This is a genomic window from Psychrobacillus sp. AK 1817, assembly GCF_008807035.1.
Taxonomy (GTDB): Bacteria; Bacillota; Bacilli; order Bacillales_A; family Planococcaceae; genus Psychrobacillus; species Psychrobacillus faecigallinarum.
In genome coordinates, this window is the sequence record NZ_CP031739.1 from 2,941,242 (window position 1) to 3,056,584 (window position 115,343).

At 37.6% G+C, this 115,343-nt stretch carries 109 protein-coding genes, 8 tRNA genes and 2 rRNA genes (2 of these 119 cut by a window edge); 91 read left to right on the forward strand and 28 right to left on the reverse strand.

Going from position 1 to position 115,343, the window contains the following annotated elements:
• Positions 1-1,189: the 5' portion of an adenine deaminase gene (gene ade, locus D0S48_RS14730; RefSeq protein WP_225321629.1), read on the reverse strand. 560 nt of this gene lie to the left of the window's left edge; the window shows 1,189 of its 1,749 coding nt (coding positions 1-1,189); it begins with the start codon at positions 1,187-1,189; its stop codon lies off the left edge, out of view.
• Between the two features lie 98 nt (positions 1,190-1,287).
• On the opposite strand from ade, the gene D0S48_RS14735 reads away from it, so the two are divergent.
• Together D0S48_RS14735 and D0S48_RS14740 are read left to right on the forward strand one after the other, a co-directional pair.
• On the forward strand, positions 1,288-2,307 hold the full coding sequence (locus tag D0S48_RS14735) for a beta-carotene 15,15'-monooxygenase (RefSeq protein ID WP_144539437.1): 1,020 nt from the start codon (positions 1,288-1,290) through the stop codon (positions 2,305-2,307).
• Positions 2,308-2,381: 74 nt separating this feature from the next.
• Positions 2,382-2,987 (forward strand): alpha/beta hydrolase, encoded by a 606-nt coding sequence (locus D0S48_RS14740; protein WP_151112389.1) that lies wholly within the window; start codon positions 2,382-2,384, stop codon positions 2,985-2,987.
• Positions 2,988-3,140: 153 nt separating this feature from the next.
• On the opposite strand, the gene D0S48_RS14745 is transcribed toward D0S48_RS14740, so the two are convergent.
• Entirely contained in the window at positions 3,141-5,273 is a 2,133-nt protein-coding gene (locus tag D0S48_RS14745) for an MMPL family transporter (RefSeq protein ID WP_151112391.1), read from the reverse strand.
• A gap of 154 nt (positions 5,274-5,427) precedes the next feature.
• On the opposite strand from D0S48_RS14745, the gene D0S48_RS14750 reads away from it, so the two are divergent.
• Complete coding sequence (locus D0S48_RS14750) at positions 5,428-6,060, forward strand: pentapeptide repeat-containing protein (protein ID WP_144539443.1); 633 nt, start codon at positions 5,428-5,430, stop codon at positions 6,058-6,060.
• A 39-nt stretch (positions 6,061-6,099) separates the two neighbouring features.
• Here D0S48_RS14750 and D0S48_RS14755 read toward each other — a convergent pair whose 3' ends face one another.
• Together D0S48_RS14755 and D0S48_RS14760 are read right to left on the reverse strand one after the other, a co-directional pair.
• Entirely contained in the window at positions 6,100-7,098 is a 999-nt protein-coding gene (locus tag D0S48_RS14755) for an inorganic phosphate transporter (RefSeq protein ID WP_144539445.1), read from the reverse strand.
• An 11-nt stretch (positions 7,099-7,109) separates the two neighbouring features.
• Positions 7,110-7,730 (reverse strand): DUF47 domain-containing protein, encoded by a 621-nt coding sequence (locus D0S48_RS14760; protein ID WP_144539447.1) that lies wholly within the window; start codon positions 7,728-7,730, stop codon positions 7,110-7,112.
• 285 nt (positions 7,731-8,015) lie between these two features.
• On the opposite strand from D0S48_RS14760, the gene D0S48_RS14765 reads away from it, so the two are divergent.
• The 7 genes from D0S48_RS14765 to D0S48_RS14795 all read left to right on the forward strand — a co-directional run bounded on the left by D0S48_RS14765 (position 8,016) and on the right by D0S48_RS14795 (position 15,408).
• Positions 8,016-8,528, forward strand: coding sequence for an NfeD family membrane protein (locus D0S48_RS14765; protein ID WP_144539449.1), 513 nt, complete (start codon positions 8,016-8,018; stop codon positions 8,526-8,528).
• Positions 8,529-8,549: 21 nt separating this feature from the next.
• Positions 8,550-10,088, forward strand: coding sequence for a flotillin lipid rafts scaffold protein FloT (locus D0S48_RS14770; protein WP_144539650.1), 1,539 nt, complete (start codon positions 8,550-8,552; stop codon positions 10,086-10,088).
• Between the two features lie 142 nt (positions 10,089-10,230).
• Positions 10,231-11,166, forward strand: coding sequence for an HD-GYP domain-containing protein (locus tag D0S48_RS14775; RefSeq protein WP_144539451.1), 936 nt, complete (start codon positions 10,231-10,233; stop codon positions 11,164-11,166).
• A 19-nt stretch (positions 11,167-11,185) separates the two neighbouring features.
• On the forward strand, positions 11,186-12,562 hold the full coding sequence (gene fumC / locus D0S48_RS14780) for a class II fumarate hydratase (RefSeq protein ID WP_144539453.1): 1,377 nt from the start codon (positions 11,186-11,188) through the stop codon (positions 12,560-12,562).
• Positions 12,563-12,573: 11 nt separating this feature from the next.
• Positions 12,574-13,071 carry a PCYCGC motif-containing (lipo)protein gene (locus D0S48_RS14785; protein ID WP_151112393.1) on the forward strand — a complete coding sequence of 166 codons (498 nt, stop codon included), beginning with the start codon at positions 12,574-12,576 and terminating at the stop codon, positions 13,069-13,071.
• Positions 13,072-13,427: 356 nt separating this feature from the next.
• Entirely contained in the window at positions 13,428-14,126 is a 699-nt protein-coding gene (locus tag D0S48_RS14790; RefSeq protein WP_144539457.1) for an ABC transporter ATP-binding protein, read from the forward strand.
• Entirely contained in the window at positions 14,116-15,408 is a 1,293-nt protein-coding gene (locus D0S48_RS14795) for an ABC transporter permease (RefSeq protein ID WP_144539458.1), read from the forward strand. Before D0S48_RS14790 ends, D0S48_RS14795 begins: the two co-directional genes overlap by 11 nt.
• A 240-nt stretch (positions 15,409-15,648) precedes the next feature.
• On the opposite strand, the gene D0S48_RS14800 is transcribed toward D0S48_RS14795, so the two are convergent.
• Positions 15,649-15,915 (reverse strand): hypothetical protein, encoded by a 267-nt coding sequence (locus tag D0S48_RS14800; protein ID WP_144539460.1) that lies wholly within the window; start codon positions 15,913-15,915, stop codon positions 15,649-15,651.
• A 26-nt stretch (positions 15,916-15,941) separates the two neighbouring features.
• Positions 15,942-17,111 carry a class I SAM-dependent methyltransferase gene (locus tag D0S48_RS14805; RefSeq protein ID WP_151112395.1) on the reverse strand — a complete coding sequence of 390 codons (1,170 nt, stop codon included), beginning with the start codon at positions 17,109-17,111 and terminating at the stop codon, positions 15,942-15,944.
• Positions 17,112-17,277: 166 nt separating this feature from the next.
• Between D0S48_RS14805 and D0S48_RS14810 the strand changes: the two genes are divergently transcribed.
• From D0S48_RS14810 to hflX, 3 genes are all read left to right on the forward strand, one after another.
• The gene (locus tag D0S48_RS14810; protein ID WP_151112397.1) at positions 17,278-18,915 is read left to right on the forward strand and encodes an AMP-binding protein; all 1,638 of its coding nucleotides are present in this window, start codon (positions 17,278-17,280) and stop codon (positions 18,913-18,915) included.
• 183 nt (positions 18,916-19,098) lie between these two features.
• Entirely contained in the window at positions 19,099-19,848 is a 750-nt protein-coding gene (locus D0S48_RS14815) for a VOC family protein (protein WP_151112399.1), read from the forward strand.
• Between the two features lie 12 nt (positions 19,849-19,860).
• Positions 19,861-21,132, forward strand: a complete 1,272-nt coding sequence (hflX, locus tag D0S48_RS14820) for a GTPase HflX (RefSeq protein WP_151112401.1) — start codon at positions 19,861-19,863, stop codon at positions 21,130-21,132.
• Positions 21,133-21,448: 316 nt separating this feature from the next.
• On the opposite strand, the gene D0S48_RS14825 is transcribed toward hflX, so the two are convergent.
• Positions 21,449-23,167 carry an ABC transporter ATP-binding protein gene (locus D0S48_RS14825; RefSeq protein ID WP_151112403.1) on the reverse strand — a complete coding sequence of 573 codons (1,719 nt, stop codon included), beginning with the start codon at positions 23,165-23,167 and terminating at the stop codon, positions 21,449-21,451.
• 134 nt (positions 23,168-23,301) lie between these two features.
• Between D0S48_RS14825 and D0S48_RS14830 the strand changes: the two genes are divergently transcribed.
• The 6 genes from D0S48_RS14830 (at position 23,302) to zupT (ending at position 29,475) form a co-directional block, all read left to right on the forward strand.
• Positions 23,302-24,789 (forward strand): peptide MFS transporter, encoded by a 1,488-nt coding sequence (locus D0S48_RS14830; protein WP_144539471.1) that lies wholly within the window; start codon positions 23,302-23,304, stop codon positions 24,787-24,789.
• A 76-nt stretch (positions 24,790-24,865) separates the two neighbouring features.
• On the forward strand, positions 24,866-25,708 hold the full coding sequence (locus D0S48_RS14835) for a DUF6612 family protein (RefSeq protein WP_144539473.1): 843 nt from the start codon (positions 24,866-24,868) through the stop codon (positions 25,706-25,708).
• 392 nt (positions 25,709-26,100) lie between these two features.
• Positions 26,101-27,000, forward strand: coding sequence for an NAD(P)/FAD-dependent oxidoreductase (locus D0S48_RS14840; protein WP_151112405.1), 900 nt, complete (start codon positions 26,101-26,103; stop codon positions 26,998-27,000).
• Between the two features lie 266 nt (positions 27,001-27,266).
• Positions 27,267-27,884 carry a phosphatase PAP2 family protein gene (locus D0S48_RS14845; RefSeq protein ID WP_144539477.1) on the forward strand — a complete coding sequence of 206 codons (618 nt, stop codon included), beginning with the start codon at positions 27,267-27,269 and terminating at the stop codon, positions 27,882-27,884.
• Positions 27,885-27,955: 71 nt separating this feature from the next.
• A complete protein-coding gene (locus D0S48_RS14850) occupies positions 27,956-28,582 on the forward strand; it encodes a uracil-DNA glycosylase (RefSeq protein ID WP_151113835.1) in 627 nt (208 codons plus the stop codon).
• A gap of 83 nt (positions 28,583-28,665) precedes the next feature.
• Positions 28,666-29,475 (forward strand): zinc transporter ZupT, encoded by an 810-nt coding sequence (gene zupT / locus D0S48_RS14855; protein ID WP_144539479.1) that lies wholly within the window; start codon positions 28,666-28,668, stop codon positions 29,473-29,475.
• Positions 29,476-30,098: 623 nt separating this feature from the next.
• Here the strand turns inward: zupT and thrB are convergent.
• A complete protein-coding gene (thrB, locus tag D0S48_RS14860; RefSeq protein ID WP_151112407.1) occupies positions 30,099-31,076 on the reverse strand; it encodes a homoserine kinase in 978 nt (325 codons plus the stop codon).
• Positions 31,076-32,134 (reverse strand): threonine synthase, encoded by a 1,059-nt coding sequence (gene thrC / locus D0S48_RS14865; protein WP_151112409.1) that lies wholly within the window; start codon positions 32,132-32,134, stop codon positions 31,076-31,078. Before thrC ends, thrB begins: the two co-directional genes overlap by 1 nt.
• A 173-nt stretch (positions 32,135-32,307) precedes the next feature.
• Between thrC and D0S48_RS14870 the strand changes: the two genes are divergently transcribed.
• The 4 genes from D0S48_RS14870 to D0S48_RS14885 all read left to right on the forward strand — a co-directional run bounded on the left by D0S48_RS14870 (position 32,308) and on the right by D0S48_RS14885 (position 36,039).
• Positions 32,308-33,537, forward strand: a complete 1,230-nt coding sequence (locus tag D0S48_RS14870) for an MFS transporter (RefSeq protein WP_144539485.1) — start codon at positions 32,308-32,310, stop codon at positions 33,535-33,537.
• Positions 33,538-33,628: 91 nt separating this feature from the next.
• On the forward strand, positions 33,629-34,204 hold the full coding sequence (locus D0S48_RS14875; RefSeq protein WP_151112411.1) for a DNA topology modulation protein: 576 nt from the start codon (positions 33,629-33,631) through the stop codon (positions 34,202-34,204).
• Positions 34,182-35,453: an acetyl-CoA hydrolase/transferase family protein gene (locus D0S48_RS14880; protein WP_151112413.1), complete on the forward strand. Its 1,272-nt coding sequence runs from the start codon at positions 34,182-34,184 to the stop codon at positions 35,451-35,453. The genes D0S48_RS14875 and D0S48_RS14880 overlap by 23 nt, the downstream gene beginning before the upstream one ends.
• Before the next feature lies 1 nt (position 35,454).
• Positions 35,455-36,039 (forward strand): DNA-3-methyladenine glycosylase, encoded by a 585-nt coding sequence (locus D0S48_RS14885; protein WP_151112415.1) that lies wholly within the window; start codon positions 35,455-35,457, stop codon positions 36,037-36,039.
• Positions 36,040-36,236: 197 nt separating this feature from the next.
• Here the strand turns inward: D0S48_RS14885 and D0S48_RS14890 are convergent, their stop codons facing one another.
• Together D0S48_RS14890 and hmpA are read right to left on the reverse strand one after the other, a co-directional pair.
• Entirely contained in the window at positions 36,237-37,031 is a 795-nt protein-coding gene (locus D0S48_RS14890) for a GNAT family N-acetyltransferase (RefSeq protein WP_151113837.1), read from the reverse strand.
• Between the two features lie 159 nt (positions 37,032-37,190).
• Complete coding sequence (gene hmpA / locus D0S48_RS14895) at positions 37,191-38,378, reverse strand: NO-inducible flavohemoprotein (RefSeq protein WP_151112417.1); 1,188 nt, start codon at positions 38,376-38,378, stop codon at positions 37,191-37,193.
• 207 nt (positions 38,379-38,585) lie between these two features.
• Here hmpA and D0S48_RS14900 point away from each other — a divergent pair, with 207 nt between their 5' ends.
• From D0S48_RS14900 to D0S48_RS14935, 8 genes are all read left to right on the forward strand, one after another.
• Positions 38,586-39,035 carry an Rrf2 family transcriptional regulator gene (locus D0S48_RS14900; RefSeq protein ID WP_151112419.1) on the forward strand — a complete coding sequence of 150 codons (450 nt, stop codon included), beginning with the start codon at positions 38,586-38,588 and terminating at the stop codon, positions 39,033-39,035.
• 39 nt (positions 39,036-39,074) lie between these two features.
• The gene (locus D0S48_RS14905; protein WP_151112421.1) at positions 39,075-40,004 is read left to right on the forward strand and encodes a manganese-dependent inorganic pyrophosphatase; all 930 of its coding nucleotides are present in this window, start codon (positions 39,075-39,077) and stop codon (positions 40,002-40,004) included.
• A gap of 170 nt (positions 40,005-40,174) precedes the next feature.
• Entirely contained in the window at positions 40,175-41,572 is a 1,398-nt protein-coding gene (locus D0S48_RS14910) for an alanine/glycine:cation symporter family protein (protein ID WP_151112423.1), read from the forward strand.
• A 305-nt stretch (positions 41,573-41,877) separates the two neighbouring features.
• Positions 41,878-43,404 carry an FAD-dependent oxidoreductase gene (locus tag D0S48_RS14915; protein WP_151112425.1) on the forward strand — a complete coding sequence of 509 codons (1,527 nt, stop codon included), beginning with the start codon at positions 41,878-41,880 and terminating at the stop codon, positions 43,402-43,404.
• Between the two features lie 148 nt (positions 43,405-43,552).
• Complete coding sequence (locus tag D0S48_RS14920) at positions 43,553-44,032, forward strand: PadR family transcriptional regulator (RefSeq protein ID WP_191963814.1); 480 nt, start codon at positions 43,553-43,555, stop codon at positions 44,030-44,032.
• On the forward strand, positions 44,029-45,771 hold the full coding sequence (locus D0S48_RS14925) for an ABC transporter ATP-binding protein (protein ID WP_151112430.1): 1,743 nt from the start codon (positions 44,029-44,031) through the stop codon (positions 45,769-45,771). The genes D0S48_RS14920 and D0S48_RS14925 overlap by 4 nt, the downstream gene beginning before the upstream one ends.
• A 25-nt stretch (positions 45,772-45,796) precedes the next feature.
• Positions 45,797-47,578 carry an ABC transporter ATP-binding protein gene (locus D0S48_RS14930; protein ID WP_225321747.1) on the forward strand — a complete coding sequence of 594 codons (1,782 nt, stop codon included), beginning with the start codon at positions 45,797-45,799 and terminating at the stop codon, positions 47,576-47,578.
• 266 nt (positions 47,579-47,844) lie between these two features.
• A complete protein-coding gene (locus tag D0S48_RS14935; protein ID WP_144539510.1) occupies positions 47,845-48,159 on the forward strand; it encodes a DUF4288 domain-containing protein in 315 nt (104 codons plus the stop codon).
• A 60-nt stretch (positions 48,160-48,219) separates the two neighbouring features.
• On the opposite strand, the gene D0S48_RS14940 is transcribed toward D0S48_RS14935, so the two are convergent.
• The 8 genes from D0S48_RS14940 to D0S48_RS14975 form a co-directional block, all read right to left on the reverse strand.
• Positions 48,220-48,528, reverse strand: a complete 309-nt coding sequence (locus D0S48_RS14940; protein WP_151112434.1) for a hypothetical protein — start codon at positions 48,526-48,528, stop codon at positions 48,220-48,222.
• A complete protein-coding gene (locus tag D0S48_RS14945) occupies positions 48,525-49,814 on the reverse strand; it encodes a helix-turn-helix domain-containing protein (protein ID WP_151112436.1) in 1,290 nt (429 codons plus the stop codon). The genes D0S48_RS14940 and D0S48_RS14945 overlap by 4 nt, the downstream gene beginning before the upstream one ends.
• A 367-nt stretch (positions 49,815-50,181) precedes the next feature.
• Positions 50,182-51,903, reverse strand: coding sequence for an ABC transporter ATP-binding protein (locus tag D0S48_RS14950; RefSeq protein WP_151112438.1), 1,722 nt, complete (start codon positions 51,901-51,903; stop codon positions 50,182-50,184).
• Between the two features lie 70 nt (positions 51,904-51,973).
• Positions 51,974-52,264, reverse strand: a complete 291-nt coding sequence (locus tag D0S48_RS14955) for a hypothetical protein (RefSeq protein ID WP_151112440.1) — start codon at positions 52,262-52,264, stop codon at positions 51,974-51,976.
• 140 nt (positions 52,265-52,404) lie between these two features.
• Positions 52,405-53,577: an amidohydrolase gene (locus D0S48_RS14960; RefSeq protein WP_151112442.1), complete on the reverse strand. Its 1,173-nt coding sequence runs from the start codon at positions 53,575-53,577 to the stop codon at positions 52,405-52,407.
• Positions 53,558-54,805, reverse strand: a complete 1,248-nt coding sequence (locus tag D0S48_RS14965) for a Zn-dependent hydrolase (protein WP_151112444.1) — start codon at positions 54,803-54,805, stop codon at positions 53,558-53,560. Before D0S48_RS14965 ends, D0S48_RS14960 begins: the two co-directional genes overlap by 20 nt.
• An 11-nt stretch (positions 54,806-54,816) precedes the next feature.
• Positions 54,817-56,004, reverse strand: a complete 1,188-nt coding sequence (locus D0S48_RS14970) for a hypothetical protein (RefSeq protein WP_151112445.1) — start codon at positions 56,002-56,004, stop codon at positions 54,817-54,819.
• A gap of 184 nt (positions 56,005-56,188) precedes the next feature.
• Positions 56,189-56,716 (reverse strand): YceI family protein, encoded by a 528-nt coding sequence (locus D0S48_RS14975; RefSeq protein WP_151112447.1) that lies wholly within the window; start codon positions 56,714-56,716, stop codon positions 56,189-56,191.
• 219 nt (positions 56,717-56,935) lie between these two features.
• On the opposite strand from D0S48_RS14975, the gene D0S48_RS14980 reads away from it, so the two are divergent.
• The 6 genes from D0S48_RS14980 to D0S48_RS15005 all read left to right on the forward strand — a co-directional run bounded on the left by D0S48_RS14980 (position 56,936) and on the right by D0S48_RS15005 (position 64,842).
• Entirely contained in the window at positions 56,936-57,241 is a 306-nt protein-coding gene (locus D0S48_RS14980) for a winged helix-turn-helix transcriptional regulator (RefSeq protein ID WP_144539527.1), read from the forward strand.
• A 76-nt stretch (positions 57,242-57,317) separates the two neighbouring features.
• Entirely contained in the window at positions 57,318-58,235 is a 918-nt protein-coding gene (murB, locus tag D0S48_RS14985) for a UDP-N-acetylmuramate dehydrogenase (RefSeq protein ID WP_151112449.1), read from the forward strand.
• A gap of 157 nt (positions 58,236-58,392) precedes the next feature.
• The gene (locus D0S48_RS14990) at positions 58,393-60,750 is read left to right on the forward strand and encodes a penicillin acylase family protein (RefSeq protein WP_151112451.1); all 2,358 of its coding nucleotides are present in this window, start codon (positions 58,393-58,395) and stop codon (positions 60,748-60,750) included.
• Between the two features lie 389 nt (positions 60,751-61,139).
• Positions 61,140-61,517 (forward strand): ArsR/SmtB family transcription factor, encoded by a 378-nt coding sequence (locus D0S48_RS14995; protein ID WP_151112453.1) that lies wholly within the window; start codon positions 61,140-61,142, stop codon positions 61,515-61,517.
• A complete protein-coding gene (locus tag D0S48_RS15000) occupies positions 61,501-63,618 on the forward strand; it encodes a heavy metal translocating P-type ATPase (protein ID WP_151112455.1) in 2,118 nt (705 codons plus the stop codon). Before D0S48_RS14995 ends, D0S48_RS15000 begins: the two co-directional genes overlap by 17 nt.
• A 102-nt stretch (positions 63,619-63,720) precedes the next feature.
• A complete protein-coding gene (locus D0S48_RS15005; RefSeq protein ID WP_151112457.1) occupies positions 63,721-64,842 on the forward strand; it encodes a GNAT family N-acetyltransferase in 1,122 nt (373 codons plus the stop codon).
• Positions 64,843-64,857: 15 nt separating this feature from the next.
• Here D0S48_RS15005 and D0S48_RS15010 read toward each other — a convergent pair whose 3' ends face one another.
• Entirely contained in the window at positions 64,858-65,013 is a 156-nt protein-coding gene (locus D0S48_RS15010) for a lmo0937 family membrane protein (protein WP_144539539.1), read from the reverse strand.
• 115 nt (positions 65,014-65,128) lie between these two features.
• Between D0S48_RS15010 and D0S48_RS15015 the strand changes: the two genes are divergently transcribed.
• The 7 genes from D0S48_RS15015 (at position 65,129) to D0S48_RS15045 (ending at position 70,678) form a co-directional block, all read left to right on the forward strand.
• On the forward strand, positions 65,129-65,395 hold the full coding sequence (locus D0S48_RS15015; RefSeq protein ID WP_313955903.1) for a late competence development ComFB family protein: 267 nt from the start codon (positions 65,129-65,131) through the stop codon (positions 65,393-65,395).
• A gap of 230 nt (positions 65,396-65,625) precedes the next feature.
• On the forward strand, positions 65,626-66,045 hold the full coding sequence (mntR, locus tag D0S48_RS15020; RefSeq protein ID WP_144539541.1) for a transcriptional regulator MntR: 420 nt from the start codon (positions 65,626-65,628) through the stop codon (positions 66,043-66,045).
• Positions 66,046-66,587: 542 nt separating this feature from the next.
• Positions 66,588-67,448 (forward strand): CvfB family protein, encoded by an 861-nt coding sequence (locus tag D0S48_RS15025; RefSeq protein ID WP_151112459.1) that lies wholly within the window; start codon positions 66,588-66,590, stop codon positions 67,446-67,448.
• 103 nt (positions 67,449-67,551) lie between these two features.
• Positions 67,552-68,469 (forward strand): DUF1002 domain-containing protein, encoded by a 918-nt coding sequence (locus D0S48_RS15030; protein ID WP_151112461.1) that lies wholly within the window; start codon positions 67,552-67,554, stop codon positions 68,467-68,469.
• Between the two features lie 143 nt (positions 68,470-68,612).
• Positions 68,613-69,578 carry a ring-cleaving dioxygenase gene (locus D0S48_RS15035; RefSeq protein ID WP_151112463.1) on the forward strand — a complete coding sequence of 322 codons (966 nt, stop codon included), beginning with the start codon at positions 68,613-68,615 and terminating at the stop codon, positions 69,576-69,578.
• Between the two features lie 37 nt (positions 69,579-69,615).
• Positions 69,616-69,897 carry a GNAT family N-acetyltransferase gene (locus D0S48_RS15040; protein ID WP_144539547.1) on the forward strand — a complete coding sequence of 94 codons (282 nt, stop codon included), beginning with the start codon at positions 69,616-69,618 and terminating at the stop codon, positions 69,895-69,897.
• 313 nt (positions 69,898-70,210) lie between these two features.
• Positions 70,211-70,678: a DUF4064 domain-containing protein gene (locus tag D0S48_RS15045; RefSeq protein WP_225216164.1), complete on the forward strand. Its 468-nt coding sequence runs from the start codon at positions 70,211-70,213 to the stop codon at positions 70,676-70,678.
• A 12-nt stretch (positions 70,679-70,690) separates the two neighbouring features.
• On the opposite strand, the gene D0S48_RS15050 is transcribed toward D0S48_RS15045, so the two are convergent.
• Entirely contained in the window at positions 70,691-71,182 is a 492-nt protein-coding gene (locus D0S48_RS15050) for a GNAT family N-acetyltransferase (protein ID WP_151112464.1), read from the reverse strand.
• A 107-nt stretch (positions 71,183-71,289) separates the two neighbouring features.
• On the opposite strand from D0S48_RS15050, the gene D0S48_RS15055 reads away from it, so the two are divergent.
• The 6 genes from D0S48_RS15055 to D0S48_RS15080 all read left to right on the forward strand — a co-directional run bounded on the left by D0S48_RS15055 (position 71,290) and on the right by D0S48_RS15080 (position 75,394).
• Complete coding sequence (locus D0S48_RS15055) at positions 71,290-71,736, forward strand: GNAT family N-acetyltransferase (protein WP_144539551.1); 447 nt, start codon at positions 71,290-71,292, stop codon at positions 71,734-71,736.
• 67 nt (positions 71,737-71,803) lie between these two features.
• The gene (locus tag D0S48_RS15060) at positions 71,804-72,121 is read left to right on the forward strand and encodes a hypothetical protein (RefSeq protein WP_151112466.1); all 318 of its coding nucleotides are present in this window, start codon (positions 71,804-71,806) and stop codon (positions 72,119-72,121) included.
• A gap of 259 nt (positions 72,122-72,380) precedes the next feature.
• Positions 72,381-73,271, forward strand: coding sequence for a diacylglycerol/lipid kinase family protein (locus D0S48_RS15065; protein ID WP_151112468.1), 891 nt, complete (start codon positions 72,381-72,383; stop codon positions 73,269-73,271).
• 112 nt (positions 73,272-73,383) lie between these two features.
• Complete coding sequence (locus tag D0S48_RS15070; RefSeq protein WP_144539557.1) at positions 73,384-74,175, forward strand: AraC family transcriptional regulator; 792 nt, start codon at positions 73,384-73,386, stop codon at positions 74,173-74,175.
• A gap of 78 nt (positions 74,176-74,253) precedes the next feature.
• On the forward strand, positions 74,254-75,021 hold the full coding sequence (gene yidC / locus D0S48_RS15075) for a membrane protein insertase YidC (RefSeq protein WP_144539559.1): 768 nt from the start codon (positions 74,254-74,256) through the stop codon (positions 75,019-75,021).
• A gap of 127 nt (positions 75,022-75,148) precedes the next feature.
• Positions 75,149-75,394, forward strand: a complete 246-nt coding sequence (locus D0S48_RS15080) for a hypothetical protein (protein WP_144539561.1) — start codon at positions 75,149-75,151, stop codon at positions 75,392-75,394.
• 48 nt (positions 75,395-75,442) lie between these two features.
• Here D0S48_RS15080 and D0S48_RS15085 read toward each other — a convergent pair whose 3' ends face one another.
• Positions 75,443-76,594 carry an MFS transporter gene (locus D0S48_RS15085; RefSeq protein ID WP_151112470.1) on the reverse strand — a complete coding sequence of 384 codons (1,152 nt, stop codon included), beginning with the start codon at positions 76,592-76,594 and terminating at the stop codon, positions 75,443-75,445.
• 127 nt (positions 76,595-76,721) lie between these two features.
• Here D0S48_RS15085 and D0S48_RS15090 point away from each other — a divergent pair, with 127 nt between their 5' ends.
• Complete coding sequence (locus D0S48_RS15090; RefSeq protein ID WP_151112472.1) at positions 76,722-77,558, forward strand: M15 family metallopeptidase; 837 nt, start codon at positions 76,722-76,724, stop codon at positions 77,556-77,558.
• A gap of 63 nt (positions 77,559-77,621) precedes the next feature.
• Here D0S48_RS15090 and cls read toward each other — a convergent pair whose 3' ends face one another.
• Positions 77,622-79,076, reverse strand: a complete 1,455-nt coding sequence (gene cls / locus D0S48_RS15095) for a cardiolipin synthase (RefSeq protein ID WP_151112474.1) — start codon at positions 79,074-79,076, stop codon at positions 77,622-77,624.
• Positions 79,077-79,263: 187 nt separating this feature from the next.
• Here cls and D0S48_RS15100 point away from each other — a divergent pair, with 187 nt between their 5' ends.
• From D0S48_RS15100 to D0S48_RS15115, 4 genes are read left to right on the forward strand one after another with little or no spacing between them, the layout of a single operon-like run.
• A complete protein-coding gene (locus D0S48_RS15100) occupies positions 79,264-80,193 on the forward strand; it encodes an ABC transporter ATP-binding protein (protein WP_151112476.1) in 930 nt (309 codons plus the stop codon).
• A 13-nt stretch (positions 80,194-80,206) separates the two neighbouring features.
• On the forward strand, positions 80,207-81,481 hold the full coding sequence (locus D0S48_RS15105; protein ID WP_151112477.1) for an ABC transporter permease: 1,275 nt from the start codon (positions 80,207-80,209) through the stop codon (positions 81,479-81,481).
• Entirely contained in the window at positions 81,478-82,587 is a 1,110-nt protein-coding gene (locus D0S48_RS15110) for an ABC transporter permease (protein WP_151112480.1), read from the forward strand. Before D0S48_RS15105 ends, D0S48_RS15110 begins: the two co-directional genes overlap by 4 nt.
• A 14-nt stretch (positions 82,588-82,601) precedes the next feature.
• Positions 82,602-84,185: an aminotransferase class V-fold PLP-dependent enzyme gene (locus tag D0S48_RS15115; RefSeq protein WP_151112482.1), complete on the forward strand. Its 1,584-nt coding sequence runs from the start codon at positions 82,602-82,604 to the stop codon at positions 84,183-84,185.
• Positions 84,186-84,478: 293 nt separating this feature from the next.
• On the opposite strand, the gene D0S48_RS15120 is transcribed toward D0S48_RS15115, so the two are convergent.
• Positions 84,479-85,699, reverse strand: a complete 1,221-nt coding sequence (locus D0S48_RS15120) for a helix-turn-helix domain-containing protein (protein ID WP_151112484.1) — start codon at positions 85,697-85,699, stop codon at positions 84,479-84,481.
• A gap of 155 nt (positions 85,700-85,854) precedes the next feature.
• Here D0S48_RS15120 and D0S48_RS15125 point away from each other — a divergent pair, with 155 nt between their 5' ends.
• Positions 85,855-87,156, forward strand: coding sequence for an MFS transporter (locus tag D0S48_RS15125; protein WP_151112486.1), 1,302 nt, complete (start codon positions 85,855-85,857; stop codon positions 87,154-87,156).
• A gap of 261 nt (positions 87,157-87,417) precedes the next feature.
• On the opposite strand, the gene D0S48_RS15130 is transcribed toward D0S48_RS15125, so the two are convergent.
• Positions 87,418-88,581 (reverse strand): MFS transporter, encoded by a 1,164-nt coding sequence (locus D0S48_RS15130; protein WP_151112488.1) that lies wholly within the window; start codon positions 88,579-88,581, stop codon positions 87,418-87,420.
• Positions 88,582-88,715: 134 nt separating this feature from the next.
• On the reverse strand, positions 88,716-89,129 hold the full coding sequence (locus D0S48_RS15135) for a CBS domain-containing protein (protein WP_144539581.1): 414 nt from the start codon (positions 89,127-89,129) through the stop codon (positions 88,716-88,718).
• Positions 89,130-89,299: 170 nt separating this feature from the next.
• Between D0S48_RS15135 and D0S48_RS20685 the strand changes: the two genes are divergently transcribed.
• Positions 89,300-89,437 carry an Lmo0850 family protein gene (locus tag D0S48_RS20685; RefSeq protein ID WP_186318209.1) on the forward strand — a complete coding sequence of 46 codons (138 nt, stop codon included), beginning with the start codon at positions 89,300-89,302 and terminating at the stop codon, positions 89,435-89,437.
• Positions 89,438-89,542: 105 nt separating this feature from the next.
• Here D0S48_RS20685 and D0S48_RS15140 read toward each other — a convergent pair whose 3' ends face one another.
• On the reverse strand, positions 89,543-90,727 hold the full coding sequence (locus D0S48_RS15140; RefSeq protein WP_144539583.1) for an FtsW/RodA/SpoVE family cell cycle protein: 1,185 nt from the start codon (positions 90,725-90,727) through the stop codon (positions 89,543-89,545).
• Between the two features lie 197 nt (positions 90,728-90,924).
• Here D0S48_RS15140 and D0S48_RS15145 point away from each other — a divergent pair, with 197 nt between their 5' ends.
• From D0S48_RS15145 to D0S48_RS15185, 9 genes are all read left to right on the forward strand, one after another.
• The gene (locus D0S48_RS15145) at positions 90,925-91,662 is read left to right on the forward strand and encodes a hypothetical protein (RefSeq protein ID WP_144539585.1); all 738 of its coding nucleotides are present in this window, start codon (positions 90,925-90,927) and stop codon (positions 91,660-91,662) included.
• A gap of 61 nt (positions 91,663-91,723) precedes the next feature.
• On the forward strand, positions 91,724-92,053 hold the full coding sequence (sugE, locus tag D0S48_RS15150) for a quaternary ammonium compound efflux SMR transporter SugE (RefSeq protein WP_144539587.1): 330 nt from the start codon (positions 91,724-91,726) through the stop codon (positions 92,051-92,053).
• Positions 92,053-92,367: a DMT family transporter gene (locus D0S48_RS15155; RefSeq protein WP_144539589.1), complete on the forward strand. Its 315-nt coding sequence runs from the start codon at positions 92,053-92,055 to the stop codon at positions 92,365-92,367. Before sugE ends, D0S48_RS15155 begins: the two co-directional genes overlap by 1 nt.
• A gap of 64 nt (positions 92,368-92,431) precedes the next feature.
• Complete coding sequence (locus D0S48_RS15160; RefSeq protein WP_151112490.1) at positions 92,432-93,538, forward strand: D-alanine--D-alanine ligase; 1,107 nt, start codon at positions 92,432-92,434, stop codon at positions 93,536-93,538.
• A 5-nt stretch (positions 93,539-93,543) separates the two neighbouring features.
• Complete coding sequence (gene murF / locus D0S48_RS15165; protein WP_151112492.1) at positions 93,544-94,911, forward strand: UDP-N-acetylmuramoyl-tripeptide--D-alanyl-D-alanine ligase; 1,368 nt, start codon at positions 93,544-93,546, stop codon at positions 94,909-94,911.
• 24 nt (positions 94,912-94,935) lie between these two features.
• Positions 94,936-95,646, forward strand: coding sequence for an alpha/beta hydrolase (locus D0S48_RS15170; RefSeq protein ID WP_144539595.1), 711 nt, complete (start codon positions 94,936-94,938; stop codon positions 95,644-95,646).
• Between the two features lie 319 nt (positions 95,647-95,965).
• Complete coding sequence (locus D0S48_RS15175) at positions 95,966-97,501, forward strand: degradosome RNA helicase CshA (protein WP_144539597.1); 1,536 nt, start codon at positions 95,966-95,968, stop codon at positions 97,499-97,501.
• A 229-nt stretch (positions 97,502-97,730) separates the two neighbouring features.
• Positions 97,731-98,210, forward strand: a complete 480-nt coding sequence (locus D0S48_RS15180) for a PH domain-containing protein (RefSeq protein WP_144539599.1) — start codon at positions 97,731-97,733, stop codon at positions 98,208-98,210.
• Positions 98,203-99,702 (forward strand): PH domain-containing protein, encoded by a 1,500-nt coding sequence (locus D0S48_RS15185; protein WP_151112494.1) that lies wholly within the window; start codon positions 98,203-98,205, stop codon positions 99,700-99,702. Before D0S48_RS15180 ends, D0S48_RS15185 begins: the two co-directional genes overlap by 8 nt.
• A 44-nt stretch (positions 99,703-99,746) precedes the next feature.
• Here the strand turns inward: D0S48_RS15185 and D0S48_RS15190 are convergent, their stop codons facing one another.
• On the reverse strand, positions 99,747-100,376 hold the full coding sequence (locus tag D0S48_RS15190) for a rhomboid family intramembrane serine protease (RefSeq protein WP_144539603.1): 630 nt from the start codon (positions 100,374-100,376) through the stop codon (positions 99,747-99,749).
• A 68-nt stretch (positions 100,377-100,444) separates the two neighbouring features.
• Between D0S48_RS15190 and acpS the strand changes: the two genes are divergently transcribed.
• The 25 genes from acpS to D0S48_RS15315 all read left to right on the forward strand — a co-directional run.
• Positions 100,445-100,798: a holo-ACP synthase gene (gene acpS, locus D0S48_RS15195; protein WP_144539605.1), complete on the forward strand. Its 354-nt coding sequence runs from the start codon at positions 100,445-100,447 to the stop codon at positions 100,796-100,798.
• 59 nt (positions 100,799-100,857) lie between these two features.
• Positions 100,858-101,877, forward strand: a complete 1,020-nt coding sequence (locus tag D0S48_RS15200; RefSeq protein WP_144539607.1) for a LolA family protein — start codon at positions 100,858-100,860, stop codon at positions 101,875-101,877.
• Between the two features lie 69 nt (positions 101,878-101,946).
• Positions 101,947-103,056, forward strand: a complete 1,110-nt coding sequence (gene alr / locus D0S48_RS15205; protein WP_144539609.1) for an alanine racemase — start codon at positions 101,947-101,949, stop codon at positions 103,054-103,056.
• A 133-nt stretch (positions 103,057-103,189) separates the two neighbouring features.
• Positions 103,190-103,468 carry a transcriptional regulator gene (locus D0S48_RS15210; RefSeq protein WP_225321630.1) on the forward strand — a complete coding sequence of 93 codons (279 nt, stop codon included), beginning with the start codon at positions 103,190-103,192 and terminating at the stop codon, positions 103,466-103,468.
• 4 nt (positions 103,469-103,472) lie between these two features.
• Complete coding sequence (locus tag D0S48_RS15215; RefSeq protein ID WP_151112496.1) at positions 103,473-103,823, forward strand: type II toxin-antitoxin system PemK/MazF family toxin; 351 nt, start codon at positions 103,473-103,475, stop codon at positions 103,821-103,823.
• 300 nt (positions 103,824-104,123) lie between these two features.
• Entirely contained in the window at positions 104,124-104,951 is an 828-nt protein-coding gene (locus D0S48_RS15220) for an STAS domain-containing protein (RefSeq protein WP_151112498.1), read from the forward strand.
• Complete coding sequence (locus D0S48_RS15225) at positions 104,951-105,313, forward strand: STAS domain-containing protein (RefSeq protein ID WP_144539618.1); 363 nt, start codon at positions 104,951-104,953, stop codon at positions 105,311-105,313. The genes D0S48_RS15220 and D0S48_RS15225 overlap by 1 nt, the downstream gene beginning before the upstream one ends.
• A gap of 6 nt (positions 105,314-105,319) precedes the next feature.
• On the forward strand, positions 105,320-105,721 hold the full coding sequence (locus tag D0S48_RS15230; RefSeq protein ID WP_144539620.1) for an anti-sigma regulatory factor: 402 nt from the start codon (positions 105,320-105,322) through the stop codon (positions 105,719-105,721).
• 12 nt (positions 105,722-105,733) lie between these two features.
• Entirely contained in the window at positions 105,734-106,735 is a 1,002-nt protein-coding gene (locus D0S48_RS15235; protein WP_144539622.1) for a PP2C family protein-serine/threonine phosphatase, read from the forward strand.
• A 69-nt stretch (positions 106,736-106,804) separates the two neighbouring features.
• A complete protein-coding gene (locus D0S48_RS15240) occupies positions 106,805-107,146 on the forward strand; it encodes an STAS domain-containing protein (RefSeq protein ID WP_144539624.1) in 342 nt (113 codons plus the stop codon).
• Entirely contained in the window at positions 107,133-107,603 is a 471-nt protein-coding gene (gene rsbW / locus D0S48_RS15245) for an anti-sigma B factor RsbW (protein ID WP_144539626.1), read from the forward strand. The genes D0S48_RS15240 and rsbW overlap by 14 nt, the downstream gene beginning before the upstream one ends.
• Entirely contained in the window at positions 107,581-108,363 is a 783-nt protein-coding gene (sigB, locus tag D0S48_RS15250; RefSeq protein ID WP_144539628.1) for an RNA polymerase sigma factor SigB, read from the forward strand. Before rsbW ends, sigB begins: the two co-directional genes overlap by 23 nt.
• Positions 108,360-108,959: a PP2C family serine/threonine-protein phosphatase gene (locus D0S48_RS15255; RefSeq protein WP_225216166.1), complete on the forward strand. Its 600-nt coding sequence runs from the start codon at positions 108,360-108,362 to the stop codon at positions 108,957-108,959. Before sigB ends, D0S48_RS15255 begins: the two co-directional genes overlap by 4 nt.
• Before the next feature lie 88 nt (positions 108,960-109,047).
• Complete coding sequence (locus tag D0S48_RS15260; RefSeq protein WP_151112500.1) at positions 109,048-111,216, forward strand: Tex family protein; 2,169 nt, start codon at positions 109,048-109,050, stop codon at positions 111,214-111,216.
• A 59-nt stretch (positions 111,217-111,275) separates the two neighbouring features.
• Complete coding sequence (locus D0S48_RS15265) at positions 111,276-111,743, forward strand: SprT family protein (RefSeq protein ID WP_151112502.1); 468 nt, start codon at positions 111,276-111,278, stop codon at positions 111,741-111,743.
• Between the two features lie 83 nt (positions 111,744-111,826).
• Positions 111,827-111,901 (forward strand) — tRNA-Asn (locus D0S48_RS15270).
• A gap of 13 nt (positions 111,902-111,914) precedes the next feature.
• Positions 111,915-111,989, forward strand: a tRNA-Glu gene (locus D0S48_RS15275).
• Between the two features lie 24 nt (positions 111,990-112,013).
• A tRNA-Asp gene (locus tag D0S48_RS15280) sits at positions 112,014-112,089 on the forward strand.
• Between the two features lie 3 nt (positions 112,090-112,092).
• Positions 112,093-112,167: transfer RNA gene (locus D0S48_RS15285), tRNA-Gln, on the forward strand.
• Positions 112,168-112,178: 11 nt separating this feature from the next.
• Positions 112,179-112,251: transfer RNA gene (locus D0S48_RS15290), tRNA-Lys, on the forward strand.
• A 72-nt stretch (positions 112,252-112,323) separates the two neighbouring features.
• Positions 112,324-112,410: transfer RNA gene (locus D0S48_RS15295), tRNA-Leu, on the forward strand.
• Positions 112,411-112,428: 18 nt separating this feature from the next.
• Positions 112,429-112,505: transfer RNA gene (locus D0S48_RS15300), tRNA-Arg, on the forward strand.
• Positions 112,506-112,534: 29 nt separating this feature from the next.
• Positions 112,535-112,608: transfer RNA gene (locus tag D0S48_RS15305), tRNA-Gly, on the forward strand.
• A 154-nt stretch (positions 112,609-112,762) separates the two neighbouring features.
• Positions 112,763-114,316 (forward strand): 16S ribosomal RNA (locus tag D0S48_RS15310).
• Between the two features lie 236 nt (positions 114,317-114,552).
• Positions 114,553-115,343, forward strand: a 23S ribosomal RNA gene (locus tag D0S48_RS15315) (it continues 2,136 nt past the right edge of the window).
• The 16S and 23S rRNA genes sit together here with 8 tRNA genes alongside, the layout of an rRNA operon.

The window sequence follows — 115,343 nt, forward strand, 5'->3', positions numbered from 1 at the left end:
TTCCATCGTTCGTAATAGGAATGGAAAAATCAGAAACAGAAAGTCTAGGTAGGTGAACGGTCTCTGTAATTTCTTTGGAGAGGTAGTTTTGGAAAGATTCTTTTTTTAACATCACGTTATTTTCTGCAATTTTTTGCCCATTCTTCCATACAGAAACTGCACGAAATGATTCTAGATTATCTATCATAAAAAAGTCGGCGTTAAAACCTGGAGCTATTGCCCCTTTGTTGTGAAGTTTATAGCATTCTGCTGCATTTAAGGTTGCTAGCTGAATTGCCTGTAAGGGCTCCATACCTTCGTTAATAGCTAGACGGATGGAATGGTCAATACTTCCTTCTTTTATTAGCTCGTCCAAATGTTTGTCATCAGTACAAAACATAAATCGACGAGCGTTGTGCGTATTTACGGCAGGTAGAATATCTTTTAAGTTTTTGGCAGCAGACCCTTCTCTTATCAAAACATACATGCCCTGTGAAATCCTATCCAATGCTTCCTCGGCAGTTACACATTCATGATCAGTTTGGATTCCTGCCACTCGGTAGCCCCTAATTTGATTTGATTTAAGCCCAGCTCCGTGGCCATCTATTTGGACATTAGCTTCGATGGCCATTATAAGCTTGTCTAGCATCTCAGGATCTCCGGAAAGCACTGCAGGAAAGTCCATTACTTCAGCTAAGCCTAGAACCTCTTCTTTGCTTAAAAATGGTTGTAAGTCTTCAGCTTTTAAGACAGCTCCGGAATTTTCGAAAGGAGTAGATGGAACACTAGAGGGCAGCATAATAAAAATATCCATTTCACTTTTTTGAGCATCATCCAGCATAAATTGGATGCCATCAGGTCCTGAGACATTTGCTATCTCATGTGGATCAGTGATAACTGTTGTAACGCCGCGCGGAAGGAGAATATCACTAAATGCAGATGGAGTTACCATAGAAGATTCAATATGTATATGAGCATCTATTAGACCTGGAATGACATATTTACCTTTTGCATCTTCCTCAGACTTCGCTTCAAAAGTGTTTGTTGTATCAACAGCCACGATATTTCCGCTGGATACTACAATATCTGCTAATCTCCATTCTAAAGAATAGACATCTGCCACCTTTGCATTTCGAAGAATAAAATCAGCTTTTGCTTTCCCTTGGGAAACAAGAATTCTATCTTTTAGTTGCTTTGGATTAATGTTCACAAAGTCGTGCTCCTTTTCTGAATAATTTACTAATTCTAGTAGAACTGCGAGTATAAGGAAAGTTATAATGAAATTATAATCGTATAGGGGGAATAGAGATGATTTATCGAAAAACACAGGCCGCCAATATTGCATTAGCCTTTCTTTTGCTCGTGCTTCTGTCTAATTTTCTATTGTATCGCCCACAGGTGCAGGACTTCTTTTCACTTCAACTTCACAGTGGCGTAGCAATAGGGTCTCTTATTGATTTAGCTATTGTAGCACCTTTATTAGTCTATGCCACCTTTAAAATTTCTATCAAACAAGTAATCGGTCTTATGGTTGGTGGTGTGTTCATAGCTAGATTTTTTATACCTTTTGAATTATTTGCTCCGTTTTCGGGGTTGCTTTATATTGGTATTGCTTTTGAAGTATTGTTAATTTTGGCAGAGTTAAGCCTAGTTTTTCTAGTCATTTACAAGATTCCAAAGATTAAATTGCATATGACTGATATGAAGACTTCGGCACTATATAGCTTGATACCTTCTGTTAAGGAAGTAGTTACAAAAAATATTCTTATCCGTATTATCATTTCCGAATTTTTAATGTTTTATTATGCAATTTTTACTTGGAAAAAGGAGGCCCCGAGTCATCCAAATGTAATTACCCTGCATAAAAAGACAAGCTATATAGCCTTTAATATAATGCTTATTCATGCAATTGTTATTGAAACAATTGGTCTTCATTGGTGGCTACATGATAAATCTGTTATATTGTCTTTGGTCCTATTAGCTTTAAATATTTATAGTGTTTTCTATTTCTTAGCTGACATTCAAGTGACTCGACTACACCCAGCGGAGATAAAAGACGAAAAATTGTATGTGACACAAGGACTAAGTGTTCGAATAATTGTCCCTCTTCATCTGATTAAAGAAGTAGAATGGGGTGCACCCTTACCAGATAAAAATGTCCTTAAATTTATGTATCGTGATTTTGAAACACTAGAGCCTCAGGCAATAATACACTTACATGAGCCTGTAGAGGCGACTATGTTCATGGGCAAGGAAAAGAGGGTGACACAATTCGCCATCCGTGTAGATGAACCGACGAAGCTGATGGAACTATTAAAAGTGCAGTAAAACACATTATTTGACGAGAGATTATAACTTGGCTATAATTATCTCAAATTCGAGATAAAAGAGGAGCTATTGTTATGAAGCATTTATTTATGCAAGGTGAGGATTCTTCGAAACCGACCTTATTATTACTGCATGGTACAGGTGGAAATGAGCATGACCTAGTGGGATTAGGAAAGGAAATAGACAGCTCTGCAAATATTCTAAGTGTACGTGGGAATGTATTAGAAAATGGAATGCCACGATTTTTTAAACGTCTTGCGGAAGGCGTATTTGATCTTGAGGACTTACAAGCCCGTACAGAGGAGTTAAAAAACTTCATCGAAGAAGCGGCTAATAATTACAAATTTGACCGTGATAAAGTAGTTGTAATTGGTTATTCAAATGGAGCCAATATTGCAGGAAACCTTTTGTTTGAATACAAAGATGTCTTCCAGGGTGCGATTCTCCATCACCCAATGGTGCCACGACGCGGCGTAGAGGTTCCAACAATGCCTGGTACGCCTGTGTTCATCGGGGCAGGGAAGAATGATTTTATGTGTCCAGCACCAGAATCCCAAGAACTGAGAGATATATTGCAGGATTCAGGAGCAAACGTAGAACTATATTGGCATGAATATGGTCACCAATTGACGCAAGACGAAGTGCAAGCTGCTAAGGAATGGTATAAAAAGAACTTATAAGAAAAATTGTTCAGCTCACGATAAAGCATAAAAAGGCCTAGTAGGTTTTGAATATCTACTAGGCTTTTTTTATTGTGTCATGTTTATTTAAGTAATGGCAATCGCATCATTCACTTAAACCATGATGTTTTACTATTAGTTTGTAACTTCAACTTAATGAAAGTTCTTTGCTTTGTAAGGTCCTTTTCTAAAAGGCAACCACCAGTTCCAATTACCGAAGAGCTTCATCAGGCTTGGTACTAGAAGCAAGCGTATGATGGAAGCATCTATAGCCACAGCAATAGCTATACCTATACCGATCTGCTTAACAGGCATTACTTCCGTGAAGGCAAATGCTCCAGTTATGACAATCATGATTAATGCAGCAGAGGTAATAATTTTGCTAGTAGAGGTCAACCCATCTACCGTTGCCTTAGTATTGTTGTGATGCTTCAAGTACTCCTCTTGAATGCGTGATATCAAGAATACCTCATAATCCATACTTAGCCCAAACACTAGACTGAAGACAATTACCGGAATAATTAAAGCAATAGTCGTTTCCTCTAAACCAAAATGACCATATTGAAATATATAAACCAGTATGCCAAACGTCGAAGCCAAACCAATAACATTCATGATGATAGCTTTTAAAGGGATTAGCACTGAACGGAATGCAACAGTTAGTATGACAAAGGTAGAGCCAAGTATTATCGCTAGGAGAATCCCAACCTTATCAAATATTTCATCGAATATTTCTTGGTTGAACTTCGGTTGACCGCCTATTAAAATATCTGTACCAATATCTTTGTCGGCCCATTCCCTCGCCCAATCCTGTGCTTCATCGGATGAGCCATTAAGCCCTAATGTGACAGGAATCATTAATTTGTTTTCTTGTATAAATGTCTCTACTAGTGGAGTAAGCTGACTAGAAACTTCAGGAACCATCATGCTTTGCTCCCATTGTTCGACTGTCGATATCTCACTGGCTGTGAAAATCGTATCTATCGATTTTACATCGGGATCGTTCAACAATTGCTTTTCTAAATCCTTAATTGAGTTTAGTCCATCTGTATTTTCCCAACCATCTGGACGATCAGCAATTACATAGATCGTAGACTGGTCCCCCATATCAAACTCATCTTCCATCAATTCATACGCTTGTCGCGAATCATAGTCCTCTGGAAGAGAATCTACAGATGGAATTGTTAACCTCATCTCTTTAACTGGAATTATACCAATTCCTAGCAATACCAAAGCAACAATTATTAAAGTGACCGGTCGCTTCATAACGAAGGAGGCAAAATTTCTCCATTTAGTAGTAGCACCAGGCTTCACACGAAGAAGGGTCCATTTATTGATGCGTTCTCCTAATACCATGAGTAAGGCAGGTAGGAGTGTAATTGAGCCTAAAACTGCTAAAGCAACAACTAACATTCCACCAAGAGCAATATTTTGAAAGATTTCTACTTCTAAAACAAACATGGCTCCTAAGCCAATAAATACACAAAGCGCAGAAAAAATAATAGAGCGACCCGCTGTTTTTACAGAAATTTGTACTGCTTCTATAACAGAATTTTCGGCGAGCTCTTCCTTATAACGATTGATGAGCAATAATGCAAAATCAATACTAAGTGCTAGCCCTAGCATTGGGACTATGTTCAATACGAAAATAGATAAGTCTAGGGATCCACCAAAGAATGTCAGGACTCCAAGTGCGGAAACTACCGTTACAATACCGATAGCAATTGGAACCAGGGCGGCTACCACACTTCCAAATGCAAGGAGCAGCACGACTAGGGCAATCGGAAGACCTATGGCTTCGGCACTAGCTAAATCCTTTTGACTTGCGGCATTAATATCTTTATTGATGGCAGCTGCACCGGTTAAGGTGATGCCCTCTTGGTTGCCGATAGATTCACGAATTTCATCTACTACTTCAGACATACTTTCAGTATCATTGTTAAAATGTAGCATTGCATAGGATACATTTTCCTTATGTAGAGCAGGATCCTCTAATGGTGATTGAATGTCCTTTACAATCTTTAAATCTTCTATATCATTTAACGTTTCCTCGATTTGTTGTTCCGATGTTTTATCAAATACAACAAAGAGCGTCTCTGCTGGAAGGTCAAAGGTTTCCGTAAGCTCATCCATTACTTTCTGATGTTCTCCATCCATATTAAAACCGTCGCCCTCCAATAAACCCGGAAGACGTAGGGCAAAAAAGGCGAGAGCGGCAAACAGGATGATCCATATTCCCAAAGTGACTTTATAGTGACGTGTCACTAGGTTAGCTAAAAACTTCATATATTTCCTCCTTAGGTAAAGCCAAATAATATATAGCTTACAATTTAAACAGTAAGATCAAAGTGGTAGAGTTTCCTTTTTATTGTAATAGAAAGTAAGTTCAACTGCTAATATAATGCTATGATAAGAGTAAACTTTTGAAGGAGGAGTAACCTTGAAAATTACAGCTCCAAAATGTAGAGAAGAATTAGAGGCTATTAACATAAAAGATGCTTTAGAGGAGGATTACTATATATCTAACGGAACTATTAGCTCACTGGAGGGGATTACCGAGTGGGAGGAAAGAGTCGTTTTTGATCAAATTCATTTCCAGCAAGCATCATTTGAGAGCTTACATTTTTACCAGGTAGAGTTTATTGATTGTATTTTTGAAAAGTGTGATCTATCTAATGTAGTAATGGACCAAGCACTATTCCACAGAGTGGAATTTATCGAGTGTAAGCTTTTTGGAGCTAACATTACTGACGGCAGACTAACAGATGTCAGGCTGGTGGAGAACCTCGCAAACTACTTAAATTTAAGTTTTTCTAAGTTAAAAAAGGTGTCTTTTACTAAGTGCATATTGAATCATGCAGATTTTGTAGATTCAACCTTTCAACAGGTAGAGCTAGAAAACTGTGAACTAAACGAGGCAAACTTTACAGATACCTCATTGAATGGAATTGACTTAAGTACCTCAACTTATGAAAATCTAATAGTATCAATGGAGGACCTTAAGGGATGCACTGTGTCCATGGAGCAAGCGATAGGCTTTGCCAAATCGTTAGGAGTAATCATAAAAGAGTAAAAGAAAAAACCTCGTATTCAATTACGAGGTTTTAATTATTTAAAAGAATAAATTTAAGATTTGGAAGATGATAGCTGCTACTAGAGCAGAAATAGGTAAAGTGATAATCCAAGTTAAGACAATTTTTTTAGCAACTCCCCATTTAACGCCTTTCACACGTTGTGCTGCTCCAACCCCCATAATAGCGGATGAAATAACGTGTGTTGTAGAAACTGGCAAATGAATAGTTGTTGCACCAAAAATAATCATAGCAGATGATAAGTCAGCTGCCGCCCCGTTAATAGGACGAATCTTCATGATTTTACCACCAACTGTTTTGATGATTTTGTATCCTCCGATAGAAGTACCAAGACCCATTGCGGTTGCTGCAGCAATACGAACCCAAAGTTGGATATCATCTGTAGCCTGCCATTGGGCAGCAATTAGAGCCATTGTTATAATACCCATTGCTTTTTGGGCATCGTTTGTACCATGAGTAAACGATTGTAATGCCGCTGTACCAATTTGAAAAATACGAAATCTTTTGTTTGTCCCATACAAGCTTCCCTTTTTAAAAATAACTTTAAATAGAGACATCATTAAAAATCCGATTGCTAAAGCAAGGAATGGGGATAAAACTAATGCGATTAAGATATTGGTAAAACCATTATAGTTCAAAACCCCAAATCCAGCAGCAGAAATAGCTGCTCCAGCAATAGAGCCTATTAAAGTGTGGGACGAACTAGATGGAATTCCGTAATACCAAGTAACTAAGTTCCAAATAATCGCTGAAAGAAGAGCCGCTAAAATGATTAACGATCCGTTTTGAAGAGTAAAAGGATCGACTATATCTTTTGTAATTGTTTTAGCAACTCCTGTAAAAGTTAAAGCTCCTACAAAATTCATAATAGCTGCCATTAAAACAGCAACTCTAGGCTTTAAAGCTCTTGTAGAAACTGAAGTAGCAATTGCGTTTGCGGTATCATGGAAACCATTAATAAAATCAAAGGCAAGTGCAAAAAATACAACTAGTATTGTTAGTATAAAAATAGTATCCATTACTGAAACTCCTACGCGTTACGCATAATAATTGTTTCAAGCGTATTAGCTACGTTTTGACAATAATCTGCGATATCTTCTAATTGTTCATATATATCTTTAAATTGAATAATGCGAATTGGATTTTTTTCGTTTAAGAACAATTGCTTAATGGAAGAGCGAAGTACCTCATCACATTTGCGCTCATAATCTTTAATGAGAATGGAATGCTCATGCATTTTAAGTAATTTTTTCTGAGCTAAAAGCTCCATCGCTTTAACAATTTCGTCAGTACTCTTAACGATATACCCTAAGAAGGTACGCATTGAATCATCGATTTCAACTAAAGTAAACATCTCCAGATGCGCAGTGAAATTGTCGATTCCATCTAAAATATCGTCCATTCGGATTGCTAATTCCAGAATATCTTCACGTTCAATCGGTGTCATGAAGGATTTGTTCAACATAACGATTAATTCATGAATTAATGTATCCCCAGCTGTTTCGTAATTCTTAAGGTGTAAGCTAATTTCTTTTAAATCTGAAGCATTATTAATACGGAAATCATCTGCGTAATGAGTGGCTTCACGTACATTTTCTGCAATTTTTAACAGGGACAAGAAAAAAGGATCTGGTTTTTTTGAACTAATCATAAAAGCCTCCTAGACTTTGAGAATGTATTGTTGCTATGAATTTACCTCAAATAGCATACCAAAAAAAATGCAAAATCTACACACTTTTTACTTGAAATTTGCGAAATTTACAATTCTGTAACATTTCAGTGTAGATAAAGGGGGAATAAAAGGCGAAAAAGCCTAATTTTGACGAACTTTGACGGTAATAACTTGTAAAAATAACCAATCAATTATTGTTAAATTTTGAAACTTCTTTGTATTAGATACGTATAACTAGTAAGCAATCAATAAACTGGTAAAGGGGTGAGAAAAATAGATCAAATTTTCTTATACGGCTTAATTGTAATTGGTCTTCTTACTATTCTTTATGTGTTATTTGCAGATGCAATAGATGGCTTGGAAATGGGATTTTTTAATCCGACAACGGTACTCTCCTTCCTATTATTTATTTGTGCTGCTGGATTCATTCTTATGAAGCTAACTAATTGGAGTGAAATTGTAATAATCGCTGTTTCTGTTGTCATATCAGTCCTTTTAACCTTTTTGCTTTACTTTTTTGTCCTTTTACCCCTTGCTTCTGCAGAAGTATCCACAGCCTATACAAACGAATCTTTACAAGGGCAAGTCGCAAAGGTTATTGTTCCTATACCCTCAAATGGGTATGGTGAAATCATTATTGAGACAGTTAACGGTTTAATTGCAAAAAGAGCAACAGGTTTTGACAATGAAGAAATAAATTATGATAAACAGGTTTTAATAATTGAAGTGAAAGATGGCACTTTTTTAGTCAAAGAATATGTGCCTTTTATAAAATAAAAAGGGGGAATTATAGTGGGAATGGAAATGTTAATAGTTATAGGAGTAGTTGTATTTGTTCTATTAATAATGTTGGCAGTCTACGTAACAAAATATAGAACAGTTGGGCCAGATGAGGCACTAATAGTTACAGGCAGCTATTTGGGTTCGAAAAACGTCCATACAGATGATTCGGGTAATCGCATTAAAATTATTCGCGGTGGAGGTACATTTGTATTTCCAGTATTCCAGCAAGGCGAGCCACTTAGTCTTTTATCAAGCAAATTGGAAGTAACCACCCCAGAAGTTTATACTGAACAAGGAGTTCCAGTTATGGCTGACGGGACAGCTATTATAAAAATTGGTGGTTCAATTTCAGAAATTGCTACAGCAGCTGAGCAGTTTTTAGGGAAATCAAAGCAGGATAGAGAAAATGAAGCAAAAGAAGTACTGGAAGGTCATTTACGTTCTATTCTAGGGTCTATGACAGTAGAAGAAATTTACAAAAATAGAGATAAGTTCTCTCAGGAAGTACAACGGGTAGCTTCACAAGATTTAGCGAAAATGGGATTAGTCATTGTTTCATTTACGATTAAAGATGTTCGCGATAAAAATGGCTACCTGGATTCACTAGGGAAACCAAGAATCGCACAAGTTAAGCGTGATGCGGATATCGCAACAGCTGAGGCAGAAAAAGAGACGCGCATCAAGCGAGCAGAGGCTTCCAAGGATGCTCAAAAGGCAGAAATTGAGCGAGCGACAGAAATAGCAGAGGCGGAAAAAGACAACCAGTTAAAGGTTGCTGAATATAGACGTGAGCAAGATATTGCGAAGGCACGTGCAGACCAAGCCTACGAGTTAGAAACAGCTAGGTCTAAGCAGGAAGTAACCGAGCAGGAAATGCAAATTCAAATTATCGAACGTCAAAAGCAAATTGAGTTGGAAGAAAAAGAGATACTACGTCGTGAAAAGCAATATGATTCAGAGGTTAAGAAAAAAGCGGATGCAGATCGCTATGCTATCGAACAAAATGCAGCTGCATCCAAATCACGTGAAATTGCCGAAGCCGATGCAGAAAAATATCGAATTGAAGCAAAGGCAAAAGCAGATGCGGAAAAAGTTCGTTTGGATGGTTTAGCTAAAGCAGACGCTCAGCGTGCACAAGGGGAGTCTGAGGCAGATATTATTCGACTTAAAGGTCTTGCAGAGGCGGAAGCAAAACGAAAAATTGCTGAAGCGTTTGATCTGTACGGTCAGGCCGCAGTTTTGGATATGGTTGTAGATATGTTGCCTGAATATGCAAAACAAATTGCTAGCCCACTTTCGAATATTGATAAAATAACTGTAGTAGACACTGGTGGTGGAGAAGGCGGCGGTGCTAACAAGGTTACCTCTTACGCTACTAATTTGATGTCTACACTTCAAGAAACTTTAAAGGCTTCCTCCGGAATCGATGTGAAGGAGATGCTCGAGAGTTATGCGGGGAAAGGAAATATTCGCCCAAGCATTGAACAATTAACTCAGGAAGTAAAAAAATCCAAGGATGAACAGGAAGTACGTGAAGTTCAAGAAGTTAAATAATATTTCTAACAATATTAGTATTTAAAAGAAGGTTCTCAATGACTGGAGAACCTTCTTTTTTTATGTATATATTTCCTTTGTAGGTAACTAATTGTATAATTGAGGTTAAGAATGTCGAATTTTGTTGGACTCCGGAGGAATAATGATACTTACAAGAGAGCAACTTCAAGATATTAAAGAAAAGCAAAGTCTACCAAAAGTAATCACAGACAAAACGGTTACTACTTATATTGGTAGTTCTAATAATATTTCATATGCCCTTTATACACTGACGCCTGCAAGTACCTCATGGATATACAGTAAACAAAATAATACTAAGAATTATATAGAGAAATATACTATCATAACTGGTAGATTAAAAATAAATTGGTGTGACGAACAAGTAATTTTGAGCCCTGGTGATGTAATTGAACCAAAATTTTATGATGCACTCATAACGTGTCATGCAAAGGATATAGTTGAGATTTTAATCGAAATGACATCTAACTATTTTGAAAGAAATTTTTCAGAAAGAAGTATAATTCATCGGGATGCTCTGCGCATTCAGGAGGTGGATGGATATACTTATCACCATTGTGCAAGAATTAGAGATTACTCCATCGAGCTTTGGAAAAGAATGAGGCCAAATGGTGAAGGGGTGGATAGATTAAGTTTAGGCTCCTATTTTCATGATATAGGCAAATTAGCAATTCCCATTGAAATCCTTAATAAGGCTGGAAAGCTTACAGAGGAAGAATGGAAAATTATAAAAATGCATACGACATTAGGGGCAGAAATAATGAGGAATCATGAAATTCCACGTATTCGTGAAGCTGCTTTTATTGTCGAAGAGCATCATGAGAGGTATGATGGAAAAGGGTATCCCTATGGACTGCTGGGTAATGAAATTTCCTTGGAATCATCTATAGTTTCGGTTGTAGATGCGTTTGATGCAATGACAACTAACCGGGTCTATCGGGGTGCAATGACCTTTGAAGAAGCCATTCAGGAAATGAAGGATGGTAGGGGAACTCAATTTAACCCAAAGGTTCTAGATGAATTTCTTAAAATGTTAGAAGAACACAATAATCAATGGTAAAGAAAAGGAGCGAGAAAAAATGTCTTATCGTATTGAGCATGATTCTATGGGAGAAATTAAAGTTCCACAAGACAGTCTTTGGGGAGCACAAACACAAAGATCTAAAGAAAACTTTAAAATTGGCACAGAAAAAATGCCGATTGGTGTCGTACATGGACTAGCTCTATTAAAAAAATCTGCAGCAATCGTTAGCCACTCTCTTGGTAATTTATCAGAAGTAAAGAAAGATGCTATAGCAGCAGCAGCAGATGAAATACTTGCAGGAAAATTAGACAATCACTTCCCATTAGTTGTTTGGCAAACTGGTAGTGGTACACAGTCTAATATGAACGTTAACGAAGTGATTGCCAATCGAGGCAATCAACTATTAGAAGAAAAAGGTAGTGAAGAGAGACTTCACCCTAATGATGATGTAAACAAATCACAAAGCTCAAATGATACATTCCCAACTGCACTTCATATTGCAGGTGTTCTTGCTGTCGAAAAAGATCTTTTACCTGCAATTGATGTTCTACAAGAGACGTTAGGTAAAAAATCTGAACAGTTCATGGATATTGTTAAAATTGGACGTACACATTTACAAGATGCAACACCCCTTTCCCTCGGTCAAGAATTTAGTGGCTGGCACAGAATGCTAGAGAAATCTTCTAAAATGATTACAACAGCTGTGGCAGATATGAAAGAGCTTGCTGTTGGAGGGACAGCGGTAGGTACTGGCTTGAACGCCCCAAAAGGTTTTGGTGACCTAGTGGCAGCCGAAATATCCAAGGCACTAGGAATTGAATTTACATCAGCAAAAAATAAATTCCACGCTTTAACAAGCTATGACGATGTTGTTTATGTACATGGTGCAGTTAAGGCTCTTGCAGCGGACCTAATGAAAATTGCTAATGATGTCCGCTTACTTGCAAGTGGTCCCCGTTCTGGTATTGGGGAAATCTCAATTCCTGAAAATGAACCAGGAAGCTCTATTATGCCTGGTAAAGTTAACCCAACTCAAAGTGAAGCGATGACTATGGTTGTTGCTCAAGTTATGGGGAATGATACATCCATCAGTTTTGCGGCGAGTCAAGGTAACTACCAGTTAAATGTATTTAAACCTGTAATCATTCACAATTTCCTACAATCTGTGCGATTATTAAGTGATGCAATCATTAGCTTTAATAACAACTGTGCAGTTGGAATCGAACCGAACTTAGAAACAATTAAACATCACGTAAACAATTCTTTAATGCTTGTAACTGCTTTAAATCCATACATTGGATATGAGAATGCTGCGAAAATTGCTAAGCATGCCCACAAAAATGGCACTACTTTAAAAGAAGCAGCAATTGAGCTAGAGCTTTTAACTGCTGACAAGTTTGATGAAATTGTACGACCAGAAAAAATGATTTAATCGAGGTTAATATGAAAAAAATTCTATTTATATTATGTTGTTCTATATTGGTTCTTGCCGCATGCAGTCAAAAAGAAGAGAGTAAAGAAGAGAAAGAACACATGGAGCACGACCATGTGACTCATTTAGATAACGGCGATATTCAAGAAACCACGTCGTCTACAGACGTGCTTCCAGAGTTTTTGAATGAACAATCTGAAGATATGCAACTAATCTATCAGGCAGCTGCAAAAGCAAATGATGTCCTTAAATGGATGCCTTGCTACTGCGGATGTGGCGATAGTGCTGGCCATAAAAGCAATTTCAACTGTTTCGTCGATGAAATTAAAGAAAATGGCGAAGTAGTCTGGGATGACCATGGTACACGCTGTGCCGCTTGTTTAGAAACAGCCGTTACGTCTATCAAAATGGTTCAAGAAGGTAAGTCACTTACTGAAATTCGCGCAGCGATAGACGAAGCATATAAAGAAGGCTATGCAAAACCAACAGACACACCTATGCCATCTTAAAATAGTACTGCTCCTATCTCATTAACAGTGAGAGGGGAGCAGTTTTTTTGTCTTAGCACATTGACCCCTTAAAGACTTATCTTGAAAGTCCCCTGAAAATGAGAAAAGGGAGTGTTTGCTTGTTGATGCAGTATTACTTTCTAACAATCGGTCGTCGGTTTCCACAAAATCAGATGGCCATTACTTTATCGTTACTATCTGTTATTTGCTTATAAGTGACATGGGATTGTGTCGAAAATACCCTATCTACATAAAGTTATATACAATCTTAAGAAATTCTTCATCTTTATCCTTCTTAAATGTTAAGAAAGGCTGGCTAGAATGAGTGTATAGCAAAATATGAAAGGGGAATAGGCATGATACACGTAAATAATGTTAATCATACATTTTTAATAGGAAAGAAAGGAAAGGAAAAGAAGGTACCGGTACTAAAAGGGCTAACCTTTAATGTGCAAGAGGGAGAAATAGTAGCGGTTGTAGGAAAGAGTGGTTCTGGTAAATCTACCTTATTAAACACAATAGCAGGATTTATGAGTCCAGAACAAGGATCCATTATTATTAATGGGCAAGAAACGGCTGCATTAAATGAAACAGAAAGAGCAGAATTTCGTTTAAACAATTTTGGCTTTATTTTTCAAAGCTTTCAACTTATGCCAGGATTGACTGCTTTCGAAAATATTGAGCTTCCTTTAAAGCTGAAGGGGGTATCACCTAAAAAACGCAAAGTTAGTGTCCTCCAACTTATGAAAAAGGTTGGGTTGGAATCTGTGTCTGATCATTATCCTAATGAGTTGTCCGGTGGTCAGCAGCAACGAGTAAGTATTGCTCGTGCCTTGATAACCAACCCGCCTATTTTATTGGCAGATGAACCAACAGGTAGCCTGGATTCAGAAACAGAACAAGACATTCTGCTGCTCATCCAGGACTTAAATCAGACTATGGGGGTAACTTTTGTCATTATTACACATGACGATGAAGTAGCAAGCATTGCTCACCGTAAATTTAAGATGCACGATGGAGAGTTGAAAAAGGAGGACATGTCTCATGTTATTTAAAGATCAATTAGAATTTGTGAGCCAGCATATTAAGAAAAATAAACTAAGAGTATTTATGACTGTACTTGCAGCGACAATGGGGTGCGCATTTTTAATCGTGTTAGCATCAATCGGGTTTGGGGTACAGGATATGATGCGTACTGAAATTCTCCAGGACCAAGCTATCACGGAGATAGAAGTATATGAAAAGGAAGATGGCATTGACTATGAGGAAATAAAAAATATAGAGTCTATTGGTGCAGTTGTTCAAAGAACCAGTATAGAAACACAAAACTTGTTTCAACTAGATGATAGAACAATATACGGGAATGCCCTGATGACAGACTTTGAGGAAGAAAAAAAATCAAATCTTAAACTATCTGAAGGTAGAATGCCTACAAATGATAAGGAAATTGTAGTTGGTTATCATTTTGCAGAAAATTTATGGACCGAACAAGAGCGATCAACATGGGAAGAAAAGGGAGGAGAAGAAGGTGATATGCCCAAAGGATATGAGGGCTCCATTCTAGGCAAGGAAGTCACCTTATCCTTACAGCCATATGATCAAGAGGAAGTATTCCCAGAGCAATGGACGTTTACGATTGTAGGGGTTGCAGCTCAACCAGCAAGAGACTGGATAGTGGACCAAAATATACTTATAGACAATAGTTGGATGGACGAGTTAGTAGCAGCATATAAGACGAATGTTGGAGAGATACCAGAGAACTTTTTATATACTAGAACTACCATTTATACGGCAAGCCTAGAGCATGTGAAAGCAGTGACGGAAGAGTTAAAAGAAATGGGTTACAGCGTTTACTCTGTATCTGAACAGCTAGAGCAGTTAGACGTGTTTTTCATGGTATTTAAAATAGGTCTTATATTTATCGGTACTATCGCAGTTTTAATTTCATCTATTGGTATCTTCAATACTATGACAATGGCAGTAACGGAGAGAACAAGAGAAATTGGTGTTATGAAAGCAATAGGAGCAAGTCCTAAACTAGTTAGACGCCTTTTCCTGATGGAAAGTGCCTGGATTGGAATTATAGGGACTGTGCTGGCGGTCATTATCTCTTATGCAGTAAGCTTTTTAGCAAATTGGGTACTGCCAATCGTAGTTGGAATGGCATTAGAGGAAGAGAGTATTGAGGGCATGGCACTTACTTTTTCATTAATTCCTTGGCAGCTTGTTGCAATTGCTTCTTTCATAAGTATAGGCGTAGCAATGATTTCCGGCTGGAGACCAGCTAAGAAAGCAACTAAAATTGACGTAATTCAAGCCTTAAGACAAGAACTATAAGACAAAAAAGAGTGAACAGGTACCATTACGGTATCTGTTCACTTTTTTGTTCCAGTTCCAGCACATTGCCCCATTTGCTTGTCGGGGCAAACATAGGCGCTTGCGCATTTCGTGTTTGTCTAGCTCCAGCGCCTTGCCCCTCGAGGTCAAATGGAGTAAAGCAGCGGTGGCCGAAGAGCAGCCACCTTGCATTCCCCCATTTGCTTGTCGGGGCAAACATAGGCGCTTGCGCATTTCGTGTTAGGATGCGGCAATAGTAAAATATGCGATGAATAGTACAAATACTACAATCATATTTAATAAATTATATCTCATTCTTGAAATCGTCTGCTGAAATTTCCCTGATTTTTTAACTGCTGTAATGCCTGCGTATATTATCAAAATGGCCATGACAAAAGACAGAATCGGGTGGAGTGGATAAATTCTTACATTTAAGAAATGGACAATAATCACTGCAATAGCCATAACGATGCCATAGGCAACTTTTTGGTAAGTAGGATCTTTCACTATTTTCTCTCCTTGAAATGAAGTGGTTAGTTCGTCTTCAAGTATTCCTTTAATTCATTTTCTAAAAATGGCTGAGCATTTAGCATCTGTTTAAATTGTTGATAGGCTTCCATTTGTTTAGAGGTTGGCTTATCTCCTGTTCTATAAGCACGTATTAAAATATTCTTTGGTGTGTTTTCTAAATCTATAAATTCCACTAATTGAGCCTCATATCCTACCATATTTAAGATTTCCGCTCGAATAGAATCTGTTGCTAGTGCTGAAAAGCGTTCTTTAATGAGACCATGCTTCAACATGATATCTAAATTAGGTGCTTCGAGCTGTTTGTTCAATTCGTGCTGACAACAAGGAACACTTAATATGACACTCGCATTCCATTTGACTGCACGCGCTAGTGCCATATCTGTCGCTACATCACAGGCATGTAAGGTGACAACCATATCTACGGCAGTTTCTTCGTTGTAATCATTTATATCTCCTACTAAAAATTCAAGCTGATCATAGTCTAAGTCTTTAGCTATTTGTGAACATTCCTCAATGACTTCCTTCTTCAAGTCAAGCCCGGTGACACGAATGTCTAAGCCCTTTTCAATTTTTAAGTAGTGGTATAGCGCAAACGTTAAATAGGATTTACCAGAGCCAAAATCGAGGATTCTAACCGTTTTATCCTTTGGTAAGTAAACAAGGGTATCATCAATGAATTCAATAAAGCGATTAATTTGTTTAAATTTATCATACTTTTGTTTTTTCACTTTTCCTTCAGCAGTTTGTACCCCTAAACGAATTAAAAAAGGATAAGGTGTGTGCTCGTCTAACAAATAATTTTTTTTGCGGTTATGAGACAAATTCACTTGTTTAACAGAAGCTGTTTTTTCAGCTTTAAACATAACTTTATTTTTCTTAGAGAGTTGTATTTGAAGCTTTTCCTCAATAAAATCAGCATGTAATTGACGGAAATCCTCCAGTAACTTGTCCCATATAGCAGGAAATTCTTCTAATAGAATATTTTCGTGCTTTAAAATACGTTCGTACTGGTATTCTAATTGGATATGATACATATTTTTTATCTCAATAGGTTTTAATTTTACACGTTTAATTTCATTTGATTTAGCCCTTGGTTGACTAACAGTCGCCTGAATAAGTTGTTTAGATAAAATTTGGTCTAATACCTTTTCTTTCATTTCCAGGAATTCCATTAATATCGCCTTCTTTTTCGTAAGATACTTGAAAATAGTGTATCACAACGAGATATTACGTAGGTAAAGAAGTTCCTTTATGAGACGAGAGAAAACACTTAATACTCTTTTATAATATCAGAATTTTATGATAATATAAATAATAAGTAGTCAATCGAAAGGGGAGATTGGTTTGTTAAATGAAAAAACGATTGGAGAGATTGTTAAGGAAGCAGCGAGTTTGTTTCCTAATAGAGAGGCCTATGTGTATCCAGAGCATGGGATTCGTAAAACGTATAAAGAGTTTGATGCTGAAACAGATGAGCTTGCAAAAGCCTTCATTGGAATGGGTATTCAAAAAGGGGAACATATAGCCATTTGGTCAGACAATAAAAGAGAGTGGCTACTAAGCCAATTTGCCACTGGCAAAATGGGAGCCGTTTTAGTAACCGTCAATACTAACTATCAGGAGAAAGAACTTGAATATCTCTTGCAACAATCTGATTCTACTACCCTTATTTTATGTGAATCCTTTAAATCTACTTCTTATCTCGATATTATTCGAGCAATTTGTCCTGAAATTATTACGTCTGAAAAAGGAAACATCCAATCTGAAAAGCTCCCTCATTTTAAGAGAGTAATCGTAATGAGTGAAAATGACTATCCAGGGATATATAAATGGTCAGAGTTTGTTGCATTTGCAAATAAAGTGTCTGATGAGGCTTTAGATGAGTCTTTGGAAGCGCTTCACAATGATGACGTGATTAATATTCAATATACATCCGGTACTACTGGATTTCCAAAGGGAGTAATGCTATCCCATAAAAACATTGTTAATAACGGTCAACTCGTTGGGGACTACATACATCTTACAGAACATGATCGTCTATGTATTCCTGTTCCTTTCTTTCATTGCTTTGGATGTGTAATGGGTACGATTGCTTCGGTAACGCATGGCACAACGATGGTTATAATTGAACAGTTTGATGCAGGGAAAGTATTGAAAATGGTACAGGATGAGAAATGCACTGCCTTGCACGGAGTACCTACTATGTTCATAGCGGAGTTAAACCACCCAGATTTTAAACAATTTGATCTGTCTTCCTTACGTACTGGAATCATGGCTGGCTCCATTTGCCCAATTGAGGTCATGAAAAAAGTGATAGAAGACATGGGTGCTTCCGAAATAACCATTGCTTACGGACAAACCGAAACATCTCCAGTTATTACGCAAACTAAAACAGACGATGCAATTGAAAAACGCGTATCTTCGGTTGGTAAGGCTCATCCGGGAGTAGAAGTGAAAATTATTGACCCAGCAACTGGAGAAGATACCCCAGCAGGAGTGCCTGGCGAGCTCTGTGCAAGAGGATATTTAGTCATGCAGGGCTATTACAAAAATGAAGAGGCTACAAATTCGACAATTGATGACAATGGGTGGCTGCACACTGGTGACATTGCGGTAATGGATGATGAGGGTTATATCGACATAACGGGTAGAATTAAAGATATGGTAATTCGAGGTGGTGAAAATATCTATCCTAAAGAAGTAGAGGAATTTCTTTATCAGCACCCATCTATACAAGATGTACAGGTAGTAGGAGTCCCAGACCAAAAATATGGTGAGGAACTTATGGCATGGGTTATTTTAAAGTCTGGTGAAAATCTTACTCCGGAGGCTTTAAGGGAATATTGTAAGGGGAAAATATCTTATCATAAAATACCGAAGTATATTGAATTCATTGATGCATACCCAATGACCGCTTCTGGGAAAATTCAAAAGTTTCTGCTCAGAGAAATGTCGAAAAAGAGAGTGGAGGTATAAAAGGTATATTTCCTGGGAAATCGACAAAAAAGTATAAAGCTTAACAAAAGCGTCATAGAGCATCCTTATATTAAGAGATTGTTTACTCTTTAAGCACCGAGATTACAATCGGTGCTTTTTTCTGTTTTCCTGTATACTAAAATGAAGGAAATGGAACATAATTTTAGGACAAGAGGTGAAAGCATGTATCTAGACCATATAGTTCATTTTGTAGAAAAAAATCCATTAGAAATAGCTGAGGATTGGCAACAGCAAGGGCTTCATGCTGTAGTTGGAGGGCAACATATAAACTGGGGAACGTATAATGCGCTTCTTTATACAAAAAATAGTTATATAGAATGGCTGTCAATTGAAGATGAGCATATTGCTCAAAATACAGATCATCCTTTAATCAGTTTGATGTTACATGATTTAAAGAAAAGTCCGGGATTTGGGACTATTTGCATTCGGACATCTAAAATTGACGTATTGAAACAAGAACTTGAAGAGAAAGGTATAGAAACCTCCGGAGTCTTATATGCTGAGAGAAAGACAACCAGTGGATTTGTACGTAAATGGAAGATGCTGTTTATCCGAGAGGAAGTAAGCGACCAATTACCAATGCCTTTTTTCATTGAATGGCAGGAAACAGATGAGGATAAGTATGAGTTGCTAAAAAAAGATGGAACAATTGTGGAAAGCAATCTTCAGCTGTCCATTGAAAGTTGTGAGTTTCATGTTAAAAACCCTAGGGAAATAATAAAAAAATGGAAAAAATACTTGAATGTAGAGCAATATGATGATCAAACACTATTGCTACCAAATACGAAATTAGTATTTAAACAGCTTGAAGATGGAACAAAAGAAAGGCTAATAAGTATGCAAATCAAAGGCGACTCCAGACAAGAAGCTATTATTTACGAACAAGGAGAATATCGTTTTAAATTATTATGAGGAGGATTTTGAATGGAAGAGTTAGTGGAAAAAGCCATAGTAGTGGCAGTAAAGCTACAAAAGGATGAGCATTTTGATTATGAACTAGAGGAGCTTTATAACTTAGCCGAAGCTTTAAATGTGGAAGTAGTCGGTGAAATGACTCAAAATCTTGAACGAGTTACATCCTCCCATTACGTAGGAACAGGAAAGGTAGAGGAGATTAAAAATCTTTTTGACGCAATGGATGCTAACTTAGTCATTTTTAATGATGAGCTTTCTCCATCTCAAATTAGAAATTTAGAACGGGACTTAGAATGTAAGGTAATAGATCGTACCATGCTGATTTTGGATATTTTTGCTCGACGTGCAAAGTCTAATGAAGCACAAATGCAGGTAGAGCTTGCACAGCTTCAATATATGCTTCCGCGATTAGTTGGACTTAGGGCGTCTCTTGGTCGTCAAGGTGGAGGAACTGGTGGAGGATTCAAGAACCGTGGTGCTGGTGAAACCAAGCTAGAACTGGATCGTCGTAAAATTGAAGACCAAATATCGAAGCTAAAAAAAGAATTAGAACTAATTAAGGACCAGCGGGAAACACAAAGAAAGCAACGTAAGAAAAACAATATTCCAGTAGTCTCTTTAGTCGGTTATACTAATGCTGGAAAGTCGACTATCATGAATCAGCTATTAAATAAAATTGGGCAAGAGCAATCTAAACAAGTTTTTGAAAAAGATATGCTGTTTGCTACTTTGGAAACATCCGTGAGACAAATAAAATTATCGGATCAAAAAGAATTTTTACTCACTGACACAGTTGGATTTGTCAGCAAATTACCCCATCATCTAGTAAAAGCCTTCCGTTCAACTTTGGAGGAGGCAAGAGATGCAAATCTATTGCTTCATGTAGTGGATGTATCGAACGAGGAACACCGATATATGATGGATGTCACAAATCATACCTTGCTGGATGTCGGGGTGGAGGACGTACCAACTATCTATGTTTATAACAAATCAGACTTGGCAGAGTTGAAGTATCCATATATATCGGGAGATAATATTTGGATATCTGCTAAAGAGGGAAAAGGTCTAGATGAGCTGCTAGAGACTATTAAGAAATATATTTTCTCAGACTACGTTCAATGTAACTTGTTAATACCCTTTGACCGTGGAGATATTGTCTCCTATCTAAATGAGAACGCTTCGGTCAAATCTACCTCCTATGAGGAAGAAGGGACCTTAGTGCATGTAGAGCTCAAAAAATCAGATTATAATCGCTTTGAAGAATATGTATATCAATTATAAAAAGGAAAAGCTGCCATGATTGGCAGCTTTTTTGAAAGGGAAGAAAATATATTAATTTAAATTTACATAAAAGAGTAAACAATTACTAAGTGATTTCCGCTCTAGACGGACGCATTCCGCGGGGGGGGAGCGATAAGCCATCACCGTCTGTCGCTCCAATCAAGTATTTGTTTTTAGATTTAAAGCTGTATAAAGGATACATTCATTACTGGTTTTGGTGGTGAGAAAAAATATACTAACAGTTATATGTGTTTATTATCAAGTCAATCCATAAAAAAGCAGAACATAACATTAAGTTATGTTCTGCTCAAATAAACTAAATTTGTTGAAATTGTATATTATGAAGTCTAGCGAATATTCCATCTTTAGCCACAAGCTCATTATATGAGCCATCCTCGGCAATTCCTTCTTCTGTCACTACAATTACCCGATCTGCATCACGAATTGTTGCCAAACGGTGGGCAATTATAAGTGTAGTTCGATTTTCTGCGAGTTCCATTAAGGATTGTTGTATAATTTTCTCTGTTTCTGTGTCGAGAGCGGATGTTGCTTCATCCAAAATGAGAATAGGTGGATTCTTTAAAAACATACGAGCAATTGCAAGTCTTTGCTTCTGTCCACCAGATAGCTTCAGACCTCGTTCACCAATTTGCGTGTCATATCCATCAGGGAGTGAAGCTATTAAGCTTTCTAAATGAGCTTTTTTAGCAGCACTATGAATTTCCTCATCGGTAGCGTCTCTTTTGCCGTAAGCGATATTTTCACGAATGGTGCCAGTGAACAAAAAGACATCCTGCTGTACAATTCCAATTTGGGAACGAAGGGAGTGAAGCGCCAAATCTTGAATATTTAGTCCATCAATGGAAATTGCTCCTTCATTTACATCATAAAATCTAGGTATTAAGGAACAAATGGTTGTTTTCCCTGCTCCAGAAGGTCCTACAAACGCAACTGTTTCACCAGCTTGAATAGATAGATTAATATCTTTTAAAACAGATTGGTGATCATCATATCGGAAGCTAACATGGTCAAAGGAAATATCTCCTTTTAAATGCTGAACTTGAAGGGCATTTGGCTTGTCTACAATTTCTGGCTCTTGCTCTATTAATTCTAGGAAGCGTTTAAAACCAGCCATTCCTTTTGGATATAATTCCAATAAAGCGGTAATTTTATCCACTGGCTTAATTAGTACATTTACATATAAAATAAAACTTACTAGCTCTCCAGAGGTTATGTAATCTTGGTAAGAGAACCAGGCTCCTACTACTAGTACAACTAAAGTTACTAGCCTTGTCATCATATAAATGCTAGAATGAGTACCTGCCATGACTTTGTAAGCTGCTAGCTTTGCTAATCGGAATTGTGAATTGTCCTCTTTGAATCTTGAAATTTCAAAATTTTCATTTGTAAAGGATTGGACCACACGGGCTCCGGAAACGCTGTCTTCCACTCTTGCATTTACGTCAGCGATTTTGCCGTACATATTCTTCCATGCTTTATTCATCATTATATTTCCATAGGTTGCAACGATGGATAAAAAAGGAACCATAATAATAGCGATAACAGCCAGCTCAGGATTTATGTTGAACATAATAGTGAAGGCCCCTATAATCGTCATAATAGCGATAAATAGGTCTTCTGGTCCGTGATGTGCTAGTTCTCCTATATCAAATAGGTCATTTGTGATTCTACTCATAATGTGGCCCGTTTTGGTGTTATCAAAAAATCGAAATGATTGTCGTTGCACGTGGTTAAACAGTTTTTGTCTCATATCAGTCTCAATATTAATACCTAGCTTATGCCCCAAATAACTCACGACATATTGGAGAACGGTACTAATAATGTAAACGAATAAGAGCACAATACTAACTCGAACAATTGTAGCCCAATTACCGGTAGGAAGAAGATCGTCTATAAACCATTGCACAGCTACTGGGAATGCTAGTTCTAAAATTGCAACAAAAACGGCACTGCTGAAATCAATAATAAATAATCGTTTATGTGGTTTGTAAAATGAAAAAAATTTTTTAAGCATCTCGTAACTCCCTTTTCATTGTCATAACGACTATTATAACTAATAATTTCAGTTGTCGAAATATTATAATGTTTCTTTTTTGAAAAATTAGGGAATATTTAATTATATTTTTTGTAGAAACGAGGCGTAATAAGATGTTATCGAAAGAAGAAATAGTAAAATCTGTACCTCAAACAGGGTTTTTTGGCCAACCTAAGGGTCTTCTATCCTTATTTTTCACGGAGTTTTGGGAGCGTTTTTCATACTACGGTATGAGAGCAATTTTAATCTATTATATGTACTACGAAGTGACCCAAGGCGGTTTAGGGCTAGAACGATCAACAGCTAACTCTATTATGGCCGTTTATGGTTCATTAGTATATATGTCTGGGATTATCGGTGGTTGGATAGCTGATAGGTTATTCGGTACTACTAGAACAGTGTTCTATGGCGGAGTATTAATCATGATTGGTCATATAATACTGGCATTTCCTGGAGGATTAACTACCTTATTTTTATCGATGGCGTTTATCATCATTGGTACAGGTCTATTGAAAACTAATATTTCTACTATAGTTGGTGATTTGTATTCAGCGGATGATGCTCGTAGAGACTCAGGATTCAGCTTGTTCTACATGGGTATTAACATGGGAGCGTTCGTTGCACCATTAATCGTAGGAACAATTGGTTTAGAGTACAATTTCCATTTAGGATTTGGACTTGCAGCAGTAGGTATGGCAATAGGTTTAGTAGTCTTTTTAACTACGAAGAAAAAATATTTAGGTTTGGCAGGCTCTTATGTACCAAACCCACTTTCTAGTGAAGGAAAGAAAAAATTCTTTACTAGATTAGCAATTGGTGTTGTGATTATTGCCGCCCTTGGTTTCTATTTAATCCAAGCTGGTATTATGACGATTGATGTTTTCACAATGACTATTTCCATATTGGGTATTCTTATACCAACCCTATACTTCATAGTTATGTATAGAAGTGATAAGTCAACAGCAGACGAAAAGTCTCGTTTACTTGCTTATATTCCACTTTTCGTAGCAGCTATGATGTTCTGGGCAATTCAAGAACAGGGTTCCAATATTTTAGCCCAATATGCTGATGAGCGAGTAGATTTAACACTTGGCTCTTTTGAAATTTCACCAGCCTGGTTCCAATCGTTGAATCCATTATTCATCATTGCACTCGCTCCACTCTTTGCTTGGCTATGGGTGAAACTTGGAAATAGACAGCCGTCTACTCCTCGTAAGTTTGCATATGGATTATTCTTTGCAGGTTTGTCTTTTGTTGTGATGATTTTCCCTGCTTACTTTAATGGTACTGATACGTTAGCTAACCCGATGTGGCTAGTTCTAAGCTTCTTCTTAGTAGTACTTGGTGAATTACTTCTTTCACCTGTTGGTTTGTCTGCAACTACAAAGCTAGCACCGGCAGCCTTTGCTGCTCAAACAATGAGCTTATGGTTTATGACAAATGCTTCGGCACAAGCAATCAATGCTCAGGTTGTTAAATTGTATAAGCCTGAAACGGAGATTATGTACTTTGGAGTAATTGGTGCAATAGCGATAGGATTGGGGTTAATCCTATATGTAATGACACCACTAATCCAAAAATACATGCGCGGTATTCGTTAATTTTTCTTAAAAAGTGAAACCTTTCGTTAATTTGTTCGTAAGTTATGTTGTGAAACAAAGAAGGGATGGGAATAAAGTGAAAAAATGGAAAACGCTTTTAGCAGTTACTACACTTACTTTTGGTTTAGCCGCTTGTAATGAAACTGCCACACCAGCAAACAAGAACGTAAAAGAAACTAGTGAGATGACTTTAGAAGAAGTGTATAACAAATCAATGGCAGTGTCTGAGGAATTGAAAAGTGTCTCTGCTAAAGTAGACTTAGCACAAAAGATGCATATACCGAGCGAAGAGATGAATGTAGATATTAGCACTGCTATGGACATGAATTTAATAATAGAACCTATGCAGATTTATCAAAAAGGAACTACTTCTATGAAGTCTGAAGATGGTTCTATGAACGAAACAATGGATACAGAAATATACTTCAATGATACTGATTTGTATATGTATGAAGGAACAACGCAGCAGTGGATGAAGTTACCACAAGAAGCAATGGGTGACGTCATGGCACAAACAAATTCTGCAAATCCTGCTAATTCACTAGCTGAAATTGAAGAATATTTAAAAGACTTTAAATTTGAGCAAGATGATAAAAATTATATTTTGACACTTGATGCATCAGGGGACAAATTTAACGACTTAGTACAAGCACAAATAGATGAAACAATGCAAAGCATGGCACAGGCTGGAGAAGATGTTCAACTAGACGTTAAAATTAACTCAATTAACTATTTAATTCATATTGATAAAGAAAGCTTCCAAACTACTAAATACGATGTAATTGTAGATATGGACATGGAAGCAGAAGGCGAGTCTATTAATATGAAACAAGATTTAAAGACAGATTTCTCTAACTTTAATGGAGTCGATAAAATCGAAATCCCACAAGAAGTTATTGATAATGCTGTAACTATCTAATCTAATTTAAATTTTCAAGTCTGCATGTAATTGTTAGGTATCTGACAATTACATGCAGACTTTTTGTTTAGTAGTAAATTTATAAAGAAATAGAGAACTACTTTGCACAAGTTAAATGCAATAAAGAATGCAATAAATCGTTTACCTGTTCCAGAAGAATATCTGGTAACTGTATTAGCTATAGAACAGTTAGACTTGATAACTACTGAGCGCGAGGAGAAATTCCTCGTGTTTTTTTGTAAAAAAAGATTACATTGCATTTATGCTTGAATATTTTAATTACTTACTTAGAAAAGTAATGTTAGTAAAAGAAAAAAATAGGGAACACTAATGAAGAAATTTACTTAAAGCAAATTGGATGGTTGCTGGTCTAATGTAAGGAGGCACTAAGCATGTATGATTGTATTATTATTGGAGGCGGTCCAGCGGGGCTGGGTGCAGGTTTAACGTTAGGAAGAGCAAGAAGAAAAATTGCCTTGTTTGACGATGGAACAAATCGAAACAGAGTGACCCATGAATCGCATGGATTTATCACTCGGGATGGGATAAAACCTCATGAATTTAAAGGTATAGGACTTAAAGAGCTAGAGAACTATCCGAATGTCTCTTATTTCAACAAAACGATTATTGAAATTAGAAGAGAAGGAAACGAAGGTAATTTTATCGTTAGAACAAGAGATAATGAAGAATACGTTTCAGAGAAGCTCTTACTAGCTACTGGCATCCAAGAAATGTTTACAATTGAAAGTATTCGAAGCTTTTATGGAAAAAGTCTATTTAGCTGTCCGTATTGTGATGGATGGGAATTGCGCGATAAGCCTCTTTTAATTTTAGCGGAGAAAGAAGAACATGTTCTTCATATGGTTAAGCTAATTTATAATTGGTCAAATGACTTGATGGTTCTAACTAATGGAAAAGAATTATCTCACGAAGGTATGCAAGAGTTGGCTAAACATAATATTGAAATAAAGATGGAAAAAATAGATGAGCTTCTAGGAGAAGCGGGTTATCTAAAGGGAGTAAAGTTAGAATCTGGAGAAATTATAAATAGAACTCAGGGATTTGTGGCGCCAACATATTATCGTCCAAATTATTTTGCAGAAAAATTAGGGTGCGAAATAGATGAAAAGGGAAGGGTAATGACAGATCCTCGATGTCGTGCATCTCAAAAAAATGTTTATGTGGCTGGAGAAACAAGAAAGCCTATTCCCTCATCACTAATGATTGCGGCTGCAGACGGAAATAAAGCAGCAGTATCTATTAACACAGATTTAACAGAAGAGCGTTTCTAAATATATAAAAGCATATATAACTTTATTCATCAGGATGGCCTTGAAATGAGTCATGACCATCCTTCATAAAGTTTTATCACATAGAATAGTCTATTCCAAGGTCAGATATATTTGTGTACTTACCTATTTCATTAGGTATTGAATGAAGGGACTAGAAAAGTCCTTTTATATTGCTCACTACATATTTTTATAAACTGTAATTCTCTAATTCTTTGTACTTATAAGTTATCTAGCTTATAATTTTTATAACTAATAGGAGGGATACTGTGAAGAAATGGTTCTATCCACTTGGACTTGTTACATTACTAGGGTTTGCAATGCTGTATTTAAACATTACAAAAGATGAAGTGGTGTCATTAGACCACAAAATGTCTAACCTACTTGGTGGCAGTCAATTCATCACGGCATTTCACTATTTTGGAGATACAAAATTTATATTGCTTATCGCACTATTAATCATATTATTGTTGTGGATTCGATCTCATAATTATCGTGGCATGTTATTTGTTTTGTTTACAGTTGGGGTAGGGAATGCTTTAAACCAACTACTAAAAAAAGTGATTCAGCGAGAACGTCCTGATGTATCCAATCAATTAGAAACGTTTAGCTTTCCATCTGGACATGCGATGGTAGGCTTGCTCTATTTGTTTACAATTGCTTATTTAGCTACTGAGCATCAGACAAACAAAAAAATTTCGTTAACTATTTGGTCAGGAGCCATATTAATGACCATTATGATAGGTCTTTCGCGAATAGCGGAATCACGTCACTATGCATCAGACGTGTTTGCTGGGTGGATGGCAGGGTATACATGGTTTATACTAGTTGCTATTTGGTACGAGCTTAGAAAACGTAACAGAAAAAGTAAAAAGAATAAATTATAAATCCTTTCCAATTAACGGAGGGGATTTTTTAGTAAGGAGGAAATTTTTTGTTTGAGATACCGAACCATTTAATGGATTTATGCATAAAAAGAATAGAGGGTTATCCGGTTGAGGGTTTTGTAAAAGGGAAAGGTCCAAGAAAGCCTACTCTTATGCTAATTGGAGAGGCGCCTGGAGAAAATGAAGCCATTCAGGGTATTCCTTTTATCGGAAGAGCAGGTGAGGAATTGAAAAAATCCCTAGCCAGTATAGGTTTAACAAGGGAAGACGTATATATGACAAGTGCCGTAAGAAGTCGTCCCTTCGTTTGGAGAGAGAAAAAGGAAAGAAACGGAGAAGCAGTAAGAAAAAAATATAATCGACCGCCTACTCAAAAAGAAATTATTGCACATGCCCCTATTTTGGACTACGAAATAACAAATATTTCACCCTTACTAATTGTTACTTTAGGAAATGTAGGATTACAGCGATTACTAGGAAGAGAAGCAACGGTTTCTAAATTACATGGGCAATTACTACAAAAGCCTGTTCAATTTCTACAGTCGCTAAACTCATCAGAATTTGTGTGGTCCACTGAAACCTATACCATTATCCCAACCTATCATCCTGCTTCAGTATTCTATCGTCCATCTAATCGAGATTTTTTAGAAGAAGATTGGATAAAAATCGGTGAATATATTAAAAGCCAAATATTATGATATCTTCTTGTGTTGAATAAAGTTGCTTGAAGGAAACTTTTTAAGTATAATAAGTTTATATTAGAGAGAAAGAAGATGGGTCAATGGATGGAAATGTAGTTTTTGCATTATTACTTACTTTGTTTGCTGGCCTTGCTACTGGGATAGGGAGTTTGTTGTCTTTACTTACTAGTAGAACAAACAAAAAATTCTTATCTGTAGCTCTTGGATTTTCAGCGGGAGTAATGATCTATGTTTCGCTCGTGGAGATTTTCGTTAAGGCAAAAGACTCCTTAGTAGAAGAACTAGGATCTACTAATGGCTATTGGGCTACATTAGCTGGTTTTTTTGGAGGAATGATTTTCATAGCCTTAATAGACCGATTGATTCCTTCACATGAAAATCCGCATGAAGTAAAAAGTGTTGAGGATATGAAACTCAAGCCAGCTAATGCAGAAGATGCTCGTTTAATGAAAATGGGTATGTTCACTGCACTTGCTATTGGTATTCATAATTTTCCAGAGGGGATAGCCACTTTTGCTTCAGCATTACAGGATCCTAATCTTGGTATAGCAATTGCTATTGCGGTAGCTATTCATAATATTCCAGAGGGGATTGCGGTAGCTGTTCCTATATTTTATGCTACGGGCAGTAGAATGAAAGCATTTAAATTGTCGTTTTTATCAGGGCTTGCAGAACCAGTAGGCGCTTTAGTTGCCTTTTTAATATTGATGCCATTTTTAAATGGAATTATGTTCGGAGTAATTTTTGCAGCAGTAGCAGGTATCATGGTGTTTATATCATTGGATGAACTACTGCCAGCAGCTAAGAAATACGATGAGACTCATTCTTCTATGTATGGAGTAGTGGCTGGGATGCTTGTGATGGCTTTAAGTTTAGTGTTAATGGCATAAAGAGAAGGCAGTGCAATTCTCCTTAATAAGAGGGGAGTGCATGCTTTTTTGAGCTCTTTTACTTGTCGGTTACTTAGAAATGCGAGAAAGTATAAATTGTATGGTTAGATGAATATATCCTTAACAGGGAATGTATGAATTATAGGTTGATTTCCGCTCTAGTCGGACGCTTTCCGCGGGGGGAGCGATAAGCCATCACCGTCGCTAACGCGTCGGATGCGATGTCTTATCTGTCTCCCTTCCTCCCGCAGGAGTCGCCGCCTGTCGCTTCAATCAAACACGGCACAGTAGTATGGATCAATTAACTCCAAAAAAATTCACAGGAATAACATGAACAATTAATGGTTGATTTCCGCTCTAGTCGGACGCTTTCCGCGGGGGGAGCGATAAGCCATCGCCGTCGCTAACGCGTCGGATGCGATGTCTTATCTGTCTCCTTCCTCCCGCAGGAGTCGCCGTCTTGCTGCTCCAATCATTAATGTGGAAGCTGTAAGGTTAATCACGGATTGGCAAAAAACTTATTATTAACGCAAAAGGAGGATGGTCGTGACTTGGGTCACTGACCATCCTCTCTTAAATTCTTCCTATATGATAGAAACAAGTCATTCCCGAAGCTTTAGAGATCAAATGGGAGATAGCTGTGAATCTGATATCTCGCTTTTCCTTATTTGTGTGTCGGGGTAGGAATAGGAGGAGCTCGGGTTTATCCTGTTTTTAGTTGCAATGATTCCTGTCTTGTTGATAGAAACTGGAACAAGATCAAAGCTTGGGAATTTATCTTTCATTTGGGAGATAAACTCCTGTTCCTTGCCCTTTTGGACAAGTGATAATAGAGTTGGACCAGCCCCACTAATACAAGTACCAAATGCTCCAGCTTTTTTAGCTGCAATCTTTAGCTCCTTGCTTTGTGGGATAAGACCTAAGCGATATGGCTCATGAAACAAATCCTCTTCCATATAGATACCTGCCTGTTCAAAAGACTGTGATAGAAATGCGGCTACCAATAAATTGGCGGATGCGCTAGCCTGAGCTGCGATTGATCGTGTGTAATGATCAGGCAAGACATTTCTAGCTTTTTCTGTCTTCAATTCAAATTGAGGAATAGATAAAACAAAGCTAGCTTCTATGTGATACGAATGAAATACGTGGATTTCACCGTTATCTGTACTAGAAGAGATAGTAAATCCTCCAAAAATAGAGGCAGCGGCATTATCGGGATGACCCTCCATCATCGTAGCAATTTTTAGCTTATCGTGAGCAGTCAGTTTGAGTTCAAGCAATTGATTGGCTAGCTCTATACCTGCAACGATAGCCGATGCACTACTACCCATACCGCGGGCCAGAGGAATCTCACTTTTTAACTTCAATGTACAAGCAGGTAATTCTAGTCCATGCATAGCCGCCGTTTTTACCGCGGACTGTACAATTAAATGATCAGCCGGATTAGGGACAAAAGGCAGATTTTCAGTCAAGTTTTCGATTGAAAGTTGGGAGGCAAGCTCCACCTCTAGTTCTAGATATTTGTCTAATGCAATACCTATCGAGTCAAAACCTGGACCTAAGTTTGCAGTGCTTGAAGGTATGGAAATAGACCATGTCATTATGCAAGCACCCCCTCTATAAATGCGCTTAGTGCAGGGGCATTACTTTCAATTTTATGTGGTGGTGCCACTTTTACATCTATTGCAGTCTGTGGATCTTTTAATCCATTTCCAGTTAGAACTGCAACGACCTTGCTACCGGGTATTATCTTGCCTTCTTTGACTGATCTTATAACGCCGGCGATAGAAGCACAGGATGCTGGCTCTGCAAAAATGCCCTCTCTACTAGCGATTAGTTTATATGCATCAAGCATTTCATCGTCTGATACAGCTTCAATCAGTCCTTGTGACTCATCACGGGCAGCTACTGCGTAATCCCAGCTAGCTGGATTACCGATTCGGATGGCTGTAGCAATTGTTTCAGGGAATTCAATCGGCTTACCTTGAACGATAGCCGCTGCCCCTTCTGCTTCGAATCCATATATTTTAGGTAGACCAGTTTGTTTTTTCTCATTATATTCTTTGAAGCCTTTCCAATATGCTGTGATATTGCCAGCGTTCCCAACTGGAATGGCTAAGTAATCTGGGGCAGAGCCTAGTACATCACAAATTTCAAATGATGCTGTTTTTTGTCCTTCTATTCTATAAGGATTTACAGAATTTACGAGAGTAATAGGTGAGGACTCGCTAATAGCACGAACCATTTCTAACGCTACATCGAAGTTGCCTTCTATTTGAATGACCTCTGCTCCATACATATAAGCTTGAGCAAGCTTCCCCGCAGCTACCTTGCCCTCAGGAATTACAATTACTGCACGCATCCCAGCTCGGGCTGCATAAGCTGCAGCTGCAGCAGAAGTGTTTCCTGTAGAAGCACATATAACTGCCTTACTTCCTTCCTCCTTCGCTTTAGCTACCGCAAAGACCATTCCTCTATCTTTGAAGGATCCTGTTGGATTTGCTCCTTCAATTTTCGCATATAATTCAATGCCTAGTTCATTGGACAGGTTTTCTAATTTAATGAGAGGGGTATTGCCCTCTAGTAATGTAAGTTTTGGTGTGTTTTCAGTTACAGGTAAGAATTCTTTATATTGTTCAATTAGTCCTTGCCAAGCCATGTGATTTCCGCCCTTCTGTTCTCCTTAGATAAACAACTGTATTTATATAAAGGACATTTTACTCTAAATAATCGAAAAATACAAGTGAAAATTTCTGTTGTAAGTTTACAGTTCTATAAGTATACTATTGATGTAAACAAAAAACATTACAGGTGTAAAGACAGGGGATAATTATGACAGCAGTTCTAGAAAAAAATACAAAGAAGGTAGAAAAACCATTATCTAAAAATAAATTGCTTGGTATAGCAGGACTTGCGTGGATGTTTGATGCAATGGATGTGGGAATTCTCTCATTCGTTATTGCTGCATTGGCAAGTGAATGGGCATTAACACCAAACGAGATGGGATGGATAGGTAGTGTAAACTCCATTGGGATGGCTGTAGGTGCTCTTGTATTTGGAGTATTTGCTGACAAGGTAGGCCGTAAGAAAATATTTATGATTACATTAATTTTGTTCTCAGTAGCTAGTGGGCTATCTGCTTTAACTACCACGTTATTTGCATTTATGGCATTACGTTTTCTTGTAGGTATGGGGCTTGGTGGAGAACTACCTGTAGCATCTACTCTAGTATCAGAAAGTGTAGCAGCAAAGGAGAGAGGACGTGTAGTTGTTCTTCTTGAAAGCTTCTGGGCAGCAGGTTGGATTGTTTCAGCAGTAATTGCCTATTTTATAATTCCTGAATATGGCTGGAGAGTTGCACTATTGATAACTGCTTTACCAGCCTTTTATGCTATTTATCTGCGTTTGAAGTTACCTGATTCACCACAATTTACATCAAAGAATACGGAGACTAGATCAATAATCCAAAATATGAAAGATGTCTGGTCAAAGAAGTTTGCTAAGGCAACTTTAATGCTATGGATTGTATGGTTTACGGTGGTGTTCTCCTACTATGGTATGTTTTTGTGGCTTCCAAGTGTAATGGTCATGAAGGGTTTTTCACTTATCCAAAGCTTTGAATATGTACTCATTATGACTTTGGCTCAATTGCCTGGTTATTTTTCTGCCGCGTGGCTCATTGAAAAAGCAGGACGTAAATTTGTATTGGTTACTTACTTATTAGGTACTGCAGCAAGTGCATTTGTTTTTGGTTCAGCAGAGTCGACTGCTATCTTAATCGCATCAGGAATGCTGCTATCCTTCTTTAACTTAGGTGCTTGGGGAGCTTTATATGCATACTCTCCTGAACAATATCCTACAGTTATTCGAGCAACTGGATCGGGGATGGCTGCTTCAGTCGGTCGTATAGGAGGTATTCTTGGACCATTGCTAGTTGGTACATTAGTGACTGCAGGCTATGAAATTGGCTGGATATTCGGTATTTTTTGTATCGCTATCGTTATTGGAGTAATCGCAGTTATATTCTTAGGTACTGAGACAAAACAAATAGAATTAGAATAAGAGTAAAGCTGCTCCCTAGGGAGCAGCTTTTTATTTGTCTCCGAGTTAAAACATAGTACAATAAATATGACTCAGGAAAGGGGAATTATAAATGGAACGATCTAGACATAAAAAGGTATTAATAATTGGTTCTAGTGGAGCGGGTAAGTCGACTTTTTCTAAACAGTTAGCAAAAAAGTGGAATTTGCCATTAATTCATTTAGATTCCCTTTATTGGAACGAGGGGTGGGTTCCTACTCCAAAAGATGAGTTTATAGAAATAGTAAAAGATAAGCTGGAAGAAGAACAGTGGATAATGGATGGGAACTTTAAGTCTACGCTTGAGTGGAGAACAGAGTATGCTGATTTAATCATATTTTTGGATTTCCAACGAACACTCTGTACGTATCGAGTATTAAAGCGAGTATGGATGCATCGAGGGAAGACTAGAGACGATATGGCTTTAGGATGCAATGAAAAGCTAGATTGGGAATTTCTCCGATTTGTATGGAGCTTCCCTAAGAAAGTGCGACCTGCAATATTAAATGTCTTAGAAGATGCGTCCACTCAAAGAGACATATGTATCTTAAGGAACCCTAAGGAAGTAAAGGCCTTTTTAGACACTGCTCGGACAACAAATGAAAATATAATAGGGGTGCATACTAATGAAAGACAAAATATTAAGTGACAGGCAAATAATCGAGTTTATTCCTCCAAATGCAGATATTATTCTGCCTTTAACTAACGGAGAACCACATAAACTTTTAGATATATTAGAAGAGAATGCAAATGATTTAATAAACGTGAAGGTGCATCAGCTACTGTCATTAAAGCAACGTCCCTATATGGAAGGGGCTTTTCCTGATAAGTTAAAGCATGTTTCCTACTTTTTGAGTGGAGCAACAAGAAAGAACTTTCATCAGGGCCTGGTAGACCTAGTACCAAACAACTTTCATGAGATGCCGAGGATTTTAAAAACATCTACTAATCTTTCCATGATAATGGCTGTTGCATCTCCTATGGACGAATTCGGTTATTTTTCACTCGGGACCCAGGCGGATATAGTGAGCGAATTTATTGGGTCGGTACCTTTCATATTAGAGGTTAACAAGCATATGCCTCGAACATTTGGTCAAAATCAAATCCACATTAGTCAAATACTTGGTTATGTAGAGAATGATCGTCCTTTGTTCGAAGATGTAGCTCCGCCAATTGTAGAAAAGGATATTAAAATTGCTGAGTATGTTACAGAAATGATTAGTAATGGGGACACCTTACAAATCGGGATTGGTTCTATACCGAATGCAGTTGTCAGCCTACTTAAAAATCATCGACATTTAGGAATTCATACAGAAATGTTTGTAGATGGTATAGTCGATTTAGTGGAAGCTGGGGCAATTGATGGTACACAGAAGTTCACGAATAAAGGAAAAATAGTGGCGACCTTTGCTCATGGATCCAAGAAGCTATACAACTTCCTAGATAACAATCCTTCGGTAGAATTCCTACCAGTTAGTGTAGTCAACGATCCAAGGGAAATTGCTAAGGAGGAACGAATTGTCTCTATAAATGCAACTACCGAGGTTGACCTTTATGGGCAATGTGCCTCTGAAACTGTAGCTGGCAAATATTATTCATCTTCTGGAGGACAAGCTGATTTTGCAAGAGGTGTAAGGTTTTCCAAAGAGGGAAAAGGCTTTGTCTGTATGACATCCACCGCAAAGAATGATGAAATTTCTCGTATTAAGCTTTCACTGTCACCGGGCTCCATAGTAACGACTTCTAAAAACGATATCGATATGATTGTAACGGAATACGGTGTAGCTAGTATGTTTGGTCAGCCAATTTCTAAGCGAGCAGAGCAATTAATAGCAATTGCTCACCCTAAATTCCGAGAAGAACTAACATTCGAAGCGAAAAAAATGGGGTTTATCTAATATGAAGCCAATCGAGCCATCTTTTTTTCATCAACCTACTTTAGAATTGGCAAGGGATTTAATAGGAAAGTATATAGTTCATGAGCATGAAAGTGGTCTTCTGATTGGTAAGATAGTTGAAACCGAAGCGTATATTGGGGCAGAGGATCAAGCAGCTCATAGCTTCGGTAATCGTAGAACTAAGCGAACGGAAGTAATGTTTGGAGAGCCAGGCCATATTTATACTTATCAAATGCATACCCATACGCTGATTAATGTGGTGGCAGCCCCGTTAGGCACCCCTCATGCGATTTTAATACGCGCTGTAGAGCCTGTAGAAGGTTTAGAACAGATGAAGGAAAATCGGCGTGATCTTCCGATGAAGCAATGGACGAATGGCCCTGGAAAGTTAACGAAGGCAATGGCGATTACAATGGAATATTACGGGCATCATTGGAGCAAAAAGCCCTTGTATATGACAGAGGGAGAGAAGGCTATATCTATCTCTACCGGTCCAAGAATTGGTATAGATAATAGTGGAGAAGCAGTACATTATCCGTATCGCTTTTGGGCAACTGACAACCCATATGTATCGAAAATGCGTTAAAAAAAGAGTAAGTAAAAGACCGATCACAAATGTGGTCGGCTTTTTTAGTTACAATTTTTTCAGAGTTTCCTTACCTCTGACAGACTATATAATTTAGATTAAGTTAATTTAGCCAAATTACTTTATCATTCCATATTTGATTGTAGCGGAACGCGTCCGCCTAGAGCGGAGATCACTCACTAGGAGACATGCTTTTCTTATTCTATTATTCTACCCATATAGTATTCATCTACGTATTGGCCGTTAATCAGTAAGGAGTTTTTTCTTGTTCCTTCCTTTTCAAAGCCTGCCTTTTGATAGAGTTTGTGGGCAATAGTATTCTCTTTTATAACGGAGAGCTCCAGCTTAGTAACTCCTACTTCCTTTGCCCACAGAAACGCCCTATTAATAAGAGAAGTGGCAATACCTTTTCTAGAAAATTGCTTTTTTACTCCTACTACCAAGGAGGCGCGATGTCTTGCTCGTGGAGCATGCGTACCTTGAAGTAATATAAAGCCTGCAATCTGTCCATTCATAATGGCCAGAAAAAGAATAGAATTAGACGAGGTTTTCCAAGAGGTCATCCTTTTTCTTATTTGCTGAACGGTCATTTGAAAGTCAGATTCTCCATATAGCATGAAGTCTGTTTCAGAAAAAATAGCTTCCTGGAGATTGATGAATGGTCGAGCATCTTCCAGCTCTGCTTCTCGAATAACTAATATATCTTGTTCTTTGTCATCCTCTTCATCGTCTATCTCTTTGCTCGAATGAAAAATGACCGATTTTCCTAGCTCAACGTCCTTAACAGAATATCCGTTATCTATCCATGCAAAATAGTGTAAAGCAGGGGGTTTTGTTTTTTTCCACCAACTACTACTTAAGTAAGCTGCATTTGGTAGCGCTTGACCGATGATAGCCTCAATTTCTTCATATGTAAGAATAAATTCTTTTTTAATACACTTTTTAAAGTAGTTAGATAGGGGAATATACTTACTTTCAAATTGTTTAACCATTATAAATTTATCACCCATTTCTATTTTTAAAATAAATATAGGCTAATTATAGCACTCCTTTTTGACTAAGCATATATCTAAAAGCATGTTAATTGGTAAAATAATACCTAAAAAAGGTGCTACTTCACTAGGGAGTAGCACCTTTTCATATTGGTTTTATTAAACTTCTTTTAAATTTAAATTTAGCGCAGGTCCAAAGAACTCATAGTGAATATTATCTTTTGCCAAGCCAATATCGAGTAAATGATTGATCATCGTTTCCATAAAACCGACAGGACCACATACATACACATCTCCATCTAGATGAGCGTACTCTTGAATGATTTCTTTCGTTATATATCCGTCTCCTTCTTCTGAATAGAGAGATTTATAAGTACCATTTTCCAAAGATTCCATTAAAGAGCGAATATCTTGGTCAAAGGGATGTAGATTTTTCGTACGAGCACTATAGATAAAGGAAACAGAACGTTCAGGCTGACTTTTCGCCACTGTTTCAAGCATACTCATCATAGGTGTGATTCCAACACCTCCGCTGATGAAAGTAACTGGAGTGGTTCTTTCTTTACTAAGTGTAAACTCCCCAGCAGGAGCACTTACCTCTACCTTATCTCCGATATTTAAATTTTGATGCAGATGTACTGATACTTTACCTTCGGGATTGTTTTCATCTTCTTTTTTTACAGAAATTCGGAATGATTTCAAGTCAGCGGCTTGGGACAGACTATATTGTCTGTTTAACAAATATTGTTCGCCTGGGATATTTACACGAACTGTAATATACTGACCAGGCTCATATGAAGGTAAGACAGACCCATCTGCAGGCTTTAAGTAGAATGATGTAATGTTATTGCTTTCCTTTACTTTATCTATAATGATAAAGTCTTTAAAAAATCTCCAGCCTCCTTCTTGCGTTTCGGCTGCTACGTACATTTCTTCTTCAATTCCTATAAAAGCATCAGCTATAACTCCATATGCTTCAGCCCATGCATTAATAATTTCATCAGTAGCCGCATCACCTAAAACTTCTTTAATCGCTTCCAATAAATATTGCCCGACAATTGGATAGTGTTCAGGCTTAATCCCTAGGCTGACATGCTTTTGCCCAATTTGTTTAACTACTGGGATAATGGCAGCTAAGTTATCAATGTGAACAGCTGCAGCATAAACAGTATTAGCTAGAGCATTTTGCTGGCGACCTTTTTCTTGGTTTGCGTGGTTGAAAATATTTAATAGCTCTGGATGGGCTTCAAAAAGATTTCGATAGAATGTAGTAGTAATTGCTACTCCGTGAACTTCTAGGACTGGAACGGTAGATTTGACTATATCAATAGTTTTTTGTGATAACATATGCGTTTGCACATCCTTTTAGTTTTTAGCGCTATCAATGTTTAATCAATTGAAATATTAGCGCTTTGTTTTTATAAGTTCACCATACTCCTCTTAAAAATTAAAAGCAATATCTAAAATACTTCTTTTATTTTTTGTAAATAAACAGTCACATTTCTTTCACGAGTTTGTCATAGTAGGTATAATGGAATGAATGGCGGTGTTAGTATGAGAATGACAATGTATACAGACTTTTCCCTTAGAGTATTGATCTATTTAGGAGCTAAAGAAAAAGGGGAACTTTCAACTATTAAAGATATTTCAGAAGCATATGGTATTTCTAAAAACCATTTAATGAAAGTGACCTATGACTTAGGAAAACTTGGGTATATCGAAACGATTCGTGGCAGAGGTGGCGGTATCCGTTTGGCTATGGGGCCAGAGGATATTAATATAGGACAAGTTGTAAGGAAGACGGAGGATGATTTCCATCTAGTAGAATGCTTTGACTGTCAGGCAAACCGGTGTGTGATTACTCCAGCTTGCGGGTTACGTAGAGCTTTAAATAGAGCACTCAAGGCGTATCTAATGATACTAGATGAATATACATTAGCGGACTTTCTCAATAACAAGGATGTATTAGCAAATTTACTTTTTAATGATAGACAAGATATATGATAAAATAAGTTCGGAAATAGATTTTTAGGAGGATTACTTATGGAAAAAGTATTAGTTTTTGGACATCAAAATCCAGATACAGACACAATTACTTCTGCGATTGTATACGCTTATTTAAAGAATGCTATTGGGGTAGAGGCAGAGGCGGTTCGTTTAGGAGAATTAAATAACGAAACTAAATATGCGCTTGAAAAGTTTGGTTTTGAAGCTCCACGATTGATAAAAAATGTAGAAACTGAAGCGACAAAAGTAATTCTAGTAGATCACAATGAAAAACAGCAAAGTGCTATTGGAATAGAAGAAGTTCAAATTACAGAGGTTATTGATCATCATCGTATTGCTAATTTTGAAACGGCAGATCCTTTATATTATCGTGCAGAGCCAGTAGGGTGTACAGCTACGATAATCAATAAAATATTTAAAGAAAAAGGTGTCGATATTCCATCTAATATTGCAGGATTGATGTTATCAGCTATCGTTTCGGACACATTATTATTTAAATCACCAACATGCACAGAAGAAGATATTACAGCTGCACGCGAGCTAGAAAAAATGGCAGGAGTAAACGTTGAGGAGTATGGACTAGCTATGCTAAAAGCAGGGGCTGACCTTAGCGATAAGAGCCTAGAAGACCTACTTTCCCTGGATGCAAAAGAATTTAGTATGGGAGAGCATAAAGTAATCATTGCTCAAGTGAACGCTGTCGATGTAAATGATGTGATGGGACGTCAGGATCAATTAGAGGAATTAATTAACCTTGAAATTCAAGAAAAAGAATTAGACCTCTTCTTCTTCGTTGTAACAGACATATTAAATAACGACTCTGTTGCTTTAGCTTTAGGTAAAATGGCGCTAAAAGCAGAGACTGCATTTAATGTAACATTTGTTAATAATGTTGCGCTTTTAAAAGGCGTGGTATCTCGTAAGAAGCAAGTAGTACCAGCGTTAACAGAGGCTTTAGCCGAATAAATTAAAATATAAAAACTTCCTAGTAAACTTACTAGGAAGTTTTTTTTATAATTATTTTCTTCTAGGTAACAAATCATTTTAGGAAGAAAATAAATTAATCGAAGGATAATTGTTATTTATAGTTCGAATAGGGTATATACCATAGAGTATAAAAATTGGAGGTAAGAAATATGAGTTGGATTGAAACCATTGTGGATGGATTAAACAATGTGTTATGGACTTATATATTGATTGCTTTGCTCATTGGAGCAGGGTTGTATTTTACAATTAGTACGAGGTTTGTGCAATTTCGTTTATTTGGTGAGATGTTTCGCTTAATCACAGAAAAAAAAGAAGATAAAAGTGGAGTTTCTCCCTTTCAGGCATTTACAATTAGCACAGCATCCCGCGTAGGTACTGGTAATATTACCGGGGTAGCTTTAGCAATTGGTATAGGAGGACCTGGGGCTGTTTTTTGGATGTGGGTCATAGCTATTATCGGAATGGCTACGGCTTTTATAGAAAGTACTTTAGCGCAAGTATATAAGGTAAGGGATGGAGATAGCTTCCGAGGTGGTCCTGCTTATTATATTGAAAAGGCATTAGGTAGTCGTAAACTTGGAATAGTTTTTAGTATCCTATTAATCTTGTGTTTTGGCTTCATATTTAATGCAGTGCAGTCTAATACAATAGCTGCTTCAGTAGGGGATGTATTTAACATTCCTCCATACATTATCGGGATAGTATTAGTGTTACTAACAGCAATTATAATTTTTGGCGGAGTACATAGAATTGTCAGTGTCACCCAAATAGTGGTACCTGTAATGGCAGTATTCTATTTGGCTATAACACTTTTTGTAGTTATTACTAATATTTCAGAAATTCCCGCAGTATTCAAACTAATTATTACACATGCGTTTGGCCTAGAGGAAGCAGTAGGAGGAACAATTGGTGCTGCAATCATGCAAGGGGTTAGACGAGGATTATTTTCGAATGAAGCAGGTATGGGTAGTGTACCAAATGCTGCAGCGACAGCAAGTGTATCTCATCCGGCAAAACAAGGGCTTGTTCAAAGTTTAGGGGTATTCTTCGATACCATTATTATCTGTTCAGCAACCGCATTTATTATCATTTTAGCTGGGCTCTATAGTACTGGGGAGGATGACGGTGTCATCCTGACTCAAAATTCCTTGGCAGTACATGTAGGTGAATGGGCTCCTTATTTTGTGGCCATAGCAATTATTTTCTTTGCCTATAGCTCTGTTATGGGGAACTATTACTACGGAGAAACTAATATAGAATTTATGAATGCTGGCAAGGGCTGGCTTACTGCCTATCGTTTTCTTGTATTAGGAATGGTAATGTTCGGCTCCCTTGCACACGTTCAGCTTGTTTGGACCCTAGCAGATTTATTTATGGGTTTAATGGCCACAATGAATATAGTAGTCATTATACTTTTAGGTAAAGTAGCCTTTAAAGTATTGGATGACTTTACAAGGCAACGAAAAAAAGGACAGGATCCAACATTTTATGCAAAAACAATTCCAGGTCTGAAAAACACAGAATGCTGGGAAGAGGAAGATAGATAAAGAATAAGTCTGCTTTTCCTTAAGGGAAGCAGGCTTTTTTGTATCGTACAAGCTAGGGAAGTAGCAAGTAACATTCTACATTCCTTATCAACTATCTTAACGACACGTTTTGTTCTAGTATGTGCGGGTACAAAAAGTTTAAGAGAATTAATGTACCTTTATCTAGCATTGACCAAAATGAGAACGTAAAAGACCTACAAGCAGTATAAAAAACAACTAAATAAACATCTCTTTCCATTTTATATTCGTTTTAGTTGAATAAAGTTTGCTGAATAGATAGAAACTAGTAAAAAGGAGGAAAAATGATGACAAAAACAATTTTACCCGGGAACTCAGAGTCCTATTGGCTATCTACCAATGATCTTCCGTTTTTTCCAAAACTAAATGAAAATATAGAAGTTGATGTGCTGATTGTGGGAGCAGGTTTAACAGGAATAACAGCTGCATATCTATTAAGCAAGAGTGGAAAATCAGTAGCTGTTATTGAGGGAAGTAAAATTTTAAATGGTACAACAGGTTTTACTACCGCTAAGGTAACAACCCAACATGGACATGTTTATCAACAGCTTATTGATACTTTTGATGTTGAGAAAGCCCGACTATATTATACTGCACAAAATGAGGCACTTAATTTCATAGAACAAACTGTTTCCGATTTAAATATTAAATGTGATTATGAAAAAGTACCTGCTTACATATATGCGGATACCGAAAAAGGGGTAGAAATTGTAAGAAAAGAAATGGATGCCTATCAGAAGATAGGGATTGGTCCTGCTTCATTAACAAAAGAAACAGAGCTTCCTTATGAAGTAAAGGAAGCCCTCAAACTAGAAAATCAAGGGCAATTTCATCCAGTAAAGTTTGCAAAGGCATTAGTGGACTTTTCTATCGAGAATGGTGTCCATTTTTTTGAGGAGACACGAGCCAAAGACCTTAATTTAGAAAATGTAGTAGAAACGGTTGATGGTCACAAGATTAAGGCGAAAAAAATTCTCGTTTGCAGTCACTTTCCTTTTAATGATGAAAACGGTTTGTATTTTACACGTTTAGAATCAAATAGATCCTACGTAGTAGCCGCTCCTGCCGATAAAAAGTTTCCAAAAGGGATGTACATTAACGTAGAACAACCAACTAAATCGATACGCTCTACTCTTGGTTCTGACGGTAGAAGATATATCCTTTTAGGAGGTGAAGGTCACGTAACCGGTAGAAATGAGGGAGACACCACTGCGAACTATGAGGCATTAGCAGCTTTCGGACGTGAAAAATTTAATTTTGAACAGTACAATTATCGATGGTCTGCACAGGATTTGGAGTCATTAGACAAGGTTCCATATATAGGTGCAATGACTTCAAGCAAGCCAAATGTATTAGTTGCAACAGGATATCGCAAATGGGGAATGACTAATAGTATAGTCGCAGCTAAAATTATGGTAGATAACGTATTATCGAAAGAAAATGGGTTTTCAGAATTTTTTTCACCTACAAGATCTAAAATGAAAAAAGAAGATATTACTAAATTTACAAAAGCCAACGCTAGTGTAGCGAAGGAGTTTGTTAAAGGCAAGACAGAAAAAGTAGATCTTCAGCTAGAGGATTTAAAAGAAGGCACAGGAGATATTGTAAAAGTAGACGGTAAAAAGGTAGGAGCCTACAAGGACCAGGATGGAAAAGTGTATTTAGTAAAGCCTGTATGTACACACATGGGATGTGATGTAGCTTTTAACAATGCAGAAAGCTCGTGGGATTGTCCATGTCATGGTTCCCGTTTTAATTACAAGGGCGAAGTGTTAGAGGGACCTACGTTTGAACCATTAGAAAAATTAAATTAGCTGTTTCTAAGAGCGTCGGAAACTAGCTTAAAAGTCGAGAAAGAGGAACCATGCTTTCTCGGCTTTTTTTGTCTTTTTAACTTCCACCTATTGTCTTCCTAAAATATATCGATTAAAATTATCGATATACATGAAGGGTGTGAATGATATGAAAAGGAGAAGAGGTTTCGTGCAGCTGGCTATCCTTCATTTGCTTGATGAAGAGCCGAAGCATGGATATCAAATAATGAAGGAATTAGAATATCGCTCTGGTGGCTTTTATTCGGCAAGTGCCGGAACAGTCTATCCTGCATTACAGGAGTTGATGGAGCAGGAAATGATTGAGTTACTACCTGATTCAGGTAAGAAGGTATATTCTCTAGGGAGCAAAGGCAGAACTCGCCTAACCGAACATTCCAATAAAAAAAAGAGTGATTTTTGGGAAGACTGGAAGGCTAGATGGGAATGGCAAAATTCAGAGGAAGCAACCCAACTAAAAGAAGTGATCGATCAATGGGAAAATGAACTAAGAAAGGCGATTAAAGCCTCAAGGAAGGATAAAGATAGTACTTCCAGACTGATTGAATTTATTCAAGATACGACAAATCAATTACAAAAAGAAATACAAAAGAAAGGAGAGGAAACATGAAGTCTCTACAAAAGCTACTTCAATATTTAAAGCCATACACTCTTTTTGCCATATTAGCCCCTCTCCTAATGTGTATAGAAGTGGCAATGGACTTACTTCAACCTACAATTATGCAGCATATCATTGATAACGGGATTGCACAGAGTGACAATGCTTATGTTATTCAGATGGGATTATTGATGCTCGTCACTGCATTCGTAGGTTTAATAGGTGGAGCTGGGTGTACGGTTTATAGCTCTAAGGCTGCAGTCAATTTTGCTGCAGATATTCGAAGAGATGTTTTTCGAAAAACACAGCAGTTTTCTAGCAGAAATACAGACACATATGGGGCAGGAAAGCTAATCACGATTGTTACAAATGATGTCACTTCTGTCCAACAAGCTTTAATGATGACACTTCGCGTATTTGTAAGGGGCCCACTTTTGTTCATAGGCTCCGTTATTATCGTATGGGTCACAGCAAGAGAGTTATTCCCGGTCTTACTTGTAACCATTCCTATTTTGATGGCATTCATTTATTTCTTTTCTTCTAAAACTGGAAAGCTCTTCGTAAAGGTCCAAAAAGCTATGGATAAGGTGAACACTAAGCTACAGGAGACCTTCTCTGGAATTCGAGTAATTAAGGCATTCAATCGGAAGAATTATGAAATGGATTCCTTTAAGGATGTTAATGACACTTTAACAAAAAGAAACATGGCAGCGGAACAAGTTATCCTATCCCTTATGCCTGTAATGTTATTTGTAGTTAATGTTGGGGTCGTTTTTGGTATGTGGATGGGTGCTATAAAAGTCGATGAAGGGACTATGCAGGTTGGGGTCATACTTGCTTTTATTAATTACCTTAACATTATTATGAATGGCCTTATATCTAGTAGCCATGTATTAATGCAAATCACCCGTTCCTTTACTTCTGCTAATCGTATTCAACAAGTGTTAGAGACGGTAGTAGATATTGAAGAACCAGTAAATCCAATACATACTAGCGACATAAAGGGTTCGGTAGAATTTGACCAAGTTAACTTTAGCTATAGTAAAAATGGAGAGTATGTCTTAAAAAACATTTCCTTCTATGCTGGCGCTGGAGATACAATCGGTATTATTGGTTCAACAGGAAGTGGTAAGTCTACATTAGTAAAACTTATATCCCGGTTATATGATCCAGACACGGGTACCATTCGAATAAGTGGAAAAGATTTAAAGGATTACTCGTTAGAGGAATTGCGAACTTTAATAGGTTTTGTTCCTCAAAAGGCAACCTTGTTCTCTGGTACGATTGAGGAAAATCTAAGCTATGGGAAAGAAAATGCAAATCAAGATGAAATGGAGATAGCTGCTCGTTCAGCGGTAGCATATGAGTTTATCGAGAGATTGGATAAAGGATTCAATCATGAGCTCATGCAGGGTGCAACCAATCTATCTGGTGGGCAAAAACAGCGTCTTTCTATGGCTCGAGCATTCATCCGCCATCCTAAAATACTTGTTTTTGATGATTCAACTTCAGCCGTAGATGCATTATCGGAAGCTGCTATTCAAAAAACGTTAAGAGATCACTATGGAGAAACAACAGTTTTTATCATTTCTTCAAAGGTATCTTCCATTATGGATGCCGACCAAATACTAGTGATAGATGATGGAGAGATTGAAGCAGCTGGTACGCATGAAGAGCTTCTTCAAATGAGCCAGGTGTATAGAGATATTTATGAGACACAAAGTGGGAAGGGGGTTCTATCAGATGAATAAAGCATCTACTCCACCACCAAATGCCATGGGCCGAGCGAGAGGGCCGAGAGGATTCGGAGGACCAGTTGTTAAAGCAAAGGATAGCAAGGGTACGATCAAACGAATATGGCGCTATATGGAAAAGCAAAAAATAGCATTGATAGCAGCCAGTGGCCTTGTCATTATTTCGACCTTGCTGAATTTGCTGGCCCCATATTTGATAGGGGTAATTATCGATGATTATATTATTCCAAAGGATTTAGATGGCACTATTCGATTCTTAATATTTTTAGGAATAGTATACATTGCTTCTTCCGTTTTCACATGGCTCCAAACATTTTTAATGGTACGTGTATCGCTAAAAACTATTCAAACACTTCGACAAGATTTGTTTAATAAGTTCCAAACATTATCGTTGCGTTTTTTTGATAAACGGACACATGGAGATCTCATGAGTCGAGTCACGAATGATATAGAGAGTCTTAATAATGCATTGAGTCAAAGCGTTATTCAAATATTTTCCTCTGTTCTGATGGTAGCCGGCGTTACGATTGCTATGTTTGCTTTGAACTGGTTATTAGCTATAGTAGCACTACTAATCATACCGCTTATCATATTTACAACGAAGAAAATAATAAAATATAGCAGTAGTAACTTCATTAAGAGACAGCGTGATTTAGGAGAGTTAAATGGTTTCATCGAGGAGTCAATTTCAGGTAATGAGGTAATTACCCTGTTTGGTCAAGAAGAAAATACATTTAATAAATTTTCCGTAGTGAATGAGCGTTTGAGAGGATCAGCAATGGCTGCGGATACAGTATCAGGTTTTCTTGGACCTATTAATAACTTTATAAATAATCTTGGGTTGGCCCTTATTATTGGAGTTGGTGCGCTTATGACTGTTCAGGAAATGGCTACCGTTGGGATCATTGCAGCTTTTGTTACCTATTCCCGACAGTTCTTCCGTCCGATTAACCAATTATCTAACTTACTAAATACTTTTCAATCCGCAATTGCTGGGGCAGAGAGGGTATTTGAGATTATGGATGAATCCCCAGACATGGTGGATAGGACAAATGCCATAGAAATAGAATCTTTGAAGGGTACTGTAGAATTTTCTCATGTGAATTTCTCCTATGAGAAGGGAGAATCTATCTTAAGGAACATTAGCTTCCAAGCAAAAGCAGGAGAGAAGATTGCACTAGTTGGTCCGACTGGTTCTGGTAAAACAACCATTATAAATTTACTAATGCGCTTTTACGATATTGATTCTGGAAAAATTCAAATAGATGGAATTGATATACAAGACTATAAAGTTAACAAGCTACGTGAAAAAATTGGGATTGTGCTTCAGGATACATTCTTGTTTTCAGGTACGATTATGGAGAATATCCGATATGGGCGATTAGATGCTTCTGATGACGAAGTAGTTGAGGCTGCTAAACTAGCATCAGCACATGGGTTTATCAAGCATTTGCCGGAGCAGTATGAAACACTCATTACATCAGGTGGATCGAGCTTAAGCCAAGGCCAAAGACAGCTACTGGCTATCGCTAGAGTGATTTTGGCTGATTCCGATATACTAATATTAGATGAAGCTACTTCTAGTATAGATACGAAAACAGAGATTGAAATACAACGTGGACTAAATAGATTATCAGAAGGACGAACTAGCTTTGTCATTGCGCATAGGCTAAAAACAATTGAAAATGTAGACAGAATCTTAGTAATTCATCAAGGTGAGCTTATTGAATCAGGGACTCACCAGGAATTATTACAGAAAAAAGGCTTTTATTTTGAGCTATATGAAAGTCAATTTAAAATATAAAAGGAAAAGTTCTCTGGGGATTGTCAATGGCCTCAGAGGACTTTTTTTAAATAAAAGTAATTTAGTACTAGCAACTTTAGGGTGGTAAAGTAAAATATAAGTCGAATTATATAAAAAAAGAAAGGAATATTAGTATGAAAGTAGCGATAATTTTTCACGTTTAAGTGCTATTTTCAGAAGGTACTTTCACAACTTAAAGATATGGCTTTTAACATAAAAATATACAATAATTAAGATAAGAAAAAAAAGGAATAGAGGTGAAAAAAATGGAGAGAACGTTTTCAGTCAAACTATTATTTGAACATATTTCCTCGCCTGAATCTATGCCTAATAAAACATTTGAAGAAACGATAAACATCGTTCGAGCACCTCGATTCGAAGATGTAGATCGTTTAGTAAAGGAACATTTTAAAGACGTCACTTATACCAATGCCTTTGGAGAAAAGACAGTAATAAAATTAGTGATGATTCTTGATGTTTTCGAAATGGTTGATAAAATCGAAGAATCATTAGAATTTGCGGAAGTCTACAGTCACCATATTATTTTAGACGAAGCAGTACAATTAGATAGAACATATTGAATAGATTATCAAAAAAGGTCCCCAGTTCAGAGAACTGGGGACCTTTAAATGTTAAAAAAATTATATTGCTTTGAATCCAGGTTTGATTGATGTGATTTCTGGTTTGTCATTCACAGCAAGTAAGTCACCAAAAGCAGTAATTTCTGGTTTGTCATTCACAGCAAGCAAGTCACCAAAAGAAGTAATCTCTGGTTTGTCATTCACAGCAAGCAAACCACCAATGGAAGTGATCTCCGGTTTGTCATTCACAGCAAGGTTATGTGAAGAAGTGATTTCTGGTTTATCGTTAACAGCTAGATTAAAAGATGATCCTGATACTATTGCAAGTAAACCAAGACCACAAAGTGTTCCACAAACTAATTTTTTCATGATAATTCCTCCCAAGTAGATACTTTTGATTGTTTCATATGATAATTAAATCCATGTTCGTAATAAATAGTAGACAATTTATATTTTTTATCAGATGCAAGTTTCTTAGCTAACACAAAGCAATATATAGAACAATACTTATATTCTTGTTTACTTTCAAAATAATCTAGAATATTTTTAAATGTGCTAATTAAATCCACTTCTTCAAAAAGAAGTGCCTCGTATACTTTAAAATGATTTTCATAAAATGCTCGGGTATTTTCAGGTAACTCGTTTAAAAGTTTAATACCATCTTCTAACCATAAGATAGAATTCTCAAGATCACCATTTTTATAATATTCTTTTAAAACTGATAAGCTGGTTACTATCCTCTGTATAGGATTGACTTTAGATTTTAAGCTATTTTGGAAATGAAATAAAGCTTTTTCATGATCCTTTAGTAAAGAATATGCTGCTCCCAAATTATGCTCTATCATGCCTATAAATTTTAATGAGTCTATTTTAGAGCTTATCTCTTTTGCCTTTTTGTAGGTAGCTATAGCTTCTGTTAGTACCCCGCTATCTTTTTGGGCAATACCTAAAATCACTAAACATTCTATAGAGCGTTCAATCAATATTTCTTGATTAAAATAGGATAATGCAGATTTAACATAATCTATTGCTAATATATATCTAGACTCGGAAAGAAGCGCTAAACTCGATATATAGTAAAGTTCTGCCATTTCCCAATCTTCCATACGGTAATTTTTAATTATAGTAAATATTTGCGTAAGTATTTCTGAAGACTGTCTGAATTGGTTATTTTGATAAGCTATAATACCTTGAATTGTTGAAAGATAAAAAAGTTGTTCAGTATCCATTTCTTTTTTAAATTCTTCTAAGATTGCTAAATTTGTATGAATTTCGTTAGCGCAATTAGGTAACATAAGCATCAGTCTTGTTTCCATTACTAGAAGAGTAAGTCTATTAGGTTCAAATGGATGTTCCTCTATGTAAATATGGACATCTTGATATAGACTTTTTGCTTTTTGTTTATCTCGAGAGTTTATGACTGATTTAAAAAGTGATTTGAAGTACGATAATTTTGCTTCATCACCATCATTATTTAATGCATCTAAAGGCACGTTTAATCGTTTTAATAAGTGTTGCTGTATATCCTCACTAGGGATAACTAACCCATTTTCTATTCTACTTAAGTAAGAAGGAACGCAAATACCTGAAGCTAGATACTCCTGCTTCATATTTTGTCTTTGGCGTTCTAATTTGATTAGCTGCCCTATATTCACCTAATTCAACCCCCCTCGAGTAGGATCTTAATAGGAAACAAAATCAGATACTATAATAAAGATAGCATAAAAAAACTGAAAAAAGTATAGAATTGAATTATTATGAAAGTGAACAGCGAAATAGGTCAAAAAAGTGAGGTTTTCTTCGTTCACTTTCATAAAATAGTTATGTTTCTTTTAAATTTTGTTATTAATTGGATTTAAATTGAATTAATTTTACTACAGTGTTTCTTGACTAAGATAGTAGTTTAGAGACTTCAAAGTAAAATATTTACATTATAATTTTGTTTTTTTAGGTGAATTTTGAGGGTTAAGTAATTTTATTCACAATCTACTAAAAATATTACTGATGGTGTTTATGTGATTATCAAGACAACCCTTGGCCTTGAGTGAATTCTCTATACAACTCATGGTGATTTATTAATTCCTCGTGTGTACCTTTGCCTGTAATTTTCCCTTGTTCTAAGAAGAATATTTGATCTGCATGGATAATAGTAGCTAAACGGTGAGCGATGATTAGAGTGGTGCGACCTTTCATCAGCCGTTCTAAAGCTTCTTGAACAAAAGTTTCTGATCCACTATCTAAGTTTGAGGTAGCCTCATCCAACAGTAGTATCTTAGGATCATGTAAAAGGGCTCTCGCAATAGCAATTCGTTGTCTTTGTCCACCTGAAAGCTTCATACCTCGTTCGCCTACCAATGTATCGTATTTGTCTGGTAACTCTTCGATAAAGGAAGAGGCATTTGCCGATTCTGCTGCAGCTTTAATTTTTTCCATGGAGGGAATATCGGTCATTCCATAAGTCATATTGGACAAAATCGTTCCACTCATTAAAGGACTCTCCTGTGAGACGTAAGCCATCTTCGAACGCCAATCTCTTAAAGAAAGTTCTTGGATAGGAGAGTTGTTAAAATAGATAACACCATCGTTTGGCTCATAAAACCTTTCAAGTAAAGAAAATATAGTTGTTTTACCTCCACCACTTGGACCTACAAAGGCGGTAACTGTACCTGGTTTAGCTTCAAACGAAACTCCGTTAATGACTTTTTTGTCTTCTCCATACGAAAAATGAACATCCAGGAATGTTATAACACCATCCTCCAATGGTTTGTTTGCCTCTTGTTCAATAGGCTCACTTTCCATTTTAAATATCTCTTGAATACGTTCTGTTGCTCCAACCGCCTTCTGAAAGGAGGTAAAGAAAGTGGCCATTTGAGCAAAAGGAAATATAATTTGGACAAGATAGAAGATAATAGCAACAAGATCTCCAGCGGAGAGATTGCCATTAGAGACCTGTAAGCCTCCATAGCCTAATATGACCACTAAAATTCCCATCATTATAAGTGTCATTAAAGGGGATATGAATGCCTGGATTTTTGCTTCCTTTAAACCGAATCGATATAAGCTATGAATGGCTTCTCCGCCACTAGCTGTTTCGGTACGTTCTGCACGATATGATTTAACGAGTCTTATCTCAGAAAGTACTCTGCCAAGCAATCCAGAAAAAGAGGCCATTTCTTTTTGAGTAGCCTTAGCTACCTTATGCATCTTGGAGCCAAGAGGAATCATAATTGCCATGCTTAATGGTACGCTAATCAGCATAATCAGTGTCATTTTCCAATCGATGAAAAATAAAATAATAACTGAACCAATTATCGTTATTATGCCTGACACAAAATTGACTAAATGGTCGGTAACCAATGATTTTAATGTGGTCGTGTCCTGTGTGATACGACTCATTGTCTCGCCGCTTTCATGGCGATCATAATAAGGGACGGGTAGATGGAGAACCTTACTCCACAGTTTCCTTCTTAAATCAGCAACTACAAACTCACCAATGTAAGATAAGAGATAATAGGAGAACCCTCCGAATACCGCCTGCAATATAAATACACCCAATAATATGAGAATAAGTGTCCAGTTGAAGGAAGCAGAGGTTAAAGAATCAACCAAGGTTTTAGTTACTAAAGGTACAACTAGACTAATGACAGTGCTCAATAAGGAAAGGACTATTGCTAAAATAGCCATTTTGATTGGCCATTTTAAACTCTTCAGTAATTGAAAAAAGTTTTTAGTGGATGAGGACATCCTAAACACTCCTTTCTTCTTTGTAAATTTTTAAAGAAAAAAATCGTGCAAACAGTGAGTTGCACGATACTTATAATGCCTTAGTCTCTGCTTTAGGTCTCTTTTGTAGTTCTACAACTAGCGGATCCGCAGACATTTCTAACAGACTAGCTTGTTTGTTTTGCAATTCTAATCGCATTTTTTCCGTTTCTAATAGGAAATTGTCATATCTTAATTTTTCTAGTTCAATTTCGTCCTTGATTACTTTAGATTTCATAGATTGCATTTTGCGTAAATGGGTTGTCCAAATTGCGGTTAAAGGGATTGAAAAAACCATCACTACAGCAACGAATCCAATAAAAAGTCCAAAAAAGTCTTCCATGTTATTTCCTCCTATTTCTTTTTCCCTAGTATATACGAAAAATAAAGAAAATAGTTTCCAATTAGTAAAGTAATTTCAAAAAAAGGAAAAGCTATTCTATTAGGTGTGTATCGACCATTAGAATAGCTTTTCAAGATTTTCTATTTATTTAGGTAGGCCCAAGCGTATTGAGCATAAAGCTCTGCTCCTGTTGCAAGTGCATCCTCATCGATATTAAAGTTTCCGTGGTGGTGGGCCCATTCTGTATCCTTTTCTGGATTTCCACTTCCTACAAGGGCAAAGCTTCCAGGTGCCTTTGTTAAAAATGCTGAGAAATCCTCTCCGCCCATAGTAGGCTTTTCGTTATAAACTGAATCAGGGCCAAATGCTTCAGCCGCAACCTGTTGAACAAGTTTTGCGCTTTCTTCCTCGTTGTCTACCGCATCAGTTCCACGTGTGTATTCTACCTCTGCTGTCGCTCCGTAAATAGCAGCCACGTTTTCAGCATACTGGGTAAGGGATTTTTCAATAAAATCACGAGTTTCGGGATGGAAGGTACGAACAGTTCCCTCAATCTCTGCATTTTCTGCAATTACATTGAACCTCGTACCAACCACCATCTTTCCGATTGTTAATACTGCCGGGCTTTGCGGGTCGATTGTCCGCGATACGACTGTCTGAACATTCATCACAAAGGAAGAAGCTACAAGAGCAGCATCAATACATGCCTCAGGTATCGCCCCATGTCCACCGCGTCCTTTAAATTTAACTGTGAAAAGATCTGCTGCTGCAAACGAAGGGCCAGGTGTGCAGGATACTTTGTTGGTCGGCATTTGTGACCAGATATGTATACCGAAAACATTGTCCACGCCTTCCATAGCACCCTGTGCTACCATAGCTTTAGCACCCTGAGCGACCTCTTCGGCAGGTTGAAAAAATAACCGAACATTCCCTGGCAGCTGATCCTTCACCACTGATAAAGCCTTGGCAGCGATTAATAGCATGGACGTATGAGCATCGTGTCCACAAGCATGCATTTTTCCATCTGTCTTAGAAGCGTAAGGGACGTCATTTAGCTGCTGGATGGATAATGCATCCATGTCACCTCGAAGAGCCACTGTCTTTCCAGCGGGATTTCCTTTAATCTCTGCTATAACACCAGTCGGATTGGTTTTTCGATAGGAGATTCCTAGTTTTTCTAAATAATCACAAACAAATTCCGTCGTTTTAAACTCTTCAAATGACAATTCAGGCTCACTATGCAATGTTCTGCGTAATTGGACTAGTTCCTTACTATTGTTTTTTATAGATTCTTTAATTTGATTGTTTATCATGCTGTCCCTCCGTTAGTCGTAATGCTGTTTCATATAAAATAGTTGCCCCTTTAGCAAGATCGTTTACATCGGACCATTCCTCTGGGCAATGGCTTAATCCATCTCTGCTAGGGATGAAAATCATTCCACAAGCTGTGTAATCGGAGAAAATCATAGCATCATGTCCTGCACCACTGTTGATATGACAATAGGGAATGTCAAGTTTCTCGCAGGTTTCAGTTAAAATAGTACCAATATTTTCGTCCATCATTTTTGGAGTAGTATAAAGCAACTGCTCTATAGTAGTTCGTATGGTTGGGGTGGTCTTAGATTCAATCAGTTGCCTCACTTTACTAATCGAGTACTGAACATTTTTTTCATCTCCAGAACGAATGTCTACTGAAAAAATCACTTTGTTTGGAATCACATTGGAACCGTTAGGGAAAACTTCTAGCTGACCTGTTGTAATAACTGTTCCATGTCCAATTTCCTCAGCTAGCTTTGGAAATGTTGATATTATTTCGGCTGCTATTACTAATGCATCTGCCCTTCTGTCCATAGGGGTAGTACCTGCATGGCCGGCCATGCCTTGGACAGTGACTTCTAGCTGGGTCAGCCCCACGACTGCATCAACTACTCCAATGGATATATTTTTTTCCTCCAGAATAGGGCCTTGCTCAATATGTAGTTCCAAGAAGGCTTTAATTGATTTTGGGTCACGGTATTTTTCCTTTGTACAATCCAAGCCAATACTAGTCATAGCTTCTTTTATAGAAATACCGTCTTTATCAACGAGGGCTTGAAAATCTTCCTCTGACAATAATCCCATCATTCCCCTTGAGCCCATTAATCCTCCACCATAGCGAGTTCCTTCCTCCTCAACCATGGCAATAATCTCAAGCGAGTTAACTGGTTGGATTTGCTGTTCCTGATAAAGAGCTGCGACCTCTAATCCTACTATTACACCAGCAGCTCCGTCATAAGCCCCTCCGTTTGGCACGGAGTCGAAATGAGAGCCAACTAAAACAGAGGGGGCTTCAGGGTTAGAGCCTACTAATTTACCAAATATGTTACCTAAGCCATCCTCCGATACAGAGAGGTTATATTCTTTCATTTTATCTTTAATATAGTTTCTAGCATCTAAGTCATCCTTTGAATATGTAAGTCTAGTCACTCCAGCTCCAGGAGTTGCTGTATATTCACTTAATAGGTTAATATGCTGTTCAATTCTTTGCTGATTGGCTATCATTCTATCACTCCTTATAAAAATCCTACGAAAATACCAGCTAGAATAACAGATACAACAGTTACACTGATGAATCCTCCTACTAGCATTGGAGGAAGCATGTGACTAGTTAAAACTTCCCTTTCCTTCTCGTCCTCTGTTAAAGCCTTTATAACTTCATTTGTAATGATGTAATCAGCAGGGAAACCGTATAAAGCAGTTAAAGAAACAGCAAATGCCATGTTTTTGCTTACCTTTAAAATTTTCCCGATGATAAAGGAGAATATGTACATTCCAATTACACCTAGAACGATTGTCCCCACCAAAGGATAAAGAATTTCCATGATCATGGAAGGTGTAGCATTTTTTAAAGCATCGAAAACAAATAGCATTAAAACAAGAATACAAATACCAAAGCTATTTGCCTTTTGAAGTACGTTACGTTCTAAGAATCCGACACTTCCAGCAATAATGCCAAATAATAAGCAGAGAACAAAGGGACTAATTTCTACAATAGGATTTAAAAGAGTAGAAACTCCATATGCAAGGAACCCGACAAACGCTAATCTAAATAGCTTGAAGTAATCTGAATTGTATTTGGTAGGTAAATTTTTAAACATTTTAAGTTCTTCTTTTGAATCCTCAGTTGAATTTTCTAGTTGCCCAGCAATAGTTAATTTTCCTTGACGGAACTTGTTAAGTAGATCCTTTCCTTCTTTTTTGAGAACAATTGAGGTGAGGGGATACCCTGCAAATCCCTGCATAACGTAGATAACGATTGCAAATACAGACAAAGTTGTAAGTCCTGCATTTGCCGCACCTTCTGACATGATTAATGCAGATACAACGCCACCAACTAATGGAGGGATAGCTACCACAACAGTTTCAAAATCAAACAATAGAATTCCAATCGTGAATAGAGCGACAATTATACCTAAAATACCAGCTAATGATATTAAAATAGTTTTCCATTGTTCCTTTAGCTGTTGAAGAGAAAGAAGTGTTCCCATATTAGTGATTAGCAGGTAAATCATCATAGTTGCAACTACAGGTGGTACTCCTGCTATAGATACGATTTCCTTAGGGAAAAAGGTCCAATAGCCAATGATGAAAAGGACGGCTGAAACAAAAACAGAGGGGATCCAGGCCTTTGTTCGAGTGGAGACCAATTCTCCAATAAATAAAATAGCAATAACTATAACTAAAGCAAGCATTTGCGGCATAATTTTCCGTCCTTTCTGACAATAAAGAATAATCAATACATTAACATAAAACTTTATCGGAATAAAGTATATAATATATTTCAGAATAATTAATTTATTAATAAAATTATGTAAGTGTTTTCATTGAGAAATATAAAAAAAGGCATTTCCATTTCTTATGGAATGCCCTTTTTCATAAATTTTTTTATTCAGCAGGATTCAGTTCTAACTCTACTGTAATTTTAATATCTTCTCCAACTAATACGCCGCCTGTTTCAAGTGCTTGGTTCCAAACTAAGCCAAAGTCTTTGCGGTTTATCTTAGTCTCTGCCGAGAAAGCAACTACTTCTTGCCCCCAAGGATTTTTGCCTTTACCACCATACTCAACCTCGAATGTAACTGGCTTAGTTACGTCTTTAATCGTAATGTCACCTGTTACATCGTATTCGCCTACGTCAGTAGTTTTAATATCTGTTGCTACAAATTTAATATTTGGATACTTTTCAGCATCGAAGAAATCTTCTGATCGTAAATGATTATCACGATCCTCATGATTAGTATTAATGGAATTAACGTCAATATTAAAATTAATTTCTGCACCTGTTAAGTCTTCAGCAGTTCCTTCTAAATCAGCAGTGAAGTTAGTAAAGCTTCCTTTTACCTTAGAAACCATCATGTGTTTTACAGAAAAATCGATACTAGAATGTGCTGCGTCCAAGTTAAATTTTGTCATTTTCATTTCCTCCTATAAATCTATTTTTATGGCTCCATCATCTAAAAGATGGATGTGGACTCAAATATTTTATATTTGAGAGTCGTGAGCAACTTGCTACAAGTTACTTTATGTAAGTAACTATAATTTAATAATATGATTACGTCAAGTAATTTAATTACTTTGGTTTTACAAAAAATATGAAAAGGCGTATAATGCGTAGTGATAGAGGTGAATTATATGAAAGAATTATCATTGTGTCCGCGACTTTCCAAGGCTATGGAGTTGTTAGGTAAAAGATGGACAACTTTAATTATTTATCAATTATTAGATGGCTCTAAAAGATTTAATGAAATAGAGTCTTCTCTTCCTATTAGTGGACGTTTGTTGTCTGAACGATTAAAAGAGCTTGAGAGAGAAGGTATTGTTCAGAGAACTCTTTTTTCTGAGGTGCCAGTTCGAGTAGAATATAACCTAACTGACAAAGGAATGGCCCTTAAAAATGTTATAACTGGGATTGAAAATTGGTCCAAGGATTGGTTATAATAATAAACTTGAAAATTTATATAGGAAAACGCATACTATGTAAGGTGACAGGTTAAAGAAGAAAGGATTGTCTTTTTTGAACAAACAAGTATGGTACCAAGACTTAATTACAAAGCTAGACCCAAATAATGTAAAAATAGATGAATCACTTCATGTACACACGATGACACGTATGGGTGGCATGGCTGACTTATTTGTTACACCTGAAAATGAGGATGAAGCAGCTTTCATAGTTGATTACACTCATAAAAATAAAATTCCTCTGTTATTGTTAGGCAATGGTTCTAATATGGTTGTAAGAGATGGGGGAGTACGTGGCATTGTTCTTTCCTTAGAAAAGCTGAATAAAATCATTATTGAAGCTAATCATGTATATGCTGAAAGTGGTGCTGCTATTATTGATGTTTCTAAAGCAGCTGCGAAGGAATCATTAGCAGGATTAGAATTTGCGTGCGGTATTCCGGGAACAGTTGGTGGAGCAATGGCTATGAATGCTGGAGCTTATGGCGGAGAAATCAAGGATATAATCTTGCAATGTACCGTTCTTACACCTAGCGGAGAAAAACTTATTCTTTCAAAAGATGAGCTGGAGTTAGAGTATCGTAAAAGCATCATTACGAAAGAGGGCTACTATGTGTTATCGGCGGAATTTGAGCTGAAACAAGGAAATCCAGAGGAAGTAAATGCAAAAATCGCTGATTTAACCTTTCAACGCGAATCTAAACAACCATTAGAGTATCCTTCTGCAGGAAGTGTCTTCAAAAGACCACCAGGATATTTTGCAGGTAAGCTAATTCAAGATAGCGGGATGCAGGGTAAAGGGTTTGGTGGAGCAGAAGTATCTACCAAGCATGCAGGTTTTATCGTCAACAAAAACAATGCAACAGCAACAGATTATATTAATACAATCGAAATGGTTCAAAAAGCGGTGCGTGACAACTTCGGGGTGGAACTAGAACTAGAAGTTAAAATCGTTGGTGAGAACAGTAAATAATATAAAACAGGTTCTATGAATATACATAATTCATAGAACCTGTTTTATTTTCATTTAGAGACTTACATTAGATTATTTTATAAGAAATTGAACGGATGAGCAGGGGTTAAATGCATTTCGTCGAATTATGTCATAGATAGATAAAGGGGGTAATTATTTGAAAAAGGGTTGGAAGGTAGCTGTCTGGATAATTGGGATTCTAGTAGCTATTGTAATTGTGGGGGTGGTTGGTTTAAATGTTTTTTTGTCTAACACAAAACCTATTATTCGTGGTGAGCTGGCTGTAGATGTGTTGGATGAAGAAGTGAAGGTAACAAGGGATCAGGATGGGGTTCCTCATCTTAAAGCGCAGAGCGATGCAGACCTTTATCGTGCTCAAGGATTTGTTCAGGCGCAAGATCGTTTGTTTCAAATGGATTTAGCTAGACGACAGGCAAGTGGTCAGCTTGCTGAGGTAGTGGGCAAAGGCGCGTTGGATACAGATAAATTCTTTTTGACTTTTAGCCTACGAGATGCAGCAGAAAAATCCTATGCAGGCTATAGTGATGAGGCAAAGCAAGTGCTGGATTGGTATTCAGAAGGAGTAAATGAATTCATTGATTATGCGATAAAAGAGGGCAAGCTTAGTTATGAATTTAAATTACTAGGCTATGAGCCGAGAGAATGGTCTCCGGTTGATTCCTTAACAATTGGAAAGTTTATGGCTTATGACTTAGGTGGTAACTGGTCAAGCTTAGCAATCAGGCATTGGGCAATCAATGAGTTCGAGCAAGAGAAAGCAGAAGAGCTTTTTATAACTTATCCTGAGGATTCACCATCTATTATTGAAGCAAATCTGAAGAACCCAGTTACTGTTAGTGGCCGTTTTGATACTACTGTACTGCCGAATGAATTTAATGGCAGTAATAACTGGGTAGTAAGTGGTGAGAAGACTGCTAGTGGAATGCCGCTATTAGCGGATGACCCACATTTAGGGCTTAGCACACCATCCATATGGTACCAAATGCATTTAGAATCACCAGACCAAAATGTGAGCGGAGTAATTTTTGCAGGAATCCCTGGTATTATATTGGGCCATAACGAAGAGGTTGCATGGGGAGTTACGAATGTAGGGCCAGATGTACAGGACTTATATATAGAAACACCGAACCCTGACAATCGTACGGAATTTATGTATGAAGGTAAATGGGAGAAAGCAGATATACGGAAAACAAACATAAAAGTAAAGGGAGAAGAGGATGTGCCATTTGAGGTTGTAGTGACTCGGCATGGGCCAATCATCTCTGATGTGCTGTTCAAAGAGGAGGAAGCATCAGGTCTATTCTCTATGCAGTGGACAGCGCTAGAGCCTACTTTAGAATTACAGGCAATATTGAAGATGAATAAGTCATCTAATTGGGATGAATTTGAGAATGCACTAGAAGATTTTCATGCCCCTGCACAAAACTTTGTATTTGCAGCGAAGGACGGAACAATTGCTTATAAAGCAAATGGTAGAATTCCATTACGTAAAACAGGGGATGGACAGCTACCGGTTCCAGGAGATTCAAATGAATTCGGATGGACTGGATATGTGCCTTACAATGAGTTACCCTCGGTTGTAAACCCGGAGAAAGGTTTTATCGCAACAGCGAATAATGAGGTAGTAAATGACTCTTATCCATATCATATAACTGATTTTTGGGCTCAATCCTATCGCTACGAAAGAATTGCCGAAGTGCTTGAGGGCAAGGATGACCTTACTAAAGAAGATATGATGGACCTTCAGATGGACCAAGAAAACTTATATGCAAGGGAATTTTTAGCTTCGATGGTAGAGTCGGTGGAAAAACAAGATAGCAATGAGCAATACAAGGATGTATTAGTCATGTTAAAGAATTGGGACCAAGTGGACGATAAAGATCAGTCTGCCCCATTAGTTTTCCACAAATGGATGAAACAGCTTCCAAAAACTTTATTTGAGAGGCAAATGCCCGAGGACGTCTATGCTATGTTACCGGGCAAGGGTAATATTTCTGATCAATTATTAAGAAAGGGTTATCAAAACGAAGCCAGTGCTTGGTTAGAAGAGTATGGTGGAATTGATAAATGGGTCTACGATTCATTTGTGATTGCTGTTAAAGAGATAGAAGAGGATTTTGGTGAAAATGAAGACAAATGGAGATGGGGAGATTTCCACCAATTAACCTTCGATCACCCAATCTCAAGTGCCTCTCCAATACTTGCCTATTTCTTAAATCCTAAGCCGGTGCCTATTGGAGGGTCTAATATTACCGTTCAAGCTGCAGGCTATGGTGAAGATGGTAGTGTAGATCACGGTGCCTCTTGGAGGTTTGTTGCCGATTTGTCTGACCTTTCAGAGGCGTACCATATTGTAGGCCCGGGCCAAGTTGGTCATGTTAAATCTGATTGGTATCACAGCCAGGTAAGAGACTGGGCAGATGGTAATTATCACACCACGGTAATTGATGGAGATATCGATGAAGGCTTTGAATTGATATTAAAAGCTAATTAGAAGATTGAAAGACAGCTAGGGAACCGAGAATTTTTCTCTCGGTTCCTTTTTTAGTGAAAAATATTCAGAGCACTTGCATTTATATGAAACATACCATTCAGACACAACCTATGATTGTAGCGGCAGGCGACGACTCCGGCGGGATTAGGGAGAAAGATAAGACATCACAATCGACGCGCAAGCGACGGTGATGGCTTAACGCTCCTCCCGCGGAAAGCGTTCGCCTAAAGCGGAAATCAGCCATCTATAAGTGTGCTTTATATAAAATATACTTTCTTCCCGATTTGTTAGATTACATTAAAATTTGTATTTGAATATAGTTGCTTTTCGAATTATCTGAACATATAATGAGGGTAATAATCAAACGACCATTTGAATGAGGTGTCCATATGCAATCAAAGGATATATGTGATGTAACAAAAGTAAATGAAAAAATAGTAGGAGAGGTGAAGCAACAGCTTCCGGATTTAACAAAGGTTGTAACTCTCTTTAAAGCATTAGCTGACGAAACAAGGCTTAAGATTGCATACGCATTAACAATTGAAGAAGAACTATGTGTATGTGATGTGAGTGAAATAATTGGATCATCAGTGGCAACAGCTTCCCATCATCTTCGCTTTCTCAGAGATCTATCTCTAGCAAAATCTCGTCGCAAGGGAAAATTAGTTTATTATTCTTTAGCTGATCATCACATGAATGAATTAGTTAAGATCGCATATGAGCATTCGGTTGAAGAGGAGCTGGATTCAAATGAACAACTTAGATAAAAAAGAGTACCGCTTAGAAAACCTATCATGCGCCAACTGTGCTATGAAATTCGAAAAAAATATTAAGAGTCTTCCAACTGTGCAGGAAGCGACTGTTAACTTTGGAGCTTCTAAAGTTTCTATCATAGGCGATGTATCCGTTGGTGACATAGAAAAAGCAGGTGCATTTGATGGAATTAAAGTCGTGCCCGTTAAGCAAAGAAAAATAGAAAAGACTCCTTTTTTTAAACGGCATGAAAACGTTGTGACAATGATTTCATTTGTTTTTCTAATAGGAGGAATCATTGCTTCCTTTGTTTATGAGGAGTCTCATCCAGCAGCTCTCTCCTTATTTGTTTTATCTATCTTAATTGGTGGATTTGAGTTGTTTAAGGGTGGTCTTATTAACCTTTCTCGCTTCTATTTCGATATGAAGACACTTATGACGATTGCTATTATAGGTGCGGCTATAATTGGGGAATGGAGAGAAGGAGCAGTTGTAGTATTCTTGTTTGCAGTGAGTGAGGCATTAGAGGCATATTCCATGAACAAGGCTAGACAATCTATTAGTGAATTGATGGACATTGCCCCGCCTACAGCAACCGTACGACGTAGCAATGAGTTGATTGAATTAGATACGGAGTTTATTCAAATTGGAGATGTACTTGTCGTGAAGCCGGGACAAAAAATTGCAATGGACGGCATTGTTTTAAAAGGTAGCTCGACAGTTAACCAAGCATCTATTACCGGAGAATCTGTACCCGTAGTCAAAAAGAAAGGCGAGGAGGTTTTCGCCGGGACGCTAAACGAAGAGGGCTCCCTGGAAATACAAGTGACCAAGCGTGTAGAGGATACTACAATTGCTAAAATCATTCATTTAGTGGAAGAGGCACAGGCAGAAAAAGCTCCTTCTCAACGTTTTGTAGACAAGTTTGCGAAGTATTACACACCAGCCATTATTGGTATTGCTTTTTTAGTAGCAATTATACCGCCACTTTTAGGTGCAGACTGGCAGACTTGGATTTACCAGGGGCTAGCTGTTTTAGTTGTAGGATGTCCTTGTGCTTTGGTCGTATCTACTCCAGTTGCTATCGTGACAGCTATTGGAAACGCAGCAAAGCAGGGAGTTTTGATAAAGGGTGGTATTCATTTGGAGGAGATTGGTCGTATCGAGGCAATTGCATTTGATAAAACCGGCACTCTTACAAAAGGCTATCCAGAAGTAACCTATGTAGAGGCAGCTTCTGAGAAAGATTTTATACGAAATATAATGTCTATAGAGGCCTATTCACAGCACCCGCTTGCTCAAGCTATTGTTCAGTATGGGGCTAAGGAGCATATTCATCCGATAGAAGTAGAAGAGTTTCAATCAATAACTGGAAAAGGTGCCGAAGCAGTTATTAATGGTATAAAATGGTCTGTAGGGAGCGTTACCTGGATAAAAACCATTAGTTCTATTTCAGAGGAGGTTCTGCAAGCAGTTGAAAAGCTACAAACGGAAGGAAATACAGTAATTCTTGCAACTGAAGAAGGGAATTATAGAGGCTTTATTGCCATTGCAGATCCAATACGATCCAATAGCAAAAAAGTGTTACAAAGCTTAAAAAATAATGGGATTAAGCATACTGTTATGCTAACGGGTGATGACCCAAAAACAGCTAATGCCATTGCTAGTAGATTGGGAATGACTGATGTAAATGCAGGTTTAATGCCAGAGCAAAAGCTAACTGCCATTCAAAGCTTAAAAGAAAAATACGGAGCAGTGGCCATGGTAGGAGATGGTGTCAATGATTCTCCGGCCTTAGCTGCAGCAAATGTCGGAATAGCTATGGGTGGGGCTGGTACAGATGCAGCTTTAGAGACTGCTGACATAGCTTTGATGGCTGACGACTTAGAAAAATTACCATATACAATACGTTTAAGCAGAAAAGCATTGCATATTATTAAAGAAAATATTATGTTTGCATTAGGGTTAAAGATTATTGCGCTACTTCTTATCATTCCGGGATGGTTAACATTATGGATTGCCATCTTTGCTGATATGGGTGCTACATTACTGGTAGTTCTAAATTCCTTACGGTTATTAACTACATTCAGTCAAGATAACAGCCCTTGGAAATAACACTTTCAACATATTGTTTGATAAATCCCTGTCCAGACTACAGGACAGGGAGAGAATATTTAGAACAGAATATATTTATTCATTAGGTTCGGAGGGTTATCAATGAAGCTTACAGAATGGACAATGGAGGAGCAGGAGCAGCTGATCCATTTCATGACAACGAATACATGGCCATATCACGGAAATTCGCACCCTGTACGAGAGTTGATTGAAAAAACAATTGAAGAGGGCGGTTATCAATCAGATGAAGTGAAAACCTTCTGGGTTGAGAATGACGAAGATGAAAAAGTGGGCATTGTGAAGATTTATGATCTGCAGGATGATATTCCTCTTTTCGATTTGCGTATTGCAGACGAGGCTCGAGGTAGAGGGTATGGCCCACTTGCACTAAAAAAGATTACGGAATATGTTTTTAATCTACCGGAGGGTAAAATTCGCTTAGAAGGTCATACCCGCCAAGATAATTTTGCAATGCGAAAAACGTTTGAGCGTGCAGGCTTTGTCAAAGAGGCACAGCTCCGACAAGCATGGTTTTCTCCAAAAGAAAGTTCATACTACGATGCTGTTACATATGGAATGACGAGAGACGACTTTATGAAAGGTACCTCAACCCCGGTTAAGTGGGATGATGACTTTCATATAATTGAAAAAGTAAAAGAGGAATTAGTTTTTCCAGAGGAATTTTATACGGATCGATTAATCATCCGAGCTCCTAAAGTTGAGGATGCAGAAGCAGTGCAAAGAGCGGTAGTTGCTTCTCAAGATGCTTTAAAAGACTGGATGCCTTGGGCACAAGAAAAGGAATCTATTGAACAAAGAGTGCGAAATCTTCGTCAAGCAGTAGCAGATTTCATCACGCGAAAGGATCTACGACTTCATTTATTTTTAAAGGAAACAGGTGAATTCGTAGGATGTTCTGGACTCCATCGTATAGACTGGGATGTCCGAAAATTTGAAATTGGCTATTGGATTGATAGTAAATTTGAGGGTAAAGGCTTGATGACAGAGGCAGTCGAACGCATTACAACATTTGCCTTTGAGGAGCTAAAAGCTAATCGAGTTGAAATTCGCTGTGATAGTGAGAATGTCCGAAGTAGATCTGTTGCTGAAAGACTTGGCTATACCCTAGAGGGGACTCTCCATCATGATTCTTTGTCTGCCGATGGTAAGAGATTAAGAGATACGTGTATTTATGCTAAAACCAAAAGTAAAGGGGTTGCCTAATGGCAACCCCTTTTGTCAGACAGCTCGTCTACCAGTGACAAGTTGAATAACGAAAATAATACCTGCAATAATTAATAGCGTGTGGATTAATCCTCCGCCAAAGTCAAGAAGTAGTCCTAACAACCATAGTACGATAAGAACTACTACAATACCCCATAAAATTTTACCCATTATTAGTCATCCTTTCTTCTTAAAATTGTTGATACGTGTTATTATTAGAAAGTTACCCCTATAACCTAAGGGTTAAACATTTTTGATATTTTTGAATAATGAAAGAAGGATAGAATTGTTAACAAATGTAATGGAAGAAATCGTTCAAAGCCTTGTGAGAGTGCTGATGAGAGGAACAGAGTATCAAACTTTCTGTAAGTGTCCTCAATGTGAATTAGATATAATTGCCTTAAGCTTAAATACTCTTCCAACCCACTATGTTACAACCGAAAAAGGAAGAAAGGCTGTTTTTGAACGTATGAATACTTTAGAAAATTTAGAGTGGATTAATAAAAGAATCATCCATTCCATTCATGTCGTTGGAAAATATCCTCATAGATAGAAAAGGAGCCTTGTCATTCGATAAGGTTCTTTTATACTTTATTACTCGGAGAATTCTAAAAAAGAACTTTGAATTTATATCTACGCTTGCATGATGCTATTATCCAATTTTTGCTGCTATTATAATGTTCATAAAGTGAAACTATTGTAAAAGTTAGGGGAATACTAACATAAATTGAGATGGTAGGTCTGTTGTAGTAAAATATAAGAAGTGATGAAAGGAAGATAAATATGCCAACACCAAGCATGGAAGACCATATCGAACAAATTTATATACTAATCGAGCAGAAAGGCTATGCACGTGTGTCTGACATTGCAGAAGCATTATCTGTACTGCCATCTTCCGTAACCAAAATGGTGCAAAAATTGGATAAGGATGGCTTTTTAATATATGAAAAATATCGTGGGCTTACTTTAACGACTAAAGGAATGAAGCTAGGAAAGAAACTAGTGAAACGACACGAACTGTTAGAGGAATTTTTACGCCTTATAGGAGTGGAGGAAGAAAATATCTATGCTGATGTGGAAGGGATCGAACATCATCTTAGCTGGAACTCCATTGATCGAATTGCAGATTTGGTCTTACTCTTAGAAGATAATGCCTCTATACAGACACAACTTTTAGAGTTAAGAAAAGACTTAAGTGAGTAAGTATTTGTAGGAATGGAATAGAATAGAATGTCATGCAAAGTCTTGCTATATAGTTTTTGGCAGGAGTTGCTAGAAATACGTTGATATTCTTAAGGTTGACAATGCTATGACTAATCCACTGGATGAGACTAGGAAAATTGTGAAAAAAATCTCTCAGAAATTTTTTCCCAATGTATAAATACATATTATTAGATGAGTCAAACTTCTATTGTACATAGGTCACTTGGCGAAAATTTTAAGCAAGTATGCAAATAATTTGGGCATAATAATGGTAACTATGATTAAATAAATAAATTCTAAAGTACAGAATATCCCAGCAAGTGATTACTATAAGAAGGATATGCCTAGTTGTTTATATTGAGGATGAATCGGTTATAAGGGAAGTAGCAAAAGATTCGGAAGCACAATGAATCGAAAAGTATACTAATTGACGCCTAAAAAGTGCAAATATTTTTTGTTAGAACGAGTAGAAAGTGCACTAGATATACTAAAACAAAAGGTAACGACCAATTTCATATATGGTCAGAAGGAGAGCGGTAACTTTGACAGAATTAGCATCAGGAGAAATAGTAAAATTACAAGTGAAAATGAGGGAAGGATCGAAATGGATTCTTCAGCACAAGGATATGGAGATATCTTTAAATGCTTCCGAGGCTCCAGAAGAATTACAAGTCGACGATACACTAGAAGTATTTTTGTTCGTAGATAGAAGAGGTAATCTTTCTGCTACTACACAGCTCCCTACCATACAAAAGGGAACTTACGGATGGGCAAGAGTTATAAAAGTTTCAGATAAAGAAGGAGCCTTTGTAGACATTGGTACTTCTAAAGAGGTGCAAGTGAAAGCCGAGGATTTGCCAAAGATCAAAGAGTTGTGGCCAACTCAAGGGGACCATTTATATATGACACTTCGAACAGATCGTGAGGGTGAATTATTTGGCCGTCTTGCTACGGAGGATCGTGTAGAGGAATTATATATAGATGCGCCAACCACACTTTTAAACAAAAATTTACAAGCAAGGCCATACAGACTACTTCCTGTAGGAACCTTCTTGCTTAGCGTTCCCGAAAATTATCGTATTTTCGTTCATGAATCAGAGCGAGTTGAGGAACCTAGATTAGGACAAGACTTAACCGTGCGTATTATTGATACGAAGGATGATGGGTCTCTCAATGGCTCTCTTCTCCCTAGAAAGCATGAACGTATGGGCGACGACGCCGAATCAATCTATCGCTATTTAAATGATGTCGGTGGGAAAATGCCATTCACAGACAAATCTACACCTGAGGAAATTCAAGAAATGTTTTCGATGAGTAAGGCTGCCTTCAAGCGTGCTTTAGGGAAGCTGATGAAAGAGAAAAAAATTAACCAACAGGACGGATGGACTGAGTTAAAGCAATAAGATTAGATAAAAAGGAGTAAGAAGCATCGATGACCATCGGAACTTTTTACTCCTTTTCACGTACTAATGATAGTACCAACCAATAGAAAGGGGTTTTAATGGAATGAAAAAAATGGTACAAGTGTACTTGGCATTTTTACTTGTCATTGGAGTACTAGTAAGTCCTATTGTAGCTTTAGCTGATACAAATGGAGAAGCTGAAACTGAAGTTGTAAATGAAAAGTTTGGGGCGCCTATTGTTGTTTATGGAGGTAACCTAACTGACGATCAAAAAAATAGTGTAAAAGAGAGTTTAAAAGTTACAGATAAATCAGATGTACAAGAAATTGTAGTTACAGGTAAGGACCTAGCAACCTATCTAAATGATGGAGACGCTTCGGCTAGAATGTTCTCTTCTGCTAAAATTACCCGAAAAGATGCTGGATCTGGTCTAATTATTAACATCGTAACTCCAGATAACATTACTGAAGTTACGGCAGATATGTTTGCTAACGCTATGCTTACTGCTGGAATAGAAGACGCGGTAGTAGATATTGCAGCTCCTAAGCCTGTAACAGGACACTCCGCCCTGGTGGGTATTTATAAAGCATATGAGGTTACGGGAGGAGAACTAGACCCGGAACGTACAGATGTAGCAAACGATGAGCTATCTGTCGCAACTATCCTGTCTAAACAAGGTGGGGTAGATGAAGAAAAGGTAACAGAGCTCTTAACTGAAATTAAAAAGCAAATTGCTGAGCAAAACCCAGCATCCCGCGAGGAAGTTGAAAAAATTGTTTCAGAACAGCTATCTAAGCTTAAAATTGAACTTTCCGATAAGGATCGTCAACTACTGATTGATTTGATGGATCGAATTCGTCAACTAGATATAGATTTTAGTAAATGGTCTGATCAGTTAAATGATTTTAGTAAAACAATCGAAGATAAATTTAACCAAATAAAAGATAACGAAGGATTTTGGCAAAGTGTCAAAGATTTCTTTAACAATCTAATCGATTCCATTCGATCTATCTTTAGTTAAATGATAAATCTACCTGTAAATTACAGGTAGATTTTCTTTTGTTAATAGCGAGGATAAATTATTTGAAGTGGAGAAGATTATTTGATAAGATAAAATAAAATAATTTATCTCGAATTCGAGATAAATGAGTGGAGGAAAATCAAATGAAATTAGCAGGAATTCATCATGTATCCGCTATTACTGCAGATATAAATAAGAATCATGATTTCTTTACGAGAATATTGGGAATGCGATTAGTGAAAAAGAGTGTAAATCAGGATAGCCCATCCACATACCATCTATTTTATGCAGATGCAGAAGGTACTCCTGGTACAGACATGACCTACTTTGACATACCAATGGCTGGCAGAACATATCCTGGAGTGTCGAGTATTAGTAATACTGGTTTTAGAGTGAAGAGTGAAGAAGCTCTACAATTTTGGGAAAGAAGATTGCATGATTTCGGAGTTCCTCATGATAAGATAGTCGAAAGGTTTGGCAGAAAAACACTCTATTTTGAAGACTTTGAAGGGTCTAGAATGATGTTAGTTGTAGATGATGGTAAGGGTATTCCTTTTGGAAAGCCTTGGATAAAAGAAGAGATTTCTGCAGAAAATGCTATCGTTGGTTTAGGTCCTGTTACTTTAACGTTAAAGGATCCAAGTGCTACTGAACAGGTTTTAGAGCATATATTAGGCTTTGTTTTTATCGGCTCCTATCCTTCAGTTGTTACAGATGCTCCAGATATTAAGGTTTATTCAACTGGGGATGGAGAACCAGCTGGCGAGGTGCATATTGAAACTCGAAAAGACTTACCGAGGGAAAGACCTGGTAGAGGTAGTGTACATCATGTGGCTTTCCGTATTCCAAACATGGAGGATTATCCTAAATGGGAGGAAATGTTAAGAGCAAACGGATTTACAACGTCTGGTCTCGTCGATCGTCACTACTTCAAAGCTATTTATTTTAGAGAACCAAATGGAGTGTTGTTTGAGCTTTCTACTGACGAGCCGGGATTTGATACAGATGAGGATTTAGCAAAGCTTGGTGAAAAGTTAGCCCTACCACCATTTTTAGAGCCGAAGCGAAAAGAAATTGAAGCGAAGCTCCGTCCGTTGTCAATTAAATGATTGTTATGTTAAGATTCTAAAAAAGGAGTGTGTGTTAATGGATTTTCAATATAAAGAACTTGGCAATGATGTATTTGCCTATCAAGTAATAGAAGATGGGGAAAGACTTGGAGAAATTACATGGACATTACTAGGTGATGTAATGGTTATGGACCATACCTATGTTTCGAGTAAGCTAAGAGGCCAGGGGATTGCGAAAAAGTTATTAGACAGCGCCGCTTCCTATGCAAGAGAAAATGAATTGAAAATGGAGCCAGTTTGCTCATACGTAGTAGATGCATTTGCTAAATCTAACGAATATGATGATATAAAGGCATAATAAAAGGCAATCCTCTTTAATATAAAGTGGATTGCCTTTTACGTTTTAATGATTAAATAGAAGTAAACAGAACTAGAATTCCAGTTAATGCTGATGCACCTGCCAGTGTATATAAGAAGTCGGTTTGATTAAAGATAAGTTTCTTTTCCATGTAAATCTTCCTTTCTATTTTGGTCTTACTATTAAATTACCCTGTTATTAGTAGACTCAAACAGGTTTATAAAAAATATTGCAGGGAAATCAGAGATTGATGAAACCTTTTGGCTATGTTTTCGTAAAATAGCTATATCAATTAATAATAGGGGGTAAAAAAATGATTTCACGTACAGGAGAAGTTGTTTTAGGCGTAGTTGGAGCTGTTTTTAATGTAATAGCAATTATACTAGTTTCATTGATTGTCATTAATGGTAGTTCGGTAATGCAGGAGGAAGGGTTCACACAAGTCTTTGAAGAAGACATTTATAGCGATCCAGCACTAACTGCTGAAGAAGCTGCTGCAGCTACGGAATTTATGGAAGTATTTGTAGACTTGTTTGGCGTTTTTGGCTGGGCGGCTGTTATAACGTTTGTTATTAGCTTAGTATTTAATATTTTAGGAATTGTATTCGTTTCGAAAAACAAAAAGCCAAAATTAGCAGGAATCATGTTTATTGTAGGGGGAGTTTTTGCAGGAATTATCTCATTAACATCCATCGTTTTATATGTTGCTGCAATTATGTGCTTCGTACGCAAAACACCAGTTAAATTTGAAGAAGAATATTCAACTGAACAAACTTATTAAAAAAACACCGGCCTAATAGGCCGGTGTTTTTAATGGATATAAATATTTTGCGGTAGATAGAGGGTGACCCTCGAAATACTCATCAAATTCTTCTAGACATTCAAATCCATACCGTTCATAAAAAATACGAGCGCTTTCATTTTTGCTCTCTACATAAACAAATAATTGTTTTCCCACAGACATATGATTCACACCTGCTTCTAACAGCTTTCTACCGTATCCCATTTTTTGGAACTCGGGAAGCACATAAATTGCGGTGAGCTCAGCATCACCATCTTCATCAACATAAGTGAAGTTAGCAAAGCCGATAGTTTCATCTTTATATTCCGCAACTAAAAAAATTGTTTTTTCTATTCGTTTGGCTAGCATCATAGGAGAGTAAGCTTTTTCCAAAAATATTTCCTGAACATTTTCTGGTATTATATCTTTATAAGTATCATTCCAACTGATCCTAGCGATCTGTTGAATAGTAGTAATATCTTTTAACGTAGTCGCCCTTATCATTTGAAATCACCTCTTCAGCTTTTTGTAATCATAACAAAATTTCTGTTAATCTTCTATAATTAAATAGAAAAATATTGAAAATAAACATTTTTACATAGGAGGCAAACATGTCCTGGGATTTGAAGAAATTTAGTGAATTAGATATTAATTATTTATATGAAATACTAAAGCTTCGTGTAGAAGTTTTTGTCGTCGAACAAAATTGTCCATATCCAGAGCTAGATAACTATGATCAGCATGCCCTTCATCTAAGTTATAAAGAGAACAATGAAATTATTGCTTATTGCCGTATTATCCCTGGTGGACATAAATATGAAGAATGCTCTATTGGAAGAGTTATTGTGAAGGAGCATGCTAGAGGAAGAGGCTTAGCTCGTATTCTTATGTTAGAAGCTATTGAGAAAGCAGAGAGGACTTGGAATGTTCCAAGCATTAGAATCTGTGCACAGAGTCATTTGCAAAAATTCTATCATTCAGTAGGATTTCATACTATCTCGAATGAGTTCGAGGAAGACGGTATCCCACATGTGTATATGATGACGTCTAAAAATTAAAAAAGGGTTATATTGTATGTATTAGGGTATATATAGTTTATCAATAAGAATATTGGAGGTAATAGAGATGGCAAAAAATAAATCTCTTTTGTTAGCAGGGCTTGCAGCAGGGGCTTATGCTTACTTTAGGAAAAAGGAAAATCGTGATAAAGCAATGGAAGCATTTAATAATACGAAAAATAAAGTAAATTCCTTTATGGAAGCTCAAAAGCAGCAAGATACTAGTAATGAAAATACAGGTAACCCAAATCCATATCATGAAGAAGATAACAGAATGGTGGATGAGGGTGCGATGACAAGCGTTCAGTATTATAATGAGGAAGAACAAGTAAAAGATGATATAAAAACTACTCCCGACAATGATGCTAAAGCGGGAGAAAAATAAACTTTTCTAAAAAGGTGCCTTCGGGCACCTTTTTTATTTTACATATATAGATATTACTGTATAATTTCTAAAAAATACCTGTTAAGTTAGAGAGTAATAAGGGGAGCAGGTATTTCCATTATTTACTCAAATAAAACTAATCTCATTTCTATATCGTCTATATTATTGATTTAGCATTTTTTTAATACTTATGCAGTTTCAAGGTAGGATATTTAGGGTACGAAAAAGAGACGATTATATTCTAAAGGAGGATGCAAAAGTGAAAAAGGCCATGTTAATTTATAATCCTTCTTCCGGAAGAGAAGAAGCTAGTCAATTTAAGGATAGAGCAATAGAGGTTTTAACTAATTTAGGATATGAGGTTATGGAAAAGGAAACTCAGAAGCAAGATGATGCTACCCATTTCGCTAAATTAGCCTGTGAAAGAAAGATGGATTTTCTTTTGGCTATGGGCGGGGACGGGACTATTAGCGAGGTAGTGAACGGTCTCGCAGAACAAGAAAATCGACCATTGTTTTCTTTTGTTCCGCTTGGAACTGTAAATGATTTTGCTAGAGCTTTAGGTATTCCTCTTGAGCCAGATATAGCAATTGAAGCGTTAAAAATGACTAATACAGAACAAGTAGACGTAGGACGTATCGGGGATAAATATTTTGTGAACGTGGTAGCAATAGGAGATATTGCAAGTAAGGTTGCAGATACTCCGGTTGAGCAAAAAACCAGATATGGTTCTATGGCCTACTTAGTAGCTGGCGCAAAAGCCTTACTCTCCAATGAAGAAGTGGAAATGACTATAGAGCATGATCAGGGTACTTGGAAGGGTACTTCTATATTAGTTTTAGTTGCTCTAACCAATTCTGTAGGTGGATTCGAGGATCTGGTTAATTCTGCTAAAATTAATGATGGGAAGCTACATGTTTTTATTATTAAACAGGCAGGCTTTACTTCAATTGCGCGTATGGGTGCTAAAGTAATGCTAGGCACATTAGGTAAAGACGAAGGTGTAGAAACTTTTAAAACAGAAAGATTACACATTGACTCGAACCGAACGTTATTTTGCAATGTAGATGGTGATCAGGGAGACTGTACTCCTCTTGATATCCAGGTTCTTCCAAAGCATTTAAATATGCTTTTGCCTAAAAAAATCTAAATAAATGAAAAAGGCTAGTTTTTTACAATTAAATGTTATAAAATGATTCTACATCCCTATAAACATAAGGTTACTAAAGAACTATAAAACTGATTAGAAAGATGAGGTTCTTATGGATAATACAGAAAAAATATTCTTAGATTACTTCACAAAAGCCTATGCCAAGGAAATGGGTATTACTAATAGAGTTAAAGGTCTCGATCAATTTTTTGAATTAGAAAAAAAGTTATTCTTAGATATGTATTCTTTCGAGATTGAACGAGCAAAAACAGTGCTGAGAGAGATTATTGATTTAATTATAGCGACTAATAATAAACAAATGATTCAAAACGTAAAATACTACTACATACAATTATCAGCTGTCATGGCTAGAAAGTTGTATGAAAGCCAGGTTCCATTAGATAAAGTTATGGCGTTTAATAATGCGAGTGTGGAAATTATTGATACCAAAATGAGTGATGCACAATTTTTACAATGTGCCGATGAACTCGTTGAGTTCTTTGTAATGGTTATAACAGAAAGAAAGAAGCCTTCTTTTGGTCACCAAACGGTAAACAAGGTCATTCTCTATATTAATGACGAAATAGAAACAAACTTAACTGTAGAAGACATTGCAAAGCAATTTAATATTAGCACTAGCCATCTATCTAGAATTTTTAGAGAACATACTGGAGTAACATTAGTAGAATATTTAAATATTCGTAAAGTAGAAGAATGTCAATACTTTTTGCGCCATACAAACAAAGCTATCTCGGAAATTTCGAATTCTTTTCACTTTTGTAATCAAAGCTATTTTACTCGTATCTTTAAAAAGTATACAGGGCTTACTCCGAAACAATTTAGGGATCATCAGGAACACCCGAACTTTAAGTATAATTTTCCAAAGGAGCCCAAAACTTATTGATTTTTCATCTAAGTAATATTTGAAAAATAGCTTCATAGAGGGTATACTCTTTATAGTTTGAAAATTGTAGGTGAAACGATGAAGAAGAAAATTAGTTTACTCTCTATTCTTGTTTTTGCAGCAGTTTTACTGAGTGGTTGTTCAGGAGTAGAAAACAAAGAAGGAACTTTTTACAATATATTTGTTCGACCTTTTGAATTTTTAATAGAATTTTTTGGGGACATTTTTAACGGTAGCTATGGGTTAGCGATTATCGCTATTACCATTATTATTCGTTTAGCTCTCATGCCTTTAATGCTTAAAAATTATAAGAATCAACAAGGTATGAAAGAAAAAATGGACAAACTAAAACCAGAAATGGATTCAATCCAAAAGAAGCTAAAAGAAACTAAGTCAAAAGAAGAGCAAATGGCTCTACAACAAGAAATGATGGGCTTATATCGTAAACATGGCGTTAATCCTTTAAATATGGGTTGCTTGCCAATGATTATTCAAATGCCAATCGTTATGGGACTCTATTTTGCAATATTGTATTCTGCAGATATTAAGTCTCATGAATTCTTATGGTATAACCTGGGATCTCCTGATATTGCTATGACACTTATTGCAGGAGCGGTGTACTTTGCACAAGCAAAAGTGTCTCTATGGACAGTTCCAGAGCAACAACAGCAGCAAATGAAAATGATGGTTTATATTTCACCTATTATGATTATGTTTATCTCATTTAGTTCTATGGCAGCGCTACCGTTATATTGGGCTGTTGGTGGGATTTTGTTGATATTCCAAACATATTTAGGACGTAAATTCTACTCAAATCATCCTGAAAAAGCAGAAAAGTCTGTATAAAACAAGGAGAAGCTTTTTGCAAAAAGAGCTTCTTTTTTTTGGCTAGAAACTGCCTCCTCGCTTTTCTCCATTTGCTAGTCGGGGCAGACATAGGCGTTTGCGTTTTACTAAGTTATGAGGTGATAAAATGAAACGAAATTGGATATTTGGTATTTTGATTGTTGCTGCGAGTATCGCATCTTTAGTATTTATTATTAAAGGGAACATTAATCTCGCTGTTTTATTCATGACAGTTATTTTTATTTTAAGTAATGGCTATCGGGCAATTGTTTTTAAGGAAAAAGGGCATATCCGTGAAGCAAAGTGGATGAGAACGATGGCAATAGTTTTCACCATCCTTTTTGTACTAGTCTTAGTTTTAATAATAAATTAAAAAACATTACCTTTCGTAGGTAATGTTTTTTTATGGAATTATACGTAGTTAGTAGGCATATTTTTTTCTAGATAGGAGAAGTATTACGATAGCTGGAATTGTACAGAAGGCCATTCCTAAAAATGCAAGTCTTGGCTCAACATCATATAAGTAACCGCCAACGAAAGTTAGGAATGCACTGCTTAGACTCATAGATAATGCGGCATAAATTCCTTGGGCTGCAGGTATAAGGCTTTTGTCCAGCGTTCGAGAAATATATTGGATAAAAGCGTAATGGGCAATACCAAATGAAACGGAATGTAGAACTTGAGTTAGGATGAATATCCAGACGGAAGGAAATAGGTAAATACTAATCCATCTGACCGTTGCGCCAATTCCGGCTAACAATAGCATCCAGGATACTTTTTTATTGGAAAATAGCTTGTCTGCAAATAGAAAGAATACAATTTCAAAGATTACTGCAACGTTTAAAACAATCCCAATATAAAGGCTGTTTACTCCAATATCCTGCAGATAGATAAATCCATAATTATTATAAGAGGCATGTGAGCCTTGAATAAGAATAGTTAAGATTAAAATAACGATAAATTGCTTAGAGGTAAATAGGTTTTTCCAATTGCCTGTGTTGTCTTTAGTTACCTGGTGAGGTAATTCGCTCAAAGAAGCAGGCATTGGCTTGGAATAAGTTATCATAATGACGGCAAGTGCTCCTAACATCGTCCATAGTATCGCTTGCTCGTCCCAAATAGCGGTTACTCCACCTATAAATAATAAGGCGACCATGAATCCCACAGATCCAAAGGAACGACTCTTCCCGTAGTGGATTTTGTCCTTCTGCATAAGTATGGAGGCACTGCTCTCCATGGCAGGTAAAAGATTTGGATATATTAAGCTAAAAATAACAGTAATGGCTAAGAGAGAATAAAAAGAATTAAAAGGTATGTATAAAACTATAGCTGCAAAAGAGAACAGTGCAAGCAATCGTAGAACTCTCTGCATGCTAAAAAGACCCGTTGCTTTGGGAAATAAAACAAAGGTGGAGAAGGCTCTTGCTAGCATCCCTGCTCCCATTACAATACTTGCAGAGGTAACACTTAAACCTTTTGCATTTGTTAGATAGCCTGTCCAATACGGCATAAACACGCCCCACGTAAAGAAAAAAGTAAAGAAGTTGATAGATAACCATTTTTGGGATTTCATAGCCGACCTCATTGCTTTCGTATATTTATCTAATATATTATAATGCATTTTGAATTGATTAGGGATTAGTTCATTAAAAAATGTTAAACTAATAGTATCGTAAATTGGAAAGAAGGAAGAGCAAGGGATGCAATCTAGATTTAGCTTTATGAAGCAAAAGAAAAAGAAAAAATGGCCGAAAATTGTTTCGGGTATAGTCGCGGGTTTAATAGTTGTTAGTGTCGTTGCATGGATTGGTATAAATGATTGGAATATAAATAAGAGCTTAGAATCATTAGGAATTCCAACTAAGGAAGATAAAGAGGTAGAAATAGTAGAGGAACCAACAGAGTCAATAGATGAAGTGGAAGAACCACCAATGGAAGAGCCCGTAGTTGAGGAACCTGCAGAAGAAGTGGATCGTTCGGGTGCAAAAGGCTACGTGGGCAATGAAACTCTACCTGCAGAGCCTACTTATGTAGATGGAATATTAATAGCAAGTAAGAGGTACCCTTTACCTTCTACTTTTGCACCAGGAGAAAGTGCAGAAGCTAGAGAAGCCTTTGAGGCATTGGCAGCAGAAGCAAAGCTATCTGATTACGAATTAGTAGCATTTAGTACATATCGATCATTTGACTATCAACAGCAGCTTTATGATAGATATGTGAGCAATGACGGAGTAGATGCAGCGGACCGATATAGTGCCCGTCCTGGATATTCTGAGCACCAAACCGGTCTTGCGTTTGATATAGGTGAACTACATTTTGAGCAACATTTTGCCAGAGAAAGTTTTGGAGAGACACCAGCCGGCCAATGGTTGGCAGCTAATGCTCACAAATATGGTTTTATCATGCGTTATCCTAATGGAAAAGAGAAAATTACTGGCTATATGTTTGAGCCATGGCATTTCCGATATGTTGGCGTAGATCATGCAACAAAAATATACGAAGCTAACACTACTTTAGAAGAATATTTAGGTATATAAAAATACGAGATTCCAGTTATTCATTGGGATCTCGTATTTTATGTTGGTAGCTAATTGTTCATCCTATAAAATAGGAGAAATCAATCGAGAAAGTGATTCCTTAAACTTAATTAAAGATGTGCGTTGTTCGTAAAGTTCCCAAGTCAATTCGGTAGAGAGCTTCATGTCTTCTTCGAATAGCTCTGCTAACTGATGGGAAGTTTCTCGATCATAGATAAATGCATTCACCTCGAAATTTAACTTAAAACTTCTAACATCAATATTGGCGGTACCTACAGTAGAGGCTTCGTCATCAATGACAATCATTTTTGTATGCAAGAAGCCATTTTCATAAATGTATATCTTAGCACCTGCTCTGATAAGCTCTCCTACATATGAATAAGTTGCCCAATATACAAACATATGGTCAGGCTTATTAGGAATCATAATCCGTACGTCAATTCCTGATAGACAGGCGATACGAAGAGTGTCCATAAAGCTTGCATCCGGAATGAAATAAGGAGTTTGGATATATATATACTTTTTAGCCATCATTATTAGTTTAAGATATCCATTTTTAATTTGTTCCCATTCCGAGTCTGGTCCACTGGATACGATTTGTAGTCCAACAGAGCCCTTCATAGGAATAGCAGGGAAAAAATGATCTGAGTATTCAATATCATGATCTGCAGAGGCTTGGTTCCAGTCCAATATAAAGCGAGTTTGCAATGGATGTACTGAGCTTCCTTCTATCCGAAGATGAGTGTCCCTCCAGTAACCAAATTTCTTTTTCTTTCCTAAATATTCATCTCCCACATTGAAGCCACCGATATACCCAATACGCCCATCAATTACAACTATTTTACGGTGATTACGATAGTTCATTCGTGGATTAATCAGAGGAAGAATAGAAGGGAAAAAGGACTCGACGCGACCACCTAGCTCAACTAATTCTTTAAAATGCCTCTTTCTTAATGATCGAGATCCTGTGTCATCATATAGTATACGTACTTTTACGCCTTGCTTGGCTTTAGCCAATAAGACATTATATATTTCTCGTCCTAAATTATCCAAACGGAAAATATAATATTGGATATGAATATGGTCTTTCGCATTGTTCATGTCCTCTAAAAGTGCATCAAATTTTTCTCGCCCATCCGAGTAAATCTCCAATTTGTTGTCTTGTGTCAGAACAGCATGATTGTTATGCAGATGCATAACGATTAATTCCTTGTAATGGCTGGCGTCATCTAAACGAAAATCAAATGATTCATCCTCAATGGCTTCCATTTGAAAATCAATTAGTTTGTCAATGCCGATTTTATTTTTTCCTTCCCAACGGAAAAGTGTTTTACGTCGCAGCTTTCTCCCGAACAATAAATATATTCCAAATCCTAGAATGGGGATAAAGAAGAGAACTAATATCCAAGCCCAGGTGGAGGAAGCATCTCGTCTCTCTAAAAATATTAAGGCAATCGCTAGCGAGATATTCAAAATTAGTATTCCAGAAACGATAAACCCATAAATACTTGCAGCCAAAATTGCACCCCCAAATCATACATGTCTTTCTTCTCTAGTATATCCGATTTAGTTAAAAGAAAGAAGAAATGTAACATATTTAGTAAACCCATAAGCATAAGTGATTAATATTAGTGAATTTCCAGGAAAAGAAGTTTGAATTATTTGATATAATTAAATAGGGATTTTGACTTAAGGAGATGGGATTATGCTACAGGCGAGAAACCTTCAAAAGAAATTTAAAACAAAGGAAGTTGTTAAAAAGATAAATTTGGAGCTCGGTGCAGGAGAATCAGTAGGGTTATTAGGTCCAAATGGAGCAGGGAAATCTACAACTATATCTATGTTGTCTTCTTTAGTTCAACCAACTAGTGGAGATGTATTGTGGAATAATGTTTCCATTAAGGATAATCCAGAAGCACTTCGTAAAACATTAGGAGTAGTTCCTCAGGAAATTTCTTTATATCCAGAGCTCACTGCGAGGGAAAACCTAAAATTTTTTGGACGGATATATGGTCTTAAAGGTCAAATTCTAGAGCACAGAGTAGAAGATGTTCTAGTTAAAATAGGGTTGAAGGAGAGGGAGAAGGATCAAGTCAAGACTTTTTCAGGAGGGATGAAACGTAGACTCAATATCGGGGCTGCTCTGCTACACCTCCCATCGTTGTTAATCATGGATGAACCTACCGTTGGAATTGATCCTCAATCTAGAGCCTATATCTTAAATACAGTCAAACGACTAGTAGAGGAAGGTATGACTTTGCTTTACACAAGTCACTATATCGAAGAGGTTGAGTTACTTTGTGATCGAATTTACATCATGGATGAAGGAGAAATTATTGCATTTGGAACAAAGGAAGAACTAAAATCTCTTGTCTCCGGAAACCAAACAATTGAACTAAAGGGTCATACATTGCCAGTTTTATTTGAAGAGTCACTTCAGAAGCATTTTCCTGCAGCTACCGTATACCGCGAGGAGGAATCTCTCTTACTTGCCTTAGCCAAAGAGGAAGAACCACTACCGCGTATTTTTGCAATTGCTGCTGAGAATGGGGTGACCATTACTTCAGCTATAGTTAAGGTGCCTTCTCTCGAGGATGTCTTTTTACATTTAACAGGCAGAGCATTGAGAGATTAGGAGGAAGATAGGAATGTTATTGAGCCTAATTAGTAAGCAGCTAAAAATGCTTGTTCGAAATAAGCAACCACTTATTATTTTATTGGTAATGCCGATTGTTCTCATCACTATTTTATCCTCTGCTCTGGCAGGCGTTATGAACCGTACAGCAGAGGGGGCTATTCAAGCAGATTTAGTAATAGTTGATTCATCCAGCTGGGAGCAGGAAAGTGAGGAAATAAAATTATTTTTAGAGAATGAGGGGTTAGCAGGACCGGCGCAAGATTCTCTTCTTCAAACATTGGAAGAAAATGATCCTATTTTTGTTTTACAAAACTCGATTCTTTCTTCCACAGAAATAGAAAAATATCTAAAGGTAGAAAACGGAAAAGCTGAAGACCTAGGAAGCCTTCGAAAGAATGAACAAATCGATGGCATTTTATCTTTTCCTGTAAATTTTCGATTAGAGTATATAAAATATGCTTATTTCAACACGGGTGAAGAACCGAAATTTGAATTGTTTTTAAACCAAAACAGTGAAATCAGAGCCTCCATTGTCCAATCAATTATTGAGGAGTGGCAAAGAGGATATAGCCAGTCCTTAGCCCTTACGAAAGCTGGAATACCTCCAAATAAAGTTATAGGAGCAACGGAGCAAGTAATAAAAATAGAGCAAGTATTGCCAAAGGGCGAGCGAACAGTTCCGTCCTCTATATATTATTCAATCGGAATGCTTGTGATGTTTGCGCTTTATATACCATCTTTTCTGGCGGGCTTTGCTTTACAGGAAGTACAGTGGAAGGTGTATGATCGAATTATTTTGGCAGGAGTATCTAGCACCTTATATGTACTATCTATTTTAATCACTGGAACAATTGTGGCGCTCATACAGCAAGCTTTAGTATTAATGTATGGCAGTTTGGCATTAGGTATTGATTGGATTGGCTGGCCATCGATGGCCGTTATTGTTCTAAGCTTTAGTTTGTTTATTGGGGGACTTTCCGCTCTACTCACTACCCTTCAATTTAAGACTGGAACAGAAGGAGTTGCTAATGTATTTAATGGATTGGTCATTACTATTTTCTCCTTCTTAGGCGGTTCCTTTTTCAAAATAAGCGATATATCGGAAACACTAGCGAACTTAGGGAGTTATACACCAAATGGTGCAACGATGAAAGCAATACTCTCTATTCAATCTGGGGAAAAGCTTAGCGGAATATGGCTTCATCTGAATGTACTTTATATTGGAATTTTTATATGTGTATTACTTTCCATAATTCTATTTCCGAGAAGAGGTGCTAAGTCGTGAAGGGAATTTGGATTGCAAGGCTTCAGAATTTAAAAAGAAAACCATTAGTACTTATAATGATGACACTCATGACCTTAGTGCTTGCCTACGTTCTTAGTGGAGGAGTAGGGAGCCAAACACCGATCTTAATTGCTTTAGATAATACATCTACAAGTAAGGAAGTTTTAGACGAGCTAAATACATTTGAGGAGTATTCTATAGAAGAGGTAATAAAGGATGTTCTTTATGAAAAAGTGGAACAAGATCCAGACTTAATCGGCGTCCATCTGACTCAAACAGCCTATACAGTTCTGACGGGTACTGAGACAGACTCTGTAAGGGAAATCTCGCTTGCTATCGAATCTGCATATAGCGAAAATGCCTTCCAACAAAAAATAATAGAGATTGGTGGAGAACTTAAATGGCTCGAGGTAAAAGAGAATCTAAGTAAACAAGAAGCCTTTCAGATGAACACAAGTGCGATGGATGAAGCACAGGTTTTTCGATATGACGGAGCACTTCAAAGTCTATTCGGATATATGCTCTTTTTTGTGTTTTACACGATTTCTACTAATGTTCAATTTATATTGGAGGATAAGCGAACTGGCGTATGGAATCGCTTAAAGCTAGCATCTATTAGTAGATTCCAATTGTATTTTGGGCATTTATCCTTTAGCTTTATAATTGGGCTTCTGCAAATGCTTTTAGTTATTTTGGTTTTTCGATTTGTGGTAGGAACCAATATGTACGGAGCACTTTTGGAAGTAATTCTTATAACGAGTATTTATGTATTATTAGTTTTAGCTGTATCATTGCTAATCATTTCTCTCGTCAAAACAGTTAGCCAAAGCGGAGTAATTATCTCGTTACTGGCAGTTGCCTTTGCCATGATAGGAGGTGCTTATTGGCCCCTTGAAATAGTACAATCGGAAGGTCTTTTGGCCATGAAATGGCTCTCTCCAATCTACTATGCAATGGAAGCATTAAAAAGAATTACCATATATGGGGAAACCTTAGGTGCTGTTTCGACGTACTTATGGATGATGCTACTACTTGCGGCTACGTTAATATCGGGAGCAATATATCTTTTAGAAAAGAAATCAGAACGTGGCCATTCAATTGAGTAAAAAGGAGGATGGGTATGTACTGGTGTAAAATAGCAAGATCAGAAAAAGAATTTGAAGCTATAGCTAGATTAAATTATGAAACATTTGTAGAAGAGATTCCACAGCATGAACCAAATCCAAGTGGGATGAGAGTTGATCCATTTCATCATGAAAATGTGTACGTGATTGTGTTAAAAGATCAAGAGCTTGCTGGAATGGTCGCCTTTAGAGCGGAGCGACCATTTTCTTTAGACAAGAAGCTAGGACCGGTGGAGAATATTCTGCCGGAAGATGCGCTTCAAGGAATGCTTTGCGAGGTTCGTTTACTGGCAGTAGATAAAAAACATCGCAATGGGCGTGTGTTTTATTATTTAGCTAGGGCGTTATCTGACTATGCATATGAGAATGGGTATGGTGCGGCTGTTATATCTGGTACGGTAAGGGAGCAAAAGCTTTACAACCAATTAGGCTTCGAACCGTTTGCTGACCCAGTAGGAGCGGAGGGTGCTCTCTATGTACCAATGGTTTTGACAAGAGAGCGTTTTGATAATTCGGTAGCTGCGCGCTTTAAGCAGAAAAGGCATTCCTTTTATCCTGGCCCAGTTCATCTAACTGCACCAATCCAAATGGCTTTTCAAGAAGATCCAATTACTCACCGTTCTCATGAATATGAAGTTATGCTCGAACGTGTGAAAAGCAGACTTTGTCAAATGAGTGGCACTAAACATGCTCATTTACTAGTGGGCAGTGGTACATTAGCGAATGAAGCGATGATAGCTCAATTGAAGGTATTAGATGAAAAAGGCTTGATTTTGACGAACGGGGCTTTTGGAGAGCGTCTTGAAAAGCAGGCGATGCGATGGGGACTAGAATATAATGTGTTGAGCTATGAATGGGGACAGACCTATCATCTAGAAACAATTGAAAGAAAACTATCTTCCGGCAATTATAGTTGGTTACTCATGGCTCATGGTGAAACTTCCACAGGAATGCTAAATAATTTAGATGAACTACAAGTAATCTGTAAACGCTATAACGTGTTGCTGTGTGCAGATTGTGTGAGTTCATTTGGTTCTCTACCGTTTTCAATGGAAGGGGTATATTTGGCAACTGGAGTTAGTGGAAAAGCGATAGGTTCTATGAGTGGCTTGTCATTTGTATTTGCTAACTCAGAAATAGTATCCTGTGAGCGAATTCCAACTTACTTGGACATAGGTTTAACAACAAATTCTGCTATTCCTTTTACAATGCCATCTCAATTCATCCTTAGCCTAGAAAATGCATTAATGGCCTATGATAATGGACAAAGATATAAGCTATTACATAAACGCTGGATGTTTATCGAGGAAGAAATAGAAAGGCTCGACATAGAACTTTTTACAAATCATAACTATCCAATGATTTTCACTATCCAGGAAAAGGAATTCCCATACCTTGCCGAGGATGCTAGAATGTCCGGCTTCGACCTGCACTACAGAAGTGATTATCTAAAGGAAAAGGGACTTATACAAATCTCTTGTATCCAGCCTGATTTCGAGCTTGCTTGGACTAAGTTTGTAAAATGGTTCGCTAATTATCGTTTATATCATGATAGTGAACAACAAAGCAGCCTGAATTGAGATGTTTTATTCAGATATGACTCTTTTGGGTGTGTTTATGACCGGATAGCGTGGAGTTATGACCGGATAGAAAAATTTATGACCGGATAGCGTGGGTTATGACCGGATAGAAAAATTTATGACCGGATAGCACGGAGTTATGACCGGGTAGAAAAATTTATTGTCGGATAGAGTGGAGTTATGATTGCATAAAAAAAATTATGACCGTTCAATGAAAAGGCCGGCTCTTCTCTATGAAAGCCGGCCTTTTTCTTTATTTGTCGCATAGCACAACAGGAGGATGGAGTAATTTTTTAATCTGTTACGATTTGTTTGTAAGTTTCCTGTATGAAAGTTTTGTAAGGAGTGTCAGGCATTTCTTTTATAAGATCGAGTGCTTTTTGGGCAAATGCTTTTGCTTTCTCTGTTTGACCAATTGCTGTATAGCATAAGGCTAGATAAGCATCCTTTTCATAAAAAATTGATAAATCAATAGGATGGTTAATAACATCCTGTATTACTACCTGCTCCAGTTGTTCGATTGCTTCTTCAAATTGTTTTAAACCGTAAAAGGTTTTTCCTCTTTCTAATAGAAAGTAGTGAGTAAACAACTTGTCTTTTTCTAAATTATACGTTTTAAATAATTTGTCTGCTTCTTCATATTGCTTCTTATAAGAATTCAGGTAATGGGTTTTTACAAAAAAGGAGAAACGTTCTGCATCTATGTCGTCTGCAAAAACTCCATAAGCTTCTATTTTTTTTAAATAGTATTCTATTTTTTCCTCATCCCTGCTCATCATGGCATGGGCTGCCGCGATTCTATAAAGGTCATCTAAGTGGTAAAATGTTTTATTTTCTTTAGAATACTCAATTGCTTGATCCATAAGCTTTAATGCGGATTCATGGTCGCCTATTGCGTAGTAAAGCGCTGTTTCTACATAGTCAAAGTCAAGTCGAGAGACGGGGTCCATCCAAATTCCTTTTTTCTCTAAATCAGCACGTTCTTCTTGAAGGATGTTTAAGGCTTCCTGATATTTATGTTCTTGGAATTTAACTGCCGTTCGTACGATTCCAATTTTAGCTCTCCTAGCAGTGATATTTAACTTTTCATATATTTCTGCAGCCTGGTTCAACGGTTCTTCCCAGTCTTTTTTGTGTGCTTGGTGTTTACAGCGGCTATACATTTCTAGTAAACGAGCAGATTCATATCCCTGACCTAGCTTGGGCAAATAAGGCTCGACTAAATGTATTAATTGCTCATATTCATCGGATAGAACATCATAGTTTGTATTGAAAAGTATTTCAGCCTTCTCTAAAACTTCTCGTAATTCATGACCACTTACTTCTTCTAATAACTCAGATACTTCCACATTCAATTGATTCGCAATGTATTGTAGGCTTTCCATGGAAGGCTTTGCCTTATTATTTTCAATTAGACTGAGCATTCCTTTTGTTAACTCAGTACCTGCAAGAGCCTCTAGAGTCATCTTTTGTTGTTTTCTTAATGTACGTATTCGCTCTCCAAGCGTCTGCATAGCTTCACCTCATTTATCGTTAGTTTAATTATATTAAACTTTTTGTTGTAATGGAAGAATGAATATGATATTATTTGTTTAATAAAATTAAACTTTTAGTTTTTTCAGAACTATTTAGGGTGAAATTGAAAAGGCTAAACAAAGGGGAAATAGTTATGGAAGAGGTATTAAAGTTAAAAAAAGCGACGTATCATTTGTGGACATTTACCATTAGCAAGCTCCTATCGACTTTTGGTGCACAAGTATATGCATTTGCTATCAGTTTTTACATTCTGCAGTTAACCGGATCTGCAACTAGCTTTGCTGCCAATCTAATCTGTAGTATTTTACCAAGAACTCTGTTGGCTCCATTTGCAGGCTATGCAGCCGATAAATATTCTAGAAAGGCCATTATAATTGGTGCTCAAATCGCTGCATCACTTGCAATAGGTGGATTATTAATCGTCAGTTTAACAACTGAGTTATCATTGTTTGCAATTTACACGACAACGGTTATTTTATCCATAACATCCACGTTTTCTGGAGTAACATTTAGTTCTTCTATGACAGGGTTAGTAGATGAATCAAGAATTCAAAAAGCAATGTCTCTAAACCAAATGTCGATTTCCTTTGCAGCAATCGGAAGTCCAGCGGTAGGAGGTATATTATACGGTACAGTGTCTATGCCGGTTTTTCTACAAATTTATTTAGCTGCGTCTATTATAGCTGTGATTTTAGAATCCACGATGAACTTTAAATTATTTGCTACAAGAAAAGAAGTAGTAGAAGGGGCACCAAAGGAATCCATGTTACAAAGCATCAAAGAAGGATTTTCTTATCTTATGAAGCAGCCTATATTAAAAATTATGATTTTCATCTCATTGATCGTTAACTTTTTGTTTGGAGCATTTCAAGTGGGATATTCGTTTATTCTAATCGAAAAATTAAAACTTGACCCTGTCCATTTTGGCTATACAGAAATGGCCTTTGCCATTGGAATGCTGCTAATGTCTATTTACTTCTCCAGCACAAAGGAGTTAAAATACCCATTCCTTGTATCGAAGTGGAGTATAATTGCAACTGGAATTTTATTAGGGGCCATTGCTACACCACTATTAGTTAATATGTCATATTTTGTGACCACTCTATTTTACATCGTAGTCTTATTTGCTTTTGGGGTATCTATGATTGTCACCAATACGCCAATAATGGTCATGATGCAAAAAACGATTGATGACGATTACAAAGGGAGAGTATTTTCTATTTTAGAAACAGGATCCATGGCGTTAATGCCACTTGGGATGGTTATCTTTGGGTTTCTGTATGATGTGCTAGCGGCAGAGCTTATCTTAATCGTGTCAAGCATCCTCCTAATAGCGATTGTATTAGTGCTTGCAAGACCGACCGTCATTAAATTAGCACATCCTGAGCTTTCGAAAGGTAGAGAAGACGCTTCTCCAGAACCTCAGCCGGAGTAAGAAATTGACAGCCGTGATATGGGCAAGGTGCGAAGCTGGGAAACACGAATATTTGTAAGTCTGTTGATTGGAACGGCAGGCGGCGACTCCTGTGGGAGAGTGAGGAAGATAAGCCATTATTAACTGGTCGCGAGTTTCGATGATGGCTTTCGCTCGCCGGAAATCATTATTCGCTCTTCATTAGTAGTGTTTTCTCACATAAATAGAATCAGCTTCTTTTAAAATAAAAAATGCCAAGGGAAATAACTCCTTGGCATTTTCCTATACTGTTCTTTTTAATGTTTTAGTTGATTTGCGATAACCAAAAATTAAACCAATTGCTAGAATCGCGAGAATACCAGATAAAACATAAATATTATCCGGCTGTTTAGTGAATAACCATGCGAATAAAAGCGGACCGATAATGCGTCCCAGATTATCCATTGAGTAAGTCATTCCAGCTGCTGTTCCATATCGACCACCAGATTCCTTAGAGGTCAGCGATACAATAGTAGTTCTTGCAAGGGCGTTACCTGCGGTGAATACGCAAAGGGAAAACCCTGCCCAAAAAATATTAGTTGTAAACACTGTCATAACTAATCCGATAGCCGTAACGATTTGTGCATATATCAACCAGGTTGTCTCCGTTCCATTCTTGATCCGTCGAACGACTCCTCCTTGAATTGCTGCATCGACAAATCCACTGAACATGAATAGATAGCCAATTTGTAAAGGTGTTATAGAGACTCTTTCAATTTGAAATAACTGAAAGGTTGCCTCTAAGCCTGCTAGCAGGAAAGTAACCATGAAGGAGAATAGGAATAAGTATTTAATGCGATAGGACCACAAACTTAAAGCTCCCTTAGGAAGTAACGCGCGTTTGTTAGCTTCACCAGTACGTGTAGGTTCTTTTAAAATTATCAAAGCATAAACAAAAATAACTAACAATAGAATAGCGGAGACGATAAACGGAGTTTCTAAGCTTATATGTCCTAAAACTCCTCCAATTGCTGGTCCAAAGATAAACCCTAATCCAATAGACATTCCCATGAATCCCATATACTTATTACGATTTTCTTCATCCGATAAATCTGCTATAAAACCAGTTACTGCTGTATAAAGCGCCCCTGAAAATAATCCACCTACTACACGAGAGAGGTAGAGCATGAACAATGAATCAAAAAATAAGGAAAATAACCAAAAGCTTAAACTAAAACCAACTAAACCTATTAAAATGAGCATTTTACGTCCAATTCGGTCAGATAGCATTCCCCATAAAGGAGCTGTGAAAAAGGACGCCAAAGCGTAGACTGTCAGTAATCCTCCTACATGCACCTCGTTGTAGTTTTCTTGGAGTATAACCTCAGGTAATACGGGGATAATAAGCCCGAAACCAAGATAGACCAAAAATTGGACTGACATTAATATAAAGAGAGATTTTTTCATTGTAAAACCTGCTTTCTCAAACCATATCCTTTATATTACATCTTTCTTCAGGATTTTTCATCTCGAAATGGTGCAGAGAAAATGCGGTATTATCAAAAAAGCTACCCTATTTTTACAAGGATAGCTCCACCTGTTTAATAACTTCTTGGTTCGGATATACTTTGTATAGCTTCGGAAACTTCTTGAATATGAGGAAAAGGAAAGGCTAAATCTGCAAGGGATACAAAGCCTACTAAAGTCCCATCCTCCACAACGGGGAGTCGACGAACCTGATTTTCACCCATCACATTAGAAGCATCTACTGTAGTATCCTGTGGTGAAACAGAAATGACTGATTTAGTCATGACTTCTTCCACTTTACATTTAACGTCTTTAGCAACAGCTCGGGTTACAATATCGCGGTCAGTTATCATCCCAACGAGTTTGTTTTTGCTTACTACGGGTAAACAACCGATATCCAATGAACGCATTTGCTCGGCAACTTCGTTCACGTAATCTTGGGGACTACACGTAACCACTTGCTTGCTCATTACATCTTGTACAATCATCGATATCACTCCTTTAAAGGTTAGGATGGTTTACAATTGCGTAAAATATGTAATAAAAATGAAAGGTTTAGACTATGTAAAAAGTGGTATGATAAGGTAAGAATAAATAAAAATAAAAGAAACTTTTTAAATATAAATTCGTAATAATAATTGGAAGGGACTGAGGTGGATTGGCTAAGGAAGTTGATTTAAAGAAAATTGTAAGTAATCTATCGAAACTTGGTGTGACTGTTACAATGACAAAATCTAGACTTGAAATGCTTAAGGCTTTATCACCACCAGCACAAAGTCCACATGTGCACTCCTAAAAAAAGAGAGACTTGTAAATTCGTTTAAAACGAACGCTCAAGTCTCTTTTTTTATGTGGAAAGAGGAGGCTAACACCGCAGTATGCAGCGAGCCTCCTCTGTAATTTATTCATCCTCGTTTTTAGCGAACATATAAGTTTTATGATGGAACTTCATACTAAATACTAAACCAATGGCGAGCATATTACCCATAAGCGAACTACCACCATAGCTTATAAATGGTAAAGGTATCCCAGTTATAGGTAGCAGTTGAATTGTCATGCCGATATTCTCGAAAACATGGAAAGTAATCATCGCAATAATTCCTGCACACACATACGTGCTGTACATATCCTTAAGCTGTAAAGTAATTTTCGTTAGATGATAGATAAGTAAAAAGTAAAGACTGATTACGACACTGGCACCGACAAAGCCATATTCTTCTCCGATAACGGCAAAGATAAAGTCTGTATGATTTTCAGGTACATATACTACCCGACCACCATATCCTTTACCGAAAACTTCTCCTGATCCAATAGCATTCAATGCGCTTATTAGATGCATTCCTTCATTAGAAGCATATGAATATGGATCTATCCAAGAATAGATACGAGCAAATTGGTAAGGTTCGAAGTTGAAATGCTTGGCAAGGAAATCCTGCGCATACAAGGCCATCCACAACAAAAATCCGCCAATGCTAGCTCCACCTAAAAATAAAGGTAAAATAATTTTCCATGAGATTCCTGCTACGACGATTAACGCAGCGGTAATGGCTAAGAAAACTAAGGATGTACCTAAATCGGGCTGAAGCATGATAAAAGCTAAAGGTATTATTAAGGTTATTCCTATTTTCCCCAACAAAATAAAGTCTGTTTTAATTGTTTTCATCGCATACTGTTCATGATGATAGGTTATAAGGCGAGCTAATCCTAAAATATAAAAGGTCTTCATAAATTCGGCTGGCTGAATGTCTCCTATCGGTAAATGAAACCAGCTTTTTGCTCCATTCCGCGGTTCTACTAATGACAAGCTGTCTGGAAGTATAGCGAGAAGGGCTAATAGGAAAACTCCTATTCCGAATATATACCAAGCCATCTTTTTATATTGCTCAGGCTCAAAAAACATAACTAATCCAATAATAACGCAACCAACTAAATACCAAAAAAGCTGCTTCGATACAAAGTTATAGCTTGCATATTGACCTGTAGTCTGAGCTGAAGAAATAGCTAACAAGCTAACAATTAAAAATAATAATATGATAAAAGCTAATGTCCAATCGAAGCGATCAGCGAAGCCTTTTTTATTTTCCATAAAAATCACCTAGATTTCTTTCTAATTACAAATTTTTGTTACATTTTCCCTCTCTTAAATCGAGGGAAACACACTTTTTCTATTATAGCCTAAATACTCGCTTTTTGCTTGTGAGTAATATAGACGATATTACAAAAACAGTTGTTTCGTTTAAATGAAATTATGCTAATATATATCTTATATGAGGAGTGAATTCAGTGGCTAAAAAAGAGAGAGATATAGATGATTATTTAGCTCATCTATATGTTCATACAAATGAGATAGAGCATTTTGCATTATTTAGTGGGATTTCAGTTCAACAATTTTTGAAGTTTACTGATTTGCCCTTCCTATTATTGTTAAAGCATCGATATGAAGATTCTTCTTTTAATATGCATACGCAAATGGAGTTCATAGGAAAAAATCAATATGCACACTTTTTAAAGGAAATGGCTGAAAAGTCCTTTTCGCTGTGTTTATTAGATTTCTCGGATGAACGAAAATTAAATATGCTAACGCCACAGGAACAAGCTGAACTTTTATATATAGCTCACAAGAAGGAAGCTTTTCGCTCACCATTCTATCATCATCTTCAAAATCGATTTGTTTATATGACTGATGAGGATCAGCATATTACTAAAATATACTTTAGAGATCATGAAGATTTTTATTATTTAATTGCTGACTGGTTTAACCAACAGATTAAAGATAAAACAAAATCTACTGCATTTTGGAGAAAAAAGAATAACGTTATATTGCCAGAGCTTTCCTCTACCACAGTGGAGAGGTATACAGACTTTTATGAGGACGGAGTAATTATGTCTTTATTCCGAAGTGATAAAACCAATTATGGGATTGAGATACGTTGCTTACCGGAAAATATTTTCCCGGATGAGGTGCTAGAGGATATTAAGCACCATATAAAAAGACCATATGATTTCATAATAGAAGTATAAGGGAACGCTTTTGCTACATTTCGTTGCAAAAGCGTTTATTATGTATATGAGGTGATTGAGATTGGCTTGGATTCTACTAGTAATTGCAGGATTAACTGAAATCATATGGGCGATCGGTTTAAAGGAAGCGCATGGCTTCACAGAGCTAGTCCCGTCCATCATCACAATATTATTTCTTATAATAAGCTTTTTTTTATTCGCGAGGGCGATGAAGACGATTCCAATAGGAACTGCATATGCTATATTTACCGGAATAGGAGCTGCCGGCACGGCGATTGTCGGAATTCTTTGGTTTAATGAACCAGTTAGTATAGGGAAAATTGTGTTTTTATGTATATTACTCTTCGGCATTATAGGTCTGAAGCTAAGTGATACCGAGGAGGTGGAATAATGGAATGGATTACACTAATTGCTGCGGGATTATTTGAGGTGGCCTTTGTTATTTGCATGAAGCTCTCCAATGGCTTTACAAACAAAAAATTTACAGCCCTTACCATTATTTCTGCTTCTTTAAGTTTCTTTTTACTATCGTTGGCTTTAAGGGATATTTCTGTGGGTACAGGATATGCAGTGTGGACTGGAATAGGAGCAGCGGGAAGTGTGTTAGTCGGTATGTACTTCTTTAACGAAAAGAAGAGCCGTCTGAAATTATTCTTTTTAAGCTGTATTATATTTGGAGTCGTAGGTCTTAAACTTTTTGGCTAATGGTTCATGTATTAATATTAGAAGTGATAAAATAGAAATATCCAAAACGTGGAGGTAACAAGTGATGAAATTGAAATTAGGATTATTATATGGTGGGAAATCTGCAGAACATGAGGTTTCTTTATTAACAGCAAGAGCAGTTTCTCAAGCAATTGATTTTGATAAATATGAAGTATACCCCGTCTTTATCTCAAAGGAAGGAGAATGGAGAAAGGGTCAAAAGCTATTAGGTCCTGTGGAAACAGTAGAAACACTTCAATTTGGGGATGATACAGGGAAAGCGAATGACATAACTAGCTTCCTGCCGGCGGAGAACTCTTCACAAGAGCTTGATGCATCGACTGGTAATGAAGGATTAGATGTGATATTCCCGTTGCTTCACGGCCCAAATGGAGAGGATGGTACCGTTCAGGGATTACTAGAAGTATTGAACTTGCCATATGTGGGAAATGGAGTATTAGCTTCAGCTGCTGGAATGGATAAAGTAGTTATGAAGCAACTTTTTGCACAAGCAGGTTTAAAGCAGGTTCCTTTTGTACATTTCATCCGTAAAGAGTGGAAAAACAATCAAGCGTTATTACTTGAAAAGATTGAGAGCAGCTTGAAGTGGCCATTATTTGTCAAGCCAGCTAATCTAGGCTCTAGTGTTGGGATAACGAAAGCAAATAATCGTGAGGAACTAATAAAGGCAATCGACCTTGCTTTTAAATATGATCGTAAAATCCTAGTAGAACAAGGTATTGTAGCTCGTGAAATAGAAATGAGTGTTTTAGGAAATGACACGCCAAGATGTTCGGTTGCTGGAGAAGTATTACCAACGAAAGACTTCTATGATTACTCTGCAAAATATATAGATGGCACTACAAACTATGCTATTCCAGCAAAAGTATCGGATAGATTGCAAAAATCATTAGAGGATGCTGCAATTCGTGCATTCAAAGTGTTAGACTGCTCTGGATTGGTTCGCGCAGATTTCTTTGTTACGGATACAGAAGAGGTATTAATCAATGAAGTGAACACGATGCCTGGCTTCACACCAATTAGCATGTATCCAAAGCTTTGGATGGCTTCTGGCTTATCATACTCAGACCTAATCGAGGAGTTAATATCACTAGCTATCGAACGCTATGAGGAAAAACAGCAGCTTGAGCATTCAAAGGACGGAGAGTGACTAAGTTGAAAAAGACATTAGCACAAATTGCAAAGTGGTTAGGATTAGAACAGCCAACTAGTAACCCTGTAGTTACAGGGGTATCTATTAATACACGCACATTAAGACCAGGAGATTTATTTATTCCCTTTCGTGGTGAGAATGTGAATGGTCATAAATTTGTAGAGGCTGCATTTGAAAATGGAGCAGCTGCAGCATTTTGGTTAAAGGATGAGCCGAATCCTCCGAAGGATGTTCCCTTACTCTTTGTAGAAAGTAGTGAAGAGGCACTTCAGCAGATGGCTCGAGCTTATCGGTCTGAGCTTTCTACGGTATTTATAGGAATCACGGGCTCTAACGGTAAAACTTCCACAAAGGACTTGCTAGCAGGTATGCTTACCCCTTACTTCCGAGTGAAGAAAACAGAAGGAAATTTTAACAATGAGCTAGGTCTTCCTCTTACTATTCTTTCTTTAGAGGAAGATACCGAGTATGCAGTACTTGAGATGGGTATGAGCTCTTTCGGAGAAATAGAGTTCCTTTCTAATATGGCAAAACCGACATACGCAGTTATAACTAACATCGGAGAGGCACATATGCAAGATCTAGGTTCTCGTGAAGGTATTGCAAAAGCAAAATTTGAAATTATTTCTGGTTTAGCCAAGGACGGACTACTTGTTTATGATGGTGATGAACCGCTTTTGAAACCATTCATATCAAATGTTCCCGATCTAAACACTAAATCCTTTGGCACTGATGAGTTAAATGATTTACGTATTGAACAGGTGACTTTTACAGAACAGGGAAGTAGTTTTATGGTAAGTGGTGAGCTAAACGAAGAAATGACTATACCTGTTCTTGGGGAGCATCAGGTGAAAAACACCTTGGCAGCTATACTGATTGGGAAGGAAATTGGACTGTCTGCCCAGCAAATGCGTGAGGCATTAAAGCAAATCGTACTAACAGATATGCGAATGCAGGTCATCGAAGCAAAGAATGGCAGTATCTTTATAAACGATGCCTATAATGCGGCGCCAACTTCTATGAAAGCTGCCATTCACTTTCTAGAAAAATCGACTATTAAACCAGATAAGTGGTTAGTGCTAGGGGATATGCTAGAGCTTGGTCCAAATGAAAAATCATTCCATGAAGAAATTAGTCATTCGATTTCCAATGAGGTATTCTCTGGTATTTGTTTATTTGGTCCACGTATGAAATGGTTATATGACCAGCTGGCAGATAAATTCAGTGAACAACAGCTAAAATGGGTGGAAGATGATTATGAATCGCTTATATCTTTTTTAAATTCAAACATTAAGAAGGATTCTATTGTTTTAGTGAAGGGTTCAAGGGGAATGAGATTAGAAAAGGTTATTGAACCCTTTCAAAAATAGTAGCTATAGGAGAGTAGGTCTTACATGAAAACAGGAATACTTTGCATACATGGTTTTACTGGAGGTCCATACGAGGTGCAGCCTTTCGTGGACTACTTGGAAGCAAATACAGACTGGCAAATTGTAGTTCCTACTCTTCCTGGTCATGGAGAAATTTTAGAATTAAAAAGCTTAACCGCCGAATCGTGGATGATGGCTGCCGAACAGGCACTGCGTATGCTTCAAAAGGAAGTAGATCGTGTGTATGTAGTTGGCTTTTCTATGGGCGGAATTATTGCCATTTATTTAGCTCTGCGCTATAAAATTGATAAAATGGTTTTATTAAGTGCTGCCGCAAAATACATAAATCCAGCACAGCTGTTACATGATATAGGGGACGTAGCAAAAAAAATAGTGGAAGGTAAGTCTGAAGAAAATACACTTTTCCAAATCTATAGTAAAAAGCTACGTGCAACCCCTATTCCAGCAGCTTTAGAATTTGTACGCCTGGTTAAGATGGTAGAACCCTATTATGAGCAAATTACTATCCCTGTATGTCTAGTCCAAGGGAAAAAGGATGGTATAGTTCCTTATACGGCAGCGCCCTTCTTATTTGACCACATTAAATCTACAAACAAGCAGCTAATCTTTTCGGATAGCGGAAAGCATCATATTTGCTATAGCGATGATTGTCAGAATTGGTTTCCACAAGCTCTTGCATTTTTAAGGGAAGAAGTGCAGGAAAAGATTTGTTAACTACTGGATATAAATTCGAATTCATTGCAACTAGCAAAATTGCATGCTATACTACGTTTAGAACAATGGATACATTTTGTGTGAAGACTCTTCAGCGTTTATTGAAGAGTACTTTTTTTTGAACATAACGGTTTGTTTACGCAAGAATTAACGAACCGCTCGGCAAAAGACCGGGCTTTCCCTTTATATAAGACCCCTCTGATCTAAAACCACAGAGAATTTTAAGTAACGGAAACGTTCCTCGTATAGGCTCGAATTTGCCAATTTCATCTGAAAATGTAACCATTTGTCAAAACAGAACAAAAAGGAGATTAAAATTTTGACAAATTTTTCAGAATTAAATATTAGCGCTTCTACACTAAAATCCGTACAACGAATGGGATTTGAAGAAGCTACACCAATCCAAGAAGGTACTATTACTCATGCTATGGAAGGCCGCGATATTATTGGCCAAGCACAAACAGGTACTGGTAAAACTGCCGCTTTCGGTATTCCGATGATTGAAAAAATTGACCCTAAAAACCCTAATATCCAATCTTTAATCATTGCTCCAACACGTGAACTTGCAATTCAAGTTTCTGAAGAGCTATATAAATTGGGCTATGATAAAAAAGTTCGTTTACTTTCTGTATACGGAGGACAAGAAATTGGCCGTCAAATCCGTGCACTTAAAAACAAGCCACAAGTAATCGTTGGTACACCTGGTCGTATCCTTGACCATATTAACCGTCGTACTTTAAAGCTTGATCAAGTAGAAACATTAATCTTGGACGAAGCTGATGAAATGTTAAACATGGGCTTCATTGATGATATCAATACAATTTTAGAAAGTGTTCCAGACAATCGTCAAACTTTATTGTTCTCTGCGACTATGCCGGGACCAATTCGTAAAATTGCTGATAAATTCATGAAAGATCCAGTTGAAGTAAAGATTAAATCAAAAGAAATGACTGTTGAAAATATTGAGCAGTTCTATGTAAAAGCTACAGAGCGTGAAAAATTTGATTTCCTTTCAAGAATCTTGAACGTTCACCAACCAGAGCTTGCAATTATTTTTGGACGCACTAAACGTCGTGTAGACGAGCTTGCAAATGCCTTAAGTATTCGTGGCTACTTAGCTGAAGGAATTCACGGAGATTTAAGCCAAGCGAAGCGTATGTCTGTATTGAAGCAGTTCAAATCAAACAAAATTGACATACTTGTTGCAACAGATGTAGCTGCTCGTGGATTAGATATCTCAGGCGTTACTCACGTTTATAACTTTGATATTCCACAAGATCCAGAAAGCTATGTTCACCGTATCGGTCGTACAGGTCGTGCTGGTAAAAGTGGTATTGCCGTAACATTTGTTACTCCAAGAGAAATGGGCTACCTGCGCATTGTAGAAGACACTACGAAAAAGCGTATGACAGCTCTTCGTCCACCAAGCTCAGATGAAGCATTAGTTGGACAGCAACGTGTAGCAATTGAAGCTCTTACTGAAATTATTAACAAAAATGACTTAGGTGACTATCGTACACTTGCAGCAGAAATGCTTGAAAAGCACGAAGCTATTGATGTAGTTGCAGCAGCAATTAAATCAATGACAAAAGAGCCAGACGATACACCAATCTCACTTTCTGAAGAACGCCCATTACCTGCTCGTAGAGAGCGCAGTGGTGGCGGACGCAGCGGTGGCGGCGGATACAAAGGTAACCGTAGCGGCGGAGGACGTAGTTCATCAAGTCGTGGAAGTGATCGCGGATCTTCTCGTACAGGTGGCAGTTCACGTCCAAGCGGCCGTCGTAGCAGCGGACCACGTGACGGTTCTACTCAACGTAGCACAAGAACTCGTTCACCACGTAACGAAGGCTAATTCTAAAAAATATAAAGGTGAATCCAATTTATTGGATTCACCTTTTTTTATACATAAGCAGTATTGCAACATCCTAATACCACGAAACGCGTCATTTGATAAAAGCAGAATTCATTAATGCTTTATCTTGTATTTATAAATAAAGAAAAATTATGAACTCAATGTATGATAAAATGAAACATTTCCCTTTCACTTTCGTATACAATGACAAGAGAAGAGGTGCATAAGAATGCGAAGAGAACCGATTAACCGAATTTCCGTAAAAGGTTTAAGAGTTTGGAGAATTTATGGCATAATCCAGACCCTAATTGTTTTGTTATTAGGGATAGGGACAGGAGTTATCAACTACTTTACCGGAAATTATATATGGCTATACATAGTGGCAGGAGCAGTAGTATTGCTTGTCGGATATTTATTAATTTACTTATTTCCAAAGGTAAGATGGAGTAGATGGAGATACGAAGTAAGAGATCAGGAAATCGAGCTGCAGCACGGATTGTTTGTAGTAAAGAGAACACTGGTACCAATGGTTAGGGTGCAACATGTAGATACTGAGCAAGGACCAATTTTACGAAAGTATGATTTAGCTTCTATCACAATTTCTACAGCAGCAACAAGTCACACTATCCCCGCGTTAATAACGGAGGAAGCAGATGAATTGCGCGGAAGAATATCAGTGCTTGCAAGGGTGGCGGAAGAAGATGTCTAAAGAAAAGTATAAGCTTCATCCGATTTCAGCCTTGATTAATTTTGTAAAAGTGTTAAAGGAAATGATTCTTCCATTAATCGTTTTATTGGTGGTGAATGGTTTTGGAGACGATTCAAACTTTTGGTCTGGACTTTTCACATATGGAATTTATGCAATAGTACTTTTATTCATGTTAGTGAGTGGAATTATCAAGTGGAAGAGATTCCGCTATTGGTTTGAAGATGGAGAACTCAGAATAGAATATGGACTTTTTGTAAAGAAAAAGCGTTATATCCCTTTTGACCGTATTCAAAGCCTCAACTATACAGAAGGTATTTTCCATAGACCTTTTGGATTGGTTAAGGTAAAAGTAGAAACTGCAGGAGGAGGGCCAACAAAGGAGGCCGACGCTGAGCTCACTGCGATTAGTAAGGAAGCTGCAGAACAAATAAAAAAAGAGATAATGCTGGCTAAAAGTCAAGAAACTCCAATTCTAGAAGAGGGAATAGAGATTACAGAAACCATGAAGGAAGAAAAAAAGCCAATCTTTCGTATGTCTACAAAGGAACTGTTGGTTCTAGCAAGTACCTCAGGTGGAGTAGGTGTATTCTTTTCTGGTCTTGCAGTATTTGCATCCCAGTTCTCTGAATTGATACCTTACGAGAGAATTTATAATGAGATTATGATCTTCATTAAATTTGGTGTACTCATGGTAGCATTAGTTGTTTTCTCTGTTTTACTCGTTGCATGGGCAGTTTCTGTCTTGCTAACTTTCATCAACTATTATGATTTTACAATTAGAATAGAGGATGAGGAGATTATTATTACTAGAGGGCTTTTAGAGAAAAAGAAAATCACCATTCCTTTAACGCGCATACAAGGAATACGCTTAGTAGAAAATCCCCTTCGTCAGCTCACTGGATATGCCACGGTAACTGTAGATAGCGCGGGAGGATCAATGGCAGAAAAAGACGAAACGATTCGTCTGCTTCCATTAATAAAAAAAACAGAAATAAATCCTATTTTAGAAGAGATTTTTCCGGAATTTCAGCTACAGCCTAGCTTTCAAAGAGTTCCAAACAAATCTAGAAAGTTTTTCTATCGCTTAGACTTGCTGTGGATTATACCTATAGCCGCTGCAGTCATTTACTTCTTTTATCCATATGGATTATTATCTCTGCTATTAATACCTGCTAGTTTTGGCTTAGGAGTTTGGCAAAAGAAAACTGCCGGCTTTTATATAGAGGAAACACAGTTAGTCGCTCAATATCGATTATTTAGTAGAGTGACCGTTTGGATGGAAAAGAGACGAATTCAGTCTATGACTGCTCGAACAACATATTTTCAAAAGAAATCAGATGTTGCATCTATAGTGGTGACCATTAAATCTGGAGTTGGAGGGGCAGAAACAGTGATTCCCCACATAGAAAAAGTGGATTCGGAAAAACTATTAAACTGGTATGAACCAACACGAAAATCTAAAACAATCATAGAAAAAGAACAGTCCGAATAAGGGCTGTTCTTTTCATTTCATCTTATGAGATTTTTTATGATTTACTATACTACTGTATACGGATTTTTCTTTTTCTTCTTCCAAGAGCCAATTCGCTTAGGATGAAAGAAAACCATTCCTAGGACAAAACCAGTGATTAATCCACCAATATGTGCGGTCACACCTACATTCGGCTGTAGGAACGAGAGTATGACACCGATAACGATGATTGGAATAATGATTTGTCTAAGCTGTGGTAACAAGTGCTTCGTGTAATGGACTAATGCCGCAAACGCGCCTAAAATTCCATAGATTGCCCCACTGGCACCAAGACTTGCGTAGTTCCAGTCATGAATCAAATAAGTGGCCACATTTCCGATAAAACCAGAAAGGAAGTAAATTGTTAAAAATCTTGCCTTTCCTGAAAGCTGCTCTAATTCCGGGCCAAATATATATAAAGAGAACATATTAAATAGTAGGTGAGCAAAACCTGAATGCAGGAACATTGGAGTGATCAGTCTCCAATACTCTCCTTCTGCAATGAGGAGGTTGACACCCATTCCAAAATAACGCAAATATATTCCATAAACCGGTATAATAGTTAACAGGAAAATAATAATATTTATAGCCAATAATGTAGATACAACAGGATATAATTTTATGTATTCTTTAAAACTTTCTCTTCTTGAAAACATACTGTCACCTCGGATTTCTTACTATATAGTATATCTTGAAAAGGCCATATTTGAAAGGAAGAACAATTATGATTATCGGTATAGGGTTAGATATAACAGAAATAAAAAAAATAGAGTCCATTTTATTAAAAACCTCTAAATTTATTCCACGAGTTTTAACGAAAAAAGAAATAGAAATAATGGAGACTTTATCATCCTCAAGGCAATTAGAATTTGTAGCAGGGAGATTTGCAGCAAAAGAAGCATTTTCCAAGGCTTTAGGCACTGGAATAGGAAAAAGTTGTAGCTTTCAGGATATAGAAATTTTAAAAGAAAGTAATGGTAAACCTGTACTATATTTTAAGGAAAAGCCTCTAAATGGCTTTGTTTCAATCACTCACACAAAAGATTATGCTGCCGCACAAGTAATTCTTCAATCATAACCGGTCGTCCACCTACATACAATGAACGAAGGCAGTGATAATAGAAAGGGTGGACAAAATTGAAGAGCCTAGTGGCTAAACTGGTAGTTTTATTTGCAATGATCCTGGTACTATCTGCATGTGGAGCTGAATCGAAGGAAGACGTAGTGAAAAAACTAAGTAACAAATGGAGTGACGCAAAAGGATATGAGCTTACCGCAGAAATGAGTATTCTAACGGGTGCAGAACCAAGAGTTTATGATGTAGAAGTTTGGCATACTAAACCTGAGTTTTATCGTGTAAAGGTCTCCGATGCTAACGCAGAAAATACTCAAATGATCGTTCGTAACGCTGAGGGAGTTTTCGTCGTAACACCAGCCCTTAACAAAACTTATAAATTCCAAAGTAAGTGGCCTTCAGAAAATAGCCAAGCTTATCTAATTGGTTCGTTGGCAGAGGATATTAAAAAAGATAAATCTGCTACTTTTAAAGAAGAAGGAGACAAATATGTATTTGAAGCAAAAACAACTAATAATCACAAAAATATGCTTCCTTCTCAAAAAATCTATATAGATAAAAAGACGTTGTTACCAACAGACGTTTCTATATTAAATGAGAACAAAGAAGAGCAGATTCATATTAAGTTTAACAAAGTCTCTCTAGGTAAGACTCGTGCTGCTGGAGATTATAAAATTGAACAAACACCAGCTGCAATGGAAGAGGGAGAAAAGGTTGAAACGTCTGCTGAGTTAGAAAGCAAGGAGTTCGAAACACATTATCCAGTAGTTAAATGGGAAAACACCCCTCTAGTAGAGGAAAAAGTGATTAAATTAGAAGACCAAAAACGTGTAGTTTTAACTTTTGGTGGAGATAAAGGCTTCACTGTGATTCAAGAATTAAGCGATCCAAATGTATCTTCCTCTATCCCTGTGTTTGCACCTGGAGATCCAGTAGATTTAGGTGTTGCTATTGGAGCAGTAACTGATCATTCCATCAGTTGGGAACAAGATGGTATGTCCTTCTTCATTGCTTCATCTAGCTTAACGAAAGAGGAAATGATCGAGGTTGCAGCATCTATGACAGTTTCTGAATTAAAATGATTATTAGTTGACGACCTCTTCTTCTGAGGAGCATAATTATGATAAAGAATTGGAAGAAGAGGTTCAGCAATGTCACAAAAATTATATAGACCGACTTTTGTAGAAGTTAATTTACAGTCAATACAAACAAATATTGCTCGACTCAAAGAGATGCTGCCTTCTTCAACAGAGGTAATTGCAGTAGTAAAAGCAAACGCTTATGGACATGGCGATATTGAGGTTGCTCGTGCTGCCATTCAAGCAGGTGCATCCATGCTAGCTGTAGCAACTCCAGAGGAAGCTTTGCATTTAAGAGATTTTGATATAAAAGAAGAGATTCTCGTCTTAGGGGCCGTACCAGTTTCCTTTTTACCTGAAGCAAGTGCCCAAAATATTACTTTAACAGCATATTCACTTGACTGGTTTTTTGCCACTAAGGGAAACGAAAAACCAGTTAAAGTGCATATAAAAATTGATAGTGGTATGGGGAGGATTGGTTTTTCAAGCACCCAGGACCTCCTGACAGCTTTAAAGTTTTTAAATGAGGAGCCAAATTCTCTAGAAATAACGGGAGTTTACACACATTTTGCAACTGCAGATGATGTGAATACGGAGTATTTTGAAAAACAAGTGAGTAGGTTTGAAAGCTTTTTAGAAGTATTTAAAGAAAAGCCTAAAATGATTCATACTTCCAATAGCGCCGCTGCTCTACAGCATCCAAGTCAAAGTTGGGATGCCGTTCGCTTTGGGATTTCAATGTATGGAATAGCCCCTTCCCCCTATTTAAATGATCATCTACCTTTCTCTTTGGAGAAATCTCTTTCCTTGCATACAGAAATTGTGCACATCAAAAAGGTTAATAAGGGAGACTCTATTGGTTACGGGGCTGCCTATACAGCGGAAACAGAAGAATGGATTGGCACATTGCCAATCGGGTATGCCGATGGCTTGCTTCGAAAACTCCACACACAAAAAGTATTAGTAGAAGGAAAAAGGGTGCCTATTGTAGGGAAAATTTGTATGGATCAATGTATGATTCGTTTAAATGGACCGGTGGATATAGGAGAGAAAGTTGTTTTACTGGGAAGACAAGGAAATGAGGAAATTAAGGTTGAAGAATGGGCAACTACGCTTCAAACAATTCCATATGAGGTATGCTGTACTCTATCTACTAGAATACCTAGAATTTATCACAAGTAAAATGTCGACAAAACGTAGTTCTTCATGCATAATTTGTCTAACCATTTCTTATTATGTCTTTTATTTCACCTCTAGTAATGGTAAGATGAAGTATATTGTCAGATAGGGAAATGTTTTGTCGGAGGTGTTTGCTGTGGTAAGTGATAAAAAGAAAAAAGAAGCGCTTATAGAGATTCCAATGCAAATGGTTAGTGAGGGAGTGCAAACTTCTAAATCATTAACTGGTAGGGAAAGCGTTGCTCGTGTACATGCAAATGAATATATGAAGAAAGGCCAGGCAAATCTTATAAGAGAAGCGATGATGAAAGGTTATGTTGAGATGTCTCATATTAACTTATCCATATGTATGGAATGTCTACATGCGGAATATGAAGCCCAACATACGACAGAGCGACTCGTAAGTGGAGGATGAAAACTTGATCGTAAAACGTGGGGACGTTTTTTTTGCAGATTTATCACCAGTAGTCGGGTCTGAACAAGGTGGAACTAGGCCCGTACTGGTGATACAAAATGATATCGGAAATCGGTTTAGTCCGACTGTAATTGTGGCAGCGATTACCGCTCAGATACAAAAAGCGAAATTGCCGACACATGTAGAAATCGATGCAAAAGAGTATGATTTTGAACGTGATTCAGTTATATTATTAGAACAGTTACGAACTATTGATAAGTCAAGGCTTACGGATAAAATCACACACTTAGATGAAGATGTGATGGAAGAAGTCGATCATGCACTAGGCATCAGCTTAGGAATCGTAAAATTTTAAATACATAGACAAAACGCAATGTGTAGCCGACAAATACGCATTGTGTTTTTTTGTTTCTAGATTTATTCCATTTATTCTTCATCTAAATATTTTAATCCATTTAATGTTAAATGGATTTCCCCAAAATATATGTTACTGTATTCTGCATAACGGGTAGAATCATTGTTGAAGATATAATAGTGTTTCTCTATCAACTAAATGTGAAAAAGAATCTTTCGGAAATTATAAAAGATGTAAATTTCTTTAAGATTCGTTACAATATAATTACCATTAATTTTGTGAGGAGTTGGGTATACCCAAATGAACAAACAAATAGCTACGTACATTCACGATGACATCGATGAAATATTAGAAAAATGGAAAGAGAAAATGGAAGATGAAAAAGACGATCGTTTTTTTCAAATAATGTCAGAACAAGTAATTGATCATACTGCTCGTGAATTTGGGGAGTTAATGATTTCAAGTCTTACAGAGGATCATGAAACTTATACTGGAAAGCTAAATGACTTTTCTGTTCAAATTGTTCGTTACGGCTGGTCCATATCCTTTGTGTTAAAAGCATTAAATAACTTTACAGAGGTTATTTACGAAAATATGGAAATTGCAGGACACTTAAATGAAAGTAATTACAAATCTTACCGTACTATTTTAAATAACTGGTTAACACCTGTTACTCATACGATCGTTGAAGCCTACGCGAAAGTATGGGAAAAGACAGTGAATCTACAAAAAATTGCTTTACAAGAGCTTTCAGCATCCCTTATCCCTGTTTTTGAGAAAATATCTGTAATGCCTTTAGTCGGAACAATTGACACGGAACGTGCAAAGCTTATAATGGAAAACTTACTGCAAGGTGTAGTGAAACACCGTGCAGAGGTTGTATTGTTAGATATAACTGGAGTTCCTGTAGTTGATACAATGGTCGCTCATCATATTATTCAAGCAGCTGATGCAGTTCGCCTTGTTGGAGCTAAATGTTTCTTAGTAGGTATTCGTCCAGAAATTGCACAAACAATCGTTACACTTGGCATTAATCTTAATGACTTTACGACAACTAGTACGTTACAACGTGGAGTTGAACAGGCGTTAGCACTAACAAATCGAGCGATAGTAGAGGTGAACTCATAATGATGACGAGAATTCCAATCTTAAAGTTAAGAGATTGTTTAATTGTATCTATTCAATGGGAACTGGACGATCAGACAGCATTAGCATTTCAAGAGGATTTATTGGACAAGCTTCATACCACTGCTGCTAGAGGAGTAGTTTTGGATTTAACGCCAATAGACTTTATTGATTCGTTTATCGCTAAAGTTTTAGGAGACGTTATCAATATGTCAGGCTTAATGGGAGCTAAGGTAGTAATAACAGGAATACAGCCAGCTGTTGCTATAACATTAATTGAGCTAGGAATAAGACTTGAAAATGTAGCAACAGCTTTAGACTTAGAAAATGGATTGGAAAAACTTGAACGAGAATTGGAGGACTAATCCATTATGAATATGAAGTCTTCTGTTGACATAATAAGTGAGTGGGATATAGTTGCTGCTAGGCAGCTTGGAAGAAACGAAGCAAAAGATGCTGGTTTTGGCACAGTAGACCAAGCTAGAATTACAACTGCTATTAGCGAGCTCGCTAGAAATATATATTTATATGCAGGAAAAGGTAATATAGAAATAAAACAGATTGTAGAAGGAAATCTCAAAGGCATTTTGGTTATAGCTTCTGACGAAGGGCCAGGTATTTCTGATGTCCGTAAAGTAATGGAAGACGGATATACTACATCTGGAGGCCTAGGAGCAGGATTGCCAGGGGTAAAGCGTCTAATGGACGACTTTAAAATTGAGACTGTAGTCGGAGATGGTACAACAATCATTGCCACAAAGTGGTTGAGATAGGGGGTAAAATAAGTGCCTCAAGAGTTTAAAAAGCAGTATAAGGAAATTTTAAAACAGTATACATTAAGTCAAACAGAGCATAATTTATATGAAGGTCAAAACGTTAGTAGACAGCTTATTCAAAAAAGCATCTCTCCGGAGGAAGTTATTAGTATACATAAAGCCTCTCTTGAAGAGATTATACCAGGCTTACCGGAGGAAGTTTTACACTCGTTTGATTTTTTAATTGAAGTGATGATTAGATATGGCTTAGCTTTAAAAGAGCACCAAACCCTAATTGAGAAACAACAAAATTTTAAAATGGAAATGGATTTGGCTACAAATGTCCAACAAACATTGCTAAAAACTAAAATTCCAAATATGAATGGCTTGGACATTGGGATTATTTCTGTTCCTGCTAAAGAGATGAACGGGGATTACACTCACTTTTTGAGTAACGAGAATGCAATAGGAATCGCTGTTGCTGATGTTATCGGAAAAGGGATACCAGCGGCTCTATGCATGTCCATGATTAAATATGGAATGGATAGTTTAGATGGTCCAGAAACAGATCCTGTCGTAGTATTGGATATTATTAACCGAATTGTTGAGAAAAGTGTTAGCGATTCAATGTTTATATCCATGTTTTATGGCACATATGATTCAGCTTTAAGTGAATTCACTTATGCTTCAGCTGGGCACGAGCCACCTCTTTTTTATTGTGCTAAATCAGGCGAGTTTAAAGAACTTCAGGCAAAAGGTCTGTTGCTAGGGGTTATTCCTAATGTAAGATATGAGCAACATTCAATAGTTCTTGAAAAAGATGACTTTATCGTGATGATGACTGACGGAGTAACCGAATGTCGTTCAAAGGAAGGCTTTATCGACCAAAAAATAATCCTGAGTATTATAGAAAGCGTTAAGGATAAACCAGCTCAAGAAATGGTTGAGTATGTATTCCATAAGCTAGAAGAATTGCAGGAATTTGAACAGCGTGATGATTTTACTCTTGTCATTTTCAAAAAATCACTGTGAACATGTTTAGCGTTGGCTCAAACGTGGTATAGATACACTATATATAGCGAAAACGGGGGATAATTGAAAATGAATATATCAGTAGAATTATACGAAGAAGATAAACGCGTCAAAGGAATTATAAAAGGTGAAATTGATGCTTTTACAGCACCTCTTTTAAGAGAAAAGCTATCAGAAATTAATTTAAAGGAAAACTTACGTGTAGAGTTAGACTTAACAGACGTAACTTACATGGATAGTACTGGTTTAGGCGTATTCGTAGGATTTTATAAAAGTGCTAAAGAGTCCAACGTTCACATGGAATTAACAGGGCTATCATCTCGACTAAAACGATTGTTCGACATAACCGGTTTAGGAGATATCATGGACATCCAAGCGAGCGAAGAGGTGAAAATAGATGAAACCGTTTGATTATGTTGAGATTCGTTTACCAGCAAAGCCTCAATATGTTAGTGTAGCACGTCTTACAATTTCTGGATTAGCGAATCGTATGGGCTTTTCTTATGATGATATTGAAGATTTAAAAATTGCAACAAGTGAAGCAATTACTAACGCAGTTCAACATGCTTACACAGAGGATGAGGATGGCGAAGTAGTAATTGGCTGCGCTTTATATAATGACAAAATAGAAATTATGATTGCTGACCATGGGAAAAGTTTTAATTTTGAGGAAACAAAAGCGCAAGTGGGACCTTACCATGATTTGGAGGAGGGATCGTTCTTACGTGAAGGTGGCCTTGGCCTATATCTAATTGAAACTTTAATGGATGAGGTGAAGGTCCATCACCAAGAGGGTGTAACTGTATTTATGACGAAGCATGTCGGAGTAAAGCAGGTGGATGAAAATGTCGAACACATCTCTTCCTAAGGAGTCAAAAGAACAGATTCTAGAATGGATAAAAGAATATCAAAGCACAGAAAGCGAAGAGGCTCAAACCAATCTAGTATTAAACTACGAGCGTTTGGTTGAGTCTATTGCCCGTAAATATTCTAATGGTAAATCTCATCATGAGGATATAGTACAAGTAGGTATGCTGGGCCTTCTAGGAGCTATTAGAAGATATGATCCTTCATTCGGTAAGAACTTTGAGGCTTTTGCTATCCCAACTATAATTGGGGAGATTAAGCGGTTTCTAAGAGACAAAACATGGGCAGTACATGTACCAAGAAGAATTAAAGAATTAGGTCCGCGTATAAGATCAGCTGTTGAAGTGTTAACAACAGAATTTCAAAGATCTCCACTTGTGCCAGAAATCGCGGATTATCTTGATGTAGAGGTAGAGGATGTATTAGAGGCGATGGAGATGGGGAAAAGTTATCAAGCCTTATCTATGGACCATTCTTTAGAATCGGATGCAGATGGAAGTACTATTACATTATTTGATGTGATTGGCCAAACCGATGGAGAATTTGAAAAAACAGACCAGCGCTTACTTGTAGCCGAAGCTTTCAATGTTTTATCTGAAAGAGAAAAAGAAATTATTAAACTTACATACATGGAGCAACTGAGTCAGAAGGAAGCTGGAGATCGTCTTGGCATCTCTCAAATGCATGTATCACGAATACAACGTAAGGCAATAAAAAAATTGCAAGAGGCAATATTATCGTCAGGTGGTTTAGTAAATTGATAAATTACTCAGATGAAAAAGTTGAGTTGCTAGTATTTCAGGAAGCAAAATCAGGAAACGCAGAATCTGGAGATACATACTATGTATCAAAGCATGAGGACTTTATGCTCTGTGCCATTGCTGATGGACTAGGTAACGGTCCTGTAGCAAAGGAATCTGCAGATGTTATACCTGCAATTTTAGAACAATACCCTGAGGAGACGCTGGATAATTTATTGTTGAAATGCAATGAGTTGATGGTTCAAAAACGAGGAGCAGCGGTTGCTCTTGTGAAAGTAGATTACAAAACACAAACTATCTCATATAGCTGTGTTGGCAATATCAAATTTTACATGTACCAGAGAGCAACAGGAAAGATGATATATCCTTTGCCAGTGATGGGCTACCTATCTGGAAGAAAGCAAAAAATTAATACCCAAACGTATGCCTGCGCAAAAGATGACCTATTTCTTCTTCACTCAGATGGAGTAGTGATGAATAGCCCGAAATCTACTATTAAGGAATCTGGCTCTGCAAAATGTTTGTACGAAACTGTATATAAGGAAATAGAGCATGGTGATGATGCCACGTTTATTGTAGGAAGCTTACTCTCATAATAGAAGGGTAAGTTTTTTTACTGTCTTCATTTAGGGGTAAGCGCTAAATATGTTAAAATAAAGGGTATATGGAAAGGGTGAATTTGTGTTGGAACTAAAGAAAATGCTTCAGCTTGTTTCTAAAGAAACTGGCATAAAAACTACGCAAGCCGAACAAGTAATAAAACTTTTAGAAGAAGGAAACACCGTTCCTTTTATAGCTCGTTATCGTAAAGAACAAACAGGATCTTTAGATGAGGTCCAAATAAAAGCAGTAGAAGATCGGTATCAATATATACAACAGCTTGAACAACGCAAAGAGGAAGTACTGCGTTTAATAGATGAACAAGGAAAGCTGACGGAAGAGCTTACTACTTCCATTCAAAATGCTACGGTGCTTCAGCGAGTAGAGGATTTATATCGACCTTATAAACAAAAGCGAAGAACAAAGGCGACAGTAGCGAAGGAGAAAGGGCTTGAACCTTTAGCAGATGAACTATTAACCTTCCCTAAAGCATCTATCTATGATTTAGCACAAGCCTATATTAATGAAGAGCTAGAAGTATTGACGACGGAGGATGCACTCCAAGGGGCTCGTGACATTCTCGCAGAACAATTTGCTGATGATGCGAAAATACGCGAACAGATTCGAAATCTATCCCGTATGGACGGGAAAATTGTTACTGCGCTAAAGAAAGCAGAGCTTGATGAAAAAAATGTCTATGAAATGTACTATGAATATGATGAACCAGTGAAGAAAATTGTGCCTCACCGTATTCTTGCATTGAATCGTGGAGAAAAAGAGGATGTATTAAAAGTTGGTCTCCAGGTACCACTTGAAAAGATTTTAAGAGTAATGGAAACTCAATGGATTCCTAATAATATATCTAGCAGTGCTACAGAGCAGGTAAAGCAAGCAATCGAGGATTCCTATAAACGGTTAATACAGCCTTCAGTAGAAAGAGAAATCAGAGCAGAACTTACTGAAAAAGCAGAAACACAAGCTATTCATATTTTCTCTGAGAATCTACGAAACTTATTGCTTCAGCCTCCGTTAAAGGGGAAAGTTGTTCTAGGAGTGGATCCTGCATACCGGACAGGTTGCAAACTAGCAGTTGTAGACGATACAGGTAAATTACTAGAGGTATCGGCTATTTATCCACATGCACCAAAAATGGATGTGGAAGGCTCGAAAAGAAAGGTACTTTCTTATCTTAAAAAATATCCAATTACTTTAATTGCAATAGGAAATGGTACAGCTTCTCGTGAAACAGAGCAATTTATAGTAGATTGCCTGAAAGAAGTAGAGGGTGAAGTAGCATATGTTATTGTCAACGAAGCAGGTGCTTCTGTTTATTCAGCTTCCGAAACAGCGCGAAATGAGTTTCCAGACCTTCAAGTGGAGCAACGAAGTGCAGTCTCTATTGCCAGAAGACTTCAAGATCCTTTAGCGGAGTTAGTAAAAATAGATCCAAAGGCAGTAGGGGTAGGGCAATACCAGCATGATGTTTCACAAAAAAAACTCTCGGAATCACTTTCTTTTATAGTAGAAACTGCTGTTAACCAGGTAGGGGTCAATGTAAACACAGCGTCAGCCTCCTTACTGCAATATGTTTCTGGTCTTTCTAAAACGGTTGCTGAAAATGTGGTGAATATGCGCAATGAACAAGGGCGCTTTACTTCAAGAGCTCAGCTTAAAAAAATTCCGCGTCTTGGAGCCAAAACATATGAGCAGGCAATTGGTTTCCTGCGTGTACCAGATGCAAAAAATCCTTTTGATGCAACAGGAATTCACCCAGAAAGCTATAAGGCAGCTGAACAGGTCCTAGAAATTGTAGGATTGAAGAAAGGCCAAATAGGTTCTAAGGTAGCAGAAGAAGCATTAAATAACATTTCTATAGAAGAAACTAGTAAGGAATTAGGAATCGGCGAAATTACTTTGAAGGATATTTTAGATGCACTTATTAAGCCTGCACGTGATCCACGCGAAGCTTTCCCACAGCCTATACTAAAGAAAGATGTCTTGAAGTTAGAGGATTTAAAGGCTGGAATGGAGCTTCAAGGAACTGTTCGTAACGTAGTAGACTTTGGAGCCTTTGTAGATATTGGTGTTAAACAGGACGGACTTGTACATATATCCAAGCTTAAAAAAGGATTTGTAAAACATCCCCTAGATGTAGTTTCCCTTGGAGATATCGTTACAGTTTGGGTAGAACAGTTCGATGCTAACAAAGGTAGAATCGCATTAACTATGCTTCCGCCGGAACAACAAGTGTAATAATAAGAGTGTCCAATGATAGAATCATTGGACAAACTCTTTTATTTAGGAGAGGTAATATGACAGATGAACAATTGAGTGAATTAGTAAGTAAAATCTCAAAAGAGATTTTTGGGAAAGAATTTCGACATAAAGCCTGTTTTAATAAAAGACTCCGCAGTACTGGAGGCAGGTATATGTTAAGAACTCATATAATTGAAATAAATCCTCTTGTTCTAGAAAAGCATGGAATGAAAGAATTAATAGGAGTGATCAAGCATGAGTTATGTCATTATCATTTACATATAGAAGCAAAAGGCTACAAACATCGAGATGCAGATTTTCGCCAGCTTCTAAAACAAACAGATTCCCCCAGATTTTGTTCCACTTTAGTAGAGCCTAAAAGGCAACCACGTACTAAAGTTTACATGTATAAATGCTCAAAATGTGGGTTGTTATATAGACGGAAAATTCGAGTAAATACTCACAAATTCAAGTGTGGCAAGTGTTTTGGCGACTTAGTTTTAAGCTCTTCAAAAAAAATATAAGAAATTTGATGAAAAGTGTTGACGTTTGTCCAAACCCTCTCTATAATAGAAAAAGTCGAGTAAAACAAAACGACAAAAATTATTCCGAAGTAGCTCAGTGGTAGAGCAATCGGCTGTTAACCGATCGGTCGTAGGTTCGAGTCCTACCTTCGGAGCCATATAACTTACATAGGCCCCTTGGTCAAGCGGTTAAGACACCGCCCTTTCACGGCGGTAACACGGGTTCGAATCCCGTAGGGGTCACCATTTAAATTTAATAAAACATACATAGGTCCCGTGGTGTAGCGGTTAACATGCCTGCCTGTCACGCAGGAGATCGCCGGTTCGATCCCGGTCGGGACCGCCATGTTGGGGTATAGCCAAGCGGTAAGGCAACGGATTTTGATTCCGTCATGCCCTGGTTCGAATCCAGGTACCCCAGCCATTTCGTTTCGTGAGCCATTAGCTCAGTTGGTAGAGCATCTGACTTTTAATCAGAGGGTCGAAGGTTCGAGTCCTTCATGGCTCATCATTATTACAATAATTGTTGACAGACTCTTGCGAGTGAGTTATAATAGAGTTCGTCCCATTTTATAACTAAGCGGTCGTGGCGGAACGGCAGACGCGCTAGGTTGAGGGCCTAGTGGGGGATAACCCCGTGGAGGTTCAAGTCCTCTCGGCCGCACCAAGCAATGTCTCTTACTAAGCGCCCGTAGCTCAATTGGATAGAGCGTCTGACTACGGATCAGAAGGTTGTGGGTTCGACTCCTGCCGGGCGCGCCAATAAAACAATTATTTAATAAATTATATATGCGGGTGTAGTTTAGTGGTAAAACCTCAGCCTTCCAAGCTGATGATGAGAGTTCGATTCTCTTCACCCGCTCCAATTTAACTATAGCAAAACATGAACATTGAAAACTGAACATGCAAAACGTTAAGACATATAGCATCAAACAACTTCGGTTGTATTGACGCAAAACAATTTTTGACATCATTTAATGATGATGCCAGCAAAACAAAATGAGCTTTTTAAGTTCTCTATTATGGAGAGTTTGATCCTGGCTCAGGACGAACGCTGGCGGCGTGCCTAATACATGCAAGTCGAGCGAATGATGAAGAAGCTTGCTTCTTCTGATTTAGCGGCGGACGGGTGAGTAACACGTGGGCAACCTGCCCTGTAGATTGGGATAACTCCGGGAAACCGGGGCTAATACCGAATAATCCATTACCTCACATGAGGAAATGTTAAAAGACGGTCTCGGCTGTCACTACAGGATGGGCCCGCGGCGCATTAGCTAGTTGGTGAGGTAACGGCTCACCAAGGCGACGATGCGTAGCCGACCTGAGAGGGTGATCGGCCACACTGGGACTGAGACACGGCCCAGACTCCTACGGGAGGCAGCAGTAGGGAATCTTCCACAATGGACGAAAGTCTGATGGAGCAACGCCGCGTGAGTGAAGAAGGTTTTCGGATCGTAAAACTCTGTTGTGAGGGAAGAACAAGTATGAGAGTAACTGCTCGTACCTTGACGGTACCTCATTAGAAAGCCACGGCTAACTACGTGCCAGCAGCCGCGGTAATACGTAGGTGGCAAGCGTTGTCCGGAATTATTGGGCGTAAAGCGCGCGCAGGCGGTCCTTTAAGTCTGATGTGAAAGCCCACGGCTCAACCGTGGAGGGTCATTGGAAACTGGGGGACTTGAGTGCAGAAGAGGAAAGCGGAATTCCAAGTGTAGCGGTGAAATGCGTAGAGATTTGGAGGAACACCAGTGGCGAAGGCGGCTTTCTGGTCTGTAACTGACGCTGAGGCGCGAAAGCGTGGGGAGCAAACAGGATTAGATACCCTGGTAGTCCACGCCGTAAACGATGAGTGCTAAGTGTTAGGGGGTTTCCGCCCCTTAGTGCTGCAGCTAACGCATTAAGCACTCCGCCTGGGGAGTACGGTCGCAAGACTGAAACTCAAAGGAATTGACGGGGGCCCGCACAAGCGGTGGAGCATGTGGTTTAATTCGAAGCAACGCGAAGAACCTTACCAGGTCTTGACATCCCGCTGACCGGCCTAGAGATAGGCTTTTCCCTTCGGGGACAGCGGTGACAGGTGGTGCATGGTTGTCGTCAGCTCGTGTCGTGAGATGTTGGGTTAAGTCCCGCAACGAGCGCAACCCTTGATCTTAGTTGCCAGCATTCAGTTGGGCACTCTAAGGTGACTGCCGGTGATAAACCGGAGGAAGGTGGGGATGACGTCAAATCATCATGCCCCTTATGACCTGGGCTACACACGTGCTACAATGGACGGTACAGAGGGTCGCAACCCCGCGAGGGTGAGCTAATCCCATAAAACCGTTCTCAGTTCGGATTGTAGGCTGCAACTCGCCTACATGAAGCCGGAATCGCTAGTAATCGTGGATCAGCATGCCACGGTGAATACGTTCCCGGGCCTTGTACACACCGCCCGTCACACCACGAGAGTTTGTAACACCCGAAGTCGGTGGGGTAACCCTTTTGGGAGCCAGCCGCCGAAGGTGGGACAGATGATTGGGGTGAAGTCGTAACAAGGTAGCCGTATCGGAAGGTGCGGCTGGATCACCTCCTTTCTAAGGATATATTCGGAATACAGATTTTTATCTGTATCTTAACGTTTTGCAGTTCAGTTTTGAGTGTTCATTTTTATGATGAACATTTATACTTGCTCCTGCGATTACTCGTCGCAAAGGGACAAGCCCTTTGTTCTTTGAAAACTGGATAAAACGACATCAAAAAAAGAAACAAACGCAAGATATTCAAATTGTGATCACTTACGTGATTGCAAGTGTAGTACTTTTAACTTTTAGGTTAAGTTAATAAGGGCGCACGGTGGATGCCTTGGCACTAGGAGTCGACGAAGGACGGCACTAACACCGATATGCTTCGGGGAGCTGTAAGTGAGCTTCGATCCGGAGATTTCCGAATGGGGAAACCCACTGCCCGTAATGGGGCAGTACATTTGCGTGAATACATAGCGCATCTGAGACACACCCAGGGAACTGAAACATCTAAGTACCTGGAGGAAGAGAAAGAAAATTCGATTCCCTGAGTAGCGGCGAGCGAAACGGGAAGAGCCCAAACCAAGAGGCTTGCCTCTTGGGGTTGTAGGACACTCTATACGGAGTTACAAAAGAATGAGTTAGATGAAGCGACCTGGAAAGGTCCGCAGGATAGGGTAAAAGCCCCGTAGTCCAAAATTCATTCCCTCCAGAGTGTATCCTGAGTACGGCGGAACACGTGAAATTCCGTCGGAATCCGGGAGGACCATCTCCCAAGGCTAAATACTACCTAGTGACCGATAGTGAACCAGTACCGTGAGGGAAAGGTGAAAAGCACCCCGGAAGGGGAGTGAAATAGACCCTGAAACCGTGTGCCTACAAATAGTCAAAGCCCGTTAACGGGTGATGGCGTGCCTTTTGTAGAATGAACCGGCGAGTTACGATTACATGCGAGGTTAAGTTGAGAAGACGGAGCCGCAGCGAAAGCGAGTCTGAATAGGGCGAATGAGTATGTGGTCGTAGACCCGAAACCAGGTGATCTACCCATGTCCAGGATGAAGGTAAGGTAACACTTACTGGAGGTCCGAACCCACGCACG

Bases quoted from the DNA above. Each gene is read 5' to 3' on its own strand.
- D0S48_RS14735 (WP_144539437.1), top strand. From the start codon at position 1,288: ATGATTTATCGAAAAACACAGGCCGCCAATATTGCATTAGCCTTTCTT.
- D0S48_RS14740 (WP_151112389.1), top strand. From the start codon at position 2,382: ATGAAGCATTTATTTATGCAAGGTGAGGATTCTTCGAAACCGACCTTA.
- D0S48_RS14745 (WP_151112391.1), bottom strand. From the start codon at position 5,273: ATGAAGTTTTTAGCTAACCTAGTGACACGTCACTATAAAGTCACTTTG.
- D0S48_RS14755 (WP_144539445.1), bottom strand. From the start codon at position 7,098: ATGGATACTATTTTTATACTAACAATACTAGTTGTATTTTTTGCACTT.
- D0S48_RS14760 (WP_144539447.1), bottom strand. From the start codon at position 7,730: ATGATTAGTTCAAAAAAACCAGATCCTTTTTTCTTGTCCCTGTTAAAA.
- D0S48_RS14770 (WP_144539650.1), top strand. From the start codon at position 8,550: ATGGAAATGTTAATAGTTATAGGAGTAGTTGTATTTGTTCTATTAATA.
- D0S48_RS14775 (WP_144539451.1), top strand. From the start codon at position 10,231: ATGATACTTACAAGAGAGCAACTTCAAGATATTAAAGAAAAGCAAAGT.
- fumC (WP_144539453.1), top strand. From the start codon at position 11,186: ATGTCTTATCGTATTGAGCATGATTCTATGGGAGAAATTAAAGTTCCA.
- D0S48_RS14785 (WP_151112393.1), top strand. From the start codon at position 12,574: ATGAAAAAAATTCTATTTATATTATGTTGTTCTATATTGGTTCTTGCC.
- D0S48_RS14790 (WP_144539457.1), top strand. From the start codon at position 13,428: ATGATACACGTAAATAATGTTAATCATACATTTTTAATAGGAAAGAAA.
- D0S48_RS14795 (WP_144539458.1), top strand. From the start codon at position 14,116: ATGTTATTTAAAGATCAATTAGAATTTGTGAGCCAGCATATTAAGAAA.
- D0S48_RS14805 (WP_151112395.1), bottom strand. From the start codon at position 17,111: ATGGAATTCCTGGAAATGAAAGAAAAGGTATTAGACCAAATTTTATCT.
- D0S48_RS14815 (WP_151112399.1), top strand. From the start codon at position 19,099: ATGTATCTAGACCATATAGTTCATTTTGTAGAAAAAAATCCATTAGAA.
- hflX (WP_151112401.1), top strand. From the start codon at position 19,861: ATGGAAGAGTTAGTGGAAAAAGCCATAGTAGTGGCAGTAAAGCTACAA.
- D0S48_RS14825 (WP_151112403.1), bottom strand. From the start codon at position 23,167: ATGCTTAAAAAATTTTTTTCATTTTACAAACCACATAAACGATTATTT.
- D0S48_RS14830 (WP_144539471.1), top strand. From the start codon at position 23,302: ATGTTATCGAAAGAAGAAATAGTAAAATCTGTACCTCAAACAGGGTTT.
- D0S48_RS14840 (WP_151112405.1), top strand. From the start codon at position 26,101: ATGTATGATTGTATTATTATTGGAGGCGGTCCAGCGGGGCTGGGTGCA.
- D0S48_RS14850 (WP_151113835.1), top strand. From the start codon at position 27,956: ATGGATTTATGCATAAAAAGAATAGAGGGTTATCCGGTTGAGGGTTTT.
- zupT (WP_144539479.1), top strand. From the start codon at position 28,666: ATGGATGGAAATGTAGTTTTTGCATTATTACTTACTTTGTTTGCTGGC.
- thrB (WP_151112407.1), bottom strand. From the start codon at position 31,076: ATGACATGGTCTATTTCCATACCTTCAAGCACTGCAAACTTAGGTCCA.
- thrC (WP_151112409.1), bottom strand. From the start codon at position 32,134: ATGGCTTGGCAAGGACTAATTGAACAATATAAAGAATTCTTACCTGTA.
- D0S48_RS14870 (WP_144539485.1), top strand. From the start codon at position 32,308: ATGACAGCAGTTCTAGAAAAAAATACAAAGAAGGTAGAAAAACCATTA.
- D0S48_RS14875 (WP_151112411.1), top strand. From the start codon at position 33,629: ATGGAACGATCTAGACATAAAAAGGTATTAATAATTGGTTCTAGTGGA.
- D0S48_RS14880 (WP_151112413.1), top strand. From the start codon at position 34,182: ATGAAAGACAAAATATTAAGTGACAGGCAAATAATCGAGTTTATTCCT.
- D0S48_RS14885 (WP_151112415.1), top strand. From the start codon at position 35,455: ATGAAGCCAATCGAGCCATCTTTTTTTCATCAACCTACTTTAGAATTG.
- D0S48_RS14890 (WP_151113837.1), bottom strand. From the start codon at position 37,031: ATGGTTAAACAATTTGAAAGTAAGTATATTCCCCTATCTAACTACTTT.
- hmpA (WP_151112417.1), bottom strand. From the start codon at position 38,378: ATGTTATCACAAAAAACTATTGATATAGTCAAATCTACCGTTCCAGTC.
- D0S48_RS14900 (WP_151112419.1), top strand. From the start codon at position 38,586: ATGAGAATGACAATGTATACAGACTTTTCCCTTAGAGTATTGATCTAT.
- D0S48_RS14905 (WP_151112421.1), top strand. From the start codon at position 39,075: ATGGAAAAAGTATTAGTTTTTGGACATCAAAATCCAGATACAGACACA.
- D0S48_RS14910 (WP_151112423.1), top strand. From the start codon at position 40,175: ATGAGTTGGATTGAAACCATTGTGGATGGATTAAACAATGTGTTATGG.
- D0S48_RS14915 (WP_151112425.1), top strand. From the start codon at position 41,878: ATGACAAAAACAATTTTACCCGGGAACTCAGAGTCCTATTGGCTATCT.
- D0S48_RS14920 (WP_191963814.1), top strand. From the start codon at position 43,553: ATGAAAAGGAGAAGAGGTTTCGTGCAGCTGGCTATCCTTCATTTGCTT.
- D0S48_RS14925 (WP_151112430.1), top strand. From the start codon at position 44,029: ATGAAGTCTCTACAAAAGCTACTTCAATATTTAAAGCCATACACTCTT.
- D0S48_RS14930 (WP_225321747.1), top strand. From the start codon at position 45,797: ATGGGCCGAGCGAGAGGGCCGAGAGGATTCGGAGGACCAGTTGTTAAA.
- D0S48_RS14935 (WP_144539510.1), top strand. From the start codon at position 47,845: ATGGAGAGAACGTTTTCAGTCAAACTATTATTTGAACATATTTCCTCG.
- D0S48_RS14940 (WP_151112434.1), bottom strand. From the start codon at position 48,528: ATGAAAAAATTAGTTTGTGGAACACTTTGTGGTCTTGGTTTACTTGCA.
- D0S48_RS14950 (WP_151112438.1), bottom strand. From the start codon at position 51,903: ATGTCCTCATCCACTAAAAACTTTTTTCAATTACTGAAGAGTTTAAAA.
- D0S48_RS14955 (WP_151112440.1), bottom strand. From the start codon at position 52,264: ATGGAAGACTTTTTTGGACTTTTTATTGGATTCGTTGCTGTAGTGATG.
- D0S48_RS14960 (WP_151112442.1), bottom strand. From the start codon at position 53,577: ATGATAAACAATCAAATTAAAGAATCTATAAAAAACAATAGTAAGGAA.
- D0S48_RS14965 (WP_151112444.1), bottom strand. From the start codon at position 54,805: ATGATAGCCAATCAGCAAAGAATTGAACAGCATATTAACCTATTAAGT.
- D0S48_RS14970 (WP_151112445.1), bottom strand. From the start codon at position 56,004: ATGCCGCAAATGCTTGCTTTAGTTATAGTTATTGCTATTTTATTTATT.
- D0S48_RS14975 (WP_151112447.1), bottom strand. From the start codon at position 56,716: ATGACAAAATTTAACTTGGACGCAGCACATTCTAGTATCGATTTTTCT.
- D0S48_RS14980 (WP_144539527.1), top strand. From the start codon at position 56,936: ATGAAAGAATTATCATTGTGTCCGCGACTTTCCAAGGCTATGGAGTTG.
- D0S48_RS14995 (WP_151112453.1), top strand. From the start codon at position 61,140: ATGCAATCAAAGGATATATGTGATGTAACAAAAGTAAATGAAAAAATA.
- D0S48_RS15000 (WP_151112455.1), top strand. From the start codon at position 61,501: ATGAACAACTTAGATAAAAAAGAGTACCGCTTAGAAAACCTATCATGC.
- D0S48_RS15005 (WP_151112457.1), top strand. From the start codon at position 63,721: ATGAAGCTTACAGAATGGACAATGGAGGAGCAGGAGCAGCTGATCCAT.
- D0S48_RS15010 (WP_144539539.1), bottom strand. From the start codon at position 65,013: ATGGGTAAAATTTTATGGGGTATTGTAGTAGTTCTTATCGTACTATGG.
- mntR (WP_144539541.1), top strand. From the start codon at position 65,626: ATGCCAACACCAAGCATGGAAGACCATATCGAACAAATTTATATACTA.
- D0S48_RS15030 (WP_151112461.1), top strand. From the start codon at position 67,552: ATGAAAAAAATGGTACAAGTGTACTTGGCATTTTTACTTGTCATTGGA.
- D0S48_RS15035 (WP_151112463.1), top strand. From the start codon at position 68,613: ATGAAATTAGCAGGAATTCATCATGTATCCGCTATTACTGCAGATATA.
- D0S48_RS15040 (WP_144539547.1), top strand. From the start codon at position 69,616: ATGGATTTTCAATATAAAGAACTTGGCAATGATGTATTTGCCTATCAA.
- D0S48_RS15045 (WP_225216164.1), top strand. From the start codon at position 70,211: ATGATTTCACGTACAGGAGAAGTTGTTTTAGGCGTAGTTGGAGCTGTT.
- D0S48_RS15050 (WP_151112464.1), bottom strand. From the start codon at position 71,182: ATGATAAGGGCGACTACGTTAAAAGATATTACTACTATTCAACAGATC.
- D0S48_RS15055 (WP_144539551.1), top strand. From the start codon at position 71,290: ATGTCCTGGGATTTGAAGAAATTTAGTGAATTAGATATTAATTATTTA.
- D0S48_RS15060 (WP_151112466.1), top strand. From the start codon at position 71,804: ATGGCAAAAAATAAATCTCTTTTGTTAGCAGGGCTTGCAGCAGGGGCT.
- D0S48_RS15070 (WP_144539557.1), top strand. From the start codon at position 73,384: ATGGATAATACAGAAAAAATATTCTTAGATTACTTCACAAAAGCCTAT.
- yidC (WP_144539559.1), top strand. From the start codon at position 74,254: ATGAAGAAGAAAATTAGTTTACTCTCTATTCTTGTTTTTGCAGCAGTT.
- D0S48_RS15080 (WP_144539561.1), top strand. From the start codon at position 75,149: ATGAAACGAAATTGGATATTTGGTATTTTGATTGTTGCTGCGAGTATC.
- D0S48_RS15085 (WP_151112470.1), bottom strand. From the start codon at position 76,594: ATGAAATCCCAAAAATGGTTATCTATCAACTTCTTTACTTTTTTCTTT.
- D0S48_RS15090 (WP_151112472.1), top strand. From the start codon at position 76,722: ATGCAATCTAGATTTAGCTTTATGAAGCAAAAGAAAAAGAAAAAATGG.
- D0S48_RS15100 (WP_151112476.1), top strand. From the start codon at position 79,264: ATGCTACAGGCGAGAAACCTTCAAAAGAAATTTAAAACAAAGGAAGTT.
- D0S48_RS15105 (WP_151112477.1), top strand. From the start codon at position 80,207: ATGTTATTGAGCCTAATTAGTAAGCAGCTAAAAATGCTTGTTCGAAAT.
- D0S48_RS15115 (WP_151112482.1), top strand. From the start codon at position 82,602: ATGTACTGGTGTAAAATAGCAAGATCAGAAAAAGAATTTGAAGCTATA.
- D0S48_RS15120 (WP_151112484.1), bottom strand. From the start codon at position 85,699: ATGCAGACGCTTGGAGAGCGAATACGTACATTAAGAAAACAACAAAAG.
- D0S48_RS15125 (WP_151112486.1), top strand. From the start codon at position 85,855: ATGGAAGAGGTATTAAAGTTAAAAAAAGCGACGTATCATTTGTGGACA.
- D0S48_RS15130 (WP_151112488.1), bottom strand. From the start codon at position 88,581: ATGAAAAAATCTCTCTTTATATTAATGTCAGTCCAATTTTTGGTCTAT.
- D0S48_RS15135 (WP_144539581.1), bottom strand. From the start codon at position 89,129: ATGATTGTACAAGATGTAATGAGCAAGCAAGTGGTTACGTGTAGTCCC.
- D0S48_RS15140 (WP_144539583.1), bottom strand. From the start codon at position 90,727: ATGGAAAATAAAAAAGGCTTCGCTGATCGCTTCGATTGGACATTAGCT.
- D0S48_RS15155 (WP_144539589.1), top strand. From the start codon at position 92,053: ATGGAATGGATTACACTAATTGCTGCGGGATTATTTGAGGTGGCCTTT.
- D0S48_RS15160 (WP_151112490.1), top strand. From the start codon at position 92,432: ATGAAATTGAAATTAGGATTATTATATGGTGGGAAATCTGCAGAACAT.
- D0S48_RS15170 (WP_144539595.1), top strand. From the start codon at position 94,936: ATGAAAACAGGAATACTTTGCATACATGGTTTTACTGGAGGTCCATAC.
- D0S48_RS15180 (WP_144539599.1), top strand. From the start codon at position 97,731: ATGCGAAGAGAACCGATTAACCGAATTTCCGTAAAAGGTTTAAGAGTT.
- D0S48_RS15185 (WP_151112494.1), top strand. From the start codon at position 98,203: ATGTCTAAAGAAAAGTATAAGCTTCATCCGATTTCAGCCTTGATTAAT.
- D0S48_RS15190 (WP_144539603.1), bottom strand. From the start codon at position 100,376: ATGTTTTCAAGAAGAGAAAGTTTTAAAGAATACATAAAATTATATCCT.
- acpS (WP_144539605.1), top strand. From the start codon at position 100,445: ATGATTATCGGTATAGGGTTAGATATAACAGAAATAAAAAAAATAGAG.
- alr (WP_144539609.1), top strand. From the start codon at position 101,947: ATGTCACAAAAATTATATAGACCGACTTTTGTAGAAGTTAATTTACAG.
- D0S48_RS15220 (WP_151112498.1), top strand. From the start codon at position 104,124: ATGAACAAACAAATAGCTACGTACATTCACGATGACATCGATGAAATA.
- D0S48_RS15225 (WP_144539618.1), top strand. From the start codon at position 104,951: ATGATGACGAGAATTCCAATCTTAAAGTTAAGAGATTGTTTAATTGTA.
- D0S48_RS15230 (WP_144539620.1), top strand. From the start codon at position 105,320: ATGAATATGAAGTCTTCTGTTGACATAATAAGTGAGTGGGATATAGTT.
- D0S48_RS15240 (WP_144539624.1), top strand. From the start codon at position 106,805: ATGAATATATCAGTAGAATTATACGAAGAAGATAAACGCGTCAAAGGA.
- rsbW (WP_144539626.1), top strand. From the start codon at position 107,133: ATGAAACCGTTTGATTATGTTGAGATTCGTTTACCAGCAAAGCCTCAA.
- sigB (WP_144539628.1), top strand. From the start codon at position 107,581: ATGTCGAACACATCTCTTCCTAAGGAGTCAAAAGAACAGATTCTAGAA.
- D0S48_RS15265 (WP_151112502.1), top strand. From the start codon at position 111,276: ATGACAGATGAACAATTGAGTGAATTAGTAAGTAAAATCTCAAAAGAG.